Annotated in this window: 108 protein-coding genes and 2 pseudogenes (1 of these 110 running past the window's edge); 74 read left to right on the forward strand and 36 right to left on the reverse strand. The window is 70.3% G+C overall.

All coding sequences use genetic code 11. The annotated features are described in order from the left end of the window. Positions 1-132: 132 nt before the first annotated feature. The 5 genes from ACZ3HL_RS03150 to ACZ3HL_RS03170 are packed head-to-tail and all read right to left on the reverse strand — an operon-like array spanning position 133 to position 3,623. A complete protein-coding gene (locus ACZ3HL_RS03150) occupies positions 133-1,041 on the reverse strand; it encodes a LysR family transcriptional regulator (RefSeq protein WP_465416036.1) in 909 nt (302 codons plus the stop codon). A 4-nt stretch (positions 1,042-1,045) separates the two neighbouring features. Continuing rightward, positions 1,046-2,395 (reverse strand): HAMP domain-containing sensor histidine kinase, encoded by a 1,350-nt coding sequence (locus ACZ3HL_RS03155; protein ID WP_465528474.1) that lies wholly within the window; start codon positions 2,393-2,395, stop codon positions 1,046-1,048. Next, a complete protein-coding gene (locus tag ACZ3HL_RS03160) occupies positions 2,392-3,081 on the reverse strand; it encodes a response regulator (protein WP_465416032.1) in 690 nt (229 codons plus the stop codon). Before ACZ3HL_RS03160 ends, ACZ3HL_RS03155 begins: the two co-directional genes overlap by 4 nt. Before the next feature lie 12 nt (positions 3,082-3,093). Then, complete coding sequence (locus tag ACZ3HL_RS03165; RefSeq protein WP_465416030.1) at positions 3,094-3,258, reverse strand: hypothetical protein; 165 nt, start codon at positions 3,256-3,258, stop codon at positions 3,094-3,096. Further along, positions 3,255-3,623, reverse strand: coding sequence for a hypothetical protein (locus tag ACZ3HL_RS03170; RefSeq protein ID WP_465416028.1), 369 nt, complete (start codon positions 3,621-3,623; stop codon positions 3,255-3,257). The genes ACZ3HL_RS03165 and ACZ3HL_RS03170 overlap by 4 nt, the downstream gene beginning before the upstream one ends. 73 nt (positions 3,624-3,696) lie before the next feature. Here ACZ3HL_RS03170 and ACZ3HL_RS03175 point away from each other — a divergent pair, with 73 nt between their 5' ends. Genes ACZ3HL_RS03175 through ACZ3HL_RS03190 form a run of 4 tightly spaced genes read left to right on the forward strand, consistent with a single transcriptional unit; the run spans position 3,697 to position 6,989 of the window. Then, on the forward strand, positions 3,697-5,490 hold the full coding sequence (locus ACZ3HL_RS03175) for a CocE/NonD family hydrolase (RefSeq protein WP_465528476.1): 1,794 nt from the start codon (positions 3,697-3,699) through the stop codon (positions 5,488-5,490). Positions 5,491-5,520: 30 nt separating this feature from the next. Then, positions 5,521-5,958, forward strand: coding sequence for an SRPBCC family protein (locus ACZ3HL_RS03180; protein ID WP_465416024.1), 438 nt, complete (start codon positions 5,521-5,523; stop codon positions 5,956-5,958). A 51-nt stretch (positions 5,959-6,009) separates the two neighbouring features. Next, on the forward strand, positions 6,010-6,591 hold the full coding sequence (locus tag ACZ3HL_RS03185; RefSeq protein ID WP_465416690.1) for a TetR/AcrR family transcriptional regulator: 582 nt from the start codon (positions 6,010-6,012) through the stop codon (positions 6,589-6,591). A 35-nt stretch (positions 6,592-6,626) separates the two neighbouring features. After that, positions 6,627-6,989, forward strand: coding sequence for a winged helix-turn-helix transcriptional regulator (locus ACZ3HL_RS03190; RefSeq protein WP_016332590.1), 363 nt, complete (start codon positions 6,627-6,629; stop codon positions 6,987-6,989). Here the strand turns inward: ACZ3HL_RS03190 and ACZ3HL_RS03195 are convergent. After that, positions 6,974-7,591, reverse strand: a complete 618-nt coding sequence (locus ACZ3HL_RS03195; protein WP_465416021.1) for a TetR/AcrR family transcriptional regulator — start codon at positions 7,589-7,591, stop codon at positions 6,974-6,976. The two genes, ACZ3HL_RS03190 and ACZ3HL_RS03195, sit on opposite strands and share 16 nt — an antisense overlap. A 55-nt stretch (positions 7,592-7,646) precedes the next feature. Here ACZ3HL_RS03195 and ACZ3HL_RS03200 point away from each other — a divergent pair, with 55 nt between their 5' ends. The 5 genes from ACZ3HL_RS03200 (at position 7,647) to ACZ3HL_RS03220 (ending at position 12,616) form a co-directional block, all read left to right on the forward strand. Next, positions 7,647-8,189: a PH domain-containing protein gene (locus ACZ3HL_RS03200; protein WP_465528478.1), complete on the forward strand. Its 543-nt coding sequence runs from the start codon at positions 7,647-7,649 to the stop codon at positions 8,187-8,189. Further along, positions 8,186-9,691, forward strand: a complete 1,506-nt coding sequence (locus tag ACZ3HL_RS03205) for a PH domain-containing protein (protein ID WP_465528480.1) — start codon at positions 8,186-8,188, stop codon at positions 9,689-9,691. The genes ACZ3HL_RS03200 and ACZ3HL_RS03205 overlap by 4 nt, the downstream gene beginning before the upstream one ends. Before the next feature lie 424 nt (positions 9,692-10,115). Further along, positions 10,116-10,877, forward strand: coding sequence for an isocitrate lyase/PEP mutase family protein (locus ACZ3HL_RS03210; RefSeq protein ID WP_465528482.1), 762 nt, complete (start codon positions 10,116-10,118; stop codon positions 10,875-10,877). A gap of 10 nt (positions 10,878-10,887) precedes the next feature. After that, a complete protein-coding gene (locus ACZ3HL_RS03215) occupies positions 10,888-11,907 on the forward strand; it encodes an aminotransferase class V-fold PLP-dependent enzyme (RefSeq protein WP_465528484.1) in 1,020 nt (339 codons plus the stop codon). Positions 11,908-11,995: 88 nt separating this feature from the next. Beyond that, complete coding sequence (locus ACZ3HL_RS03220) at positions 11,996-12,616, forward strand: hypothetical protein (RefSeq protein WP_465528486.1); 621 nt, start codon at positions 11,996-11,998, stop codon at positions 12,614-12,616. A 27-nt stretch (positions 12,617-12,643) separates the two neighbouring features. Here the strand turns inward: ACZ3HL_RS03220 and ACZ3HL_RS03225 are convergent, their stop codons facing one another. Further along, on the reverse strand, positions 12,644-13,570 hold the full coding sequence (locus tag ACZ3HL_RS03225; protein ID WP_465416009.1) for a ferritin-like domain-containing protein: 927 nt from the start codon (positions 13,568-13,570) through the stop codon (positions 12,644-12,646). Between the two features lie 135 nt (positions 13,571-13,705). Between ACZ3HL_RS03225 and rimP the strand changes: the two genes are divergently transcribed. The 7 genes from rimP (at position 13,706) to ACZ3HL_RS03260 (ending at position 20,498) form a co-directional block, all read left to right on the forward strand. Then, positions 13,706-14,245, forward strand: a complete 540-nt coding sequence (gene rimP / locus ACZ3HL_RS03230) for a ribosome maturation factor RimP (protein ID WP_465416007.1) — start codon at positions 13,706-13,708, stop codon at positions 14,243-14,245. Further along, a complete protein-coding gene (gene nusA, locus ACZ3HL_RS03235) occupies positions 14,242-15,282 on the forward strand; it encodes a transcription termination factor NusA (protein ID WP_126729275.1) in 1,041 nt (346 codons plus the stop codon). The genes rimP and nusA overlap by 4 nt, the downstream gene beginning before the upstream one ends. Positions 15,283-15,305: 23 nt before the next feature. Continuing rightward, positions 15,306-15,608, forward strand: coding sequence for a YlxR family protein (locus tag ACZ3HL_RS03240; protein ID WP_465416004.1), 303 nt, complete (start codon positions 15,306-15,308; stop codon positions 15,606-15,608). 145 nt (positions 15,609-15,753) lie between these two features. After that, positions 15,754-18,780, forward strand: coding sequence for a translation initiation factor IF-2 (infB, locus tag ACZ3HL_RS03245; protein ID WP_465528488.1), 3,027 nt, complete (start codon positions 15,754-15,756; stop codon positions 18,778-18,780). A 73-nt stretch (positions 18,781-18,853) separates the two neighbouring features. Next, positions 18,854-19,147, forward strand: coding sequence for a DUF503 domain-containing protein (locus ACZ3HL_RS03250; protein WP_465416000.1), 294 nt, complete (start codon positions 18,854-18,856; stop codon positions 19,145-19,147). Between the two features lie 27 nt (positions 19,148-19,174). Continuing rightward, complete coding sequence (gene rbfA / locus ACZ3HL_RS03255; RefSeq protein WP_007029396.1) at positions 19,175-19,651, forward strand: 30S ribosome-binding factor RbfA; 477 nt, start codon at positions 19,175-19,177, stop codon at positions 19,649-19,651. Positions 19,652-19,667: 16 nt separating this feature from the next. Continuing rightward, the gene (locus tag ACZ3HL_RS03260; RefSeq protein ID WP_465415998.1) at positions 19,668-20,498 is read left to right on the forward strand and encodes an alpha/beta hydrolase; all 831 of its coding nucleotides are present in this window, start codon (positions 19,668-19,670) and stop codon (positions 20,496-20,498) included. On the opposite strand, the gene mptB is transcribed toward ACZ3HL_RS03260, so the two are convergent. Next, positions 20,455-21,909 (reverse strand): polyprenol phosphomannose-dependent alpha 1,6 mannosyltransferase MptB, encoded by a 1,455-nt coding sequence (mptB, locus tag ACZ3HL_RS03265; RefSeq protein WP_465528490.1) that lies wholly within the window; start codon positions 21,907-21,909, stop codon positions 20,455-20,457. The genes ACZ3HL_RS03260 and mptB overlap by 44 nt on opposite strands. A 99-nt stretch (positions 21,910-22,008) precedes the next feature. Here mptB and ACZ3HL_RS03270 point away from each other — a divergent pair, with 99 nt between their 5' ends. Both ACZ3HL_RS03270 and ACZ3HL_RS03275 read left to right on the forward strand, forming a co-directional pair. Then, positions 22,009-22,668 (forward strand): response regulator transcription factor, encoded by a 660-nt coding sequence (locus ACZ3HL_RS03270; RefSeq protein WP_465415994.1) that lies wholly within the window; start codon positions 22,009-22,011, stop codon positions 22,666-22,668. Between the two features lie 17 nt (positions 22,669-22,685). Further along, a complete protein-coding gene (locus ACZ3HL_RS03275; protein WP_465415992.1) occupies positions 22,686-23,714 on the forward strand; it encodes a sensor histidine kinase in 1,029 nt (342 codons plus the stop codon). Between the two features lie 19 nt (positions 23,715-23,733). On the opposite strand, the gene ACZ3HL_RS03280 is transcribed toward ACZ3HL_RS03275, so the two are convergent. Continuing rightward, a complete protein-coding gene (locus ACZ3HL_RS03280) occupies positions 23,734-24,777 on the reverse strand; it encodes a TRM11 family SAM-dependent methyltransferase (RefSeq protein ID WP_465528492.1) in 1,044 nt (347 codons plus the stop codon). A 40-nt stretch (positions 24,778-24,817) separates the two neighbouring features. Between ACZ3HL_RS03280 and ACZ3HL_RS03285 the strand changes: the two genes are divergently transcribed. Continuing rightward, complete coding sequence (locus tag ACZ3HL_RS03285; RefSeq protein ID WP_465529095.1) at positions 24,818-25,813, forward strand: DHH family phosphoesterase; 996 nt, start codon at positions 24,818-24,820, stop codon at positions 25,811-25,813. A 48-nt stretch (positions 25,814-25,861) separates the two neighbouring features. Beyond that, entirely contained in the window at positions 25,862-27,025 is a 1,164-nt protein-coding gene (locus ACZ3HL_RS03290) for a preprotein translocase subunit SecY (protein WP_465528494.1), read from the forward strand. A gap of 44 nt (positions 27,026-27,069) precedes the next feature. Here the strand turns inward: ACZ3HL_RS03290 and ACZ3HL_RS03295 are convergent, their stop codons facing one another. Continuing rightward, positions 27,070-28,407, reverse strand: a complete 1,338-nt coding sequence (locus tag ACZ3HL_RS03295; RefSeq protein ID WP_465528496.1) for an FG-GAP repeat domain-containing protein — start codon at positions 28,405-28,407, stop codon at positions 27,070-27,072. Between the two features lie 43 nt (positions 28,408-28,450). Further along, on the reverse strand, positions 28,451-29,752 hold the full coding sequence (locus tag ACZ3HL_RS03300; RefSeq protein ID WP_465528498.1) for an FG-GAP repeat domain-containing protein: 1,302 nt from the start codon (positions 29,750-29,752) through the stop codon (positions 28,451-28,453). Positions 29,753-29,877: 125 nt separating this feature from the next. Here ACZ3HL_RS03300 and ACZ3HL_RS03305 point away from each other — a divergent pair, with 125 nt between their 5' ends. From ACZ3HL_RS03305 to ACZ3HL_RS03365, 13 genes are all read left to right on the forward strand, one after another. Further along, positions 29,878-32,898: an AfsR/SARP family transcriptional regulator gene (locus ACZ3HL_RS03305; RefSeq protein WP_465528500.1), complete on the forward strand. Its 3,021-nt coding sequence runs from the start codon at positions 29,878-29,880 to the stop codon at positions 32,896-32,898. Between the two features lie 25 nt (positions 32,899-32,923). After that, positions 32,924-33,604, forward strand: coding sequence for a M15 family metallopeptidase (locus ACZ3HL_RS03310; RefSeq protein WP_465528502.1), 681 nt, complete (start codon positions 32,924-32,926; stop codon positions 33,602-33,604). 9 nt (positions 33,605-33,613) lie between these two features. Next, on the forward strand, positions 33,614-34,936 hold the full coding sequence (locus ACZ3HL_RS03315) for an MATE family efflux transporter (protein ID WP_465528504.1): 1,323 nt from the start codon (positions 33,614-33,616) through the stop codon (positions 34,934-34,936). A gap of 185 nt (positions 34,937-35,121) precedes the next feature. Next, positions 35,122-36,432 carry an MFS transporter gene (locus tag ACZ3HL_RS03320; protein WP_465415976.1) on the forward strand — a complete coding sequence of 437 codons (1,311 nt, stop codon included), beginning with the start codon at positions 35,122-35,124 and terminating at the stop codon, positions 36,430-36,432. A 29-nt stretch (positions 36,433-36,461) separates the two neighbouring features. Then, positions 36,462-37,385, forward strand: a complete 924-nt coding sequence (gene truB / locus ACZ3HL_RS03325; protein WP_465415974.1) for a tRNA pseudouridine(55) synthase TruB — start codon at positions 36,462-36,464, stop codon at positions 37,383-37,385. Between the two features lie 39 nt (positions 37,386-37,424). Next, positions 37,425-38,387 (forward strand): bifunctional riboflavin kinase/FAD synthetase, encoded by a 963-nt coding sequence (locus tag ACZ3HL_RS03330; RefSeq protein WP_465528506.1) that lies wholly within the window; start codon positions 37,425-37,427, stop codon positions 38,385-38,387. A gap of 115 nt (positions 38,388-38,502) precedes the next feature. Next, the gene (locus ACZ3HL_RS03335; protein WP_125675891.1) at positions 38,503-38,985 is read left to right on the forward strand and encodes a helix-turn-helix domain-containing protein; all 483 of its coding nucleotides are present in this window, start codon (positions 38,503-38,505) and stop codon (positions 38,983-38,985) included. 44 nt (positions 38,986-39,029) lie between these two features. Further along, entirely contained in the window at positions 39,030-39,539 is a 510-nt protein-coding gene (gene thpR / locus ACZ3HL_RS03340) for an RNA 2',3'-cyclic phosphodiesterase (protein ID WP_465528508.1), read from the forward strand. A 129-nt stretch (positions 39,540-39,668) separates the two neighbouring features. Next, positions 39,669-39,938 carry a 30S ribosomal protein S15 gene (gene rpsO / locus ACZ3HL_RS03345; protein WP_003084034.1) on the forward strand — a complete coding sequence of 90 codons (270 nt, stop codon included), beginning with the start codon at positions 39,669-39,671 and terminating at the stop codon, positions 39,936-39,938. A gap of 235 nt (positions 39,939-40,173) precedes the next feature. Then, positions 40,174-42,447 carry a polyribonucleotide nucleotidyltransferase gene (locus tag ACZ3HL_RS03350; protein WP_465528510.1) on the forward strand — a complete coding sequence of 758 codons (2,274 nt, stop codon included), beginning with the start codon at positions 40,174-40,176 and terminating at the stop codon, positions 42,445-42,447. Between the two features lie 150 nt (positions 42,448-42,597). After that, on the forward strand, positions 42,598-43,962 hold the full coding sequence (locus tag ACZ3HL_RS03355; protein ID WP_465528512.1) for a M16 family metallopeptidase: 1,365 nt from the start codon (positions 42,598-42,600) through the stop codon (positions 43,960-43,962). Then, positions 43,959-44,705: a 4-hydroxy-tetrahydrodipicolinate reductase gene (gene dapB, locus ACZ3HL_RS03360; RefSeq protein WP_465528514.1), complete on the forward strand. Its 747-nt coding sequence runs from the start codon at positions 43,959-43,961 to the stop codon at positions 44,703-44,705. Before ACZ3HL_RS03355 ends, dapB begins: the two co-directional genes overlap by 4 nt. After that, on the forward strand, positions 44,702-45,151 hold the full coding sequence (locus ACZ3HL_RS03365) for a tetratricopeptide repeat protein (RefSeq protein WP_465528516.1): 450 nt from the start codon (positions 44,702-44,704) through the stop codon (positions 45,149-45,151). The genes dapB and ACZ3HL_RS03365 overlap by 4 nt, the downstream gene beginning before the upstream one ends. Before the next feature lie 5 nt (positions 45,152-45,156). Here ACZ3HL_RS03365 and ACZ3HL_RS03370 read toward each other — a convergent pair whose 3' ends face one another. Together ACZ3HL_RS03370 and ACZ3HL_RS03375 are read right to left on the reverse strand one after the other, a co-directional pair. Next, on the reverse strand, positions 45,157-45,810 hold the full coding sequence (locus ACZ3HL_RS03370) for a GNAT family N-acetyltransferase (protein WP_465528518.1): 654 nt from the start codon (positions 45,808-45,810) through the stop codon (positions 45,157-45,159). 51 nt (positions 45,811-45,861) lie between these two features. Beyond that, positions 45,862-46,383 carry a YqaA family protein gene (locus tag ACZ3HL_RS03375; protein ID WP_219153473.1) on the reverse strand — a complete coding sequence of 174 codons (522 nt, stop codon included), beginning with the start codon at positions 46,381-46,383 and terminating at the stop codon, positions 45,862-45,864. Between the two features lie 138 nt (positions 46,384-46,521). Between ACZ3HL_RS03375 and ACZ3HL_RS03380 the strand changes: the two are divergent. Beyond that, a pseudogene (locus ACZ3HL_RS03380) lies at positions 46,522-46,989 on the forward strand (GtrA family protein); the annotation flags it as partial. A gap of 18 nt (positions 46,990-47,007) precedes the next feature. Here the strand turns inward: ACZ3HL_RS03380 and ACZ3HL_RS03385 are convergent. After that, positions 47,008-47,568 (reverse strand): GNAT family N-acetyltransferase, encoded by a 561-nt coding sequence (locus ACZ3HL_RS03385; protein WP_465528520.1) that lies wholly within the window; start codon positions 47,566-47,568, stop codon positions 47,008-47,010. 58 nt (positions 47,569-47,626) lie between these two features. Between ACZ3HL_RS03385 and ACZ3HL_RS03390 the strand changes: the two genes are divergently transcribed. Together ACZ3HL_RS03390 and ACZ3HL_RS03395 are read left to right on the forward strand one after the other, a co-directional pair. Then, positions 47,627-48,847, forward strand: a complete 1,221-nt coding sequence (locus tag ACZ3HL_RS03390) for a winged helix-turn-helix domain-containing protein (RefSeq protein WP_465528522.1) — start codon at positions 47,627-47,629, stop codon at positions 48,845-48,847. Positions 48,848-49,222: 375 nt separating this feature from the next. Continuing rightward, on the forward strand, positions 49,223-49,375 hold the full coding sequence (locus tag ACZ3HL_RS03395; protein WP_465528524.1) for a hypothetical protein: 153 nt from the start codon (positions 49,223-49,225) through the stop codon (positions 49,373-49,375). Positions 49,376-49,870: 495 nt separating this feature from the next. Here the strand turns inward: ACZ3HL_RS03395 and ACZ3HL_RS03400 are convergent, their stop codons facing one another. After that, the gene (locus ACZ3HL_RS03400) at positions 49,871-50,785 is read right to left on the reverse strand and encodes a DUF4097 family beta strand repeat-containing protein (protein ID WP_465415953.1); all 915 of its coding nucleotides are present in this window, start codon (positions 50,783-50,785) and stop codon (positions 49,871-49,873) included. Positions 50,786-50,795: 10 nt separating this feature from the next. Next, positions 50,796-51,320, reverse strand: coding sequence for a toxin-antitoxin system HicB family antitoxin (locus ACZ3HL_RS03405; RefSeq protein ID WP_465528526.1), 525 nt, complete (start codon positions 51,318-51,320; stop codon positions 50,796-50,798). Positions 51,321-51,453: 133 nt separating this feature from the next. On the opposite strand from ACZ3HL_RS03405, the gene thyX reads away from it, so the two are divergent. From thyX to ACZ3HL_RS03435, 6 genes are all read left to right on the forward strand, one after another. Continuing rightward, a complete protein-coding gene (gene thyX / locus ACZ3HL_RS03410) occupies positions 51,454-52,206 on the forward strand; it encodes an FAD-dependent thymidylate synthase (RefSeq protein ID WP_034312167.1) in 753 nt (250 codons plus the stop codon). Then, positions 52,206-52,598: an ACT domain-containing protein gene (locus ACZ3HL_RS03415; protein WP_034312164.1), complete on the forward strand. Its 393-nt coding sequence runs from the start codon at positions 52,206-52,208 to the stop codon at positions 52,596-52,598. Before thyX ends, ACZ3HL_RS03415 begins: the two co-directional genes overlap by 1 nt. An 82-nt stretch (positions 52,599-52,680) precedes the next feature. Then, complete coding sequence (locus ACZ3HL_RS03420; protein WP_465528528.1) at positions 52,681-54,183, forward strand: serine/threonine-protein kinase; 1,503 nt, start codon at positions 52,681-52,683, stop codon at positions 54,181-54,183. A gap of 111 nt (positions 54,184-54,294) precedes the next feature. Beyond that, positions 54,295-55,308: a 4-hydroxy-tetrahydrodipicolinate synthase gene (gene dapA, locus ACZ3HL_RS03425; RefSeq protein WP_465415947.1), complete on the forward strand. Its 1,014-nt coding sequence runs from the start codon at positions 54,295-54,297 to the stop codon at positions 55,306-55,308. Then, a complete protein-coding gene (locus ACZ3HL_RS03430; RefSeq protein ID WP_185927423.1) occupies positions 55,305-57,002 on the forward strand; it encodes a ribonuclease J in 1,698 nt (565 codons plus the stop codon). The genes dapA and ACZ3HL_RS03430 overlap by 4 nt, the downstream gene beginning before the upstream one ends. 344 nt (positions 57,003-57,346) lie before the next feature. Beyond that, on the forward strand, positions 57,347-58,900 hold the full coding sequence (locus tag ACZ3HL_RS03435) for a VWA domain-containing protein (protein WP_465528530.1): 1,554 nt from the start codon (positions 57,347-57,349) through the stop codon (positions 58,898-58,900). Here the strand turns inward: ACZ3HL_RS03435 and ACZ3HL_RS03440 are convergent. Beyond that, entirely contained in the window at positions 58,830-60,239 is a 1,410-nt protein-coding gene (locus tag ACZ3HL_RS03440) for an amino acid permease (protein ID WP_465528532.1), read from the reverse strand. The genes ACZ3HL_RS03435 and ACZ3HL_RS03440 overlap by 71 nt on opposite strands. A gap of 153 nt (positions 60,240-60,392) precedes the next feature. On the opposite strand from ACZ3HL_RS03440, the gene ACZ3HL_RS03445 reads away from it, so the two are divergent. Then, a complete protein-coding gene (locus ACZ3HL_RS03445) occupies positions 60,393-60,983 on the forward strand; it encodes a DUF305 domain-containing protein (RefSeq protein ID WP_465528534.1) in 591 nt (196 codons plus the stop codon). Here the strand turns inward: ACZ3HL_RS03445 and ACZ3HL_RS03450 are convergent. From ACZ3HL_RS03450 to ACZ3HL_RS03475, 6 genes and pseudogenes are all read right to left on the reverse strand, one after another. After that, complete coding sequence (locus ACZ3HL_RS03450; protein WP_465415936.1) at positions 60,960-61,931, reverse strand: EamA family transporter; 972 nt, start codon at positions 61,929-61,931, stop codon at positions 60,960-60,962. The genes ACZ3HL_RS03445 and ACZ3HL_RS03450 overlap by 24 nt on opposite strands. 156 nt (positions 61,932-62,087) lie before the next feature. Further along, complete coding sequence (locus ACZ3HL_RS03455) at positions 62,088-62,636, reverse strand: hypothetical protein (RefSeq protein ID WP_465528536.1); 549 nt, start codon at positions 62,634-62,636, stop codon at positions 62,088-62,090. A 71-nt stretch (positions 62,637-62,707) separates the two neighbouring features. Beyond that, positions 62,708-64,240, reverse strand: a complete 1,533-nt coding sequence (locus ACZ3HL_RS03460) for an alpha/beta hydrolase (RefSeq protein WP_465528538.1) — start codon at positions 64,238-64,240, stop codon at positions 62,708-62,710. Continuing rightward, positions 64,240-64,530, reverse strand: coding sequence for a hypothetical protein (locus ACZ3HL_RS03465; protein WP_465415931.1), 291 nt, complete (start codon positions 64,528-64,530; stop codon positions 64,240-64,242). Before ACZ3HL_RS03465 ends, ACZ3HL_RS03460 begins: the two co-directional genes overlap by 1 nt. 70 nt (positions 64,531-64,600) lie before the next feature. Further along, positions 64,601-64,955: pseudogene (locus ACZ3HL_RS03470) on the reverse strand (NADPH-dependent FMN reductase family protein); the annotation flags it as partial. Positions 64,956-64,964: 9 nt separating this feature from the next. Next, a complete protein-coding gene (locus ACZ3HL_RS03475) occupies positions 64,965-65,774 on the reverse strand; it encodes a lysophospholipid acyltransferase family protein (RefSeq protein ID WP_465415929.1) in 810 nt (269 codons plus the stop codon). Positions 65,775-65,901: 127 nt separating this feature from the next. Here ACZ3HL_RS03475 and ACZ3HL_RS03480 point away from each other — a divergent pair, with 127 nt between their 5' ends. Both ACZ3HL_RS03480 and ACZ3HL_RS03485 read left to right on the forward strand, forming a co-directional pair. Beyond that, positions 65,902-68,400 (forward strand): FtsK/SpoIIIE family DNA translocase, encoded by a 2,499-nt coding sequence (locus ACZ3HL_RS03480; protein WP_465415927.1) that lies wholly within the window; start codon positions 65,902-65,904, stop codon positions 68,398-68,400. 53 nt (positions 68,401-68,453) lie between these two features. Beyond that, on the forward strand, positions 68,454-68,918 hold the full coding sequence (locus ACZ3HL_RS03485; protein WP_465528540.1) for a hypothetical protein: 465 nt from the start codon (positions 68,454-68,456) through the stop codon (positions 68,916-68,918). Positions 68,919-69,169: 251 nt separating this feature from the next. On the opposite strand, the gene ACZ3HL_RS03490 is transcribed toward ACZ3HL_RS03485, so the two are convergent. Together ACZ3HL_RS03490 and ACZ3HL_RS03495 are read right to left on the reverse strand one after the other, a co-directional pair. Then, positions 69,170-69,814 carry a nitroreductase family protein gene (locus tag ACZ3HL_RS03490; RefSeq protein WP_465411923.1) on the reverse strand — a complete coding sequence of 215 codons (645 nt, stop codon included), beginning with the start codon at positions 69,812-69,814 and terminating at the stop codon, positions 69,170-69,172. 11 nt (positions 69,815-69,825) lie between these two features. Then, positions 69,826-70,671, reverse strand: a complete 846-nt coding sequence (locus ACZ3HL_RS03495) for an alpha/beta fold hydrolase (protein ID WP_465528542.1) — start codon at positions 70,669-70,671, stop codon at positions 69,826-69,828. A 58-nt stretch (positions 70,672-70,729) separates the two neighbouring features. On the opposite strand from ACZ3HL_RS03495, the gene ACZ3HL_RS03500 reads away from it, so the two are divergent. After that, positions 70,730-71,257 carry a CGNR zinc finger domain-containing protein gene (locus ACZ3HL_RS03500; RefSeq protein WP_465411925.1) on the forward strand — a complete coding sequence of 176 codons (528 nt, stop codon included), beginning with the start codon at positions 70,730-70,732 and terminating at the stop codon, positions 71,255-71,257. On the opposite strand, the gene ACZ3HL_RS03505 is transcribed toward ACZ3HL_RS03500, so the two are convergent. Next, entirely contained in the window at positions 71,254-71,781 is a 528-nt protein-coding gene (locus ACZ3HL_RS03505; protein WP_240598058.1) for an amino-acid N-acetyltransferase, read from the reverse strand. The two genes, ACZ3HL_RS03500 and ACZ3HL_RS03505, sit on opposite strands and share 4 nt — an antisense overlap. 88 nt (positions 71,782-71,869) lie before the next feature. Between ACZ3HL_RS03505 and rimO the strand changes: the two genes are divergently transcribed. The 4 genes from rimO to ACZ3HL_RS03525 all read left to right on the forward strand — a co-directional run bounded on the left by rimO (position 71,870) and on the right by ACZ3HL_RS03525 (position 74,965). Next, complete coding sequence (gene rimO, locus ACZ3HL_RS03510; RefSeq protein ID WP_034312129.1) at positions 71,870-73,318, forward strand: 30S ribosomal protein S12 methylthiotransferase RimO; 1,449 nt, start codon at positions 71,870-71,872, stop codon at positions 73,316-73,318. Further along, entirely contained in the window at positions 73,315-73,956 is a 642-nt protein-coding gene (gene pgsA, locus ACZ3HL_RS03515; protein ID WP_465528544.1) for a CDP-diacylglycerol--glycerol-3-phosphate 3-phosphatidyltransferase, read from the forward strand. Before rimO ends, pgsA begins: the two co-directional genes overlap by 4 nt. Continuing rightward, entirely contained in the window at positions 73,953-74,414 is a 462-nt protein-coding gene (locus ACZ3HL_RS03520) for a CinA family protein (protein ID WP_240598055.1), read from the forward strand. Before pgsA ends, ACZ3HL_RS03520 begins: the two co-directional genes overlap by 4 nt. 101 nt (positions 74,415-74,515) lie before the next feature. Beyond that, positions 74,516-74,965 (forward strand): helix-turn-helix domain-containing protein, encoded by a 450-nt coding sequence (locus ACZ3HL_RS03525; RefSeq protein ID WP_037343144.1) that lies wholly within the window; start codon positions 74,516-74,518, stop codon positions 74,963-74,965. 53 nt (positions 74,966-75,018) lie between these two features. Here the strand turns inward: ACZ3HL_RS03525 and ACZ3HL_RS03530 are convergent, their stop codons facing one another. After that, positions 75,019-75,498: a carboxymuconolactone decarboxylase family protein gene (locus ACZ3HL_RS03530; protein ID WP_465528546.1), complete on the reverse strand. Its 480-nt coding sequence runs from the start codon at positions 75,496-75,498 to the stop codon at positions 75,019-75,021. Positions 75,499-75,667: 169 nt separating this feature from the next. Here ACZ3HL_RS03530 and ACZ3HL_RS03535 point away from each other — a divergent pair, with 169 nt between their 5' ends. The 4 genes from ACZ3HL_RS03535 to ACZ3HL_RS03550 all read left to right on the forward strand — a co-directional run bounded on the left by ACZ3HL_RS03535 (position 75,668) and on the right by ACZ3HL_RS03550 (position 80,670). Continuing rightward, positions 75,668-76,543: an RNA polymerase sigma-70 factor gene (locus ACZ3HL_RS03535; protein WP_465528548.1), complete on the forward strand. Its 876-nt coding sequence runs from the start codon at positions 75,668-75,670 to the stop codon at positions 76,541-76,543. Between the two features lie 194 nt (positions 76,544-76,737). Next, complete coding sequence (locus ACZ3HL_RS03540) at positions 76,738-77,583, forward strand: PspA/IM30 family protein (protein ID WP_126737591.1); 846 nt, start codon at positions 76,738-76,740, stop codon at positions 77,581-77,583. Between the two features lie 74 nt (positions 77,584-77,657). Then, positions 77,658-78,641, forward strand: coding sequence for a phage shock envelope stress response protein PspM (pspM, locus tag ACZ3HL_RS03545; protein ID WP_465528550.1), 984 nt, complete (start codon positions 77,658-77,660; stop codon positions 78,639-78,641). A gap of 394 nt (positions 78,642-79,035) precedes the next feature. Further along, positions 79,036-80,670 (forward strand): amidase family protein, encoded by a 1,635-nt coding sequence (locus ACZ3HL_RS03550; RefSeq protein ID WP_465528552.1) that lies wholly within the window; start codon positions 79,036-79,038, stop codon positions 80,668-80,670. On the opposite strand, the gene ACZ3HL_RS03555 is transcribed toward ACZ3HL_RS03550, so the two are convergent. The 5 genes from ACZ3HL_RS03555 to ACZ3HL_RS03575 all read right to left on the reverse strand — a co-directional run bounded on the left by ACZ3HL_RS03555 (position 80,630) and on the right by ACZ3HL_RS03575 (position 85,549). Further along, complete coding sequence (locus tag ACZ3HL_RS03555) at positions 80,630-81,679, reverse strand: quinone-dependent dihydroorotate dehydrogenase (protein WP_465528554.1); 1,050 nt, start codon at positions 81,677-81,679, stop codon at positions 80,630-80,632. The genes ACZ3HL_RS03550 and ACZ3HL_RS03555 overlap by 41 nt on opposite strands. A 109-nt stretch (positions 81,680-81,788) precedes the next feature. After that, on the reverse strand, positions 81,789-82,352 hold the full coding sequence (locus ACZ3HL_RS03560; RefSeq protein ID WP_465528556.1) for a GNAT family N-acetyltransferase: 564 nt from the start codon (positions 82,350-82,352) through the stop codon (positions 81,789-81,791). 356 nt (positions 82,353-82,708) lie between these two features. Next, positions 82,709-83,758 (reverse strand): adenosine deaminase, encoded by a 1,050-nt coding sequence (gene add, locus ACZ3HL_RS03565; protein WP_465528558.1) that lies wholly within the window; start codon positions 83,756-83,758, stop codon positions 82,709-82,711. 123 nt (positions 83,759-83,881) lie between these two features. Beyond that, a complete protein-coding gene (locus ACZ3HL_RS03570; protein WP_465528560.1) occupies positions 83,882-84,685 on the reverse strand; it encodes a DNA-formamidopyrimidine glycosylase family protein in 804 nt (267 codons plus the stop codon). A gap of 6 nt (positions 84,686-84,691) precedes the next feature. Continuing rightward, positions 84,692-85,549 carry a ParA family protein gene (locus tag ACZ3HL_RS03575; RefSeq protein WP_063273758.1) on the reverse strand — a complete coding sequence of 286 codons (858 nt, stop codon included), beginning with the start codon at positions 85,547-85,549 and terminating at the stop codon, positions 84,692-84,694. 109 nt (positions 85,550-85,658) lie between these two features. Between ACZ3HL_RS03575 and ACZ3HL_RS03580 the strand changes: the two genes are divergently transcribed. The 3 genes from ACZ3HL_RS03580 (at position 85,659) to ACZ3HL_RS03590 (ending at position 88,290) form a co-directional block, all read left to right on the forward strand. After that, positions 85,659-86,390: a methyltransferase domain-containing protein gene (locus ACZ3HL_RS03580; RefSeq protein WP_465411938.1), complete on the forward strand. Its 732-nt coding sequence runs from the start codon at positions 85,659-85,661 to the stop codon at positions 86,388-86,390. 71 nt (positions 86,391-86,461) lie between these two features. Continuing rightward, positions 86,462-87,679, forward strand: a complete 1,218-nt coding sequence (gene dinB, locus ACZ3HL_RS03585) for a DNA polymerase IV (protein ID WP_465529097.1) — start codon at positions 86,462-86,464, stop codon at positions 87,677-87,679. A 197-nt stretch (positions 87,680-87,876) separates the two neighbouring features. Next, positions 87,877-88,290, forward strand: a complete 414-nt coding sequence (locus ACZ3HL_RS03590) for a DUF3040 domain-containing protein (protein WP_465411939.1) — start codon at positions 87,877-87,879, stop codon at positions 88,288-88,290. 177 nt (positions 88,291-88,467) lie between these two features. Here ACZ3HL_RS03590 and ACZ3HL_RS03595 read toward each other — a convergent pair whose 3' ends face one another. From ACZ3HL_RS03595 to ACZ3HL_RS03605, 3 genes are read right to left on the reverse strand one after another with little or no spacing between them, the layout of a single operon-like run. Beyond that, positions 88,468-90,975 (reverse strand): transglutaminase TgpA family protein, encoded by a 2,508-nt coding sequence (locus ACZ3HL_RS03595; protein WP_465411940.1) that lies wholly within the window; start codon positions 90,973-90,975, stop codon positions 88,468-88,470. Next, a complete protein-coding gene (locus tag ACZ3HL_RS03600; protein ID WP_465411941.1) occupies positions 90,972-92,246 on the reverse strand; it encodes a DUF58 domain-containing protein in 1,275 nt (424 codons plus the stop codon). The genes ACZ3HL_RS03595 and ACZ3HL_RS03600 overlap by 4 nt, the downstream gene beginning before the upstream one ends. An 18-nt stretch (positions 92,247-92,264) precedes the next feature. Further along, positions 92,265-93,341, reverse strand: a complete 1,077-nt coding sequence (locus ACZ3HL_RS03605) for an AAA family ATPase (protein WP_465411942.1) — start codon at positions 93,339-93,341, stop codon at positions 92,265-92,267. A 270-nt stretch (positions 93,342-93,611) separates the two neighbouring features. On the opposite strand from ACZ3HL_RS03605, the gene ACZ3HL_RS03610 reads away from it, so the two are divergent. The 16 genes from ACZ3HL_RS03610 (at position 93,612) to ACZ3HL_RS03685 (ending at position 111,760) form a co-directional block, all read left to right on the forward strand. Further along, positions 93,612-93,965: a hypothetical protein gene (locus tag ACZ3HL_RS03610; RefSeq protein ID WP_126734978.1), complete on the forward strand. Its 354-nt coding sequence runs from the start codon at positions 93,612-93,614 to the stop codon at positions 93,963-93,965. A 4-nt stretch (positions 93,966-93,969) separates the two neighbouring features. Continuing rightward, positions 93,970-94,503 carry a DUF3558 domain-containing protein gene (locus tag ACZ3HL_RS03615; protein WP_465528562.1) on the forward strand — a complete coding sequence of 178 codons (534 nt, stop codon included), beginning with the start codon at positions 93,970-93,972 and terminating at the stop codon, positions 94,501-94,503. Positions 94,504-94,514: 11 nt separating this feature from the next. Further along, on the forward strand, positions 94,515-95,093 hold the full coding sequence (locus ACZ3HL_RS03620) for a PPE domain-containing protein (protein ID WP_465411944.1): 579 nt from the start codon (positions 94,515-94,517) through the stop codon (positions 95,091-95,093). Next, a complete protein-coding gene (locus ACZ3HL_RS03625) occupies positions 95,090-95,842 on the forward strand; it encodes an ESX secretion-associated protein EspG (protein WP_465528564.1) in 753 nt (250 codons plus the stop codon). Before ACZ3HL_RS03620 ends, ACZ3HL_RS03625 begins: the two co-directional genes overlap by 4 nt. Before the next feature lie 751 nt (positions 95,843-96,593). Next, entirely contained in the window at positions 96,594-97,025 is a 432-nt protein-coding gene (mraZ, locus tag ACZ3HL_RS03630; RefSeq protein ID WP_005156436.1) for a division/cell wall cluster transcriptional repressor MraZ, read from the forward strand. Positions 97,026-97,229: 204 nt separating this feature from the next. Continuing rightward, the gene (gene rsmH / locus ACZ3HL_RS03635) at positions 97,230-98,189 is read left to right on the forward strand and encodes a 16S rRNA (cytosine(1402)-N(4))-methyltransferase RsmH (RefSeq protein ID WP_465411946.1); all 960 of its coding nucleotides are present in this window, start codon (positions 97,230-97,232) and stop codon (positions 98,187-98,189) included. Beyond that, positions 98,186-98,896, forward strand: a complete 711-nt coding sequence (gene ftsL, locus ACZ3HL_RS03640; RefSeq protein ID WP_465411947.1) for a cell division protein FtsL — start codon at positions 98,186-98,188, stop codon at positions 98,894-98,896. Before rsmH ends, ftsL begins: the two co-directional genes overlap by 4 nt. Beyond that, the gene (locus tag ACZ3HL_RS03645) at positions 98,896-100,824 is read left to right on the forward strand and encodes a peptidoglycan D,D-transpeptidase FtsI family protein (protein WP_465411948.1); all 1,929 of its coding nucleotides are present in this window, start codon (positions 98,896-98,898) and stop codon (positions 100,822-100,824) included. Before ftsL ends, ACZ3HL_RS03645 begins: the two co-directional genes overlap by 1 nt. A gap of 600 nt (positions 100,825-101,424) precedes the next feature. Next, positions 101,425-102,930 carry a UDP-N-acetylmuramoyl-L-alanyl-D-glutamate--2,6-diaminopimelate ligase gene (locus ACZ3HL_RS03650; RefSeq protein ID WP_465529099.1) on the forward strand — a complete coding sequence of 502 codons (1,506 nt, stop codon included), beginning with the start codon at positions 101,425-101,427 and terminating at the stop codon, positions 102,928-102,930. Further along, a complete protein-coding gene (locus tag ACZ3HL_RS03655) occupies positions 102,927-104,459 on the forward strand; it encodes a UDP-N-acetylmuramoyl-tripeptide--D-alanyl-D-alanine ligase (protein WP_465528566.1) in 1,533 nt (510 codons plus the stop codon). Before ACZ3HL_RS03650 ends, ACZ3HL_RS03655 begins: the two co-directional genes overlap by 4 nt. Further along, positions 104,456-105,541 carry a phospho-N-acetylmuramoyl-pentapeptide-transferase gene (gene mraY, locus ACZ3HL_RS03660; protein ID WP_016332673.1) on the forward strand — a complete coding sequence of 362 codons (1,086 nt, stop codon included), beginning with the start codon at positions 104,456-104,458 and terminating at the stop codon, positions 105,539-105,541. Before ACZ3HL_RS03655 ends, mraY begins: the two co-directional genes overlap by 4 nt. A 3-nt stretch (positions 105,542-105,544) precedes the next feature. Beyond that, a complete protein-coding gene (gene murD / locus ACZ3HL_RS03665; protein ID WP_465528567.1) occupies positions 105,545-106,948 on the forward strand; it encodes a UDP-N-acetylmuramoyl-L-alanine--D-glutamate ligase in 1,404 nt (467 codons plus the stop codon). Further along, the gene (ftsW, locus tag ACZ3HL_RS03670) at positions 106,935-108,413 is read left to right on the forward strand and encodes a putative lipid II flippase FtsW (protein WP_465411951.1); all 1,479 of its coding nucleotides are present in this window, start codon (positions 106,935-106,937) and stop codon (positions 108,411-108,413) included. Before murD ends, ftsW begins: the two co-directional genes overlap by 14 nt. Beyond that, positions 108,410-109,537: an undecaprenyldiphospho-muramoylpentapeptide beta-N-acetylglucosaminyltransferase gene (murG, locus tag ACZ3HL_RS03675; protein WP_465411952.1), complete on the forward strand. Its 1,128-nt coding sequence runs from the start codon at positions 108,410-108,412 to the stop codon at positions 109,535-109,537. Before ftsW ends, murG begins: the two co-directional genes overlap by 4 nt. Then, positions 109,530-110,939 carry a UDP-N-acetylmuramate--L-alanine ligase gene (gene murC, locus ACZ3HL_RS03680; RefSeq protein ID WP_465528569.1) on the forward strand — a complete coding sequence of 470 codons (1,410 nt, stop codon included), beginning with the start codon at positions 109,530-109,532 and terminating at the stop codon, positions 110,937-110,939. The genes murG and murC overlap by 8 nt, the downstream gene beginning before the upstream one ends. Positions 110,940-110,941: 2 nt before the next feature. After that, the gene (locus tag ACZ3HL_RS03685) at positions 110,942-111,760 is read left to right on the forward strand and encodes a cell division protein FtsQ/DivIB (protein ID WP_465411954.1); all 819 of its coding nucleotides are present in this window, start codon (positions 110,942-110,944) and stop codon (positions 111,758-111,760) included. A 72-nt stretch (positions 111,761-111,832) separates the two neighbouring features. Here ACZ3HL_RS03685 and ACZ3HL_RS03690 read toward each other — a convergent pair whose 3' ends face one another. Beyond that, positions 111,833-112,582 carry a TetR/AcrR family transcriptional regulator gene (locus ACZ3HL_RS03690; protein ID WP_465411955.1) on the reverse strand — a complete coding sequence of 250 codons (750 nt, stop codon included), beginning with the start codon at positions 112,580-112,582 and terminating at the stop codon, positions 111,833-111,835. Positions 112,583-112,677: 95 nt separating this feature from the next. Between ACZ3HL_RS03690 and ACZ3HL_RS03695 the strand changes: the two genes are divergently transcribed. Next, positions 112,678-112,848, forward strand: partial view of an NAD(P)H-binding protein gene (locus tag ACZ3HL_RS03695; RefSeq protein WP_465411956.1) — the 5' end (the start) only. 663 nt of this gene lie beyond the right edge of the window; the window shows 171 of its 834 coding nt (coding positions 1-171); the start codon lies at positions 112,678-112,680; the stop codon falls past the right edge of the window.

The raw sequence follows: 112,848 nt of genomic DNA on the forward strand, positions 1-112,848 counted from the left end.
CACACCCCGGTGCCGGCCCTGGGCCCTCGGTGGAATGGGTGCCAAACCCACTTTCGCAACCTTCAACGTTGCGAAAGTGGCTTTCGCAACACCGTCTTCCCGTCGGGCCGCCGCGCACCGCGGGGGTCTCGATCAGGTCGAAAGCGGTTCGGCGAAGATCTCGCGGACCCCGGCGACGAGCTCGGCGAGGTCGCCCTCCTCGGCCCGGTCGCGTCGCCAGACCAAAGCGGTCTCCAGTTGGGGCCGGAAATCCGAGAACGGGAGGATGGTGGCGCCGTCGACGAGGAACAGATGCATCGGGCTGGCCGGATCCAGCATCGTGATCGAGAACGACGAACCGTTCGCCACCAGCTCGGAAATGCCCGAATATTCGGTTCCGCCGACTTTGAGCCTTTTCTTGATGCCCGCTTTCGACAGGGTGTGGTCCATGTCGTCCGAATAGGCCGGAATGCTTTCCGAAGCGGACGGGATATACGACAGATCACTCAGTTCGGCGATGGTGACGGTCTCCCGTCCGGCGAACCGGCCGGCCGGGACGACGGCGCCGAGCCGTTCCACCTGCACCGGGACGATCTCCAGCGCCGGATCGGTGACCGGCATCCTGACCAGCGACAGCGCCAGTTTGCCCTCGTGCACCGCGGCGACCAGGTCGGGTGTCGTGCCCGGCCAGCGCTTGAGTTCGAACCGGTCGCGACAGCGTTCTTCGAGGCGTTTGACCCGTTCCCGCAGGGCCGGGTGTACGCCGGCGGGGATGCCGACGAACACGGTGCTCCGCCGGGGTTTCACCGCCTCCTGCAACCGCCAGGGGATCGCGTTGACCTGGTCGAGGACGTCCCGCGCGATCGGCAGCAGCGCGGAGCCCGCCGCGGTGAGCGTGACGTGATGCGTGCTGCGGTCGAACAGCTTGTGGCCCAGTTCGTGTTCGAGGTCCTTGATGCGCTGGCTCAGCGGGGAGGCGGCCATATGCAGTCTGCGGGCCGCCTGGGAGAAGTTCAGTTCCTCGGCGACGGCCACGAAATACCGCAGGTGCAACATCTCCACGCGTTCACCCTAACCGCAGGGCCACGGTGAAGGCGGCCCCGCCTTCGGGCGCCGGTCCCGCCGTCAGCGTCCCGCCCATCCGGGTGACCAGCCCGTGCGCCAGCGCGAGCCCGATGCCCGAACCGACCGGGCGGCTGTCGCGATACCGCTTGTTGAGCACCCCGCGCTCGAACGCGACCGGGTAGTCCTCCGGCGCCAGACCGGGCCCGCCGTCCCGCACCGCCAGCCTGGCCTGCCCGTCGGCCGCCACCAGGGAGAACACGATCGGCGCGCCCGCCGGGGTCACGCGCAGGGCGTTCTCGGCCAGTCCGTCGACGACCTGGCGGAGCCGCCGCGGATCGGCGACGACCGGCACCTCACCGGCCGGCCGCTCCACCAGCAGCGTGACGTCCTGCCGCGCGCAACGCAGCCGCCAGACGTCCGCGCATTCGCCGACCAGCGCCGCGAGATCGAGGCGCGCCGGGTCGAGCCGGAACTCGTCCGCGCCGAGCCGCGCCAGTTCCAGCAGGTCGCTGACCAGGCGTTCCAGCCGTTCCGCCTCGCGATGGATGGTCTGTCCGGCGCGGCGCGCGTCCTCGCCTTCGGCCACGCCGTCACCGATCGCCTCGGCGAACCCGGTGACAGCGGTCAGCGGCGTCCGCAGTTCGTGCGACACCGAGAGCAGGAACTCGCGCTGCCGCGCCTCGCTGTACTGCAGGGCGTCGGCCAGTTCGTTGACCGATTTCGCCACGTCCGCGACCTCGGACGGCCCTTCGACCGGAACACGCAGGTCACGGCGCCCGGACCGCATCCCGTTCGCCACCGACGCGGCCCGGCGCAGCGGCCGCGACAGCATCCGGCTCAGGAGCAGCCCGGCGATCGCGGCGACCGCCAGCCCGGCGCCGAGCGCGAGCACGGTGTTGCGCACCAGCGTCCTGCCGCGCGCCTCGCCGATCTCCGTCGGCTGGACCAGCGCGAACGTGGCACCCCTCGCGCCCACCGCGCGGGCTTCCACCAGGTACCGCCGTCCTTCGACGAGCACCGTGCCCGAACGCGCGAACCCCGTTTTGCTCGCGGCGATCGCCGCGACCGTCCCGTCGCCGTCGATCGTCCCGTTCGGACGGCGGACGACGACGTCGATCCCTTGTCCTCGAACGACTTCCGCGGCTTTACCGACGCGGAGCCGGTTGCCTATCCCGGTCTCGTCGAGCTGGCTCGCGACCACGTCGGCCTGCGCGGAAAGCGACTGCCGGAGCACGTCGGTGCCGGTGGTGCGGATGAGCCGGGCCGCGACCAGCCCGGCGACCACCACCGCGACCGCGGCGACCGCGAGGCACACCACGGTGATCCGCAGCGCGAGCGAGGTCCGGTTCATCCGGCGTCCGCCGCGTAACCGATCCCGCGGACCGTCCTGATCGGACTGTGCTCGCCCAGTTTCCCGCGCAGCTGGGCGATGTGGACGTCGACGGTCCGCGTGCCCGCCGACGCCGCGTAACCCCAGACGGAGCTGAGCAACTGTTCGCGGCTGAACACCTGGCCGGGCCGCCGCACCAGATGGGTGAGCAGCTCGAACTCGGTCGACGTCAGCGCGATCTCGGTGTCTTCGGCCCAGACGCGGCGCTGGGTGACGTCGACGCGCACGCCGCCCGCCGTGTAGGTCTCGGCGGGCGAAGGTGATCCGGCGGCGCGGCGCAGGACGGTCCGGACCCTCGCCGAGAGTTCACGCGGGCTGAACGGTTTGGTCAGGTAGTCGTCGGCGCCGATCTCCAGGCCCAGCAAGCGATCCAGCTCGTCGTCCCGGGCGGTCACGAACAGCACGGGCGTCCAGTCGCCGTCGGCGCGCAGCGCCCGGCAGATCTCGATACCGTCCATTCCGGACAGTCCGATGTCGAGCACGATCGCGACCGGGCGCAGCCGCCGGATCGTGGCCAGTGCCGCGCCGCCGTCCGCCTCCACGTGCACGCCGAACCCGTCCCGCCGCAGGTACAGCGAAGCGAGTTCGGCGATCGCGGGGTCGTCCTCGACGACCAGTACCAGCCCGCGTCCCGGTTGTGTCGTCACCGGCCGATCCTGTCACGGGGCGGGGTCGCCGGCCATGTCCCGCTCGATCGAGTCGAGGGTGTGCTGGACGTCGCTCAGTTGTCCCGGCGCCGGGCTCGGAGCGGGCTCGTCGTCGGAGCACGCGGCTGTGCCGAACAGCGCCAGGGCGGTCAAGCCGGTGGCCAGGAGCCGTTTCACTTGCCCGCCTTGCAGTGCGCGTTCGCGAACGCGTCGAGCTTCTGCTTCGCCGCGGTGAGCTCGGGAAGCCTGCCGCCGCGCTTGTCAGCGCGCTTCTGAAGCCGGTCGGCGGCCTCGTTGTGGCCCTTCTTGCGCTGGCCTTCGGCCCTGGCCTTGAGATTCGCCACCGAACCGCGGACCTCGGGGCCACCGTTGACGCGTTCGGTGAGGTTGATGGTGCGCTGGGTGAGCTTCGGCAGCCATTCGGCGCACAGCGTCCGGGATTCTTCGGGGCTCAGGGTAATCGGTGCCTGGGCCGAGGCGGCGGGGGCGAGGGTGACGAGGCCTGCCGCGGTGAGGCAGGCGGCGATGGTGTGTTTCAGCATGCGAAGAGCGTGGCGCGGCCGGATACGGGGAATGTGGGGGAAATGTTCGGGTTTGGTAAGCGATACTCGGACGATGGGGCTCAAGACCTTGACCGCCACCGTGGTGGCGACACTGCTGCTGACCGCCGCGCCCGCCGTCGCGTCACCCGCGTTCGTCCTGCGCGGCGGCGTCAGCGAGCCGGTGTTCTCCTACGAGAAGGCCATCCGGGAGACCGCCTGGGTGGAGACCGGCCAGGACCTCGACCGCGACGGGCGGATCGACCGGGTCGCCGCCGACATCATCCGCCCGGCGGAACCGGCCGCGCGCGGGCACCGCGTTCCGGTGATCATGGACGTCAGCCCGTACTTCGAGAAGGTCGGGCGCGGCAACGAGCGCCAGCCGAAGACGTACCTCCCCGACGGCACGCCGTCGCAGTTCCCGCTCTTCTACGACAACTACTTCGTCCCGCGTGGGTACGCGGTCGTGCTGGTCGACGTCGGGGGCACCAATCGCTCGTCCGGGTGCTTCGACGACGTCGCGTCCGGCAACGGCGTCGTGAACTGGCTCAACGGGCGCACCAAGGCCTTCCGCACGCCGTTCGGACCCGGGCGGGTGCGGGCGGAGTGGGCGAACGGATCGGTCGGCGCGATCGGGAAGTCGCAGGACGGGGCGACGGCGATCGGGATGGCCGCGTCCGGGATCGAGGGCCTGAAGACCATCGTGCCGATCGCCGGGGTCAGCTCGTACTACGAGGTCCACAACTCGCACGGCGCCTACTTCGGCTGGGCCGGCGGCCCGGGTTTCTACAACGAGCGCGCCGAGAAGCTGTGCCGTCCGTTCGAAGAGGACAACGCGCGGCGCGCGGGGACAGACGGGAACTTCAACGAGTACTGGCGCGGGCTCGACTACGTCGCGAAGACCGGCAAGGTGCGCGCGAGCGTTTTCGCGTCGATGGGTTTCCACGATCTCAACGTCAACCCGATCCAGTTCGGGCCGTGGTGGGAGGCGCTGAACTCCCACGGCGTGCCGCGTAAGGCGTGGCTGCATCAGGCGGCGCACGTCGACCCGTTCGACCTCGACCGGTCGCTGTTCGTGAAGACCCTGCACCGCTGGTTCGACCGCTGGCTGCTCGGCGTCCGCAACGGCGTCGAGACCGAGCCCGCGATCCGGATCGAGCACACCCCGGATCGCTGGACCGATGAGCGCCGCTGGCCACCGGTCACGCGGTCGCACGTCTTGTGGCCCGCGGTGTCGGGCGGGCTGGGGAATCGCCCGTCGCCAGGCACGGCTTCGGTGACGGACGATCCAGCGCGCGGGGCTTCGCAGTGGGTGGAGAACCCGTCGCAACCCAGCCCGGGTCGGCTCGTCTTCACGGGTGAACCGGCGCGAACGGACACGCGTGTCGCAGGGACCGCCACCGTCACGGTGACGGCGCGCCCGGACAAACCCGCCGCCCGGATCGGCGCGGTCCTGGTGGACTACGGCCCCGCGACCGTGCGGAACACGAAATTCCCGGCGCTGGGCACCAAGGACCTGACGACCCGCTCCTGCTGGGGCGCGGGCACCGACGCGGACACCGGCTGTTTCCTGGACACGGTCGCGGATCTGACCACTGTGGACAAACGGATCGTGGCGACCGGCTGGGCTGATCTCGGCCACCACCGCTCACTGTGGCGGGGCGAACCGCTCGTGCCCGGCAAGGCGTACACGATGACCTTCCGGCTGAGCAGCCTCGACCACGTCGTCCCGGCGGGGCACCGGCTGGCGCTCGTCCTGGGTGGGACCGACGGGGACATGTTCGACCCGGCGCTGCCCGCGCTCGGTACCCGGGTGACGTTCGAGCTGGACGGGACTTCGCTCTCGGTGCCGGTCGCCCGGCGCAGTTAGTCCTCTGAATGCGAGAGAGAAGGAGCACGTATGGCGAAGATCCAGCGCATTTCCGCCCACGGCCACACGAGCGCGAGCCCCGAAACCGTCTACGCCCTCCTCGTGGACCGCGAGCGTTGGCCCGACTGGTCACCCATGGGCGCGTTCCGCCTGCTCGAAAAGGGGGACGAGAACGGCCTCGGCGCCGTCGGCGTCTTCAGCACCAACGGCGTCAACAGCTGCGAAGAGGTCATCGCGCTCCAACCCGGCAAGCGCTTCGGCTACGCCCTGAAGAAGGGGCTCCCGCTGCGCGACTACCGCGCCTACGTCGACCTCACCCCCGAGCGGAACGGCACCGGGATCCACTGGCATTCCACGTTCACCGCCAAGATCCCGGGTACCGGCTGGTTCTACCGCCGGTTCCTCGGCCACTTCCTGGGGCGCATGGTCGAGAGCCTCGTGGCGCGCGCCTCGCGCGGCGCACCATAAAGTAGGCGCATGGCAGCCCCACGACGCACCCAGGAGGAACGCAGCGCCGCGATGCGCGTGCGGCTGCTCGACGCCACGATCGACTGTCTCGTCGAATACGGCTACGCGGGCACCACGACCACCCGCGTCGCGGATCGCGCCGGGGTGACCCGCGGCGCGCAGGTGCACCATTTCCCGACCAAGACCGACCTCGTCACCTCCGCGATCCGGCATCTCGCGGCCAAGCGCACCGAGGTCGCGATGGCGGAGATCGACCGGCTCAAAGCGTCGGCCGACCCGGTCGGGGACGCGTTGCAGCTGCTGTGGGAGATGCACCAGGGGCCGGTCTTCTCGGCGACGGTGGAGCTGTGGGTGGCGTCGCGGACCGACGCGGAACTGCGGGCCCAGATGGCCGTGGTCGAGCCGATCGCGACGAGCAGCCTGGTCGAGTTCGGCAAGGCGCTGCTGCCGGACCATTCGGCGCATCCGGAGTTCCTGCACGCGGTGTACACGGCGATGGACGTCGTCCGCGGCATCCTCATCGCCAGCTGGGCGACCCGCGACCAGACCGAACTGGAGGCGCGCTGGGAACGCGGCCGCCGTCATCTGATCCTGCTGTTCGAGGCGCTGATGCAGCCCGCTCCCTCTCACTAGGCATGTTACTCTCCTGGGGAGAGTGAGGAGGTCACGTGCTCGGAAACCCGTACGACCCCGACTGCCCCACCCGCGCGCTGCTCGACCGCATCGGCGATCAGTGGACCGTGCTGATCGTCGGCGTGCTCGGCGACGGCCCGCTCCGGTTCACCGAGATCGGCAAACGCGTGCGCGGCATCTCACAGAAGGTCCTCACCCAGACGCTGCGCAGCCTCGTTCGCGACGGCATCCTGACGCGCACCGCGTACCCGGAGATCCCTCCGCACGTCGAGTACGAGCTGACCGCGCTCGGCCGCAACCTCGCCGAACCACTCGAGATGCTCGACAAATGGGCTCGCGTCCACATGGGCGAAGTACTCGACGCGCGCAAGAACTACGACGGTCAGCTCACCGCCTGACCGAACAGCCGGTCGAGGTGATAGTCCACAGTGGACAGCGCTTCGTCCGGTGTGCGGTGCTGCATCACGATGTTGGTGCCCTGTGAATCGGCGAGTGCCCAGAGGATCGCGGATTCGTGCATCGGGTCGGCCGACTTGTCGACATCGCCCGCCTCCTGACCCTGGCGGATCAGGAGGGCGAACAGCTCGAACAACTGGGGGACGCCGTCGGTGAACGCGGCCGCGAACGACGGATCGGAGATCGCGCGGATGAAGAACGCGACCCCCATCAGCCAGTCGCCGCGGCGGCGTTCGTCGAGCGGCAGGATCTCGACCATGATCGCGCGGATGATGGCCTTGGGCGTCGACGGCAGCTCGCCGGCCTCCAGCTGGGCCTTGATGCGCTCTTCGTAGACCTGCGAGCGGCGTTCGACGGCGAACAGCAGCATCTCGTCCTTGGTCTTGAAGTAGTGCTGCACCAAGCCCATCGACATGCCCGCTTCGGCGGCGACGTGCCGGAGGCTGACTCCTTCGAGGCCCCGCGTGGCCGTCAGCCGCGTCAGTGCCTCGGCGATCTCCGCGCGCCGCGCGGCGTGATCCACCTGCTTCGGCACCTTCACCATCCGTTCCGCTGTTTGCCATGCGATCGCATTGCCACTACTGTCCGACGCTATTACGATGCGATCGCATTGTAAACATTCGTCGGGGGTGATTTCGGTGGAAGCCGAACGGGGGAAGGTGCGGCTGAGGCCGCCGCGGAACGCGCTGGATCAGCGGGTCGTGGGCTGGTGGCGGCTGCAGGGAACGCTCTTCTGGGGCGCGCCGGTGCTGGTACTGGTGGTGCTCGGGCTGCTCATCACGCCCGCGCGGCTCTGGCTGCTGACACCGGCGGCGGTGTTCGCGGTACTGGGCCTGGCCTGGGTGATCGCTATGCCGCTGTGGTGGTTCAAGGTGCATCGCTGGGAGGTGACGGAGACGGCGGTGTACGCCCGCTCCGGGTTCTTCTGGCAGGAGTGGCGTGTCGCGCCGATGTCGCGGATCCAGACCGTGGACACGCTGCGCGGTCCGCTGCAGCAGGTGTTCAAGCTCGCGACCGTCACGGTCACCACGGCGTCGGCGCGGGGCGCGGTCAAGATCCGCGGGCTCGACCAAGAACTGGCCGCGAGCCTCGCGGAGCAGCTCACCGAAACGACGCAGGCGACGCCGGGGGACGCGACATGACCTCGGGCGAGTTCGAGGGCTGGAGCACACTCGACAAGCGGACGCTCGCCGTCACCGCGGTGATGATGACCGGCGCGGCCGTCGGCGCCGCGATCCCGACCACGGCCGCGATCGTGGGCGGCGGCGCGAGCTTCTGGGTCGCGCTCGCTTGGGTCGCCGCGGGTGGGGTGGTGCTCGTGGCCGGCGGCGTGCTGGCGGACCTCTTCTACTGGAAGGGCGTGCGGTACCGGGTCACGCCGGACCGCATGGAGACGGCGTTCACCCTGGTGTTCCGCTCACGGAAATCCCTGCAGCGGGAACGGATCCGCAACGTCGACCTGACGGCGAACCCGCTGCACCGGCTGTTCGGCGTCGCGGTGGTGACCATCGGCACCGGCTCGCACGAATCGGGCGGGCAGGGCCGGATCAAGCTCAACCCCGTCTCTCGCGCCGAGGCCGAGCGGTTGCGCGCGGACCTGTTGCGCCGCACGGAAATCGCGGAGACCGACGACGACGCGCCGCTCGCCATACTCGACCGGCGCTGGATCCGCTACGCGCCGATGTCGTTCCTGACGCCGGCACTGGGCCTCGCGGCGGGCGGTGGCCTCATGCAGGTCTCCGAATGGGCGGGCCTGCAGAAAGGCCTGGTCGACTGGGTGATCGGCCTGTTCCGCGGGATCCCGCTGGTGGTGGCGATCCTGATCCTGCTGGCGATCGCGATGGTCGTGGGCGTGGTCGGCGCGCTGGGCCTGTGGATCGAGATGTGGTGGAACTACCGGCTCGACCGCGAATCCGGTGGCACGCTCCGGGTGCGCCGCGGGCTGTTCACCACGCGCTCGATCTCGATCGAGGAACGCCGGATGCGCGGCATCGACCTCGTCGAGCCGCTCGGGAACCGGATCTCCGGCGCGGCGCGCGTCGACGCGATCGCCACCGGCATGCGGCAGAGCGACGACAAGGACAAGACCGACTACCACACGCTCCTGCCCGCCGCGCCGGTCGCGACGGCCAACCGGGTCGCCGCGGCGGTGCTGCGCGAACCGGTCTCGCCGACCGAAGCCGTCCGGCTCACCGCCCACCCCCGTGCCGCACGGGGACGGCTGCTGCGCTGGTGGGTCGGTTCGGTGGTGGTCCTGCTCGCGATCTTCGCGCTCCTCGGCTTCCTGCTGACCGGCGTCCTGCTGGTGATCGGTGCCGCGCTCGGTGTCGTGCTGCTGCCGGTGTCGGTGCTGCTGGCGCTGGACGCCTATCGCAACCTCGGGCACGGGATCACCGGGCGGTACCTCGTCGGACGGCACGGGACCGTGCGGCGGAGCACGTTCGCCCTGGAACGCGAAGGCGTGATCGGCTGGACGGTGAAACAGTCGATCTTCCAGCGGCGCAAGGGATTGCTGACCGTCGTGGCGACCACGGCCGCCGGTGCCGGGGCGTACTCGGTGTACGACGCGGGGGAGGAGCAGGGGCTGCTGTTCGCGGAGGAGTCCGTGCCGGAGCTGCTGACGCCCTTCCTGGAACGGGCCTGACGCTCTGGGCGGGCGACCGTGTTGCGAAAGCTCCCGTCGCTGCGTCTGATGCGGCGAAGGGGCCCTTCATTCATCGGGTTCGCGCACGCGTCCGGTGACCGTCGAGTTGCGAAAGCCACTTTCGCAACGTCGGTGGGGGTGGGCGGCCGGTCAGGTGTTGCCGGGCGTTGCGAAAGCCACTTTCGCAACGTCGGCGAGGGTGCGCGGCCGGTCAGGTGTCGCCGGGCGTCGCGAAAGCCACTTTCGGGACACCAGATGTCCCGAAAGTGGCTTTCGCGACATGCGTACCCGAGTGCAGGGCGTCGAGCGGAACGCGCCCCGCGGAGGTGCGGCCACCCCACTTTGCCCTCTACAGAGCGTCCTTACCACTCACGAGCCCGACGCTTCGGCCGTCACCGAAGCATCGGGCGGTTACCGTCGTGCCATGACCGCATTCGCCGCCCTGCACGTCCCCGGTTCCCCGCTGCTCCTGCCGAACGTCTGGGAGTTCGGCACGGCCGCCTTCCTTGCCGCGCGAGGCTTCCCGGCGCTCGGCACGACCAGCCTCGGGGTCTCGGCCGCCGAGGGCGAGCCGGACGGCGCGCCGTCCTCGAAGGACGCCACCGTCCGGCTGGCGCGGCGGCTCGCCGGGCTGGACGCGCTGATCAGTGTCGACCTCGCCGACGGGTTCAGCGAAGACCCGGGCGAGGTCGGCGCGCTGGCGGCGGAGCTCGCCGAAGCCGGTGTCGCGGGCATCAACCTCGAAGACGCGCTCGGCGACCCGGTGCGGCACGCGGCCAAGATCGCGGCGGCGAAGGAACGGGCTCCCAGGATCTTCGTCAACGCCCGCACGGACACCCATTGGCTGGGGGAGCCCGACATCGGCGCCGCGATCGACCGCTGTCTGTCCTATGTGGACGCCGGGGCCGACGGGGTGTTCGTGCCGGGGCTCGCCGAGCCTGCGGACGTCGAGCGGCTGGTGAAGGCCGCCGGGGTGCCGGTGAACCTGCTGTTCCTGCCCGGCAAGGTCACCGTCGACGCGCTGGCCCGGCTCGGTGTCGCGCGGGTCAGCCTCGGTTCGCTGCCGTACCGGATGGCGCTGGCCGCCACGCTGCGCACGGTGGAGGCCGTTCGTGACGGCGGCGAGCTCCCGCTGACCCCGCCGTCGTACGACGACGTCGCCGCCCTGCTTCCGGAATCTCACTAATCTCGGGAGCATGCAGATCTTCGGAGCCGAATTCGCCGTCCCGCCCGGTTATCTGAACACGCCCAGTATCGGCGTCCCGCCCTCGCACGTGGCCGACGCCGTGGCGGAGGCGGTCGAGCGGTGGCGCCGCGGTGAAGCCCGTCCGACGGACTTCGACGAGCCCGTCGCGCGGACCAGGGCGGGCTTCGGCGCGCTGATCGGAGTCCCCGCGGAGCGGGTCGCGATCGGGGCGTCCGTCTCGCAGCTGATCGCGAACGTCGCCGCCGGACTGCCCGACGGCGCCAGCGTGCTGGCCGCCGCGAACGACTTCACGAGCGTCACCTTCCCGTTCGCGGCTCAGGCGCACCGCGGGGTGAAGGTCACCGAAGTCCCGTTGGCCGAGCTGGCCGCCCGCGTCGAGGGGCACGACCTCGTCGCGGTCAGCGTCGTCCAGTCGGCGGACGGCGCCCAGGCCGACCTCGCCGCCCTCCGGGCCGCGGCCGAGGCGTCGGGTACCGCGGTTCTGCTCGACGCCACCCAGGCCGCCGGCTGGCAGCCACTGGACCTCGGCTGGGCCGACTGGGTGGTCGCCGCCGGTTACAAATGGCTCCTCGCGCCGCGCGGGGCGGCGTGGCTGGCCGCGCATCCGCGGGTGCTGGAGCGGGCGGTGCCGGTCGCCGCGAACTGGTACGCGGGGGAGGACCGCTGGCAGACCGTCTACGGCCTCCCGTTGCGGCTCGCCGAGGGCTCCCGGTCGCTCGACCTGTCCCCGGCCTGGCTCGCGTTCGTCGGCGCCGCGGTCTCGCTGGACTACCTCGCGTCGCTCGACCTCGCCGCCGTCCGCGCGCACTGCGTGGGGCTCGCCGACTCGCTCCTCGAAGCGCTCGGCTCACCCGGTCAGGGGAGTGCGATCGTCTCGCTCGAAGCCGACGCCCACCGGGTGCGGGAAGCCGGCATCGTGGCCGGTACCCGGGCCGGAAGGCAGCGATTCGGCTTCCATCTCTACAACACGGCCGACGACGTCGAACGGGTGATAAGCACGTTCAGGTGAACCGCCGGAACGGGGTGAACTACCGTATGTTCCCGTGGTTGGTGCGCAATTTACCCCGGGACCGACGGAAACGGCCCGGCTTCAGCCGGTGCGACCGGCAGGGCCGGGCGGGCCGCCGCCCGCGCCGAATCCGCCGAGGGACACCAAGGGCCTGGCGCTGAAGGGCGCCGGGCTGGTCGCCATCGCGGTCGTGTCCGCCCTGCTCTGGTGGCTCATCCGGCACGAGCCGGAGCCCGCCCAGGTCGCGGAGCCGCCGGCCAAGACCGGCCAGTTCCAGTACACGCTGGTCGAAGGACCGCAGGTCACCTCCGACTGCGCGAGCAAGGCCTACGGCGACACCAAGAAGTTCTTCAGCGACACGCCGTGCACGCGCCTTTCGCGGGCGTTGTACACGACCGAGGCCGGGGGGAAGAAGGCGCTGGTGTCGGTCGTCCTGGTCACCATGCCCGGTGAGGTGACCGCGTCCCAGCTCAAGGCGCTGACCGACAAGGACGGCACGGGCAACGTGTCCGACCTGGTCCGTGACGGGACCTTCAAGGACCAGGGCGCCCCGAAGATCTCCGGGCAGGACGCGGCCTACGACTCCCACGTCAGCGGGCCGGAAGTGGCCATCGTGCTGGCCGGTTTCTACAACAAGCAGACCGACAAGCAGCTGATCGAGCGGATCGCGACCGACGCACTGCGGCTTTCGGGCGACCTGCGCCGCTGACGCCCGTGGGCTGAAAGCGTTCTTCAGCTACGCCGACTGGCCAGGCATCGCGATCGCCACCGGCTTCGCGCCGAACTCCGCCCGCCACGCCGTGCCCCGCCGCGCCGACCCGATCAGGGCGTTGAGCGCGGTCGTCCGCAGGGCCGCGTCGTCCGTCCGGTCGATCACGCCGAGCCAGGCCGAGGTCGCGTCCGCCTCGGCCGTCGCCACCAGTTCCATCGCCGAGTTCGCCTCGGTCACCGGCCTCGGCGGCACGTACGCGGCCTCCGGGCCGGTGGGGGTCTGACCCGCCGCGGACAGCATCCGCTCGCAGACGTCCCGCCGTTTGACGTGCTCGGCCGTGCCCCGGGCCACCGCGCCGGTGAACGCGGCCGGCAGGTACGCGCTGACCAGCCCGTACACCCAGATCGCGGCGTGTTCGGCGGCCAGCGCCTGCTGGACGGCCTCCGCCGTTTCCCCGCCGAGCTGGATCCCGGCGGGTACGTCGACCGCTCCGGCGTCGTCGCCGCGGCCGAGCTTCTCCGAACTCTGCTGCAGCGCCGCGCAGCCCGCCGCGATCGAAGCGACCATCCCGGCGCGGTAGCGGGGCAGCGAAGGTACGAGGCCCTCGGCCTGCTTGCGGGCCTGAGCCAGCCGTTCCTTGAGGCCGTCCACCGACGAGGGCGGGTTCTCGGCGGGGCCGGACTGCTCGGGCTTCGGCCGGTTGAGCCGGTCCACCTCGGTCTTGAGCGCCGCCGCGTGCGCGGCCCGCGCGGTCGCGACCGCTTCGCCCTCGGCGCCCAGCGCCTTCGCGCCGGCCGCGTCGGTCTCCGCCGCGCGCAGCAGGGGGCCCAGCGGGTCGGGGGTTTCGTCGAAGCCGGGGGAGCAGGCGGACGCCAGCGGCACGGCCAGCGCGGCCAGCGCTCCCATCCGCAGGAAAGTGCGACGGCTCGGCTCTGTCGATCTTCCGGTCACGCCGCCCCATCCTGCCAGTACCCCGCGCGGGGCCGCCGCTCGCGCGTCACGCGGGGGTGACCGGATAAGCTGGTCCACTACCGAACCCGGATCCACGCCGCCGGGTCGCCCACAGCCGAACAGGAGCGCTCCACCGTGCCCAACGACCTCGCCAGCAGGCTGGAGCCCATCGTGGCCGAAGCCGTCAAGGCCGCGGGTTTCGACCTCGATTCCTTCGAGGTCCAGCAGGCAGGCCGCCGCCAGCTGGTCAAGGTCGTCGTCGACGGGGACGACGGCGTCGGGCTGGACGAGGTGGCGAGCGTCAGCCGCGCCGTCTCCGCCGCGCTCGACGAGAACGAGCACGTGATCGCCAGCGCGTACACGCTCGAAGTCACCTCACCGGGGCTCGACCGCCCGCTGACCGTGCGGCGGCACTGGCGGCGCGCGAAGTTCCGCCTCGTCAAGGTCACCCCGGCCGAAGGCGCGGCGTTCATCGGCCGCGTCGGGCACGCGGGGGAGAAATCCGCGCGGGTGCTCGTGGACGGCGAGATCCGGGACGTCCCCTACGCCTCGGTGACCAAGGCGGTCATCGAGATCGAGTTCAAGCAACCACCTGCCGAGGACCTGAAACTGTTGGAAAACGATGCGTCGGCCCTGAACGCCGCCACCACGGAGCCGAAGGAGGAGCCGAAGTGAACGTCGACATCGCCGCGCTGCGCGCGATCGAACGGGACAAGGACATCCCCTTCGAGACGGTGATCGAAGCGATCGAAACCGCGCTCCTCACCGCGTACAAGCACACCGAGGGCCACCAGCCGCACGCCAGGATCGACATCGATCGCAAGAGCGGGCTGGTCCGGGTGCTCGCGCACACCCTCACCCCGGACGGTCAGACCGACGAGGAGTGGGACGACACCCCCGAGGGCTTCGGCCGGATCGCGGCGACCACCGCGCGGCAGGTCATCCTCCAGCGTCTGCGCGACGCGGAGCACGAGAAGACCTTCGGCGAGTTCTCCGCCAAGGAGAACGAGATCGTCGCCGGCGTGGTCCAGCGCGACGCCCGCGCCAACGCCCGCGGCATGGTCGTCATCCAGGTCGGCGACATCGAAGGCGTGCTGCCCGCGATCGAGCAGGTACCCGGCGAGACCTACGAGCACGGCGACCGGATCAAGGCCTACGTCGTGACCGTCTCGCGCGGCAACCGGGGCCCGCAGATCACGCTGTCCCGTTCGCACCCGAAGCTGGTGCACAAGCTGTTCGCCCTCGAGGTCCCCGAAATCGCCGACGGCACGGTGGAGATCGCCGCCGTCGCGCGGGAGCCGGGACACCGGACCAAGATCGCGGTCCGCTCGACGGTGCCGGGCGTCAACGCCAAGGGCGCGTGCATCGGCCCGGTCGGCGCGCGCGTGCGCAACGTGATGAGCGAGCTGGCGGGCGAGAAGATCGACATCATCGACTTCTCCGAAGACCCGGCGAAGTTCGTCGGGAATGCGCTGTCGCCCGCGAAGGTTGTGTCGGTACGGGTCGTCGACGAGAAGGCCAAGACCGCTCGCGTCGTCGTCCCGGACTACCAGCTTTCGCTCGCGATCGGCAAGGAAGGGCAGAACGCCCGCCTCGCCGCCCGGCTCACCGGCTGGCGGATCGACATCCGCAGCGACGCCGCTCCCGAGCAGGGTGACGAAGCACACGCCGGGCAGGCGCGGCCCGCCGCGGCAACCGGTTCGGCTGAGTGAAGGTCGAAGCGCTAGACTTACGAGTGGTTCAGAGCCCGCGGCCGGGAACCGACCTCCAGCGTGACCGGGAAACTCCGGTCCGCACGTGTGTCGGTTGCCGTGAACGGGCCTTGATCGGCGAGTTGCTGCGAGTGGTCGCGGCGGACGGTCGGCTGATCGTCGACGAACGTCGGCGGTTGCCGGGCCGGGGTGCTTGGTTGCACCCCGTGCCGGACTGTCTGGCCAAGGCCGAGCGGCGCAGGGCGTTCCCCCGGGCACTTCGTGTTCCAGGGTCGCTCGACGCCCAGGGTGTCCACGAACGCCTGGAGCGGCACGCCGAAGGCTAAAAGGCGCCGGGACATCCCCGGTGCCGGATGGAATCAGGAAGCAGGTCGACCCGTCATGAGTCAGCCGTGAAGCTGAATCAATGAACGCGCGACAATAGGACGAGGTCTGCGGGTCTGCCGCCGGCCTCCCCAGATGAGGAGAGCTGTGCCAGGCAAGGCCCGAGTACATGAGCTCGCGAAAGAGCTCGGCATCACCAGCAAGGAAGTTCTCGCCAAGTTGAAGGAACAGGGCGAGTTCGTGAAGTCCGCGTCGTCCACCGTCGAGGCGCCGGTCGCCCGTCGTCTGCGTGACGCGTATCCGTCCAAGGACGGCAAGAAGAAGTCGGTTCCGACCCCCGGCCCCCGTCCTTCACCCGCGCCGCCCGCGAAGCCCGCTACCCCGGCTCCGGCCGCGAAGCCCGCTCAGCCCGCGCCCGCGGCGAAGTCCGAGGCCCCGGCCGCCCCCGCGGCGTCCGCGCCGGCCCAGTCGGCCCCGGCCCAGCAGCCGTCCCGGCCCGCTCCGGGCGCCCGCCCGGGCCCGCGCCCCGGCCCCCGGCCGCCGGCGCCCAAGGAAGAGGTCGCTCCGGCGGCGAAGGCCGCTCCGGCCGAGCCGAAGAAGCCCGAATCGGCCAAGGACGTCCCGCCGGCACCGGCCACCCCGCCCGCGTCCCAGACGCCGTCGCAGGGTTCGGTCGTGCCGCCGAAGCCGCAGGGCCCCAAGCCCGGCGGCCCGAAGCCCGGCCCGCGCACCCCGCGTGTCGGCAACAACCCGTTCGGCGTGGGTTCCGGTGCCCCGGCCCCGCGCCCGTCCGCCCCGCGTCCCGGCGGCGGCAACCAGCAGGGCGGCGACAACCGTCCGCCGCGTCCCGGTGGCGGGCAGGGCGGCGACCGTCCGGCCCCGCGTCCCGGTGGCGGCGCGCCCGGCGGTAACCGGCCGAGCCCGGGCAACATGCCCCCGCGCCCGAACCCCGGCATGATGCCGGGCCGCCCGGCCCGTCCGGCCGGTGGTCCCGGTGGCGGCCGTGGTGGCCCCGGCGGCGGAGCCCGTGGTGGCCCCGGTGGCGGCGCTCGTGGCGGTCCCGGTGGCGGCGGCGGAGGTTTCCGCGGCGGTCCCGGTGGTGGCGGCGGTGGCGGCTTCCGTCCCGGTGGCGGCGGTGGCGGCGGTTTCCGTCCCGGTGGCGGTGGCCCCGGTGGCGGCGGCGGTGCCCCGGCCGGTGGCGGCGGTTTCCGTGGCGGCGGCGGTCGTGGCGGCCCCGGTGGCCGTGGCGGTACCGCGGGTGCCTTCGGGCGTCCCGGTGGTCCCTCGCGCAAGGGCCGCAAGTCGAAGCGGCAGAAGCGCCAGGAGTACATGGACAACATGCAGGCGCCCAGCGTCGGTGGTGTCCGTCTGCCCAAGGGGCAGGGCGAGACGATCCGCCTGCCGCGTGGTGCCTCGCTGACCGACTTCGCCGAGAAGATCGACGCCAACCCGGCTTCGCTGGTGCAGGTGCTCTTCCACCTCGGTGAGATGGTCACCGCGACGCAGTCGGTGTCCGACGACATCCTGGAACTGCTCGGCGGCGAAATGAACTACAACGTTCAGGTCGTCAGTCCCGAGGAAGAGGACCGGGAGCTGCTCGAGACCTTCGACATCACCTACGGCGAAGACGCGGGTGAGGAAGAGGATCTGCAGGTCCGTCCGCCGGTCGTGACCATCATGGGTCACGTCGACCACGGTAAGACCCGCCTGCTCGACACGATCCGCAAGACGAAGGTGCGCGAAGGTGAAGCCGGCGGCATCACCCAGCACATCGGCGCCTACCAGATCGAGACCGAGCTCGAAGGCAACCCGCGTCTGATCACCTTCATCGACACCCCGGGTCACGAGGCGTTCACCGCCATGCGTGCCCGTGGTGCCAACTCGACCGACATCGCGGTGATCGTGGTGGCGGCCGACGACGGTGTGATGCCGCAGACGGTCGAGGCGATCAACCACGCGCAGGCCGCCAAGGCGCCGATCGTGGTCGCGATCAACAAGATCGACAAGGAAGGCGCGAACCCGGACAAGATCCGGCAGCAGCTGACCGAGTACGGCCTGGTCGCCGAGGAGTACGGCGGCGACACGATGTTCGTCGAGATCTCCGCGCGGCAGAACATCAACATCGACGGCCTGCTCGAGGCGATCCTGCTGACCGCCGACGCCGCGCTGGACCTCCGGGCCAACCCGGACATGGAGGCCCAGGGTGTCGCGATCGAGGCCCACCTCGACCGCGGCCGCGGTCCGGTGGCCACGGTGCTGGTCCAGCGAGGCACGCTGCGCGTCGGTGACTCGGTCGTGGCGGGTGACGCCTACGGCCGCGTCCGCCGGATGGTCGACGAGCACAACGTCGACGTCACGGAGGCGTACCCGTCGCGTCCCGTCCAGGTCATCGGGTTCACCTCGGTGCCGGGCGCGGGCGACACCTTCCTGGTGGTCGACGAGGACCGCGTCGCCCGGCAGATCGCCGAGCGCCGCTCCGCCCGGACGCGCAACGCCCTCAACGCGTCGCGCCGCAAGCGGGTCAGCCTCGAGGACCTCGACTCCGCCTTGAAGGAGACGAACAGCCTCAACCTGATCATCAAGGGTGACAACTCCGGTACCGTCGAGGCGCTCGAAGCCTCGCTGGTGCAGCTCGAGGTCGGCGACGACGTCGAACTCAACGTCGTGCACCGCGGTGTCGGTGGCGTCACCGAGTCCGACATCGACCTGGCGACCGCGTCCGACGCGATCGTCCTGGGCTTCAACGTCCGTGCGCAGGGCAAGGCGACCGAGCGGGCCACCCGCGAAGGCGTCGACGTCCGGTACTACACGGTCATCTACCAGGCGATCGAGGAGATCGAGCAGGCTCTGAAGGGCATGCTCAAGCCGGAGTACGAAGAGGTCGAGCTCGGCAAGGCGGAGATCCGCGACGTCTTCAAGTCGTCGAAGATCGGCACCATCGCCGGTTGTCTCGTCGTCTCGGGCGAGATCCGCCGCAACGCGCGGGCCCGCCTGCTCCGCGACGCGACCGTCATCGCCGAGAACCTGCCGATCAGCTCGCTGCGGCGGTTCAAGGACGACGTGGTCGAGGTCCGCGACGGGTACGAGTGTGGTCTGACGCTGGGGTCGTACAGCGACCTCAAGGTCGGCGACATCATCGAGACCTACGAGCAGCGCGAAAAGCCGCGTGCGTAAGTGACAAAGCGGCGCTCCCCCGCATCTGGGCGGGGGAGCGCCGCTTCACCTTCGAAACAACCCAGAACCCCACATGTTCGTAGGAGCTCTTGAGCTCGACATCCTGCTGGGCGACGTCCACTCGCTCAAGCAGAAGCGATCCGTGATCAAGCCGGTGCTGGCCGAGGTGCGCAGGCGTTTCGACGTCTCCGTCGCCGAAGCGGGCCATCAAGACCTGCACCGGCGCGCGCTGATCGGTGTGGCCGTGGTCGCGGCGAGTGGCGAGCACGTTCGTGACGTGCTCGACTCGTGTGAGCGCCTCGTGGGGAGCAGGCCGGAATTCGAACTGCTCGCCACCCACCGCAGGCTGCTCGGCCCGGACGACTGACGAAATTCTTCGAGGAGACGAAACCCCATGGCCGACCCCGCTCGGGCTCGTAAGCTCGCCAAGCGGATCTCACAGATCGTCGCGCACGCGATCGAGCACGACATCAAGGATCCGCGGCTCAACCACGTGACGATCACCGACACGAAGATCACGGCGGATCTGCACGACGCCACGGTCTACTACACGGTGCTCGGCGAGAACCTGGAGTCCACGCCCGACCACGCCGGTGCCGCGGCGGCGCTCGAGTCCGCCCGCGGGGTCCTGCGCACGAAGGTCGGTCAGGGCACGGGTGTTCGCTACACCCCGACGCTGGCCTTCGTGGCCGACAGCATTCCTGAGGACGCCAAGCGCATCGAAGATCTCCTCGCGAAGGCCAGGGAAGCCGACGCGGAGGTCGCCCGGCGGGCCACTGGGGCGCAGCACGCCGGCGAAGCCGACCCGTACAAGCCGCCACGGGAAGAGGCCGAAGACGATGAGTTCGCCGACGAGGAGACCCGTCGCTGAGGGACCGGACCACGCCGTGACGCGGCGTGGTCTCCTGCTGGGAGCAGCGGCTCTCGGCGGCTCGGCGCTGATCTCCGCTTGCGGTGCCGAGCAACCCCCTCTGGTGGGGCCGCCGCCGGTGGCCCCACCGACCACTCCGACCCCGCTCACCGAAGCGGTCACGGTGCAGAAGATGCGGTCCGCGGCGCGGAACCGCGACGTCAACCTGGTCATCATCGCGCCGGACGGGGTGTCCCGGGTCGGGATGCCGGTCTGCGTCGCCCTGCACGGGCGCGGCGCCGACGCGCGCACGTTCCTGAACCTCGGCGTGCAGGACGCGCTGAACCAGAACGTCGCGGCCGGGCGGCCCGGGTTCGCGGTGGCCGCCGTCGACGGGGACAACTACTGGGTGGACGTCGGCAAGGCCGACGATCCCCAGCGGATGCTGTCCGACGAACTGCCCGGCTGGCTCGCCCGGCGCCAGCTGCGGCCCCCGTCGGCGATGTTCGGGATCTCGATGGGCGGGTTCGGCGCACTGCGCTACGCCCGTGACCACAAGGACCTGAAAGCCGTCGCCGTCGCCAGCGCGGCGTTGTTCGTGAGCTGGCCCGATGCGAAGTCCCGCAAGGTCTTCGCGGATCGCGCGCAATGGGAGTCGCACGAGCCGCTGCTGCACACCGGCGACCTTTCCGCCGGAACGACCGGGGTGTGGTGCGGGAACTCGGATCCCTTCGCCCGCGCCGACCGCAAGCTCATCAAGGCGCTGGATCCCGCCGTCGCGAAGATGACCCCGGGCGCGCACAACGACGACTACTGGCGCGAGATCATGCCGGACGTGCTGAAGTTCGTGGGGGACCGCATCGCCTGACCCGCATTTCGTCCTCTGGATGCGGTAGTTCGTGATGCCAACTACCGCATTCAGAGGACGAAATGCGAGAGAAAGCGGTCAGCAGGCCGACGCCGATCGCGAGCGTCAAGAGCACTCCGAACCCCCACGGCGGCAACAGGGTCTTGCCGTCGGGGTGGGTGCTCACGACGAGCCACGTCGAAACACCCGCCGCGACCGCGACCCGCGACACCGGCCACCTGGCCGCCGCTCCGAGCACCAGCGGCCAGGTGAAGTACCAGGGCAGCGCCACCGGTGCCAGCACGACCGTCGCCAGCAGCGCCGCCGCGGCCCCGCGGACAGCGGCCGCGCCACCCGCGCGCGAACGCCACCACAACCAGGCCACCAGGCAGGCGAGGATGCCGCAACCCGCCATGCGGCAGGCCGCCACGGCCCCGGTGGCGGTGGGCAGCACCGCCTCGACGATGTTCCCCACCGCGGTCGGGATCGACAGCCAAGGTTCCAGCACCGAGTTCCCGCTCAGCGTCCGAAGCCAGCCGAAGCCGACTCCCGCGACGACTGTGCACAGCCCGAAGGTGGTGACCACAATGGACACCGAAGCCACGAACGCGAAGACGTGGTCACGGGCCGAGGGCCGCCCGCCGGAGCGCCGCGCCGCCCACACCCACACCAGGAACGGCAACGCCACCGCCGCGGGCGCCTTCACCGCGGCGGCCAGCGCGACCAACACGAACCCGGTGCCCGGTGCCCGGGTGAGGACGAGGGCCGTCCCCGCCGCGAGCAGCCCGGCCATCAGCAGATCGTTGTGCCCGCCCGACACGACGCACAGCACCATCAGGGGATTCGCCGCCGTCATCCACAGCGCTTGTTCCGGCCGGGCGCCGAGGTGGCGGCAGAGGACGGGCACGGCGACGCAGAGCAGCGCCAACCCGGGCACCAGCGCGAGCCGGGTCAGGAAGACCCCGAGGAGGACGTTCTCACCGGTTACGGCGACGACGCTCTTCACGATCAGGATCTGGAACGGACCGTACGGCGAGGAAATCGACAACCACCCGCCGGAGGCGCTGCCGGTGATCGGCGAGGGCGGGAGTTCGGCGGGAACGTGCGTGTACGGGTCGAGACCGGCGTGTGCCACGGCCCCCTGCGCCAGATAGGTGTAGAGGTCCGTGCTGAACAACGGTGGCGCGCAGAGCAGCGGAACGCACCACAGCCAGGTCGTCCGCACGATCTCACGCGCACTCGCCGCCGACTGTCCTAATCGGACCCAGGCCGCCAGCATCAGGACGAGGCCGAAGTACAGTGACACGGTCGCGAGCGTCCTGCCGGGCACGGGACTCTCTCGGCCTGTCGCGCCCGCGCCGAACGCCCCGAGGGATATCAGCACGGACCCGGCCAGGCCCACGGCGGTCGCGCACTTACCGGTGAAGATCATGCGGCTGGTCTAGTCGGCGGATGGTCCCGGGCCGTTAAGGTCGCCTTTTATCGGGCCTTTATCCGAGCGTCGTTCTACTGGGCCGGTGGGGAGCGGTTGATGCGCGTACTGGTGGCCGAAGACGAACGGATGCTGGCGGACTCCATCACGGAGGGCCTGCGGCACCTCGGCATGGCGGTGGACGTCTGCTACGACGGCGACGCCGCGCTCGAACGCGTCGCGGTCCACCGCTACGACGTCGTTCTCCTCGATCGCGATCTGCCGCTGGTGCACGGCGACGAGGTCTGCCGGAAGATCGCCGAAGGCGACGGGGAGGCCCGCGTGCTGATGCTCACCGCCGCCGCGGGCATCCGCGATCGGGTCAGCGGGCTCGGCCTCGGCGCGGACGACTATCTCACCAAGCCGTTCGCGTTCGCCGAACTCGTCGCCCGGGTGCACGCGCTGGCCCGGCGTGCCCGCCCGGCGCTGCCGCCGGTGCTCGAGGTCGACGGCGTCGAACTGGACCCGGCGAAGCGGTTCGCGTCCCGCGACGGCCGGCCGTTGCCCTTGTCCCCCAAGGAATTCGCCGTCCTCGAGGTGCTGTTGCGCGCCGAAGGACGGGTCGTCAGCCCGGAAGAACTGCTGGAGAAGGCATGGGACGAACACGCGGACCCGTTCACGAACACGGTGCGGGTCACGATGATGACCTTGCGGAAGAAGCTCGGGACACCGCCGGTCATCCACACCGTGGCCGGGGCGGGCTACCGGTTGGGCGGCTGAGGCGGGCCCGTGCGTCGGTGCGTGGCCGCGTCGAACTGGTTCTCCTCGGCGCCCTGCTCGCCCTCCTGGTGCTGACGTATCCGCTCGCCAAGGCGGCGGGCATGGTGCTCGGAACGTTCGTGGACCGCGATTTCTGCCCGCGGGGGACCGGCTGCGCCGACACGGCGGGCGGGCTCTGGTGGCTCCTGCCGCTGGTGGCGGTGGCCGCGCTCCTGATCTCGCTACGGCGTCCGGTGGCGTCGTGGGTGCTGCGTCCGTTGCCCGATCTCACCGCCACCATCGAGCAGCTGGGACCGCGGAATCTCGGTCAGCGCGTGCGAGCGGACCAGACCGACGGCGAAATGCGGGCGCTCGCCGTCGCGGTGAACGGGATGCTCGACAGGGTCGCCGTCGGTTTCGAAGGACAGCGGCGGTTCGCCGCGAACGCGTCACATGAGCTGCGCACCCCGCTCGCGGTGCAGCGGACGCTGGCCGAGGTCGCGGTGGTCACCGGTGGTGCCGACGACGTCCAACGGCTGGCCACGCAACTCTTGGTGGTCAACGAACGCAACGAACGGCTGATCGAGGGCCTGCTCGTGCTGGCCGAGGCCGACCGGGGGCTGCCCGGTACGGTGCCGGTCCGGCTGGACGAACTGGTGGAGTCGGTCCTTGCCCGGTACGCCGAGCGGCTGGCCGAGCACGATCTGACTCTGCGTCACGAAGCGACGGAGCGGTCCCTGCTCGGAGACCCCATCCTGCTGGAACGGCTGATCGAGAACCTGGTCGACAACGCGATCAAGTACAACCACCCGGGTGGCCGGGTCGAGGTGGTCGTCGGTGGCGAACCGGCGCTGAGTGTGCGGAACTCCGGCGAACGCGTACCGGCCGAATCGGTCGACGCGTTGTTCCAGCCCTTCCGGCGGCTCACCACCGACCGCGTGAACCACCGCGGCGGAGCCGGACTCGGGCTGTCCATCGTGCACTCCATCACCAGCGCGCATCGCGGCCGGGTGACCGCCGTGCCGGGGGAGGACGGCGGTCTGCGCGTCGACGTGACGCTGCCCTGACCTGGCTCCGGGGCAGCGGTCAGGCCGGTTTCGCGGCGACGATCAGGTCCCGCACGATCGCCTGGTCCACCCGGTGCGCGAACTCCGCGAACGGCCCGTCCTCGCGGACCACCAAACCCGCCTTGTCCAGGATCGCGGCGAGTTCCTCGCGGGGCGCGACGTTGGTGTTCCACGAGATGCCGAGCGCGCCGCCGGGCCGCAGCACCCGTGTCCACACGGGAACGGCGGCCGCGAGCAGGTCGCGTGGGCTGCGCGCGAGCGACGCGTCCTGGGTGCGGTGGCTGCCGTGCTGTACGCCGTACGGGGCGTCGGTGACGATGAGGTCCACCGAGTTCGGGCGCAGCAGTTCGTCGGTGGTGAGCGTGTCGCAGTTGAGGTAGCTCAGCTTGCGGACGTCACCCGCCTTGTACCGCTCCTTGGTGATCCCGAAACCGATGTCGAGCCGCCTGCCGAGGCGGACCTTGTTGCGGCGCACCTGACCCGATTCGGCGCTGTGCTTGATCCGCTTCTGCTTCAGCCAGGTCTTGACGAACAGCTCGTAGGAGTCGAAGTCCTTGCCGTCGACGTCGAGTCCGGTCGCGTCGAAGCCGTACATCATCGCCTGGTTCAGCGTGGTGCCGCGGCCGCAGAGCGGATCCAGCAGGTGCAGCGGTTCGTCCAGCATCGCCGCCGGGTTCGCCGTCGACATCAGGGTGACGTTGACGAGGAGTTTGGTGAACAGCTCGTTCGTCTTGCCGGGGTACTTCTGGATGGTCAGCAGATCCGAGTCGAAATTCGCGAGCGGGCTGATCGTCACCGGCTTCAGGACGCCGTCGCCGAGTTCGAACAGCGCGTACAGCGCGGAAAGGTTCGACAGGAGCGCGAGATCGCGTTCGCTCAGCGGGGCGGGCGTGGTGAAGGTGAGGTAGCCGACGCCGCCGAGTTCCGTCTCGCCGATCTCGGAGACCTCGGTCTCCAAAGCGGACAGACCGAACACCGCCAGCTCCGCGCGCAGCAGGGCCGGAGTGGAGTCGGTGTAGACCCGGTTGGCGGACGGGTAGACCAGGATCGCGTACTCGGACATCCGGTAGAGCGTAGCTTGACTGCTTGTGACAGCCACTCCAGTGCCGAACCTGAAGGAAGCCGCCGCCCTGCTGGCGCGCGCCACCGACGTCACCCTGCTCGGCCATGTCCGCCCGGACGCCGACGCCCTCGGCAGCGCGCTGGCCCTGGGCCGGGCGCTTCAGCAGCGAGGCGTCAAGGTCCGCGTTTCGGTCGGCGAGCCCGAGGAGATGCCCGAAACCCTGCGGAGCCTGGACGCCGGCGGGCTCTTCGTTCCCGCGAGCGAGCTGCCGGAGAGCGAACAGCTGCTGGTCGCGCTCGACACGCCTACCCCGGGCAGGCTCGGGAAGCTCGCGCCGCGGGTGGACGCCGTTCGCGCGGCGGGCGGCGACGTCCTGGTGATCGACCACCACGCGTCCAACGTCTTCTATGGCACGCATCACGTCGTCGACGACACCGCCGAAGCCACCGCGGTCCTCGTTTTCGCGTTGCTGACCGAGCTCGGCGCCGAGATCGACGAGCCGATCGCGCGCTGCCTGTACGCGGGGCTCGTCACCGACACGAGTGGGTTCCGCCGGGCACGCCCGTCGACCCATCTGATGGCCGCGAAGCTGCTCGAAGCCGGAGTCGACCCGGACAAGGTGGTCCGCGAGATCGTCGACGATCACCCGTTCGCGTGGTTGCCGATGCTTTCGGACGTCCTCGCGGGCGCCAGGCTCGAGCCGGACGAGGCACGCGGCTTCGGCCTCGCGCACGCCGTGGTGACCCTCGACGCCGCGCGTTCCGTGCGCGCCGAGGAGGTCGAGGCGGTCATCGACGTCGTCCGGTCCACTCGCGAGGCCGGGGTCGCCGTGGTGCTCAAGGAAGCCGAACCGACGGGGCCGCGGCAGCGCTGGACGGTCTCGCTCCGCTCGGCGGGTGGCGTCGACGTCTCGGCGGCCGCGGGGGAGCTGGGTGGCGGCGGGCATCGCCAGGCGGCCGGGTGCACCGCGGAGGGCACGGCGGACGAGGTGCTCGGCAAGCTGCGGGAGGCCTTGTCGAGGGCGCCGCTGCTCTGACGAACGATGTCATCGTAATTTCATCGGTGGTTCCTAACGTGGGCCACGATGAACGACAGAACCTCCCTCCGCCGCCGGATCCTGGTCACGCTGGGTGTGATCGTGCTGTTCCGGCTGGGGCAGAGCCTGCCCACGCCCCAGATGAGCGTCCGCGCGCCGGCCGGTGATCACCCGTCGCGCTGGATACTCGACCTCCTCACCGGCGGCGGCCTGGCCACGGTGGCGGTGTTCGCGTTCGGCGTCCTGCCCTGTCTGACCGCCCCGCCGGTCCTGCGAGCGCTGATCGTCCTGAGCCCCCGGCTGGCCGCGCTCCGCGCCGAAGGTGAAGCCGGCGCACGGGTGCTGAAGCGGTACCAGCGGCGGCTCACCGTCGGGCTCGGCCTGCTGGGCGCCGTCGGCTTGGTCGTGTCGCGGGGACAGGACGTCCTGGACGGAGCCGTGACGGTGGCGTGCCTCACCGCGGGCACCGCGCTGGTCCTGCGGCTGACCGAGGTGATCACCGACCGGGGATTCGGCGACGGCGTCCGGATCCTGCTGCTCGCCCAGGTCCTGGCGGTGTTGCCGCCGGAGTTCCTGCGTCTGCACGAAAGGACCGGCTGGGCCGCCGTCGCGGTCATGGCCGTGGTGACGCTGTCGATCATCGTGCTCACGATCGTCGTCGCGCAGGGACAGCGCCGCGTCCCGGTGCAGTACGCGAAACGGATGATCGGCAGGCGCGCCTTCGGCGGGACACCGACCTACGTTCCCTTCCGGTTCCCGCAAGCCAACAGTCCGGCCGTCCTCGCCGCGGTGCTGCTGTCGGTGCCGGTGCTCCTCTTCGACCTGGAAGATCCCGGGTGGATCGCGGGCTACTTCGTCCTCGTCTGCCTCTTCGCCTTCGCGAGGGCGGCGGTGAGGCAGGACATGGACAAGGTGGCGGGCGAACTGGTGCGGGTGGGCGGTTTCGTCCCCGGCATCCGGCCGGGAAACCCGACCGCCCACTACCTCGACCACGTGAACCGGCGGATCATCGCCTTCGGCGCGCTCAGCCTGGGAGTGGTCGCGCTGATCCCGGTCACCGGTCTGGCCCTGCTGGGCGTCGGTCCGACGCCGCTCCTCGCGGGGGTGACCCTGCAGGTGGTCCTCGTCTTCCTCGTCAGTGTCTCGCTCGACACCACACGGCAGATCGAATCGCTGCGCCAGCAGCGACGCTACGAACCGCTCCTCCGCTGAGCGAACGGTCCGCGCCCGGGTGCCGGGCGCGGACCGTGACCGGCTCAGAAGTGCGGGAGCCAGCCGCCGCCGAGGGCGTCGGCCGCGCCGAACTTGTTGGCGCCCCTGCCGTTCCAGAGGTAGAAGGTGCCGGTGCTCTGGTCGATGGCACCGATGTCGGAGTGGCCGTCCTTGTTGACGTCTCCCAGCGACATCAGGGTGCGGTGGTAGTTGGCCCAGCCGCCGCCGATGGCGTCGGCGGCTCCGAATTTGTTGCCGCCTTTGCCGTTCCAGATGTAGAGGGTGTTGCCGTCGCGGATGGCGGCGAGGTCGGTTTTGCCGTCGTTGTTGAAGTCTCCGGCGATGGGTGCGGTGAAGGGTTCCCAGCCGCCGCCGATGGGGTCGGCGGTGCTGAATTTGTTGCTGCCTTTGCCGTTCCAGATGTAGAGGGTGCCGTTCTTGACGGCGGAGAGGTCGCTGATGCCGTCGTTGTTGAAGTCTCCGGCGACGGGTGCGGTGAAGGGTTCCCAGCCGCCGCCGATGGGGTCGGCGGTGCCGAATTTGTTGCCGCCCTTGCCGTTCCAGATGTACAGCGTCCCGTTCTTGACGGCGGCGAGGTCGGTTTTGCCGTCCTTGTTGAAGTCTCCGGCCGCGGGGCGGGTGAAGCCGTCCCAGCCGCCGCCGATCGGGTCGGCGGTGCCGAAGTTGTTGTTGCCCTTGCCGTTCCAGATCGTCAGGGTTCCGGTTCCGGTGGCGTAGATGTCACCGGCGCCGTTACCGTCGAAGTCCGCGCCGTCCGCGACCGAACGCTGCCACAGCGCGCTGACGATCTTCTGCGCGTCACCGGCCTCGGTCTGATAGCGGTCCGGATAGGCCGAGACCTGTACCGCCTGACACACCTCACCGATCGGCGCCGAGCTCCACGAGCCGTTCGGGTACACCCGCACCATCTTGTCGAGGAAGGCGTTGGTGGCCCAGACGGGGTCGAGCCGGTTCGCGGCGCTGCCCCAGGACGCGCGTTGCTGGAACAGGCCGAGGCTGTCGTGGTCGACCTCCTCGCTGATGTTCTGGAGACTCGTCTCCACGATCACCGTGGCGATGGCGATGGCCGCGGCTCTTTGATTCAGCCCGCGATCGCGGACGGCGTCGACGACCATGCGGGCGCACGACATCCGGTACGCGGTCAGGTATCCGCGCATCTTCGCGGTCAGGGTGCCGTTCAGCTGCGTCGCCAGGGCGGCGTCCCGGCTGGTCGTGCCCGAGCGGTCGCACGGCGCGGTGGCGTAGGCGGCGGTCACCAGACCCGCCGGTTCTTCCTCGGCGTGCGCGACGGGGGACAGGGCGGTGATCGCGAAGACGGTCAGGGCTGCCGTGGTCGCACGGCGGGCGAAGTTCTTCGACACTGGTCGACCCTCCAAGGTCGTGTGATGGGGAACCGGGGACCGGTCAGAAGTGCGGGAGCCAGCCACCGCCGAGGGCGTCGGCCGCGCCGAACTTGTTGGCGCCCTTGCCGTTCCAGAGGTAGAAGGTGCCGGTGCTCTGGTCGATGGCACCGATGTCGGAGTGGCCGTCCTTGTTGACGTCTCCCAGCGACATCAGGGTGCGGTGGTAGTTGGCCCAGCCGCCGCCGATGGTGTCGGCGGCGCCGAACTTGTTGCTGCCCTTGCCGTTCCAGATGTAGAGGGTGTTGCCGTCGCGGATGGCGGCGAGGTCGGTTTTGCCGTCGTTGTTGAAGTCTCCGGCGATGGGTGCGGTGAAGGGTTCCCAGCCGCCGCCGATGGGGTCGGCGGTGCTGAATTTGTTGCTGCCTTTGCCGTTCCAGATGTAGAGGGTGCCGTTCTTGACGGCGGAGAGGTCGCTGATGCCGTCGTTGTTGAAGTCTCCGGCGACGGGTGCGGTGAAGGGTTCCCAGCCGCCGCCGATGGGGTCGGCGGTGCCGAATTTGTTGCCGCCCTTGCCGTTCCAGATGTACAGCGTCCCGTTCTTGACGGCGGCGAGGTCGGTTTTGCCGTCCTTGTTGAAGTCTCCGGCGGCGGGGCGGGTGAAGCCGTCCCAGCCGCCGCCGATCGGGTCGGCGGTGCCGAAGTTGTTGTTGCCCTTGCCGTTCCAGATCGTCAGGGTTCCGGTTCCGGTGGCGTAGATGTCACCGGCGCCGTTGCCGTCGAAGTCCGCGCCGTCGAGGGACTTTTCGATGATCTTGTCGTAGCGGATGCCACGGTAGGTGGTCATCTCCGACCAGCTGTTGACGTTGTGGTTGGTCTTCTGGCCGTAGGTGTTCTCCGAGTAGACCCAGGCACCGGCGCTGTGGTCACCGGCGTCGACCCACTTCTCGAACAGCTCGATGTGACCGTTCTTCAGCAGCGCGTCACCGGGCAGCAGATCGTGCAGGCTCGGCACCCAGGATTTGTGCGAGTAGGACTCGAAGTCGTCGGTGTTGAGATCCCAGCCGTCGGACTTCTTGGGCAGGTGCCAGGCCATCGCGACCAGACCGGAGCAGTCCGGCCGGTACTTCCCGCCGGTGCCGTCGGAGATCGCGTCCGACTGCTGCTGGCTGTACCAGGTGTCACCCCGGTCGTACCAGTACTTGGCGCGGGCGATGATCTCCGCGCGGGTGATCGATCCCCCCACCGTGGACGCCGCCGCGGCCTCGTTTCGCGTGCCGAACGTGAGCAAGCCTGCGACCAGTGTCACGAGGGCCGTGATCGTGGCGGCGAACCGGACCGCCGCTGGAGAACCGGAGCTGTTCATGACGACCTTTCCTGAGCATGATGTTCGTGGACGACACAGAGGCTCCGGGAGGCCGCTGTAGCCACGCTTCAGCGCGGGTTACAGCGAGGCGGCGCGCTGTGAGGGATCCGCTCTGGGGAGGACGGATGAGGTTTTCTCTGCTCGGGCCGATGGAGGTGGCCGGCCCGTCGGGGCCGATCGCGCTCCCGGGTACGAAGCCGCGCACACTGCTCGCCGCGCTGCTGCTGGGCGACGGCCGGACGATGCCCGCCGAACGGCTGATCGGCGTGGTGTGGGGCGAAGAGCCGCCCACGACCGCCCGCGCGGTGGTGCAGACGTATGTCGCGACGCTGCGCCGGGCGTTCGACGCGGCGGGGTTGCCGCAGGTCATCGTGTCCGACCGGAACGGTTACCGCGCCGACGTCGCCGAGGACACCCTCGACGTGCGGATGTTCGAACGGCTGGTGGAACGGGGACGGCAGGCCGCGCACTGCGGCGATCACACCGAAGCGGCGGACCTCTTCCGCACCGGCCTCGCCCTCTGGCGCGGGCCCGCGCTCGGCGGGATCGGGGAGTCGTTCCTGCGTGCCGAGGCGAACCGGCTCGACGAGCTGCGGTTGACCGTCACCGAGGAGCGAGTCGACGCGGACCTGGCGGCGGGACAGGGGCCGCGGCTGCTCGCGGAGCTCACCGAACTGGTCGCCTTGCATCCCACCCGGGAGCGGCTGCGCGGCGGCCTCATGGTCGCGCTGTACCGGTCCGGACGGCAGGCCGAAGCGCTGGAGACCTACGAAAGCGGCCGGAAGGCGCTGAGCGACGAACTGGGCATCGATCCCGGCCCGGAGCTGCGCCAGGTGCACGAATCGATCCTGCGCCGCGACGCGGCCCTGCTCCCTGCCGTCACTTCCCGGACTCCGCGGCAGTTGCCGTCGCCGCCACCCGACTTCACCGGCCGTGCGCCGGAACTCGCGGCCCTGCGGACGACCTTGGTGCGGCCCGGAACGATGCCGGTCGCCGTCGTGGCCGGTGCGGGCGGCGTCGGCAAGTCCACGTTGGCGCACCGGGCCGCGCACGAGATCGCCGAGCGGTTCCCCGACGGCCAGGTCCACTTGGAACTCCACGGTTCCACGGGCGCGCCGTTGGCCGCCGAGGAGGTGCTCGGCCGCGTCCTGCGTGACTTCGACCCCGCGACGCCGCCGCCCGGCTCACTCGAAGAGCGGGTCGCCCGGTACCGGACGCTGCTCGCGGGCACCCGGACCCTCGTCGTGCTCGACGACGCCGCGAACGAGGCGCAGGTCCGGCCGTTGCTGCCGGGAAGCCCGGGGTGCGCGGTGATCGTCACTTCGCGCAACCGGCTCCCCGCGCTGGCGGGCGCGACCTTCCTCGAACTCGGCGTGCTGCCCGCCGACGCCGCGCTCGACCTGTTCACCCGCATCGTCGGGGCCGATCGGGCGAGCACCGAACCCGCGTCGGCCGCCGAGATCACCGAGCTGTGCGGGCAGTTGCCGCTCGCGATCCGCGTCGCCGGCGGGCGGCTGGTCTCCCGGCGGCGGTGGACGTTGTCCCGGCTGGCGAGCCGTCTGGCCCACGAGCAGCGCCGTCTCGACGAACTGGTGGTCGGCGACCAGGAGGTGCGGGCCAGTATCAACCTGAGCTACACGCTCCTGCCCAAGGCGGTGCGGAGCGCGTTGCGCAGGCTGGGGCTGCTCGGCCTGGCGCACTTCCCCGCCTGGATCGCCGCGGCGGCGATGGAGGCCGGGCTCGACGACGCGGAACAGCTGCTCGAAGACCTCGTCGACGTCTCCCTGCTCGAAGTCGACGGCGTGGATCCCTTGGGGCTCATGCGTTACCGGCTGCACGACCTCGTCCGCCTGTTCGCGCTGGAACGCGCCGTCGAGGAGGAATCGGCCGCGGACCGGGCCGCCACCGTCGAGCGGGTGCTCGGTGCCTGGATCTGGCTGGTCGAGCGGATCAACGAGACCGTGCCGCCGGTCGTACCGTCGATCCAGGGCACGTCCCGGCTGGGCCGCCCCGTCGACGAGGAGATCGCCCGGCGCGTCGAGGCCCGGCCGTACGACTGGTTCCGCGCCGAGGAGGAGGCGATGACCACCGCCGTCGAACTGGCCGCGTCACTGGACCTGGTCGATATCGCGGTCGAACTCGCGTCGGCCTTGTGCGGCACCGCTTTCGGCGGGCACAACCGGGTCCTCGACGATTCGCTCGGATCCTGGCGGCGTGCCCACGACGCGGCGCTCACCGCGGCCCGCCGCACCGAAAACGCGTTGGGTGAGGCGACTTTGCTGGCGGGGCTGGGGCAGCTGTACTACGAGCACGACGATTTCCCCCGGTCCCGCGCGCATCTGAGCCAGGCGTTGTCGATGTTCCGTGCCGCCGGTGACGTCCGGGGCGAGGCGGCCACCCTCGCCGCGCTCGGCGCCGCGTGCCGGGAGCAGGGCTATCTGCCCGAGGCGGTGCACTTCCTGGACCGGGCCGGGCGGATGTGGTCCGGGCTGGCCGATCCGGGGGCGATGGGCCACGTCCACCGGCTGGCGGGCACGGTCCGGCTGGAAATGGGGGACTACCCGGGAACGCTGACCGCGCTGACCGAGGCACGATCGTCGTTCGCGGCGGCGGGCTCGCGGCGCGGAGAGGGCCTGACACTGCGCAGCCTGTCCTTGTACCACCGGGCCCGCGGCGAGTGGGCCGAAGCCGAACGGTTCGCGCGTGCGGCACTCGAGGTCTTCGAGGGCTCCGAAGACCGGATGCTGGTCGCCTATTCCGAACGCGCACTGGCCAAGGCGTTGCTGCGGCGCGGGGATTCGGTCGCGGCGCGGCGGCTGGCGGAGAACGCGCTGGAGGTCTGCCGCGAGCTCGGCGACGCCTTCGGTCACGCGTGCACCCTCCGCGTCGTCGGGGAGGTGCATCTGGCCGAAGGCCGGTTGTACCAAGCGAAAGACTGCCTGGAGGACTCGCTCCAGCGGTGGACCGGCCTGCGGGCCGAACTGTTCCGGGCACGGACGTTGCGCACCCTCGCCGAGGTGCACGACGCGCTCGGCGACGTGCCGGCCGGGGAGCGGATGACGGCGGAAGCCCTGGAGACCTTCCGGACCTACGGCGCCCGGGAGTACGAGGAACTCTCCGCTGTAACGGGGTTACAGCGTTCCTGAAGGACGACGGTGGACAGTGGGGCGCATGTCTACGTTCGTGTCCTTGTCGGATCCCCGTATCGCAGCCGTGTCCGTCCGGGAATGCGGCGAACCGCTGGTGGACCTGCGGGAAACCGGAGCCATCCGGACGGACCCCAGGCTCGCCGACGACCGGGGCGCCTACGCGCACGTGCGGCTCAGCGTCGCGGACCGGCTCGTCGCGGCGCAATGCCAGCTCCCGCGCGGGCTGCGCCTGCTCGTCGTGGAGGGGTTCCGGCCGCGAGAGGTACAGGAGCGGTACTTCGCGGACAGCCAGGCCCGGATCGCGCGCGCGAACCCCGGCTGGCCGTCCGATCAGGTGGCCGCCGAAGCCGCCACCTACGTGTCGCCGCCCGAAGTCGCGCCGCATGTCGCCGGGGGAGCGGTGGACCTCACGCTGTGCACCGTCGACGGCGTCGAACTGCCGATGGGGACCGACGTGAACGCGACGCCGCCGGAGTACGGAACGGAATGCTTCACCGCGTCTCCGCTGATCGGCGCCGAAGCGCGCGCCAACCGGGAAACGCTCATCGACGCGATGACGGCGACCGGATTCGTGAACTACCCGAGCGAGTGGTGGCACTGGTCCTACGGCGACCGGTACTGGGCGTACGTCACCGACGCGAAGCACGCCCGCTTCGGCCCGGCCGGTTTCCCGGCGACTGGGACTGTCGTACCAGACGTCTAGTCTCCAGGGGTGCCTGAAGCCTCCGAACCCGACGAGCGTGTCCCGCCGAAACGCGTGCTCGGCCTCGCCGTGCCCGCGCTCGGTGTCCTCGCCGCCGAACCGCTGTACGTCCTGGTGGACACGGCCGTCGTCGGTCACCTCGGCGCGCTGCCGCTGGCCGGGCTCGCCGTCGGCGGTGTCGTGCTGTCGCAGGTTTCGAGCCAGCTGACGTTCCTGTCGTACGGCACCACGTCGCGGACGGCGCGGCTGCACGGCGCGGGCCGCCGGGGAGACGCCGTCCGTGAAGGCGTCCAGGCGACCTGGCTGGCGGTGATCGTCGGGCTGGTCGTGATCGTCGCCGGGCAGGTGCTGGCCGCGCCGGTCGCCCGGGTGCTTTCCGGCGACGCGGCGATCACCGACGCCGCCGTGTCCTGGCTGCGGATCGCGTTGTTCGGGACGCCGTTCATCCTGATCACGATGGCGGGCAACGGCTGGATGCGCGGCGTCCAGGATTCCGCGAAACCGTTGCGCTATGTGCTGGCCGGCAACGGGATCTCCGCCGTGCTGTGCCCGGTGCTGGTGTACGGCGCGGACTGGGGGCTGGAAGGGTCGGCGATCGCGAACGTCGTCGCGCAGGTGATCTCGGCGTCGCTGTTCATCGCGGCACTGGTGCGGGAACGGGTCCCGCTGCGCCCGGAACCGAAGGTGATGCGCGCCCAGCTCGGCCTCGGCCGGGACCTGGTGCTGCGCAGCCTCGCCTTCCAGGCGTGTTTCGTCTCCGCCGCCGCGGTCGCCGCGCGGACGTCCACCGAGGCCGTCGGCGCGCACCAGGTCGTGCTGCAGCTGTGGACCTTCCTCGCGCTCGTGCTGGATTCGCTCGCGATCGCCGCGCAGTCGCTCGTAGGGGCCGCCCTCGGTGCCGGGGCGAGCAAACGGGCTCGTGGGCTGTCGCGGCAGATCACCGGCTACGGGCTGGTGTTCGGCTGTTTCCTTGGCGCCGTGTTCGCGTCGGTGGCCGGGGTACTGCCGCAGGTGTTCACTTCCGACGCGGCGGTGCTCGGGCAGATCCCGCACGCGTGGTGGTTCTTCGTCGCGCTGCAACCGATCGCCGGCGTGGTCTTCGCGCTGGACGGTGTCCTGCTCGGCGCGGGAGACGCCGCCTTCCTGCGCAACGCGACCCTGCTGAGCGCGGCGCTCGGGTTCCTGCCGCTGATCTGGCTGTCGCTCGCGTTCGGCTGGGGACTGGCCGGGATCTGGACCGGGCTCTCGCTGTTCATGCTGCTGCGGCTGGCGACCCTGCTGGTGCGGTGGCGCTCGGGCCGATGGGCCGTCGAGGGCGCTGTCCGCGTTTAGTCCTCTGAATGCGGTCCTTGCGCGCGCAACTACCGCATTCAGAGGACGAAACGCGGGAGAGGGCGGCGTGTGGCGAAAAGCACCTGGGTAACGGCTATGTTTCGCCGTTGCTTACGCGCTACAACTATATGAGGCGGCAGTGCGGGCGTCTCCACGCCCGAAACCGTGCCCGAGGAGGAAACACTGTGACAGGCCGAGCCACCCGCCGGTCCTGGTTCATCTGGTTCGCCGCCGTCACCGTCTACCTCCTCGCCGTCTTCCACCGCACCTCGTTCGGCGTCGCCGGGCTCCAGGCCGCCGACCGCTTCGGCGTCGGCGCGGCCGCGCTCGGCACGTTCACCGTCCTGCAGGTCGGCGTCTACGCCGCGATGCAGATCCCCACCGGCGTCCTCGTCGACCGCTACGGCCCGCGCCGCGTGCTCACCGGCGCCGTGTTCTTCCTCGGACTGGGCCAGATCCTGCTCGCGGTCGCCGATTCGTACCCGCTCGGCCTGCTCGCCCGCGCCGTCGTCGGTTTCGGGGACGCGCTGACCTTCGTGAGCATCCTGCGGCTGATCGCCGCGCATTTCCCCGGCCGCCAGTACGCCCTGCTCGCCGCGCTGACCGGGGCGATCGGGTACGTCGGGAACCTCGCCGCGACCCTCCCGCTGGGCCTGCTGCTCGACGGCCCCGGCTGGACCTCGACGTTCCTCGCCGTCGGCCTGGTGACCGCGCTGTACACCGCCGTCGTCGCGCTCCGCGTCGAAGACACCCCTCGCGGCATGCCGGAGCCCGTGCGGGAAAAGGTCCATCCGAAGGCGCTGGGCCGCCAGGTCGCCGAGGCGTGGCGCACCCCGGGGACCCGGCTGGGGTTCTGGGTCCACTTCAGCACGATGTTCGCCCCCAACGTGCTGACCATGCTGTGGGGTGTCCCGTTCCTCGTGCAGGGGCAGGGATATCCGAAGGCCACCGCGAGTTCGCTGCTGATCGTGTTCGTGTTCGGCTCGATGATCGGCGGACCGGTGATCGGCGGGCTGATCGGTCGGCGCCCGTCGCTGCGGATGCCGCTCGTCGGCGGGTACATCGGCGGCGCCGCGGTGATGTGGGCGGTCCTGCTCGGCTGGGGCGGGACGATCCCGGTCGCGGTCCTGGTCCCCGTGTTCGCGTTCCTCTCCCTCGGCGGCCCGGCGTCGATGATCGGTTTCGCGCTGGCGCGGGACTACAACCCGCTCTCGCGCGTCGGCACCGCGACCGGGGTGGTGAACGTCGGCGGCTTCGTGGCCACGACGATCTCGGCGCTCGCGGTCGGCGTGCTGCTGGAATGGACGGGCGGCACCTTCCGCCTGGCGCTGCTGTCCGTGATCGCGGTGCTCGCGTTCGGCACCTTCCGGATGCTCGTGTGGTGGCGGCGCACCCGGGCCGTGCTGTTCGAGGCCGAGGCCCGCGGCGAGGCGATCCCGGTGCAGATCCGGCGCCGCCGCTGGGACGCCGAAGCACCGCTGCCCGTCTCGTCCTAGGCGAAGCCCCGAAAGATAGGGTTCGGCGCGTGTCGCGCCCCAATCAGGCTCAAGCCAAGAAACGTCCCGCCCCGCCGCCCGGTCTCGTCATCGTCGACAAGCCGTCCGGAATGACCTCCCACGACGTCGTCGCCAGGGCGCGCCGTTTCATGGGCACCCGCAAGGTCGGGCACGCCGGCACCCTCGACCCGATGGCCACCGGCGTCCTCGTGCTCGGCATCGAACGCGCGACGAAACTCCTGGGCCACCTGGCGCTGGACCGCAAGACCTACCTCGCGACCCTCTCCTTGGGACTGTCCACTACGACCGACGACGCCGAGGGCGAGCCGATCGCCGAAGCCGCCCCGGACGTCGTCGAGAAGATCACCGACGAAGCGATCGCGGCCGGGATCGCCGCGCTGACCGGCGACATCCAGCAGGTCCCGAGCGCGGTCAGCGCGGTCAAGATCGACGGCAAGCGCGCGTACGCCCGGGTCCGGGCGGGCGAAGAGGTCGTCATCCCGCCGCGTCCGGTCACCGTGCACCGCTTCGATCTGCTCGCCACCCGCCGCGAGGCGGGCCGGATCGAACTCGACGCCGTCGTCGAATGTTCGTCAGGGACCTACGTCCGGGCGCTGGCCCGCGATCTCGGGGCCGGGCTCGGCGCCGGCGGGCATCTGCTCGCGTTGCGGCGCACCACGGTCGGGCCGTTCACGCTCGCCAAGGCCCGCACCCTCGACCAGCTCGAAGACGAGCCGGAGCTGTCACTGGACCTCGACGCCGCCGTCGCCGCCGCGTTCCCGCGCCGCGATCTCGACGCCCGCATGGCGCAGGCGGTCCGATATGGACAGAGGGTGCCCGCGGCCGGGATCGAGGGCACGTACGGGATGTTCGGGCCGGACGGCCGGGTGCTCGCGCTGGCCGCGGACGAAGGCGAACTGGCCCGGTCGGTGGTCGTGTTGCTGCCCGCCTAGGGTATTGACCGGAGCGGGCTTGAGGAGACGGGGCCAGAAGTGCAGCGTTGGCGTGGTTTGGGTGACCTCCCCGGGAGCTGGGGACGGTGCGTGGTGACGATCGGCGTCTTCGACGGCGTGCACCGCGGTCATCAGGAGCTGATTTCGAGGACGGTCCGCGCCGCCGCCGAACGCGGCGTGCCGAGCGTGGTCCTGACCTTCGATCCGCATCCGTCGGAGGTGATCCGGCCGGGCAGTCATCCGGCGCAGCTGACCACGTTGCGCCGCAAGGCGGAACTGGTCGAGGGGCTGGGCGCGGACGTCTTCTGCGTGCTGCCGTTCACGCTGGAGCTGTCGCGGCTGACGGCGCACGAGTTCGTGCACGAGGTGCTGGTGGACAAGCTGCACGCGGCCGCGGTGATCGTGGGGGAGAACTTCACCTTCGGCGCGAAGGCGGCCGGTGACGTCGCACTCCTCCGCGCGCTGGGGAAGCGGTTCGGTTTCGTGGCACAGGGTGCGGAACTGCAGGGACTGCTCGCCCAGGAGCAGGCGGACAACGACATCACCTTCTCCTCGACCTACGTCCGCTCGTGCATCGACGCCGGAGACGTCGTCGCCGCGTCCGAAGCGCTCGGCAGGCCGCACCGGCTGGAGGGCATCGTCGTGCGGGGCGACGGCCGCGGGCACGATCTCGGGTACCCGACGGCGAACCTGTCGACGCCGCGGTTCGCCGCGGTGCCCGCCGACGGTGTCTACAGCGCCTGGTTCACCCGTTCGTCGGATTCCGGCCGACGGCTGCGCGCCGCCGTGTCGGTCGGCACCAACCCGACCTTCTCGGGGCGGGAACGCACCGTCGAGGCCTTCGTCCTCGACATCGACGAGGATTTCTACGGGCAGCACGTCGCGCTCGATTTCGTCAGCAAGCTGCGGGATCAGGTCCGGTTCCCGACCTCGGCGGGGCTGGTGGCGCAGATCGACGAGGACGTCGCCCGCACCAGGGAACTGCTCGGCGGTCAGGACTGAGGGTTCCGGCCTTGGCCGGATGACAATCGGCAAACACACCCGCTCACGTGCGTTCCGGTGGCAAGATGTCACGGACCGCGCATGGCGTTCGATGGGGTTAAGGGGAGCGGACCAGGTGGAGGACCACAAGATCGTCCAGCGGAACATCGCGCTGCAGAAGGAGTGGTACGGGGAGCCGCTCGGCGATCGCGTGCGGAGACTGGTCGTCGCCTTCGACATCTCCCAGGCCTTCCTCGCCGAGGTCCTCGGCATCAGCGCGCCCATGCTCAGCCAGGTGATGAGCGGTCGCCGCGCGAAGATCGGGAACCCGGTCGTCCTCGCCAAGATGATCATGCTGGAGCGCAAGGTGCTGGTCCCGGCGGTCGCCGCGGGGGACCGCAAGGCCATGCAGGAGGCGCTCGAGGACGTCCGCGATTCGCGGCCGACGGTGGGCAGGGACAGCATCCCGGTCGGCGCCGTGGCCGACGACCAGGGTGTGCTCGTGGCGCTGCGGGACATCGGCGAGGACGAAGACCTCACCGAAGCCGCGAAGCTGCTCGACGAGGACTTCCCGTCCCTGGCGGACCTACTGCGCCGCGCCGCGCGGAACGGTTCCTGACGTGACTTGCGAGTTACGGCTCTGATCACGCGAGTCGCGCGCCCATGACACTCTTCAGTGCGGTGCTCCCGCCGGACGGCGTCCTCGACCAGGTCGCCGCCGCGCTCGGTACGCCCGAGGAAGGCGATTTCCGCTGGTCGGCGCGGGCGGACTGGCATATCACCCTCGGCTTCTACGGCCGGGACGACCCAGCGGAACGAGGCGACTGGCTCGCCGGGCGGCTGGACGGCGCGGGCCCGATCGGCCTCCGGCTGGAAAAGGCCGCGACATTCCCCGGGGTGCTGTGGTTGAGTGTGTCCGGAACCGGGCTCCACGAGCTGGCCGTGAAGGCTGGCGCGGAGCGTGAAGGCAGGCCGTACGTGGCTCACCTGACACTGGCCCGCTTCCCCCGCGACCGGCCGCGCGCCGCGAGCGCGTGGGTGGAGCGGCTGGCCGGTTTCACCAGTGAGACTTGGACGGCGACCGAGGCCGTCCTGATGAGCAGTGACCGTGAACAGGGCGTTTCGCGCTACCGGGTGATCCGGTCGTACGCGTTGGACCACGCCCGCGCCTGAAGCCGCTGATCACGAGGCTGGTAACCTCGATGATTGGGTCCGGCTGCAGTCCGTGGCGGCCGTGACCGTCTCACCCGGCGTGAAGACATCGTCCGGGCCGCACGGCACAGAGTATCTAGGAGCACCACTGTGGCTTTGTCCACCGAAGAGAAGAAGTCGATCCTTGCCGAGTACGGCGTGCACGACTCGGACACCGGATCCCCGGAGGCCCAGGTCGCGCTGCTGACCAAGCGCATCGTCGGCCTCACCGAGCACCTCAAGGCTCACAAGCACGACCACCACTCCCGTCGCGGGCTTCTGCTGCTGGTCGGCCGCCGCCGCCGGCTGCTGAACTACGTGATGAAGGTGGACATCGAGCGTTACCGTGCGCTGATCCAGCGTCTCGGCCTGCGCCGATAGCTCGAACCCGAGGGGGAGTGACCACAGCGGTCGCTCCCCCTCGGTCCAAGTACAGATACACGCGGCGCGAGCGCGCACGAGGTACCGTCCGCCGGTCCTCGGTAGTGGCTTCCGGGCAACGGCCCGGGGGCTTCGATCGAAGACCGGCCTCACTCCTCGAGCGTCCGCAGGCGAAACAGGTCCCAGGGTGGGAGACTCGCGCCGTTACAGAGGATCAAAAGAGGAGATACACCCTATGACCGACTCCACCGGAGTCACCGTGCACGAAACCGAAGCCGTGATCGACAACGGCCGTTTCGGCACCCGCACCGTCCGCTTCGAGACCGGCCGCCTGGCCCGTCAGGCCGCCGGTTCCGTCGTCGCGTACCTCGACGAAGAGACCATGCTGCTGTCGGCGACCACCGCGTCGAAGCACCCGAAGGACCACTTCGACTTCTTCCCGCTGACCGTGGACGTCGAAGAGCGGATGTACGCCGCCGGACGCATCCCCGGCGCGTTCTTCCGTCGCGAGGGCCGCCCGTCGACCGACGCGATCCTGACCTGCCGCCTGATCGACCGGCCGCTGCGCCCGTCGTTCGCCGACGGTCTCCGCAACGAGATCCAGGTCGTCATCACCGTCCAGAGCCTCAACCCGGACGACCCGTACGACGTGCTCGCGATCAACGCGGCCTCGGCCTCGACCCAGATCGCCGGTCTGCCGTTCTCGGGCCCGGTCGGCGGCGTCCGCGTCGCGCTGATCGAGGGCCAGTGGGTCGCGTTCCCGACCTGGAAGCAGCTCGAGGACGCCACCTTCAACATGGTGGTCGCCGGTCGCATCGTGGGTGACGACGTCGCCATCATGATGGTCGAGGCCGAGGGCACCGAGAAGACCCTCGACCTGATCGCCGACGGTGGCAAGGCGCCGGACGAGATCGCCGTCGCCGAGGGCCTCGAGGCCTCGAAGCCGTTCATCAAGGTGCTGTGCGAGGCCCAGCAGCAGCTGGCCGAGCTGGCCGCCAAGCCGACCGGTGAGTTCCCGGTCTTCCTCGCCTACGAGCAGGACGCCTTCGACGCCGTCGCCGCCATCGCGACCGACGACCTCGCGAACGCCCTGACCATCGCGGGCAAGCAGGACCGTGACAACGCGACCGACCAGGTCAAGGCCGCGGTGCTGGAGAAGGTCGGCCTGGGCGAGGGCGAAGCCTTCCAGGGCCGTGAGAAGGAGATCGGCGCGGCGTTCAAGGCGCTGTCGAAGAAGATCATGCGCAAGCGCGTCCTCACGGACAAGATCCGCATGGACGGCCGCGGGCTGACCGACATCCGCTCGCTCGCCGCCGAGGTCGCCGTGATCCCGCGGGCGCACGGTTCCGCGCTGTTCGAGCGCGGTGAGACCCAGATCCTGGGCGTCACCACGCTGAACATGCTCCGCATGGAGCAGCAGATCGACTCGCTCTCCCCGGAGACCACGAAGCGTTACCTGCACCACTACAACTTCCCGCCGTTCTCCACCGGCGAGACCGGCCGCGTCGGTTCGCCGAAGCGGCGCGAGATCGGCCACGGCATGCTCGCCGAGCGCGCCCTCGTGCCGGTCCTGCCGAAGCGGGACGAGTTCCCGTACGCGATCCGCCAGGTCTCCGAGGCGCTGGGTTCCAACGGCTCCACCTCGATGGGCTCGGTCTGTGCCTCGACCATGGCCTTGCTGAACGCGGGTGTCCCGCTGAAGGCGCCGGTCGCCGGTATCGCCATGGGCCTCATCTCCGACGTAATCGACACAGGCGACGGCCCGGAAACAAGGTACGTCGCGCTGACCGACATCCTGGGCGCCGAAGACGCCATGGGCGACATGGACTTCAAGGTCGCCGGCACCAAGGACATCATCACCGCGCTGCAGCTGGACACGAAGCTCGACGGCATCCCGTCGGAGGTCCTCGCGGCCGCGCTGAAGCAGGCGAAGGACGCCCGTCTCACCATCCTGGAGGTCATCGCCGAGGCGATCGACGGCCCGGACGAGATGAGCCCGTTCGCCCCGCGCGTCACCAGCGTGAAGATCCCGGTGGACAAGATCGGCGAGGTCATCGGCCCGAAGGGCAAGATGATCAACTCGATCACCGAGGAGACCGGCGCCGACATCTCCATCGAGGACGACGGCACGATCTACGTGGGCGCGGCCGACGGCCCGTCGGCGGAGGCGGCGATCGACAAGATCAACGCCATCGCCAACCCGCAGCTGCCCAAGGTCGGCGAGCGCTTCCTCGGCACCGTGGTGAAGACGGCCGCGTTCGGCGCGTTCGTCTCGCTGCTGCCGGGCAAGGACGGCCTGGTGCACATCTCGAAGCTGGGCAACGGCAAGCGGATCGCCAAGGTCGAGGACGTGGTCAACGTGGGCGACAAGCTCCGCGTCGAGATCGCGGACATCGACAACCGCGGCAAGATCAGCCTGATCGTGGTCAAGGAAGACGACGCCGCCGAGGCCGCCGACGCCAAGCCCGCCGAGGGTGACAAGGCCGAGGCTCCGAAGGCCGACGCGTAGCAGTCCCGCTCCACAGCACCAGTGATCCGTGAAGGCCACCTTGAGGGTCCATCCATGCCCCCGCCGCCGCCCTCAACCGAGGCGCTGAGCGCCGCAGCTGGATTCAAGTCCCTCAAGGTGGCCTTCACGGCACGTGAGGCAGAAGGATCCATGGCTCGTCAGATTCCCGGGCACGAACAGCCCGTCGGCAGCACCCGCACGCTGGAGTCCACTTCGGACGGTGCGGTGGTCAAGCGCAGTGTGCTGGCCGGTGGCCTCCGGGTCATCACCGAGCACGTTCCCGCCTCGCGTTCGGCGACGGTCGGGCTGTGGGTCGGCGTCGGATCGCGGGACGAGCCGTCGTCGGTCGAGGGCGCGGCGCACTACCTCGAACACCTGCTGTTCAAGGGCACCACGAACCGGGACGCCACCCAGATCGCCGAGGAGATCGACGCGGTCGGCGGCGAGTTCAACGCGTTCACCGCGAAGGAGCACACCTGCTACTACGCGCAGGTGCTCGACGAGGATCTGCCGCTCGCGATGGACCTCGTCACCGACGTCGTGTTCGAGGCGCTGTGCACGGACTCCGACGTCGAGACCGAGCGCAGTGTCGTGCTCGAAGAGATCTCGATGCGCGACGACGATCCCGAAGATCTGCTGCACGAGACGTTCGTCGGCGCGATCCTGGGCAGCCACGCGCTGGGCCGTCCGGTGCTGGGCAGCGAGAAATCCATCGTCGAGATGTCCGCTTCGGCGTTGCGCGGGTTCTACCGGCGCCGCTACACCCTGCCGCGGATGGTGCTCGCGGTCGCCGGGAACATCGAGCACGCCCAGGTGCTTCGCTTGGTGCGCAAGGCTTTGCGGAACAGGCTGACCGGTGCGGCGACGCCCGTGCCGCCGCGCGGCGGGCGGGCGCGGATCGCGATGGCGCCGAAACTCGCCCTGCACACCGACGACACCGAGCAGGCACACGTGATGCTCGGCCTGCGTTCGCTGTCGCGGCACGACGACCGGCGGTTCGCGCAGTCGGTGCTCAACGCCGCGCTCGGCGGCGGGATGAGCTCGCGCCTGTTCCAGGAGGTCCGGGAGAAGCGCGGGCTGGCGTACCAGGTGTACTCGTCCGTCGCGAGCTACGCCGACACCGGGCACATGGCCGTGTACGCGGGCTGCCAGCCGGAAAAGCTCGGCGAGGTCGCCGGGGTGATCCGCGAGGTGCTCGAACTCGTCGGCAAGGACGGGCTGAGCGAAGCCGAGGTCGCGCGGGCGAAGGGGCAGCTGCGGGGCGGGCTCGTGCTCGGCCTCGAGGACACTTCGTCACGCATGTCGCGGATCGGCAAGAACGAACTCAACTACGGCCGCTATCTCGGCGTCGACGACACGGTGGCCCGGATCGACGCCGTCACCACCGAAGAGGTCTGTGCGCTCGCTCGCACTCTGCTCGCCCGCCCTGGTGGCGTGTCGGCGGCGGCGGTGGTCGGGCCGTACGCTCACGCCGACGACCTTCCGGACGATCTGCACGAGGTGATCGCATCATGACCGCTGGGATTCGCGTCGGCGTGCTGGGCGCACGCGGCCGGATGGGCCAGGAAGTGGTGAACGCCGTCGACGGCGCCGACGACATGGAGCTCGTCGCCGCGCTCGACGCCGGTGACGACTTGTCCGCGCTGAAGCAGGCACAGGTCGTCGTCGACTTCACCCATCCCGACGCGGTGATGGACAACCTGGAGTTCCTGACCGGCAACGGGATCCACGCCGTGGTCGGCACCACCGGGTTCAGCGAGGAGCGGCTGGAGAAGCTGCGCTCGTGGCTCGCGGCCGACCCGTCGCTCGGCGTGCTGATCGCGCCGAACTTCGCGCTCGGCGCGGTGCTGGCGATGCGGTTCGCCCAGCAGGCGGCGCGGTTCTACAACTCGGCCGAGGTCATCGAGCTGCACCACAACCGCAAGGCCGACGCGCCATCCGGCACGGCCGCGCACACCGCGCGGCTGATCGGCGAGGCCCGCGCGGAAGCCGGGCTCGCGCCGGGCGACGACGCGACGACGTCCGAAGTGGACGGTGCCCGCGGCGCGCTCGTCGACGACGTCCGCGTGCACTCGGTGCGGCTGCCCGGACTGGTGGCGCACGAAGAGATCCTGTTCGGTGGCGAGGGGGAGACCCTGACCATCCGGCACGATTCGCTGCACCGCACGTCGTTCATGCCGGGTGTGCTGCTCGGCGTGCGTTCGGTGCTCACGCGGCCCGGCCTCACGGTCGGTCTCGAGAACATCCTCGACCTGTGAGGGCCCGCAACTTCGCGCTGGTGATGACGGCGGCGCTCGCCGTCTACGTCGTCCTGCTGGCGGGCCGGGGCATCGCGCTGGTGCGCACCGGTGAGACGGTGCCGGTGCTCTTCGGCGTCGGGGTCCTGCTGCTGCCGTTGCTCGGGATCTGGATCATCGTGACCACCTGGCGTTCCGGCGTCCAGATCCAGCGGCTTTCCCGGCGGCTGGACGAGGAAGGCGGCCTGCCCGACGTCTCCGATCTGCCCCGGCGGCCTTCGGGCCGGGTGGATCGCGACGCGGCCGATGCCTGGTTCGACCAGCGCCGCGCCGAGGTCGAAGCGGACCAGGAGAACTGGCGCGTCTGGTACCGGCTGGCGTACGCGTACGAGATCGCCGGCGACCGGAAGCGCGCCCGCGCGACGATGCGACGCGCCGTCGAACTCGAAGCCGCTTCCCGCACTTAAGTCCTCTAAATGCGGGGCTTGATCCCGAGGACGGGCAGGCATTCGCGGACGGCGACGAGTTCGATGTCGTCCCGGCGCCGCCAGTCTTCGCGGAGCAGACGCCATTGCTTGATCTGCGCGGGTTCGCCGCGCCGGGTGTCCCAGGTGACGCCGTTCGGCTCGTAACCCAGGGCCTCCGAGACGCCGTTCGAGGCCTGGTTGTCGAAGAAGGCGTCACTGGACGCCTCGCGCGCTCCGAACCCCTCGAACGCCAGCTGCAGCACGGCCTGCCGCATCTCCTTGCCCAGACCGCGGCCTCGCCGGCCCGGGTCGAGCCAGGAGAAGGAGGTGACCGTGCCGAACGTGGCGAAGTCGATGCCGATCAGGTCCTGCATGCCCACCGGCTCGCCGTCGACGACCACGACGAAGTACAGCCGCCACTGGCTCTCGCTCACCTGGCCGCGGCCCCGCCAGATCCCGCGCAGCCAGCGCCATTCACGCTCTGGAGGGTCTTCGTAGAGCGAGGCGGGATCGTCGAAAGGCCACGGGGGTTCGGTGACCACGCCCTTGCGGACCGTCGGGACCAGCCGCTCCAGGAGTTCGTCCGTCGCCCCCAGCAAGGAAAGGCGGGGTGTGTGCACCTGAACGTTCAACGGCGGATACGCGAACGAAGTCGGCATGGGCGGAAACCCTAGGGGAAGGCCGCCATGGCGCGCATCACCATTTCCGGCTCAGTAGTGGAACCAGCCCGCGAACAGGGCGGGGGAGGCGGCCAGCAGGCTGAACCGCAGCCAGCGACCGAGGAAACCGGTGGCCAGGAACGTCGCCAGCGGCATCCGCACCAGCCCCGCGAGGACGCTCGTGGCCATGTACGGCGGCAGGCCGACGACCGAGCTGACCCCGTATGTGCCCGCCATCCAATGCGGATGCCGGTGGCATCGTTCGCGCAGTGCGTCGAGCCGGGCGCGCATCTTCTTGGTGCGCGCCCGCCATCTTTCCCGGCGCGGGGTGGGCGGCCGCTCCCGGTGCAGTCGGTCGTGCAGCGGTTTCGGAAGTTTGATCGTGCCCTTCGCGGCGAGGTAGTAGAGCGTCTTCCCACCCACCTGACCGGCCGCGACGATGGCGCCGAGCAGCAGCCACGGCATCGTCGGCTGGCTCGCGCACAGGCCGATGAGGAACATCTCGATGCTGACGACGGGGAGGATCGCGGAACCGAAGGCGACGCCGAACGACAGGAGCAACCAGCCCACCATCGTTGCCTCCCCGTTATCTTCGTTCTCTCCAAGCTATCAGCTGAAAACCAGGACGCACTGGGGCCAGCCCCCGTTCCCGGGTTCCGGGCCGCACCAGAAGATCACCTGTTCGTCGGCTCGCGGCCACCTGCCGCTGCCATGCTGAACCCCGTGGCCGACGTGCACGACGCGGTCCGCGGCAAAGGTTTCGCGGATCGCTTCGCCGACTTCTGCGCGGCCGTGGTGCGGCGCCTCCCCTTCGGGCTCTCCCGGCTGGTGGCGCCGAGTTTCCTCGGTTTCGCGCTCATCAACGGGTTCACCTTCGGGGTCGACCTGATCCTGCTGACCCTGCTTCGCGGCTGGCTCGGCCTGCCGGTGTGGCTGGCGATCACGCTCGCGTACGCGACGGCGTTCGGGCTGAGTTTCGTGCTGAACCGCAGCATGAACTTCCGCTCGCACGCGCCCGTCGGCAAACAGGCGGTGCTGTACGTCATCGCGATCGTCGTCAACTACGTGGCGTTCCTGCTGGGCGTCGGCGCCGGGCTGGCCGCGCTGGGCGTCGACTACCGCCTCTCCCGGCTCATCGCCGGGGCGTGCGAAGGCGTCTTCATGTACTCGGTGATGCGCTGGGTCGTGTTCGCGAAATCAGGGAGTGAGCTCGAGGTCGAGGCCGCCGGTGAGCCGGACTTCGCGCACGTTCGTGCTTCCGGTGTCGAGGATGCGGACGGTCCCGTCGGGCGACCAGCCCGCGCGGCGGAAGAAACCCAGTGACGCGTGATCGGTCTGGGCGACCCAGCTGATCCCGCGGGTGGCGCCGTCCTCGCGCAGCCAGGCGGACGCGTTCGCCAGGAGGCGCCCCGCGTGCCCGCGCCGTCCCCAGCGCGGCTCGACCAGCAGTGAAGCGATCAACGCCGTCGTCGGCGCGTCGTCGGGCAGCGAACCGTCGGCGGTGGCCACCTCGCTCGCCGGGGCACGGCCGGCGACGCAGAACCCGACGGTGAACTCGCCTTCGGTGGCGAGGAAGACACGCGTGCCCGGGTACTCGATCGTCTCGGTCCAGGTCTTTTCGAGTTCCTCGATGTCGAGCCCGGCGACAGCCGCTTCGCCGAGCAGCTCCGTGTAGGCGCTTCGCCAGGTGTCGCGTTGGATGCGGGCGATCTCGGGGGCGTCGGACACGACTGCTGGGCGGACTTCGGCGGCGGCCATGCTGCGCAGATTAGCGGTGCGGCCGAAAACTGTCGGTGGTGGATGGCACCATGCGGCGATGAGCACTACGACCATCAGCGGGCCGGTCGCGCGCCGGATCGCCCTGGCCGCACAAGGGTTCGCGGACGCGCGTCCCGGTGGAGCGGTGACGAGGAGGCATCTGCAGCGCGTGCTGTCGCGGATCCAGTTGCTGCAACTGGATTCGGTCAACGTCGCGGTCCGCGCGCACTACATGCCGCTCTTCTCCCGGCTCGGCGCGTACGAGCCTGCGCTGGTGGACGACGCGGCATGGACCCATTCCGCGCGCAAACCCCGGATGCTGGTGGAAACCTGGGCGCACGAGGCGAGTCTGCTGCCGGTGGCGGACTGGCCGCTCCTGCGGTCCGGGGCGAAACGCATGGGCTGGTGGACGAACTACGCCCGGGTACTGGAGCAGACGCCCCAGCTGGTGGACGACATCCTCACCGTCGTCAAGGAACAGGGGCCGATCGGCGCCGGCGGCATCGAGCGCGCGCTGGAGGGCAAGTCAGGCGGTTCGAAACCCGGATCGTGGTGGGAGCGGTCGGAGGTCAAGAAGGCCTGTGAATGGCTCTTCGGCATGGGGCAGCTGACCACCGGCACGCGCCGGTCGTTCGAGCGGCTGTACGACCTGACCGAACGCGTCGTCCCGCCGGAGATCCTGTCGCTGAGGGTGCGCCCCGAAGAGGGCGCCCGCGAGCTGATCACCCGCGCGGCCGTCGCGCTGGGCATCGGCACCGAACCGGATCTGCGGGACTACTACCGGCTCGGCCCGGACGTCAGCAAGCGGGCGGTGGCGGAACTGGTCGAGGCGGGTGTGCTGGAACCGGTGACCGTGGACGGCTGGCCCGCCCCGGCGTACCGGCACGTCGCGGCGAAGGCGCCTCGCCGCGTCACCGGCCGGGCCTTGCTGTCGCCGTTCGACCCGCTGATCTGGGAACGCGCCCGCACCGAGCGCATCTTCGACTTCTTCTACCGCATCGAGATCTACGTGCCGGAGCCGAAGCGGATCTACGGGTACTACGTGTTCCCGTTCCTGCTCGACGGCGAACTCGTCGGCCGGGTCGACCTCAAATGCGATCGGGCCGCCGGGGTGCTTCGCGTCCAGGGCGCCTTCTCCGAGCCCGGCGTGGATGTCGCGCGGGTCGCCAGTGAGCTGGCGGGCGAGCTGCGACTGATGGCGGACTGGCAGGGGCTGGACGGGGTCGCGGTGGGGGAGCGGGGCGATCTCGCTCCGGTGCTGTCGCGCCTCGTGCACTGATCCGGACCGAGCCCGTTGATGAAGGATCCGGGACACTCAACGTCCCAAATCCTTCATCAACGTCCGATTCGTGGGCGGGCCTCGGGCATCATGGTCCGATGCGGCCGGTGCTTTTCCTCGACGTCGACGGTCCGCTGAACCCTTTCGCGGCCAAGCCCAAACCGCTGGGATTTCCGGGTCCCGGATCACGGGAAGGCGCTCCTCGACGCGGCAGGGGACGCGGAGCTGGTCTGGGCGACGACCTGGGGCCATCAGGCGAACATCATGGTGGGCCCGGCCATCGGCCTGCCCACGCTCGCCGTGGTCGACTGCGCGAACGTCGACAGCGGATGAAAGTTCGACGCCGTCGCCCGTCATGCCGGGCAGCGGCCCCTCGTGTGGCTCGATGACGACTTCGACCTGTACCCCGCCGCCCGGGACGCGTTCCTGTCCCGGCGGGGAGACAAGGTCACCGGTCTGGTGCGGGTCGATCCGCGCACTGGGATCACCGACACTCATCTCTCGGCCGTCCGCGACCACTTGAAATGAGCGAGGGACCTTTGCTCCCACCCCCGTGGAAAGTGCGAGCAAAGGTCCCTCGATCCCCCTGCGCTGAGGGCGGGAGCGGCCTGGCTCGCTTGGCGCGGCAAGGTGTGAAGGTCGAGTTTCCTCGGCTGAGCCGAGGGAAGAGGGCCTTCACGCGCACCCGCTGTGACCGCTGGTTCCTGTGGGTCCCATGTGACGATTACCGAGTCCGTGAAGGCCTCCTTGAGGGACTCAGAGTCCCTCAAGGAGGCCTTCACGGACTAGATCTGGGTACCGACGGTGCCTGGGTTACCTGGACAGCCACCCGCCTACCGGAGAGGTTGCGAGAGCCACTTTCGCAACCTTCAACGTTGCGAAAGTGGCTTTCGCAACACGCCGCCGGGAGTGTCTCTCGCCCCCCCGGGCCTGGCAACGCCCGAAATGAGCGAGGGACCTTTGCTCCCACCCCCGTGGAAAAGTGGTAGCAAAGGTCCCTCGATCCCCCCGTGGCCCGCGACCTCAGCTGGCCGCGCTGGTCACCACCGCGTCGCCGGTGCCGGTGCGCGCCCTCACCTTCAGCACGACCTCGCCGTCGGAAGGGGCGCTCTCCGCGACGTCCAGCTCGCTCGACACCGAACCGGTCGTCGACGAAAGGTCGATCTCCGCCCGGACCCGGCCCCGGATCGCGACCCGGACCTCGCCGGATCCGGTGGTCAGCTCCAGTGCCCCGAAGGCGGCGTCCGTCACCGAGAGGTCGCCGCTGCCGGTGCGCGCGAGTACCTCGCCCGCGATCTCACCGAGCCAGACGTCACCCGTACCGGTCGCGATCGTGGCCGAGCCGCACAGCGAGGACGCTTCGACGGCGCCGCTGCCGGTGCGCAGCTGGAGACTGGACAGCGTCGCTCCGACCTTGATGTCGCCGGTGCCGGTGCGGACGATCGCCGAACCGTCGGCCCGCTCCAGGCTGATCTTGCCGGCGCCGGTCATGAGATCGGCCCGCCCGGCGACCCCGGTGACGGTGACGTCGGCCGCCCCGGCCCGCACCTCCAGATGCGAACCGGCGGGCGCCCGGACGGTCACGGCGAGCGGGACGTTCTTCAGCTGCCAGGCCTTCGGCGCCTGGACGACCAGCCGGTTGCCGACCTTCTCGATCCGCGTCTGCGCCACGGCGTCACCCGCCGAGCCGACCGGCGAGCCGCCGAGCTGGTCTCCGAAGCGTTCCCCGACCCAGCTGAGCAGGCTCGTCATCCCGTCGACCCACGGCTGCTGTTCGCCGCCGTCGCGGCGGACCTCGGCGTGGACCCCGCTCTCGTCGGTCAGTTCGATGGTCACCCGGCCGATGCCCACGCTCACGTCGACCTCGATCGGGCCCTCGGCCTCGAAGTCCTCGACGCGCACGGTCTCTTCACCGGCGGGAATGCTTTCCTCGGTCATTTCCGTCCCCTCAGCCCTGGACCCAGCCGTGCAGGTGTGAACCGGCACCGCCGCCCGGCTTCTGCTTGTAGTGCCAGTGCTCGCTTCCGCCCTTGCCCAGCGCCCCCTGGACGGCCTGCGAGACGAACGTGTTCAGCGAGACGCCCTGCGCGGCGGCTGCGGCTTCGGCCTGGCCCTTGACCTGCTCGAACAGGCGCAGCGTGATGCGGGTGATGTCGCCCGTGTCCACCTTGGGCGCGCGCGGCGCCTCCTGGCGGGGCGCGGACTGCTCGGCGCCCTCGGCGGAGCCGGAGCCCGAGCCGGTGACGACGACGCGCACGTCGCGGCCGTCGAGCCGGACGTCGACGACGTGCCCCGGCAGCGCGGAGGTCACTTCGGCGGCCAGGTCGGCGAGGGCGTTCATGATGGTCAGGCGGGCGGCCGGCTCCAGCGCCGACGACAGCAGCGCGGCAGCGCGCCGCGTCTGCTCGTCGCCGGCCGAAGCCGTGTTCGCGAGGTCCTCGCGAAGGCTTGTGATGTACGGCGTCAGATCCATGACACCACTATGACGTCACTTCTGATGTCAGTCAAGGAGTCCATGACGTCACCGTGATGTCGCCCCGGCGTCGAGGAGGGCTGCGGTTAGGCTGCCCGGAGTCGTGGAGCAGGGGTCGTAAAGGAGTGCGAACGTGGCCGAGACCGTGTCACCCAAGGTTCAACTGATCGCGAAGACGGAGTTCTTCCCGCCGTCGGACGTACCGTGGTCGACCGATGCCGACGGTGGTGAGGCGCTGGCCGAATTCGCGGGCCGGGCCTGCTACCAGTCCTGGAAGAAGCCGAACCCGAAGACGGCCACCAACGCCGGCTACCTCGAGCACATCATCGACGTCGGCCACCTTTCGGTGCTGGAGCACGGCTCCGTCAGCTTCTACATCACCGGCATCTCCCGGTCGCTGACGCACGAGCTGATCCGCCACCGTCACTTCTCCTACTCGCAGCTTTCGCAGCGCTACGTGCCGGAGCGCGACGCCGCCTTCGTCGAGCCCGACGTCATCGCGCAGGACCCGGAGCTGCACGCCAAGTTCCTCGCCGCTTCGCAGGCCGCCGTCGACGCCTACACCGAGTTGCTCGCCGGGCTGGAGGAGAAATTCGCCGACGTGCCGAGCGCGACCCTGCGCCGCAAGCAGGCCCGCCAGGCCGCCCGCGCCGTGCTGCCGAACGCGACCGAGACCCGCATCGTGGTCACCGGCAACTACCGCGCCTGGCGGCACTTCATCGCGATGCGCGCCACCGAGCACGCCGACGTCGAGATCCGCGCCCTGGCCATCGAGTGCCTGCGCGAGCTGCAGAAGGCTTCGGGCAACGTGTTCGCGGACTTCACCATCTCCGCGCTGCCCGACGGCACCGAGGTCGCGTCCAGCCCGAAGGTCCTCGAAGGCTGATGCGACGCCTCGCGATCGACGTCCGGCCCGGCGAGTACACGGTCGCCCGCCTCGCCCCGGACGCGCCGGTTCCGGCGAACCTGCTCGACCCCGGCGAGCCCGTGCTGATCTCGATCACGCGCACCCCGGAGGAACTGTCGGTGATCTGCCCGGCCGGTCTCGCGCCGGCCGGGGCCACCGTCGAGGACGGCTGGCGGCTGCTGTCGGTGCGCGGGCCGCTGGCCTTCACGCTGACAGGCATCATCGCGGCGCTGTCCAGCGAGCTGGCCGCCGCCGGGGTGGCGCTGTTCTCGATGTCCACGTTCGACACCGACCACGTGCTGGTCCGGGCGCCGGAGCTGGAGCGCGCGGTGAAGGCGCTCCGGGAAGCCGGGCACGAGGTCACGGTCTGATTCACGAGCACGGCGAAGGAACCTTTCGGAGCGCGAACGGGTCCGAGTTGGCATCCTGCGCGAACCGAAGGAGCACCGAACCTTGACCGACGAACAGACCCGTCCGTACGGGCCGCCCCAGCAGACGCAGCAGGCCACCGGCGCGCGGATCGTCGCCGGCCGATACGCCCTGCTGGGCGAGCTCGGCCGCGGCGGGATGGGCATCGTCTGGCGCGCGCAGGACCAGGTGATCGGCCGTCAGGTCGCGATCAAGGAGCTGAAGTTCCCGAACGCGCCCGAGGACGCCTCGGTGCTGTCGGAGCGGATGCTGCGCGAGGTCCGCTCCGGTGGCCGCCTCAACGACCCGGCCGTCGTGACGGTGTACGACGTCGTCACCGAGAACGGCGCCACCTACATCGTGATGGAGCTGGTCGAGGCGCCGACGCTGGCCGACCTGGTGCGCGATCGCGGTCCGCTGCCCGCGCAGCAGATCGCGCTGGTGGGGGAGCGGGTGCTGTCCGCGCTGCGGGCCGCGCACGCCGCCGGGATCGTGCACCGCGACGTCAAACCCGCGAACATCATGGTCGCGCCGGACGGCCGGGTGAAACTCACCGACTTCGGTATCGCGCACGCCGCCGACGACCCGCGGCTGACCACCAGTGGCATGATCGTCGGCTCGCCCGCGTTCATGGCGCCGGAACGGGTCGAGGGCCGCGACGCGATGCCCGAATCCGACCTCTGGTCGCTGGGCACGACGCTGTTCTTCGCCGCGGAGGGCATCGTCGCGTTCGAACGGTCGACCACCGCCGCGACGCTGCACGCGATCATGACCGAGGCCCCGTACCTGACCAGGGTGCAGGGCCCGCTGGCCGCCGCGATCCTCGGCCTGCTGGTCACCAAACCCGAGGCGCGGATGTCGTACGACCAGGTGCGCAGCCTGCTCGCGGCCGCGCAGGGCGTCCAGGCCCAGCCGACGCCGCCCTCGGGCGGAACGGCGATGATGCCGCAGCACGGTCAGCCGATGACCAGGCTCGCGCCGGCCCCGGCGAAGCGCGACCTGCGCCCGCTGTGGCTGAGCCTGGCCGCGGTCGCCGTGATCGGCGCCCTGGTCGGCGGGATCTTCCTCGGCCGGTGGATGGCCGCGCCGGAGGGGAACAACCAGGCTCAGCCCACCCTGAGCTACGGCATCAACGGGCAGGTCAAGTTCGGTTCCTCCGGTGACTGCTACAACGTGCCGCTCAAAGAGGGCGTCAACCTGAACGACGGCATCAGCTGCGACAAGGACCACCTGCTGGAGGTCTTCGCCAAGGGCAGCCTGCTCGAAGTCCAGTCCTATTCGGACGACGACGCCCAGGTCGCGGCGTATCCCGGTGCGGACGCGGTCAACCGGATCGCCGAGTCGCTGTGCTCGGCGACCTTCAATTCGAACGTCGTGCCCGCGGCGCAGCGGGCCTCGCTGACCTGGCGGGCCGCCGTGCCGACCGAAGCCGAATGGAACCGGCCGCCCAACAAGGACGCCCGGAACTATTCGCGCGGGTACTACTGCCTGCTCGCCAAGACCGACGGCAGCCAGATCCCCGCCCAGATCACGACCAAGGTCAAATAGCTCACAGAGAGTTTGCGCCGAGTTCGCCTTCGTCGCGGAAAATCTCCCGCATTCGGCGGGAACGACCACGTCGGCAAGGGGTTCGGCGCTGGCAGGAGGTACCTTCACAGCATGTCCACTCCACCCACCGCAGCGCCGGGAAGACCGTTCGGGCGCGTGCTCACCGCGATGGCCACCCCCTTCGACGCCGACGGCGCGCTGGACCTGAAGCGGGCGCAGGAGCTGGCCGAACACCTCGTGGAACTGGGCAACGACGGTCTCGTCGTGAACGGCACGACCGGCGAGAGCCCCACCACGACCGACGCCGAGAAGGCCGAACTCGTCCGCGCCGTCGTCGAAGCCGTCGGTGACCGCGCGACGGTCGTCGCCGGGGCGGGCACGAACAACACCGCGCACAGCGTCGAGCAGGCCAAGCAGGCCGCAGCGGCGGGCGCCCACGGCGTCCTCGTCGTCACGCCGTACTACTCGCGGCCCAGCCAGGCGGGGCTCTACGCGCACTTCACCACCGTCGCCGACGCCACCGAGCTGCCGGTGATGCTCTACGACATCCCGCCGCGCTCGATCGTCCCCATCGAGGTCGACACGCTGCTGCGGCTGGCCGAGCACCCGCGCATCCTCGCGGTCAAGGACGCCAAGGGCGACCTGATCGCCGGCTCCGAGGTCATCGCGAACACCCAGCTCGCCTACTACTCCGGTGACGACGGGCTCAACCTCCCGTGGGTCTCCGTCGGCGGCACCGGCGTGGTCAGCGTGATCGGGCACGTCGTGGCGGGCCGTATCCGCGGCATGATGGACGCCTACGAATCCGGCGACACCTCCACCGCGCGCACCAACCACCGCGGCATGCTGCCGGTCCTGCGGGCGATGTCCCGCGTCGGCGGCGTCGCGTTCTCGAAGGCGGCCCTGCGGCTGCGCGGCTTCGACATCGGTGACCCGCGGCTGCCCATCGTGGCCGCGAACGACGAGCAGCTCCAGGCGATTTCCGCGGATCTCGCCCAGGGGGGCGTGCCGCTCGGGGAAAGCGCCGCCAGTGACTGGCATGGTGCACGAGTGGCACAAGCAGATTCAGCGGCGGCCTACACGGCGCCGACCTCACATACCAGCGTAGGGACCATGCCTCGGTGAGTTCATTGCCAACCGGACCCGGACCGACCACCCCGCCGCCCGCGCTGCCCGAAGGCGCCTTGCGCGTCGTGGCGCTCGGCGGGATCGGCGAAGTCGGCCGCAACATGACCGTCTTCGAGTTCGGCGGCCGTCTGCTGATCGTCGACTGCGGGGTGCTCTTCCCCGAAGACGACCAGCCCGGCGTCGACCTGATCCTGCCCGACTTCCGCGCGATCGAAGACCGCCTCGAGGACATCGACGGCCTCGTCCTCACCCACGGGCACGAGGACCACATCGGCGCCGTCCCGTTCCTGCTGCGGCTGGTCCCGGACCTGAAGATCTACGGCTCCCGGTTCACGAACGCGCTGCTCGCGGCCAAGGCCAAGGAACACCGGCAGCGGCCGAACCTGATCGAGGTCCGCGAGGGCGAGCGCCGCAAGGTGGGCGAGTTCGACCTCGAGTTCTTCGCGGTCAACCACTCGATCCCGGACGCGCTCGCGGTCGCCATCCGCACGCCCGCGGGGGTCGTGCTGCACACCGGCGACATCAAGCTCGACCAGCTCCCGCTCGACGGCAGGCTGACCGACCTGGCCGGGTTCTCCCGGCTCGGCGACGAGGGCGTGGACCTGTTCTGCGTCGACTCGACCAACGCCGAGGTACCCGGGTTCGTCATGCCGGAACGCGACATCGGCCCGGTGCTCGACGACGTCGTCCGCAAGGTCGGCCAGCGCGTCATCGTCGCCTGCTTCGCGAGCCACGTGCACCGTGTCCAGCAGGTGCTCGACGCCGCCGTCCGGCACGGCCGCCGGGTCGCCTTCGTCGGCCGGTCGATGGTCCGGAACATGGGCATCGCCGCCGACCTCGGGCTGCTGAACGTGCCCGACGGCCTGCTGGTCAACCTCGACCAGGCGGGTGACCTGCCCGAGAGCAAGGTGCTCTTCGTGTCGACCGGTTCGCAGGGCGAGCCGCTGTCGGCGCTGTCGCGGATGGCGCGCGGCGAGCACCGGCAGATCTCGATCCGCGCCGGTGACACCGTCGTACTGGCCAGCTCGATGATCCCGGGCAACGAGACCGCGGTCTTCGGCGTCGTCAACGGCCTCACGCGGCTCGGCGCGAACGTCGTGCACCAGGGCAACGCCAAGGTGCACGTGTCCGGGCACGCGTCGGCGGGCGAACTGCTGTACCTGTACAACGCGGTGCGCCCCAGCAACGTCATGCCGGTGCACGGCGAGTGGAAGCACCTGCGCGCCAACGGCGAACTGGCCGTGCGCACCGGCGTCGCGCCGGAGAACGTGGTCATCGCCGAGGACGGCGTCGTGGTCGACCTCGTCGACGGCAAGGCGACGCGGACCGGACGGGTCGAGGTCGGGCACGTGTACGTCGACGGCCTCTCGGTCGGTGACGTCGGCGAGTCGACGTTGTCGGACAGGCTCGTGCTCGGCGAAGGCGGTTTCATCGCCATCACCGTCGCCGTCGACACCAGCACCGGCCGCGCGGTGACCCGCCCGACGGTGTCCGGACGCGGGTTCTCCGACGACCCGAAGGCGCTCGACGCCGTACTCCCGATGGTGGAGATGGAACTCGCCAGGACCGAGGCCGAGGGCATCACCGACACGCACCGCATCGCGCAGGCCGTGCGCCGCGTCGTCGGCCGCTGGGTCGCCGACACCTACCGGCGCCGTCCGATGATCGTGCCGACGGTCATCCCCGTCTAGCTTCGAACGCGCGTGAAGGCCCCCTTCCCTCGGCTCAGCCGAGGGAAGGGGGCCTTCACGCGCGAGAGGCGGCCGCGACCAGCAGCGCGAAGGCGACAGTGAGGGCTTGGCCGAAGAGCGCGTTGCGGGCTTTGCGCTGTTCCGCACGAGTGGGCCGGTTCATCACGAATTCCCCCGATTTCGAGTGCTTTCCTTACCGGGCAAGTGTTCCGCGAGCGGCGCCGGGGCACCTCCCGCCTTGGTGGGGTGTTTCTCCGCCGAAAGTCGTAGCCTTCCCCTAGGGGTGGGGTCGGCGTACCCTCGGACGCTCCTCGAGCCCCCATGCCGGGAGACCGGGAGAGTCCATGGGACGCCACGCCACCGCCCGGACCCGAAAACGGATACTGCTCCCGCTGTCGGCGATCGCGCTGGCGGCCGCACTCGGCGCGGCCACGTGGGTGGCCATGGCGCGGTCCGAACCCGGCTGCGAGCCCGTGCGGGTGGTCGTCGCCGCGTCGCCCGACATCGCGCCCGCGGTCACCGAGGCGGCCAGGGCCCTCGATCTCGCCTGTGTCGCCTTCGATGTCCAGTCCAGGGAATCCCACCAGGTCGCGGCCGAGCTGTCCGGGACGGCGCCCCGGCCGCAGGCATGGATCCCGTCCTCGACGCTGTTCCTGAGAAAGGCCGCCGGTGTTCCTCTCTCCGGGCCGTCGATCGCCAGTTCGCCGGTGGTGCTCGCGGTCGCGGAGCCGATCGCGCGGGCGCTCGGCTGGCCCCTCGAGTCGCTGACCTGGCCGGAAGTGCTCGGCCACCCCGGAATCGCCGCCGGGATGCCGGACCCGGGACGCGATCCCGCCGGGGTGTCCGCGCTGGTGGCACTGCGCGAGGTCGCGAAGGACGCCTCGGATCCCGCCGCCGCGTACGTGGCCTCGCTCCGGAAGTTCTCGGCCACCACATCCGGCGCGACGGTGTTCCCCGCGGCGGAGAACGCGGTGCTGCGGCACAATTCCGGGCTTCTTGAAGGCGAGACCGCGTCGGTGGCCGTGTACTCACCCGCCGCTCCTGCCCTCGATTACCCGTTCGCCGAGGTCGAGGGAGCGACCGCGCAGCAGGGCAAGGCCGTCGCGGAACTGAAACGCACCCTGCTCCACGGTGCCGCGATCGGCCCACAGTCGGAGCTGCGCGCCCCGGGCGTGCAGGCGTTGCGGCTGGGCGAAACCGATCAACGCGTCGCGGCACAGGGACAGCGCAGTGCCGAGATCCCGGCCGCCGCGGAGGTCGCCAAGGCGCTCAGCCAGTGGGCCGCGGTGAACGTGAGCGCCCGGGTCCAGGTGCTGATCGACGTGTCCGGTTCGATGAGCGCGCCGGTCCCGGGAACCGGCAAGTCCCGGCTGCGGATCACGCTGGAGGCGGCGGAGAACGCTTTGCATCTGTTCAAATCCACGTCACAGGTCCGTTTTCTGGCTTTCGCGACCAAAGTGGACGGTGATCGGGACCACCGGGAGATCCTGCCGATGGCGCCGGTCGCGCAGCAGCTGGCCGCCGTCGACCGGCTGCGCGCGGTTCGCGCCGTGCCGGACGGGCAGACCGGGCTCTACGACAGCGTTCTCGACATCTACCGGCTGGCGCACGAGGAATGGGAGCGGGGGAAGCTGAACCTCGTCATCGTGATGACCGACGGCCACAACACCGATCCCGGCGGCATCAGCCGCGAGAACCTGGTGGCGGAACTGGGAAAGCTGAGCGACCGGGACCGCCCGGTGCCGTTGATCGCCATCGGGATCGGGCCGGAGGCCGACGAGACCGAACTCCGTCAGCTCGTCGCGCCCGCCGGCGGCCAGGCCTTCCTCAGCCGTGATCCCGCGAAGATCGGAGAGGTGTTTTACGGCGCTCTGGCCCGGATCGCCGGCGCCGGATGAAGTAGACGCCGAGGATCACCGCCAGGCTGATCAGGCTCAGGTACAGCTGCGCCCGCGTGTCCGAGTCCACGAACAGCATCGACGCGACCACGGCCAGCGTCCCGGCGAGCGTGAGCCAGCTCAGCCACGGGTAGCCCCACATACGCAGTTTCAGCCGTTCCGGTGCCTCGGCCTCCAGACGGCGCCGCATCCGGAGCTGTGAGCCGGCGATGATCGCGTACACGAACAACGCGACCGCCCCGGCGGAGTTGATGATGAAGTAGAAGATCTTGTCCGGGGACACGAAGTTCATCACCACGGCCACGTAGCCGACCGACGTGGACACCAGGATCGCCTTCCACGGCACGCCGCGCCGGTTCGTGTCCGCGATCCATTTCGGCGCCCAGCCGTTGCCGCGCAACGCGAACAGCATGCGGGAAGCGGTGTACAGCCCCGAATTCAGCACCGATAGCACGGCCGTCAGCACCACCGCGCTGACCACCGTCTCGGCGGCGGGGATGCCGAACCGGCCGAACGCGGCGGCGAACGGGCTCGTCGTGGTCGGGATGTCGCGCCAGCCGGTGATCATCACCAGCAGTGTCACGGAGCCGACGTAGAACACGATGACCCGCCAGACGATCGACGAGGTCGCCTTGCGCACGGCCGTTTCGGGCTCCCGCGATTCGGCGGCGGCGATGGTGACGATCTCCGCGCCGAAGTAGGAGAAGATCACGATCACCACCCCGTGCACCACCGAGAACGGGCCGTTGGCCAGGAAACCGTCCTGCGCGATGTTGCCGACCGAGAACGATCCGCCGGGCCAGACCCCGAGCACGAACAGGACGCCCACCACGAGGAACACCACGATCGTGGCGATTTTGACCGACGCGAGCCAGAACTCCGTCTCCCCGAACGAACGGGCGGAGGCGAGGTTGGTCGCGGTCAGCAGCAGCATCAGCACGAGCGAGAAGATCCATTGCGGCACAACGGGAATCCACGTCTGCAGGATCTTCGCCCCGGCGACCGCCTCGAAGGCGACCACGCCGACCCAGAAGTACCAGTACAGCCAGCCGACGGTGAAGCCCGCCCAGCCGCCGAGCGAGGTCCGCGCGTATTCCATGAAGGAGCCCTGCGCCGGGGCGGCCGTCGCCATCTCGCCGAGCATCCGCATCACCAGCACGACGATCAGGCCGCCGATGGCGTAGGAGAGGACGGCCGCCGGGCCGACGGTGTGGATGACCGCGCCGCTGCCGATGAACAGGCTCGCGCCGATGATGCCGCCGAGGGCGATCATCCGGACGTGGCGTTGCCGCAGTTCCGGGCGCAGACCCGCCCGTTCGGAACCGGATTCCCCACCCATGTCGCGGTTACCTCCTGCCGGAGTGGCTGCGGATCGCGGGATTGTCGCACCGCGAGGCCGGGAGGAAAAGTGTTTGCGCAACCCCAGGTGAACAGGCCGATGTGGACTCTGCCAACCTAGGCACCTCCACCGCGCGTTCCGAGGAGCTCTTCGATGTCGCACGCCGTCCTCCGGTTCCTGCCCGCCGTCGCCCTGGCCGCCGTCGCGCTCGCGGGCTGCTCGGACGAGGCACCCCAGCCGCAGACGGCGCCTCCCGGGTCTTCACCGGTGGCGCAGCAGGCCGCCGTTCCGTTCAACGACGCCGACGTCGCGTTCGCGCGGCAAGCACTCGCGCACCACCAGCAGGGCGTGGATCTGGCTTCCCTGGCGGAAACCCGTGCGGCGAACGAGCAGCTGAAGGTGCTCGCGAAGCGGATCATCGACACGCACGAACCGGAGATCGCGCGGCTGTCCAGGCTCATCGAGGCGTGGGGTCAGCCGGCGCCGGACGACCCGAACCTCGAACACGTCCAGCGCGACGGGTACATCAGCCCCGGTGACATGGCGGCACTGGCCGGGCTGTCCGGAAAGGACTTCGACCGCCAGTTCGCCGCGAGGTTGCTGCGCCAGCGCGAGGCCGGCGTCCGCATCGCCGACGCCGAAACCCAGCACGGCCGCAACCCCGACGCCCGCGACCTCGCCGCGACGACTTCGCGTTCGCAGCAGCAGGAGATCGGCGACCTACGGGGCTTCCAGCAGGGTTGAGTCCGTCTGGACCACGTTCGAATTCAGCTGGACGATGTACGCGCCGGTGAGCAGCACCACCGCGCCGGCGGCTTGGATCCAGCTGAGCGCCTCGCCCAGCAGCAGCCAGGCCGCGGCGGCGGCGATCAACGGCTCCACCAGTCCGACGACGCTCGCCACCGACGCCGGAAGATGGCGCAGCGCCGCCATGCCCGTCGCGTAGGCGAGGACGGTCGCGATCAGCACCAGCGCGATCAGCAACGACCACACCGGCGGTTCCCACGGCCCGAACGTCGCCGGCGTGGCGAGGATGCCCCACGGAATCGTCCACGGCGGGGCGACCGCGCACACCAGTACCGCGCCGATCGTCATCCCCCAGGTGACCATGCCGAGTGGATCACGGTCCGCGACGCCGCGCTCGCCGAGGAGGAAGTAACCCGCCGAACAGACGGCCGCGCCCAGCCCGGCGAGCAACCCGAGGACGTCCAGGCTCAGCCCCTCCCACACCTGCGCGACCAGCATGAGCCCGGCCATCGCCAGCGCGATCCCCGCCCACATCACCCTCGGCAGCCGCACCCGGCGCACGAACCGCACCCACAGCGCGATCAGCACCGGGGAGGTGAACTCGAGCAGGATCGCGATCCCGACCGGGATCCGGCCCGCCGCCAGGAAATACATGAGCTGGACGCCCGCGACACCGAGCGAGCCGTACGCGAGCAGCAGCGGCCACTCGTTCTTCGTGACTTTGAGGAGTTTCGGCCGGAAGACGGCGACCAGCGCGAGCAGCACGATCGCCGACAGCCCGATGCGGATCGCCGCGACCTGCTCCGGGGACAGCCCGGCCTGCATCGCCGGTTTGCCCAGCACGCCCGAGGTCCCGAAGAAGAGGGCGGCCAGCAGGATCAGCGTGATGCCCCGGCCGCGACGCGCGACGTGCGGGGTGCGGGCGGCGGCGAGTTCGGCGGTCACGGCCGGAGGCTAGAGGCCGGGTGGCGGCGGGTCGAGCCGTTTTCCCAGCGGCTGGGCTTGGGGCGAGCCTCGTGGGTGGGGCCTTTGTCCGTGAAGGCCACCTTGAGGGACCCAGAGTCCCTTAAGGAGGCCTTCACGGACTCGCGATCAGGGCGGTCAGAAGGAGGTGCCGCCGTCGGTCCAGTTCGTCTGGGCGAAGTCCTCGTCGTCGACGGGAGCGCGACGTGGTCTGCGGACCGGTTCCGGTGCCGGGGGAGCCGCGACCGGCTGCTCGGGTTCGGTGGCTTCGAGGGCCTGGGGTTCGGGCGTGCCGTTCGGCCAGACACAGGGGGAGGTCGCGCCGAGATAGAACTTGCCGAGGTCGTTCGCCTTGATCGACATGTCGAAGGCGTCGCCGGTGTTGCGTGCGAAGACATACTGATCCGTCGGCCGGGCGTCGGTCAGGATCTTGAAGGCGTTCGCTTCCCACCACTGGGTGATCGCGGTGAAATGCTCGGCGAACCGCGCGGAGTCCAGGCCGATGATCTCGTAGGTCGCGGAGATCTCGAAGCGGCCCAGCGGGCCTTTGTCGGTCGGGTCCGTGCATTCCGAACGGTTCCGCGTGAAGGGCTTCAATTCGGCGCCGTCGGGCAACGCCGACAGCGCGCCTTGGATGTACTGCTCGACCTTGTCGCGAGCCTGCTGTTCGGTGATCGTCGATTCCATGTCGTCCCCACCTCCAGGGGAACAGGCCGCCGAGAACATCAGCGAGGCGAGAATGAATGTGAAGGCCCGATTCACGTCGTCGGTTTCCCGGCGATGATCTGGCCGAGATTGTTCAGCGACGGGTTGTTGTCTTCCCAGTATTCGCTGTGCGCCGCCGTGCTGTACCCGCCCCACCCGTCCGTGCCCGGCGCCGAGGTGAACACCTGCCCGCCGAAGTCCGCGTCGGTCGGGTCCTGGCCGAGGATCGGGTCGTACCCCGCGATCTCGACGTTCGCCAGGTTGATCATGTCGTGTTCGGCCACCGTTGCGTGGACGTGCTTGCCGATCTCGTCCTGATTCACCCCGTCGAGACGCAGTTCGCTCACGTCGTGCGCGCCGACGCCGGGGCTCGCCACGAAGACGAGTTCGTCCGCGGCGAGGCCGCCGTCCCCGGCCGCGTGCCCGACGACGGTGGTGCCGTAGCTGTGCCCCAGCACCGTGTTGTGCGAGGGCGGTCCCTGGTGTGTTTCCCGCAGCCCGTCTTGGAACTGGTCGAGGGCCGCTTTGCCACCCTCGGCGTACTTGTCGCTCGCGGCGTCGGTGAGCTCGTTCGGCGCGTCGTAGCCGAGCCAGGTGATCACTGCCGTCGAGGGGGAGCCCGAGGTGGTCGCCGCGGCCCACATCTTGTCGGACCGGTTGAGGTCGCCGCCGATTTTCGACAACTCCGATCCGGTCCCGGGCACGTAGGTCGCCACGTTCGCCGCGGTGTCGGGATTCCCCGCGGAGACGATCGCCTTCCCGTCGCCGCTGGTGTCCAGTGCCAGCAGGAACGCCTGCGGTTCCGACCGGTCCAGCCGCTGCTGGATGGCTTCCAGGCCCTTGAGTTTCGGATCGCCTTGGAGCCGCGCGATCTCGCGGGCGAGGACGGCGCGGTTGGCGGCGTCGCGGTCGGTGGCCGGAATCCCGTCGAGATTGCCGACGAGTCCCGGATTCCCTTGCAGCAGAGCGACTTTCGCCGTGTCCGACAGACTCGCCCACCAAGCCTTGTTGTCGCCGGGAGTGCCGTTCTCCGGTGGGCCGATGATCGACAGGCCGCTCTGCGCGGCTCCGGCTTCGGCCGCTTGGGCGAGTGTGTTGCCGCCTTGTTCGGTGATCTCGCCCCGAAGGACCCGGCGCAGGATCTCGGCGAAATCGGCGTCGACGTCGGCCGCGCGGCGCAGGCCCTGCTCGATCCTGTCGGCCAGTTCCGCCATCACGCGCGCCTGGTCCGGCTGTGGAACGCCGACGGAGATCTCGCCACCGGCGCCGATGGCCAGGCCGTTCCGGTGGGCGAGTTCGTCGGTCTCCCGCACGAACGCGACGATCCGGTCCAGCGCGATCTGGACTTCGTGAGCGCCTCGCCGGACCGCGGAGGCTCCCGCGACGAGCCGCTCCAGGGTGGAGGTCAACGACGCACCCCGCGTCGCGGCGGCGGTGGCGGCGTCGCCGGTCCAGCCCGTGAAGCGGGCCATGGCTCCGACGTCGTCGTTCGCGGCGATGATCTTGGTGCAGCCGTCGTTGAGCGCGTCGGCGACCTCGCCGATGGCGGCCGGATCCCACCGGCGCACGTCTCCCCAGGTGAGCATCAGACGGGGAGTTCCCGTGACGCCGCCAGTTCGTTCGAGCGGTAGCGGACGGCCGCCGCGTCGAGTCGTGCGGAGTAGTCCGCGGTGTTCTCGGCCCAGCCGGGCACCGCCCGGCCCCAGGAATCCGCGAGCAGGCGGGCCGCTTCACCCGATACGCCGCCCGGCAACCCCTCCGCGACACCGGTGAGCGTGGCCGCGAGGTTCACCTTCCCGACGTCGTCCGAAGCCCGTTTCGCCGCGCTCGACGCCGCGCCGATCGCCTCCAAAGCCACCTCGTACCCGCCGGTCATCCCGCTTCCTCCCCGTAGCGTGACGCTGTGTGACCACACTACGACGCGGGAGCCGGACCCGCGGTTCCCTTCACCCGTCCTTGAAAAGGCCGTCGGCGACGTGGCGCGAAACGGTGGCGAGGCGTCGCCCCTGAAGCCGGAGGGCCTCCAGGGCGAGATCGTCGGGTTCGGCGGATTCGTGTGAGACGAATGAGCCGCCGTTCGGATTGCCCGATTCGAGCAGCCGCGGATCGGTGTCGCCGGCACGGTCGCTTCGAGCCGCTGTGCGCGGTGGAGGCGGTGGTGAACGACGTCGCGACCTTGTTCACCGGCTTTCCCTTGGCCCACAGGCCGCCGGTACTGTCCGAAAAGGACTTCAGCTGGGCGGCGGGACCGCCGAACCGGGCCGCGAACCCGTCGGTCCACTCCAGGTCCGCCAACGTCGCGGTCCGGACTCAGTACTTCTTCCAGGGGCTGACCGTGTCCGTCGGCCGCGTCGGGTCGTGGAAACGCGGCTTGTCCAGTTCGTCCCTGCGCAGCGGGACGAGACCGTCGGTGATCGCCTGCATGATCTTGGCGTGCGCGCGGACCCCGGCGCCCGGCCGTTCCGGCTCGATCTCCGACAGGTCCACCGGGTCGCCGAAGTGCACCTTGAACCGCGGCCGCCGCATGGGCGCGCTCAGCCCGGACTTCGCGAGCGGCACCAGGTCGGCGGGGCCGTTGACGGTCTCCGTGCCCCAGTACACCGCCTCGTGCGCGCCCCACTGGCTGATCGGGATCACCGGCACCCCGGCGGCCAGCGCGAGCCGCGCCGCGCCGGTCTTGCCGCGCTCCGGCCACAGGCCGGGATCGTGGCTGATCCGGCCTTCGGGGTAGACGATCAGCGGGTCACGGGTGGTCCGCAGGGCTTCGGTGGCTTCGGCGAACTGGCCGATGGCCGTCGACGCCTGTTTGCGGTCGACCCGCAGATGACCACTGACCCGCAGCGCCGGGCCGATGACCGGCGCGTCGAGGATGCCGCCCGCCAGCATGAACCGCGGATTGATGCCGATCCGTTTGCAGGCCGCCATCAGCACGAACGCGTCGAAGACACCGATGTGGTTGGCCGTCATGAGCAAGGGCTTACGGCGCAGTTCGGCAGGCACACCGCCGGTCACGGTGAGTTTGCCGACGAAGTTGACCAGCCCCCGGTCGATGTTCAGCATCGTGCGCCAGATGGCCGGGGCGCGGCGAGCCGAATTGTCATCCTGATGCAGCGCGAACATGGGGCAGAGCATGTCATGAACCGCTTTTCACCCGGATGGCCGCTCAAGCTGTGACCTGAGACGAATGTTCTCGATGTGCTCCGAGTGGCAGCCGGGGCTGGAGGGGCGATGCGGTTACCGTGGAGACATGGCTAGCGGGTCCACGACCAGGAAACGGAGTACGGCGCGAAGCGGCGGCAGCAAGGGGCCGGCGCGCAAGCCGCGTACCCCGGCGAAGCCCAGGTCAACGGCTGCGAGGAAGCCCGCTCCACGGCGTCCGGCGCCGCGGAAGCGCTCGTCCGGCACCTTCGCCAAGGGCGTGCGCGGCACCTGGAACCTGCTCGCGAAGGGCCTCGGCACTCTCGCGCGGACGGTCGGCCGAGGCCGGGAACTGGAACCCGAGCACCGTCGCGACGGTCTCGCCCTGGGCCTCATCGCGCTCGCGCTGGTGATCGCGTTCGGTGTCTGGTGGCGGGCCGCGGGCCCGATCGGCGGCTGGGTGGAGGTCGGCGCCCGCTCGCTGCTGGGCGCAGGTGCCGTGACGCTCCCGCTGGTGCTGACCGTGGTCGCCGTCGCGCTGATGCGGTCGGAACCGATGCCGGAGGCCCGGCCGCGGATGGTCATCGGCACCCTGCTGGTGATCCTGTCCGTGCTCGGCCTGCTGCACATCTTCACCGCGCTGCCCGAGACCAACGACGGCCGGATGTACGCCGGCGGGGTGATCGGCGCGTTCTCCGGCGGCCTCCTGACCATGGGCGTCACCACGTGGGTCGCGGTGCCGCTGCTGGTGCTGGCGCTGCTGTTCGGCACGCTCGTGTTCACCGGGACCCCGGTCCGGGAGATCCCGCACCGCCTGCGGAACTGGGGCCTCGACCCCGAAGAGATCGAAGAGGCCGAGGCCGAGCGCAAGGCCATCCACGAAGAACGCGACGCCGTCACCGAAGCCGACCCGAAGTCGGTCCGCCTGCGGAAGCCGTCGCGCCGCCGCCAGGCTTCGGCCGACCATGAGGGCGAGCAACTCGACATCGAGGCCGCGCTGGCCGAAGCGCCGACGCCGCTGCGCCCGCCGAAGCCCGCGCCCAAGCCTGTCGAAGAGAAGAAGCCGAAGAAGGCCGAGGCCCCGCTGGCGGTCACCAGGACCGTCGAGGGCGACTACCAGCTCCCGCCGCCGGATCTGCTGAAGCTCGGCGACGCGCCGAAGTCCCGCAGCAAGGCCAACGACGCCATGATCGAGGCGATCACCGGCGTGCTGGAGCAGTTCAACGTCGACGCGCAGGTCACCGGCTTCACGCGGGGACCGACGGTCACCCGGTACGAGGTCGAACTCGGTCCCGGCGTGAAGGTCGAGAAGATCACCGCGCTGACCAAGAACATCGCCTACGCGGTGGCGACCGACAACGTCCGGCTGCTGGCGCCGATCCCCGGCAAATCCGCCGTCGGTATCGAGGTGCCGAACTCCGACCGCGAGATGGTGCGTCTCGGCGACGTGCTGCGCGCGCCGTCGACGGTCAAGGACAACCACCCGATGGTCATCGGGCTCGGCAAGGACATCGAGGGCCATTTCGTCACCGCGAACCTGACGAAGATGCCGCACCTGCTGGTGGCGGGGTCCACCGGTTCCGGTAAGTCGAGCTTCGTGAACTCGATGCTGGTGTCGCTGCTCGCGCGCTCGACGCCGGACGAATGCCGGATGATCCTGATCGACCCGAAGATGGTCGAACTGACCCCGTACGAGGGCATCCCGCACCTGATCACGCCCATCATCACCCAGCCGAAGAAGGCCGCCGCGGCGCTGGCCTGGCTGGTGGAGGAGATGGAGCAGCGCTATCAGGACATGCAGGTCAACAAGGTCCGGCACATCGACGACTACAACAAGAAGGTGCGCTCGGGCGAGATCACCGCGCCGCCCGGCAGCGAGCGCGTCTACCAGCCGTACCCGTACATCATGGCGATCGTCGACGAGCTCGCCGACCTGATGATGACCGCCCCGCGCGACGTCGAGGACGCGATCGTCCGGATCACCCAGAAGGCGCGTGCCGCCGGTATCCACCTGGTGCTGGCGACCCAGCGCCCGTCGGTCGACGTCGTGACCGGCCTGATCAAGACGAACGTGCCGTCGCGGCTGGCGTTCGCGACCTCGTCGCTCACCGACTCGCGGGTCATCCTCGACCAGCCGGGCGCGGAGAAGCTCATCGGTATGGGTGACGCGCTGTACCTGCCGATGGGGGCCGGGAAACCGGTCCGCATCCAGGGCGCCTTCGTCGGCGACGAAGAGATCTCCGCGGTGGTGAACTTCGCCAAGGAGCAGGCGCAGCCGGACTATCAGGACGGCGTGACCGCGGCGAAGGCAGGCGAGAAGAAGGAAATCGACTCCGACATCGGCGACGACCTCGACGTCCTGCTGCAGGCCGCCGAGCTGATCGTCACCTCGCAGTTCGGCTCGACGTCGATGCTGCAGCGGAAGCTGCGGGTCGGCTTCGCCAAGGCCGGACGCCTGATGGACCTGCTGGAAAGCCGCGGCGTCGTCGGGCCTTCGGAGGGCTCGAAGGCGCGGGACGTGCTGATCAAGCCGGAGGAACTCGAGTCGGTGCTGTTCATGATCCGCGGCGGCGGAGACGCGAACGGTGGGGACGTCTCCGACGACTGAGGCTTTTGAAGGACCGATGCAACGGACCGGAGCCTCCGCTACGTCCAGCACACGTGGACCTCAAGAAGCTGCTCGTCGTCTTCTGCGCCCTGGTCGGCCTCGCCTGCGGAGCCGGCAGCTCCGCCGCGCGTGAACAACCCGCGACAGCTCAGCCGGCGCCGGCCCAGTCCGCACCGGTACAGCGGCCCCAGCCTGCTGGGGGCGCCGTCGAGCTGGGGGCGACCGTCGACCTCAAGGCCGGTGAAACGACCGAGGTCGCGTCGAAGGACGTCAGCATCCGCTTCGCTCGCCTGGTGTCCGATTCCCGCTGCGCCGGGGGAATGGTCTGCGTCTGGGAAGGGGAGGCCGTGATCGAGCTGACCCTGGCCGAACCGGGACGCGGTGAGCGGACGACGGCGGCCCTCGCCTCCACCGGGCGTGGTGGCAGGCAGTCCGTCGAGTTCGCCGCCTGCCGGGTGGACCTGGTCGCCGTGAGTTCGGGGGGCGACCAGGTCACCCTGCGGGTGTCGAAGGCTTAGCGAGGCATCCGGCCACGGTGGCGTGTTGCGAAAGTGGCTTTCGCAACGTTCAGGTCCGTGCTGCAGGTGCGCGAGTGGCGGTTTCGCGTGATCAGACGGACGACACGCGTGACTGAATGGACGACACGCGTGATCAGACGGACGACACGCGATGGCGCCACGGGAACACGTGTGTCGTCCATGCAATCACGCGTGTCGTCCACCGGATCACGCGTGTCGTCCATCCAGACACGCGAAACCGCCACGACTGCTCACTGGAGCGGGTTGCCCCAGCCGTCGAGGTACGCGACTTCCGACAGCGGCACCCGCGCCGCGGGTTTGAAGTCCGGCACCGTCGTGTAGGCGACCGGCAGCAGTCCGACCTGCGTGACATCGGCGGGGATGCCGAGGATGCCGGCCGCCTCCGCCTCGTGGGTCAGGTGGTACGTCGTGAGGGTCGAGCCGAGGCCTCGCGACCGCAGCGCCAGCTGGAAGTTCCACACCGCCGGGAAGATCCCGCCGTAGAACGCGGCGTCGGCCGCGTTGTCGCCGCTCGGCCTGCCGGTCAGGCACGGGATGACGAATACGGGCACCCGGTCGATCACGTCGATCAGGTGCTGCCCCGAAGCGAACGCCCTCGCCACCGAGGGCTCGGTGATCGCTTCGCCCAGCGCCGCCGCGTTCGCCTCCAGATACGCCTTCCCGACCCGCCGGAACAGCTCGGACAGCCGGTCCTTCACGCCCTGATCCCGCACCACGAGCCACCGCCACGCCTGCTGGTTGCCCGGGGTGGGCGCCTGCAGCGCGAGCCGCAGGCACTCGTCGAGCACCTCGGGTTCCACCGGCCGGTCCAGGTCGAGCTTGCGGCGGACCGCTCGCGTCGTGCTGAGCAGGTGGTCGGTGGCCGAGGTGTCCATGTGCCGCCCTTCTACAGATGCGCCGCGAGGAAGCGGTCGATCAGCTCGCTGATCGGTTCGAGGTCCTCCTCCAGCGCGAAATGCCCGGTGTCGAAGAGGTGAACCTCCGCCGAGGGAACATCATTCCGGAAAGCCTCGGCCCCCGCCGGGACGAAGAACGGGTCGTTGCGACCCCACACGGCGAGCACGGGCGGCTGGGCTTCGCGCAGCCACGCCTGGAACCTCGGGTACGCGGGCGGGTTGTTCCGGTAGTCCCAGAACAGGTCCAGCATCGCCTCCGCCCGGCCGGGCAGGCCGAGGAAGTACTGGTCCAGCAGGTAGTTCGCGGGATCGATGGTCTCCGGATCGCGGGCGCCGGAGTACTGGAACCGGATCTGCTCCGGTTCGAGGATCGCCTCGAACCCGTGGCGCGCCTCGGTTTCGTCCGTCAGGGACGGGAAGTCCGGCATCGCCGGGCCGAGCCCCTCGACGTAGGCGTTGCCGTTCTGCGTGATCAACGCCGTGATCTGGGACGGGCGCGAGACGGCCAGCCGCAGGCCCGTCGGGGCACCGAAATCGAAGACGTAGAGCGCGTAGCGGCGCAGCTCCAGCGCGTCCACGAACTCGCCGATCACCTCCGCGAGCCGGTCGAAGGTGAACGTGAAGCCCTCGGGCGTGACGGTCTGCCCGAAGCCGGGCAGGTCCGGCGCGATGAGCCGCCACCGGCCGGCGAGACGGCGCATCAGCCGGACGAACTGATGTGACGACGTCGGGAAGCCGTGCAGCAAGAGCAACACGGGTGCTTCGGGATCGCCTGCCTCGCGATAGAAGACCTCGACGTCGCCGAGTTTGACGGAACGGTGCCGGATGGTGGCCATGGACACTCCCTAATGGTTAAAACTGTCTCGAACCATTAGTACCTGATAGTGTCAAGGCATGCTCGATCTCGACTCGCTTCCCGGTGACGATCTCGCGGTGAACCTCGCCGACACCGTGATGCTGGCCGTCTCACCACCGATCGACCTGCTCGACGACGGTCACGCGAAGTTCTGGGCGACCCAAGCTTTGCCCGAAGGTGCCCGGGCGCCTTCGGCCGAGCAGACGAGGCGCCTGCGTTCAGCGGTGCGTGAACTGCTGGAGGCGACAGTGGCCGCACGGGAGCCTGAGGCGTGGGCGGTGGAGCGGGTCAACGCGGCCGCGGCGGCCGTCCCGACCAGCCCACGGCTCACCGCCGGGGGAGCGGAGACGTGCTGGCACGGCGAGGACGGCGGCGAGATCGCACTGGCCGCCGTCGCTGTCGCCGCGATCGACCTCGTGTCCGGGCCGCGCGCGGCTCAGCTGCGGCGATGCGGCGCGCACGACTGCTCGATGCTGTTCGTGGCGGCCAACAGCAGGCGGGTGTGGTGCACGCCGTCGCTGTGCGGCAACCGCGTCCGAGTGGCCCGCCACGCGAAGAAAACTTAAAGCTCCAGCAGCATCCGGCTGTTGCCCAAGGTGTTGGGCTTCACGTACGGCAGGTCCAGGAACTCCGCGACACCCGGGTCGGCCGAGCGCCGCATCTCCTCGTACACCTCCTGCGTCACCGGGGTGCCGTCGATCTCGACGAACCCGTGACCGGCGAAGAAGTGCGTCTCGAAGGTCAGCACGAACAGCCGCTTCAGCCCGATCTCGCGGGCGAAGTCGATCAGCTGCGCCACCAGCGCGTGCCCGATGCCGCGCCCCCGGGAGTCCTTGTCGACCGCGATGGTGCGCAGCTCGGCGATGTCCTCCCACAGCACGTGCAGCGCGCCGCAGCCGAGCACGTCGTCACCGTCTTCGACCACCCAGAACTCCTGGACGCTCTCGTAGAGGGTGACGAGTTCCTTCTCCAGCAGCACCGTCCCGGCGTCGGAATCGACCAGCGCCTTGATCTTGCGGACGTCCGCGATCCGCGCCCGGCGGACGGTGGGGCGGCGGTGCGGGAGCGGGTCTGAGGGCACGTCCACCATTAAGCCATCCCCGGCGTCCGGCCCCGTCGATGGCTCGCCCGAGCGAGCGATCGCCGACCCCGCGGGCAGGCCAGCTACCCTAAGGCACGTGCCTTCTCCCACCACTGATCCTGTCGCCACCCGTCGCGTTTCCTTGTTGACCCTCGGTTGCGCCCGCAACGAGGTCGATTCCGAGGAACTCGCCGGACGGCTGGCGGCGGGCGGCTGGGAGCTCGCCGCCGAGCCCGAGGACTCCGACGTCGTGGTCGTCAACACCTGCGGTTTCGTCGAGTCCGCCAAGAAGGACTCCGTCGACACGCTGCTCGCGGCCTCCGACACCGGCAAGAAGGTCGTCGCCGTCGGCTGCATGGCCGAGCGCTACGGCAACGAGCTGGCCGAGAGCCTGCCCGAGGCCGACGCGGTCCTGGGTTTCGACCACTACGCCGACCTCGCGGAGCGGCTCGACGACGTGGTGGCCGGCCGCAAGGTCGAGTCCCACACCCCGTCCGACCGCCGCAAGCTGCTGCCGATCAGCCCGGTCCAGCGCCCGACCGCCGCCGAGTCGGTCGAGGTGCCGGGGCACGCGCAGCACGGCTGGGGCCCGCGGGTGCTGCGGACCAGGCTCGACACCTCCCCGGTGGCCGCGCTGAAGATCGCCTCCGGCTGCGACCGGCGCTGCTCGTTCTGCGCGATCCCGTCCTTCCGCGGGTCCTTCGTGTCCCGGCAGCCGGACGAGATCGTCGCCGAGGCGATGTGGCTCGCGGAGAACGGCGTCAAGGAGGTCTTCCTCGTCTCGGAGAACTCCACCTCCTACGGCAAGGACTTCGGCCGTGACGGCGCCCGCGCGCTGGAGCTGCTGGTCCCGCGCCTGGCCGCGGTGCCGGGGATCGAACGCGTCCGCGTCTCGTACCTGCAGCCCGCCGAGACCCGCCCCGGCCTGGTCAAGGCCATCGCGACCACGCCGGGTGTCGCCGACTACTTCGACCTGTCCTTCCAGCACTCCAGCGAGACCGTGCTGCGCCGCATGCGCCGCTTCGGGTCCACGGACTCCTTCCTCGCGCTGTGCGACCAGATCCGGGAGCACTCGCCCAACGCGGGCATCCGCACCAACGTCATCGTCGGCTTCCCCGGCGAGACCGAAGAGGACCTCGCCGAGCTGGAGCGCTTCCTGACCGGTGCGCGGCTGGACGCGGTGGGTGTCTTCGGGTACTCGGACGAGGACGGCACCGAGGCCGAGACCTTCGACGGCAAACTCGACGAGTCCGTGGTGGCCGAGCGGGTCGCGCGGATCTCCGCGCTGGTCGAGGAGCTGACCTCACAGCGGGCCGAGGACCGGATCGGCGATTTCGTCGACGTCCTGATCGAGCAGGCCGAGGACGGCGAGGACCCGATCGGCCGCGCCGCGCACCAGGCCCCCGAGGTCGACGGCGAATGCGTCCTGATCGAGACCGAAGACCTGCCCCCGCTGGCGGTGGGTGACTTCGTGCGCTGCGAGGTCGTCGACTCCGAGGGCGTCGACCTGATCGTGCGGCCCGCGCCGCCCGAGGCCGACCGGTGAATGCCGCCCCGAGCGACGCCGGGGCCGGTGAGGGGACGGGCGGTGAGCACGCCCGGGTTCCCGAGGCCACCCCGGTCCCGACGCTGAACCTGGCGAACCTGCTCACGATGTCGCGGCTGGTGCTGGTGCCGCTGTTCGTGCTGGCGCTGTTCACCGGCGACGGGGCGGACACCTTCTGGCGCGGGATCGCCACCGCGCTGTTCGCGATCGCGTCGTTCACCGACCAGGTCGACGGCTGGGTCGCGCGCAAGTACGGGCTGATCACCGACTTCGGCAAGATCGCCGACCCGATCGCGGACAAGGCGCTGATCGGCGCCGCGCTGATCGGGCTGAGCGTGCTCGGCGAACTGGGCTGGTGGGTCACCATCGTCATCGCGATCCGCGAGATCGGCGTGACGCTGCTGCGGTTCTGGGTGATCCGGCACGGTGTCATCCCGGCCAGCCGGGGCGGCAAGGCCAAGACGCTCGCCCAGATCGCGGCCATCACGGCGTACCTGTTGCCCCTGCCCGAGGCCGCCGAGCCGGTGCGCTGGGTGCTGATGGGGCTGGCGCTCGTGCTGACCGTCGTGACCGGGCTCGATTACGTCGTGCGCGCGGTGCGGCTGCGCGCGGCCGGAAAGCGTGCCGCCGGCGCATGAAACCTGAGACCTTGATCACTCACCTGATCGAGCGTGGGGAGACGGTGGCGACGGCCGAGTCGCTGACCGCCGGGCTCGTCTGCGCGACCCTGACCGAGGTTCCCGGATCGAGCGCCGTCGTGCGGGGTGGTCTGGTCGTCTACGCCACCGACCTCAAGGCGAAGCTGGCCGGTGTCGACGAAGACCTCCTCGCCGCGCACGGCGCCGTCCATCCCGAGGTCGCGGCGCAGTTGGCCGCCGGCGCGCGGGACCGATGCGGCGCCACGTGGGGACTCGGCCTGACGGGTGTGGCCGGTCCGGACGGGCAGGACGGCGTCGCGCCCGGCACCGTCCACGTCGGTCTCGCCGGGCCGGACGTCCTCACCGTCCGCACACTGGACTTGAGCGGTGATCGAGCCTCGGTCAGGGCCGGTGCGGTCTCGGGCGCGTTCGCCCTGCTGGGGGAACATCTCGCATGATCGCCGCGTTCGCCCTTGGCGTATTGCCGTGTCAACACCTGCGCCCGGGGCACCGCTCTGGGTAACGTAGGGGATAGTCAGTCCTGGAAGGGAGGCGCGTGATGACCGTGCTGTTGCGCGAGGCGATCGGCGACCGGCTCCGACACGCCCGCACGAACCAGCGTCGAACGCTGCGGGACATCTCCCGCGCCGCCAGGGTGAGCCTCGGCTACCTTTCCGAGGTCGAGCGCGGGCAGAAGGAGGCGTCCAGCGAGCTGCTGGCGTCCATTTGCGAGGCCCTGGACCTTCCGCTGGGCGAACTCCTGCACAAGGTCGCGGCGGACGTCTCGGCGATGGACAACGTCGAGGTCGCCCCGGTGGACGAGAAGGTCGAAGCGGGCAAGCGGCGCGCTCCGGAGCGGGAAAGCGCCGAAGCGGGCGAGCTCGAAGGCGGTCGCCTGGTGTCCGAGCTGATCGGCAACGACCTGGCCGACCTGCGGATCTCTCCGCCGCCGCGGATGAGCCCCGCCCTGCGGACGACCATCTCCGCACCGAAGATGGTCGCCGCCTAGCAAAAGGTCGTGAACGGAAGAGGCCCCAGGCAGTCCGCCTGGGGCCTTTCCCGTCAGTTCGCGTCGAACGTGCCCGCCTGGTAGGAGCCGCCCTTGGTGTGCGTGATGACGAGCAGCCGGTTGGCGGCGTTGATCATCGCGACCAGGTAGACCAGCGCGGCGACCTGATCGTCGTCGTAGTGCTTCCGCACCCGGGACCAGGTCTCGTCGGAGACACCGGTGTGCGCGTCGACGATCCGGCTGCCTTCCTCCGCGAGGGCGAGCGCGGCCTGCTCGGCCTCGGTGAACACGGTGGACTCGCGCCAGGCGGCGACCAGGTTGACGCGGACGGCGGGTTCGCCGGCGGCCGCCAGGTCCTTGGCGTGGGCGTCGACGCAGAACCCGCAGCCGTTGAGCTGGCTGGCCCGCAGTGACACCAGCTCCTGGGTGACCTTCGGCAGGGGCGAGCCCTTGATGGCCACGCTGACGTTGGCGAAGCGCTTGCCGAGCTTGGCGCCGAGTTCGTTGCTGTTCAGATCGAAACGGGAATCCATGGTCTCGTCCTCTTCGTGGTCGTGTGCTGAACCGGACGACCACCAGATGCCGGCGGCCCGGCGCCGCTGACAGCACCAGGGCGTGACGTGTGTCACGGCGGCGACGTGTCAGAAATCGAGGGGCCGCGGTGTCTGGTGGGGACACCCTCGCCGAGAACAGGAGCCGTCCATGTCCGCCACGGAGGCGTTCGTCGCCCACCGGAACCTGTTGTTCACCGTCGCCTACGAGATGCTCGGCTCGGCCGCCGACGCCGAAGACGTCCTCCAGGAGACCTGGCTGCGCTGGTCGGGCGTCGATCTCGGCACCGTGGAGAACCCGAGGGCGTATCTGGTCCGCATCACCACCCGGCAGGCGCTCGGGAGGCTGCGCACGCTCGGCCGCCGCAAGGAGTCCTACGTCGGTCCGTGGCTGCCCGAACCTCTGCTGACCAGCCCCGACGTGGCCGACGACGTCGAACTGGCCGACAGCGTCTCGATGGCCATGCTGCTGGTGCTCGAGACCCTCACGCCGACGGAACGCGCGGTGTTCGTGCTGCGCGAGGTGTTCGACGTGCCCTACGGAGAGATCGCCGAAGCCGTCGGCAAGACCCCGGCCGCGGTCCACCAGATCGCCCACCGGGCGCGGGCCCACGTCGCCGCGCGGAGGCCACGGGGTGCCGCGTCGCCCGACGAGACCAAGGACGTGCTCGACGCGTTCCATCGCGCGGTCCGGACCGGTGACCTGCAGGGATTGCTCGACGTCCTCTCGCCGGACGTCGTCTTCCTCGGCGACGGCGGCGGGGTGGTGCAGGCCGTACTGGAGCCCGTGGTCGGCGCCGCCCTGGTCGCGCCGCTGCTGGCCGCGAGCCGCCCGGTGCGGGACGAGGCGGCGACGATGCGGACGGCGCAGGTCAACGGGCATCCCGCGCTGATCCTCCGGCTTGGTGACGAGGTGGACACCGTCATCGCGCTGCGTATCGACGACGGGCTCATCACCGGGCTCTACGCCGTGCGCAACCCCGAGAAGTTGTCACGCATGGAGGAGGAGACCGCTCTGCGCCGCTGACGGACGGTGAACCCGAAAGGTCGTGGACATCACAGTCAGGGGGATCCCTGAATTCCGTCGGGGTCGCCTGGAACGCGGGACGCCGACCTGACACGATGGAACTCAACGCCGGGGTCGGGACGTTGCAACATCACAGAGGGGACGCCCCACCTCGAGGTAACAGCCCGTGGGATGCGAGAAGGCAGGCGGAGGAGATGGCCAACCCGTTCGTGAAGTTCTGGAAGTACATGATGGCGGCGTTCTCGTCGAAGATCGACGAGCACGCCGACCCGAAGGTACAGATCCAGCAGGCCATCGAGGAGGCGCAGCGCAACCACCAGGCGCTGACCCAGCAGGCCGCCTCGGTGATCGGTAACCAGCGTCAGCTGGAGATGAAGCTGAACCGCCAGCTCGGCGACGTGGAGAAGCTGCAGGCTTCGACCCGCCAGGCGCTGGTGCTCGCCGACGAGGCGCGTGCCAAGGGCGACGAGCAGAAGGCGACCGAGTTCGAGAACGCGGCGGAGAGCTTCGCCGCGCAGCTCGTCACCGCCGAGCAGAGCATCGAAGACCTCAAGACCCTGCACGACCAGTCGCTTCAGGCTGCGGAGCAGGCGAAGAAGGCCGTCGAGCGCAACGCGACCATGCTGCAGCAGAAGCTGGCCGAGCGCACCAAGCTGCTCTCGCAGCTGGAGCAGGCGAAGATGCAGGAGCAGGTCTCCGCTTCGCTGAACCAGATGAGCCAGCTGGCCGCGCCGGGCAACACCCCGTCGCTGGAAGACGTTCGCGACAAGATCGAGAAGCGCTACACCACCGCGCTGGGCTCGGCCGAACTCGCACAGAACTCCGTCCAGGGCCGGATGATGGAGGTCCAGGCCTCCACGACGCAGCTCGCGGGGCACTCGCGGCTGGAGCAGATCCGCGCGTCCATGAAGGGTGACTCCGTCGCTCAGGTGACCGACGGCAAGACCGCCGCCGCACCGGCGAAGGGGTCGAGCTCCGCGGACATCCAGCGTGAGATCCAGGCACGGGTTCAGGCCGAACAGGGCAAGAACCCCGCCTGACACACCAACGGGAGCCGGTCCCGCACCCCGCGCGGGTGCGGGACCGGTCTCACCAGAAGACAGGGGAGAGGGCAATGGGCCAGGGCAGGCGCAAGGACTTCGGGGAGTTCACCGCCAAGCTTGAGAAGCACATCGAGAAGCTGCCCGACTACGCCCAGCGCGCGCAGGAGAAGCTGCAGCGCTACATCCCGCCCTCCGAGCAGGGATCTTCGCGGCCCGCTCAGCCGGCGCCGCCCAAGCCGCGCCCGCAGATGCCCGCGATGCCGGCCATGCCGAAGATCTCCCAGCAGCTGACGTCGATGGCCGCGGGCCAGATCCCGGTCGTCGCCGACGCGAAGGCCAAATGGGCGCGCTGGAACGAACCCGCCGCCAAACTGGAGCGCCGCAAGCGCCGGACTTCGCGGGCGCTCACGTTCTGGATCCTCCTCACATTCCTTTGTGGACTGTTCGCCGTCGTCGCGGGCACCGGCCTGTTGAAGGACGGCCAGGCCGACGTCCTCCAGGCCATCGCGGGCGGCGCGTTCGCCGTCATCTTCGGCACCTTCGGGGTCAAGTCGGGGCTGCGGTTGCGGGAGCTCAAGCGCACCGTGCTGCCCGCCGCGCCCGCCGCTCCGCCGCCGCTGCCTCCGGCACGGTCCGTCGCGCGTGAGCCGATGGAGCGCCTCGCCGAGAGCGAGGCTTCGCTGGCGGAGCTGCTTCGCCAGCTTTCGCAGCCGACGTCGCTCGGCACCATGCCGGTCTCGGAGATCGCCGTCGCGGACGCCCGGACCACCGCCGCTGAGGCCGCGCAGGCGCTGCGCGGGCTGGCCGGCCGGATCCAGGCCATCGAACGCGGACGTGACGCCGCGCCGGAGCGGGAACGCGGCGCCCTCGACGCCGCCGTCAAGCAACTGCGCGAGCAACTCGACGACGGTCTCGACGGTTACGGCGGACTCGTCGCGGCCGCCGGGCACACCGTCGCCGCGAGCTCGGACGGCATGACGTCGTCCAAGGAGCAGCTCTCCGACGCGACCGACAAGCTCGCCGGCCTCGCGATGGCCCTGCGCGAGCTGTCCTGACGCGCGACTCGCGTGCTTGGCGGCGTATCTCGCGTGCTTGAAGGCGTAACTCGTGAGTTACGCCTCCAATCACGTGAGTTACGCGCTCAAGCACGCGAGTTCCGGAAACGGGTAGGCTCTGAGCAGGCGCTTTCCTGGACCATCGTCTCATTCGTCGTCCCTAATACTCCATTGCGTAACGACATGCTCACTGTGTGGTACCGAAACGCTCGCGTGACCCGAATCCGCTGGTGACGGCGACCCGCGATGCTTAACGTTTCTTACATGCACGCAGTGCTTTTCCCAGCTCGGGCCTGAACCCAGCCCGCGTGAGCGGGCGTCCCAGGGTGGTGGACCGGACACAGTGGATCTCGCGCAGTGGTCTTTCTCGTCCCCGCCGAGGAAAGGACGCCCAGTGACGACGCTCCCCCCGGAACCAGAGCCGACCCCCGCTCCTCCTTCCAGTGCCTATCAGCGCGTCATAGCCGCCTACGACCGGATCGTCGAGGTCGACCGGCCCGACGTCTGGATCACCTTGCGTCCCGTGGAAGACGCCCTCGTCGACGCGAAAGCGGTCGACGAACGTCTTCGCGCGGGCGCGGACCTGCCGCTCGCGGGGACGTTGGTGGCGGTCGCCGACGTCATCGACGTCGCCGGCCTTCCCACGGCCGGGGAGGACGTCCGCGGTGCCGGCGCCACCTCCGTGTCCCGGCTGACCGCGGCCGGGGCGGTCGTGATCGGCAAGACCAACTGCGACCGGTTCGGCAGCGACCTCGAGCACACCCACAGCCCGTACGGCGCCGTGAGCGCCGCGCTCAACACCGATCGGGTCTCCGGGAGCGCGAGCAGTGGCGCGGCCGTCGCCGTCGCGCTCGGCCTCGTCGATCTGGCGGTCGGCACGGACACGGCCGGTGCGGGGCGGGTTCCCGCTTCCCTCAACGGGATCGTCGGGTTGAAGCCGACGCTGGGCCTCGTGCCGAAGACCGGCACCGCGCCGTGCGGCGGCATCGCCGTCTTCGCCCGCAGCCTCACCTTGGGGCAGCGCGCGCTGGGGCTGATGACCGGACCCGACGGAATCGACCCGCTCGCCCGCGACTGGCCTCCCGACGTCCGGCTGTCCGCGGGTGACCGGCCGCGGGTGGCGATCCCGGGCTCCGACACGCTCACCGGCCTTTCGCTGCAATCCCGGTCCTCCTTCCTCGGCGCGGTTTCGGCGCTGCGGGCGTCCGGCGCCCGGGTGGAGACGGTGGAGATCTCGGCCTTGCTGACGGTGGGCGGCTTGATCCACGACGACGGCTTCACCGGCGACCGGGAGCGTGTCGCCGAGGCCGGGATGCTCGCGCTCCGAATGCTGTCCGAGTACGACGCCCTCGTCCTTCCCACGGTCGCGAATCATCCCTCGATCGCCGAGGCACTGTCCGATCCGGACGGTGTCGCCAACCGGCTGGAGCGGTTCACGGCGTTCGTCAACCTGCTCGACCTGGCCGCGGTCACGGTGCCGTCGTCGCCGTCGGATCTGGGGCCGTACGGCGTTTCCGTGGTGGTGCGGCCGTTCGACGACCAGGTCGCCATCGACCTCGCCGCCGTGCTCACCGACGAACAGGCCGATTTCCCTTATCCCGCACCGGGTGCGGATCTCGTGGTGTTCGGCGCGCAGCTGCGCGGGCAGCCGTTGAACGGTGGCCTGGTCGCCGCGGGGGCCCGGTTCACCGGCCTGGTCCAGACCGGCGAGGGTTACCGAATGGTGTTGCTGCCCACCGATCCGCCCCAGCCGGGGGTGGTGCCGGTGAGCGCCACGGGCGAGCACACGATGCTCTCCGGTGAACGCTGGCGGCTTTCGCCCGCCGCGCTCGGTGCCTTCGCGGCCACGCTGCCCGCCCCGTTCGTCCTGGGCCGGATCCGGCTGGAGAACGGGGAAACCCCGCTGGCGGTCCTGTGCGACCAGGCCGCCGCGGCGACGGCGACGGAGCTGACGAGGTACCAGTGCTGGCGTGCCTACCTGAGGTTCGTCAGTACGGCCGGGCCGCGAGACCTCGGGCGACCCGCTTGACCAGGCCGGGACCGTGCAGGGCGAACCCGGTGTAGAGCTGGACCAGACCGGCGCCGGCGTCGAGCATCCGGGCGGCGGCGCCGGCGTCGAAGATCCCGCCGACGCCGATGATCGGCAGCTTGCCGCCGGTCTCGTCGTGCACGAACCGCACCACCTCGACCGAGCGCGCGGTGAGCGGGCGGCCGGACAGCCCGCCCGCCTGCTCGCCGACGGCCGCTTCGGTCGGGGCGATCCCTTCGCGTGACAGCGTCGTGTTGGTCGCGATCAGCCCGGCGACACCGTGGTCGAGGCAGACCTCCAGCAGCTCCGCGAGCGCTTCGTCGGTGAGGTCGGGGGCGACCTTCACCAGCACCGGGGTCGGCTTCGCGTCCCCGGCGAGCTCGGCCGAGGTCTTCCGCAGCTCGGCGAGCAGCTCCGCCAGCGCGGACTTGTCCTGCAGCGCCCGCAGCCCCGGCGTGTTCGGGGAACTGACGTTGATCGCGAAGTAGTCGGCGTACGGGTACAGCGCCCGCAGCGAGAACCGGTAGTCCTCGACGGCTTCGTCGAGCGGGGTCACCTTGGACTTGCCGATGCTGACGCCGAGCGGCACCGGCGGTTTCCCGCCTGCGGCCAGTCGGGTGGCGAGCGCCTCCGCGCCCTCGTTGTTGAAGCCCATCCGGTTGATCACCGCGTCGGTCTCGGCGAGGGTGAACAGCCGTGGTTTGTCGTTGCCCGGCTGCGGATGCCGGGTGACCGTGCCGACCTCGACGAAGCCGAAACCGAGCGCGGGCCAGGCGTGCAGGGCGCGGCCGTTCTTGTCCATCCCGGCGGCGAGGCCGACCCGGTTCGGGAAGCGGAGCCCGAGGAAGGTGACCGGATCGTCCGTCCGGTAGACGCGGCCGAGCGCGGCGAGCGCGGGGGAGACCCCGCTCAGCCTGGCGAGTGAGCCGATGGCGCGTTCGTGCACGGTTTCGGGGTCGCTGCCGGAGACCCGGTACAGCGCTGGGCGGACGATCTTGTCGAAGAGCACGCGCCCATCATGCCTGGTGGCCGCCGTGTGGCGTGATCCCGCTTGCGTTACGCCGGTGGCGACGCCTTCCCGGGGTCGAGACGGACGTCTCCCCGTGCTTGAAGGCGGATCACGTGCGGCTCGCCTTCCACTCGTCTTCGAGCATCGCGAAGACGAGTTCGTCACACCACTCGCCCTTCACGATCTCGTTCTGCCGCAGATGCGCTTCCTTCTTCATGCCGAGGCGTTCCATCAGCGCGGCGGAAGAGGTGTTGCGCCCGTCACAGCGGCCGATGATCCGGTGCAGGCCGAGGTCCTCGAACCCGAGCCGCAGCACCTCGATGGCGGCCTCCGCGGCGAGCCCCTTCCCGTGGTGATCGGGATGGAAGACGAACCCGATCTCGCCCTGGCGGTGCTCACTGCTGAGGTACTCGAGGTTCAGGTCGCCGATGAGCTGACCGGTCTCGGTCAGTTCCGCGGCCACCGCCAGGAACTGGCCTTCCTTGGACAGAGTGCTGCTGTGCACCCGTTTGGCGAGCGCGGCGGCGGATTCGGCCCGGCTGCGCGGGCCCCAGTAGAGGTAGCGGGCGACGTCGGCGCGGGACTGGAAGGAGTTGAGTTCGTCGAGATCCGCCGGTGTGAAGGCACGGAGGGTCAGGCGCTGGGTGATGATCGGGAAATCGGGCCTCAGCATGGCGTCAGGCTATCGGAGTAGGCAGGGTTCCTGGGGCGGGAACCGCGGCGGACGGTCCTTCGGGGCGGCAGGCGGCACACCCGGAAACAGGGGTACCCCCGAGGCGGCTCCCGGACGCCGGAATCGGCGGCCGGGCCCGAGCCGGACCGGTGCTCGGGAACCTCGGGGGCCCGGTGACTGCCTGGTATTCGCTGTCAGGCATCACGCGAAGCAGAGACGACGAGCCGAAGGTGGCTCCAACTTGCGTTGTATCGCTGCTCTGAAGTCCTACGCGTGGGGTCCGCTAGCGGACAGCCACCTCACGAGTCCTGTTGGAATACAACTTTGGACCACCTCCTCTCTCGTGTACCGCCACGCTATGCGAGGAGTTCGGGGTCCTGCAACAAGATTTCTTCGATCTCCGTCACCAGGACGGTCTTGTCCGCCGAGGGCAGAAAAGAGGCGTCCACGGCATTCTTCGCGAACAGGGCGATTTCGGCCGCCGTCAGGCCCAGGGTTTCCGCCACCGCCACGTACTCGCCGTCGAGGGTCGCGCCGAACATCGGCGGATCGTCGGTGTTGAGCGTGACCAGGACACCGTGATCGAGCAGCCGTCGCACCGGATGCGCCGCGATCGACCCGAACTGCCCGGTCCGTACGTTCGACGTGGGGCAGACCTCCAGCGGGATCCGTTGCACGGCAAGGTATTCCAGTAGCACCGGATCGGTGTGCGCGCCGACGCCGTGCCCGATCCGCTCGGCGCCGAGATCGTGCACCGCCGACCAGACGGTGGCGGGCCCGGTGGTCTCGCCCGCGTGCGGGACGCTGTGCAGCCCCGCCTCCCTGGCCGCGGTGAAGAAGGGGGCGAACTGCGCGCGGCCGACGCCGACCTCGGGGCCGCCGAGCCCGAAGGAGACCAGGCCTTCGGGGCGTTCGCGGAGCGCGAACACGACCGTCTCGCGACCGGCGACGACCCCCTTCTCGCCGGGAATGTCGAAGCACCAGGCCAGTTCCACCCCGTGGTCGGCCCGCGCCGCGGCCCGTCCGGTGGCGAGCCCCGTGAGGAGATCGTCCGTCGGCATGCCGTCGAGGACGTGGTTGTAGGGCGTCACGGTCACCTCGGCGTAGCGGGCGTTCTGCGCGGCCAGATCCGCCGCCAGCCCGGTGACGAGGGTGTGGATGTCACGGGCGTCGCGCACCAGCGACGTCACCGCCAGGTAGTTCCGGAGGAAATGCGGGAAATCGCGGAAGGTGAAGAACTCGGCGAGTGCCGACGGCTCCGTCGGCACCCCCGCGGCCGGGCGGCGGCGGGCCAGCTCCAGCACCGTGGGCAGGCTGGCCGAACCGACGAGGTGGACGTGGAGTTCGACCTTGGGCAGGGCGTGCACGAACGCGCGCAGCGCCGTGCCCGTGAGGATTCCGGGCATGACAAAGCTCCCTGGGAGAAGAGAAAGGTGACGTGGGGAGGAACGCGCGGCTCAGGGAGCGAGGTCGCCGCGTTCGGTGTCGGCCCCGTACAGCGGGAGCTTGAACAGCGTCACGAGGCCAGCTTAGCCGCTCGGGGACGGCCCGGACTGACAATTCGGGCAGAACCACGTCGGCCTCGCCTGGTGTCCGGCACCCTGGGGAGCGACCTTGAGCCTTCCGCCGCAGCGGAAACAGCCTTGTTTGGTCCGCTCGTACACCCAGTGCTCCCGGCCGCGGCGCAGCTCGCCGGTGGTGGTCTGCGACGTGCGCCAGGCGTTGGCCTTCAGCAGCTTGCGGCCGAGCGCGACGGCCTTCGCGGTGTCCACTTCGGACACCGGCGTCCACGGCGTGACACATAGCAGGAAGCACATCTCGACCTTGTACATGTTCCCGATCCCGGCCATGATCCGCTGATCCAGCAAGGCATCGCCGAGTTCGCGGTCCGGGTCCGCGGCCAGCGCGGCCGCCGCCCGCTCCGCGAGTTCCTCCGTCCACTGTGGATCGAGCAGATCCGGGCCGAGGTGCCCGACCAGACGGCCTTCCTCCTCCGTGGGCACGAGTTCGAGGTCGTGCACGCGGAAACCGATCGCCTGCAGATCCTCGGTGGCGAGGATGACCCTCGCCTGATGGGCCGGATGGCGCCAGCGCGCGCCGGCCCGGTAGACGTCCCACTTGCCGTCCATGCGCAGATGGCTGTGGAGGGTGAGATCACCGGAGAGGCGGGTCAGCAGATGCTTGCCGACCGTGCCGACGCCGAGGACGTCGCGTCCGGCGAGATCCGTCGTCGCCAGCCGAGGGACCCTGAACTCGCCTCGCAGCAGTGTCCTGCCCGCCAACGCCTTGTCGAGGACCTTGCCGGCGAGGAAGACGGTGTCGCCTTCGGGCATCGGACGTCAGCCCGTGCCGGTGTCGCTCAGCTTGGCGGGTGTCTCGGGCTCTTCCTCGCCGCGGACGCGATGCCGTCCGGCCCGGCTGGAGCGCAGGACCTTCGCGAGCACCATGTTGAAGGTGAGCGCGATCTCCTGCGCGCCGGGGGAGTGCCACTCGTGGATCGGGCTGCACGCGCCTTGGGCCTGCTGCACGGCGAGCCTGTCCGGGATGGCCGTCGGCATCACCAGCGGGCCGAAGTTCTCCCGCAGCTCGGCCACGCGGAACTGGTGCTCGTAGGAGCGCACCCGGAGCTTGTTGACCACGACGCCGATCGGCCGCAGCCCCGGGTTCTGCTCTTCGCGGATCTTCTCGATCGCGTCGAGCGCGCGGCGCGCGCCGGAGACGGCGTACATCGTCGGTTCGGTGACGATCAGGGCGCTGTCCGCGGCCACCAGCGCGGAGCGGGTCAGCCTGCCGAGCGAAGGCGGGCAGTCGAGGATCACCAGTTCGTAGGGCTCCTCGCGCAGCGGGTTCGTGTGCAGCTCGTCGAGCGCGCGGGAGAGGTTCTCCAAGCGGCGGCTGTCGGCGTCCGGTTCGTTGAGCATCTCCAGCTCTTCGGCGCCGACGAGGACGTCGATCTGGTCGCTCCACACGCTGGGCGCGATCGCGCGTTCGAGCACCGAGCGCACCGGCGTCTCCAGGACGTCGGCCAGCGTGCGATCGGTGAAGGGCGGGTCCAGCGAGGTGGTGGCGTTGCCCTGCGGGTCGAGGTCGGCCACGAGAGTCCGGGCGCCCCTACGCAGCGCGGCGGACGCGACACCGAGGGCGACCGTCGTTTTACCGACGCCACCCTTCAGGCTGAGAACAGCGACCGTGTGCACTCGATACAGCCTACGGGCAGTCGGCGGGGTGGCTCCTTGGCAAGGTGTCGAACACCGCATCGGACTACACCCGGCGGGCCGGCGAAGGCGGGCATTACCCTGTGCGTTTATGAAGACGGACACCGTGGCCACGCGGGGATCGGGGGCGGTTCGCCGGGTTCTCGAAGCAGAACTCCGGGCCGCACGGGCGCGAGGCGCACAACAGCCGCACGTCGTCGACGTCGGCGGCGGCAGCGGCGGCTGGGCGGTGCCGCTGGCCTCGGCGGGTTGCCTGGTGACCGTGGTCGAGCCGAACCCCAACGCGCTGGCGACCCTGCGCCGCCGCGCCGAGGAAGAGGGCGTCTCCGGCAGCATCACGGTGATCGCCGACGACTCCGACGCGCTCGGCGCCCACGTCGAGGCGGGCTCGGCCGATCTCGTGCTCGCGCACGGGCTGCTCGAAGTCGTCGACGACCCGGCGCTCGTGCTCACCGCGCTGGCCGCGGCCGTGCGCCCCGGTGGCGCCGTGTCGGTGCTGGTCGCGAACCGGCACGCCGCGATCCTGCAGCGCGCGCTGGCCGGACGGCTCGGCGAGGCGCGGGAGCTGCTCGCGGCCGAGAGCGGCGTCCTGGGCGGCGGTCGCGAGACCGTGCTGCGGCGCTTCGACGCGGACGGCCTCCGCGCCCAGCTGGTCGCCGTGGGGCTCGAGGTGACCTCGCTGCAGGGCGACGGCGTCGTGGCGGACTTCGTGCCCGGTGGGGTGCGGGAAGAGGATCTGGCGGAGTTCGAGCTGGCGGCGGCGTCGGTTCCGCCGCTGCGGGACGTCGCCGGCAGGCTGCACGTCCTGGCCCACCGTCCCTGACCACCCACGAGACTGTCGGTGGTCCGGGCTAACGTCCGGGCGTGGGACGAAACGCTGAACTGCCCGGCGGGATGGCCCGCTACCGCGTGACGACCGGCGCCACCACCTGGCCCGACGACACCGGCTGCGGCCTGCTGCACGTCGACATGGACGCCTTCTTCGTGTCCTGTGAGCTGCGCACGCGTCCCGAGCTGGAGGGCAAGCCGGTGGTCGTGTCCGGCGGCGGGCCGAGGTCCGTCGTCGCGGCGGCGAGCTACGCGGCACGCGAGTACGGCGTCCGGTCGGCCATGCCGTTCTCGACGGCCAAGCGGCTCTGCCCCCAGCTGATCTGCATCACGCCGACGCCGGGGCTCTACGGCGAGGTGTCCAAGGGGGTCATGGGGATCTTCCGTGAGCTGACGCCGTTGGTGGAGCCGCTGAGCCTGGACGAGGCGTTCCTGGACGTCAGCGGGGCGCTCAAGCGGCTGGACTCCTCGCCGGCGCGGCTCGGTGCCCGGATCCGGGAGCGGGTGGCCGCCGATTTCGGGATCAGCTGCTCGGTCGGCGTCGCGAAGGTCAAGTTCGTCGCGAAGCTGGCGTCCGGGATGGCGAAACCGGACGGCATGGTCGTCGTCCCCGCGGCCGAGACGCTCGCGTTCCTGCACCCGCTGCCCGTCTCGGCCCTGTGGGGCGTCGGCAAGCGTACCGAGGAGCAGTTGCGGCAGCAGGGCCTCGACACCGTCGCCGACGTCGCGGCCGCTCCGCTGTCCAGGCTGAGGCGGTCGCTCGGGCGGGCGCTGGGGGAGCATCTGTACGCCCTCGCGAACGGACACGACGACCGTAAGGTGGTCCCGGAGTCGCCGGACAAGTCGATCGGCGCCGAAGTGACCTTCGACGTGGATCTTCACGACCGCTCGGCGCTCGGGCTGGAGCTGCTGCGGCTGTCGGAACGCGTCGCCGCCACCCTGCGCCGCCGGGGGCTGCGCGGGCGGACGGTGTCGATCAAGGTCCGGTTCGCGGACTTCAAGACGATCACCCGCGCCAGGACGACCGCCGTCGGGGTGGATGTGGCCCGCGACATCCACCGTACCGCCGTCGAACTCCTCACCGAGCACGCGCCGACGGGCGCAGTCCGCCTGATCGGGGTAAGGGTCGAAGGATTGGACACGGAGAGTGATGGAGAGCAGCTGCTTTTCGCGTCACCCGAACCCCGTTGGCGGGATGCGGAAGTCGCCGCCGACGTCGCGAGGTCGAAGTTCGGTGCCGCCGCGGTGCGGCCCGCGTCACTGCTGACCCCCCGTGACCAGTGACTTCGCCCGCTCGGCCGTCTTCGAGAGAGCCGAGCCGGGTGGTTTCGGGCAATTCGATCCCTACTGGATACGGGATCGGGTAGTCGGACGAGCGCGGGGCTCGTATCCTGGACAGAGACACCCCGCCTGGGGTTGTCTGTTGGGTCCATGACGTTGCGCGGCCCGGCGCCCGCGACAGCTGTGCCGGAGGAGGAAAGATGCCACTCTCCGAGCATGAGCAGCGGCTGCTCGATCAGATCGAGCGCGAGCTCTATGCCGAGGACCCCAAGTTCGCATCCACGGTGCGAGGCACCCGGTTGCGCCGCCCCGCCCGCCGACGGCGTTTGCAGGGCATCGCCCTGTTCGTAGTGGGCGTCGCACTGTTGGTGCTCGGCGTGGTGGTCAACATCCGGGTGGCCGAGATCCCTGTGATCAGCGTGCTCGGGTTCCTCGTGATGTTCTTCGGAGTCATGATGGCCGTCACATCGATTCGGCAAGGAGCCGAAACGGAAGACGGCAAGGACAGCGGTGGCCAGGGGGCCGGCGGGGGTGGCGGCAAGGCCTCCCCGCGCCGGAGCTCGTTCACCCAGCGCATGGAAGAGCGCTTCCGCCAGCGCTTCGAGGAGCAATAGCTCCCACACACGCGAACATGCCGGCAGGGCCACGCCCTGCCGGCATGTTCGCGTCGTCGTGAGTGGCAGGAACCCGCAGCAAGTACGTGAAGGCCCCCTTCACTGCGCTAGACGCAATGAAGGGGGCCTTCACGTACTTGGGCGGCGGGACCGAACGCCCGCCGCAACCCGCGACGCCTACTTGCCTCGCCGCAGCGAGCGCGGGAACAGGCGGCCCTTCCACGACATCGGTGCGTTGCGCTTCAGGCTCTTGCGGACCTCGTCGAAGGCCGGGCCCAGCGTCTGGTCGTCCGCGGGCTGGTCCGAGTACCAGGACCGCTCCACGACACCGATGACCGTCCGCAGGCCGGCGCGGCCCTCGTCGTCCAGACGGTGCTTCTCGACGACCTTCCGGCCCGCCACGCGCACCGTGTCGCCGTCGGAGAGCGGCAGGCCGCGGTCCGCGCATTCGTCCATCAGCTCGTGCCACGCCGCGTCGGCAGCGGCGGGGGAGCGGGACGCGATCTTCTGCAGTCGCAGCCGTCGCTTGATCTCCCGGATCGCCGTCGGCGTACCGAGCCCGCCGAGGACCACGACCAGCACCAGCGCGAACCACCACGACACCCACGCCGCCAGGAACGCGAACGCCGCCACCCACAGCCCGATCGCGATCAGCGGCAGCCAGTTCGTGACGTTCTGGTTGTCCAGGAACCCGTGTTCCGGTGCGGGCGAGTCCGCGGACGAGGACGGCCGCATCAGCGCCCGGTATCTCAACCGCGACCGCACGATCGCGATCACGGTCAGCGCGGCGGCCAGCCCACCGAGGATCCCGGCGAGGATCGCGGGCCACAGCGGCTCTTCCTCCGGCTGGCCCGTGCCGCCGTCCGCGCCGAGGTCGGCGCCCGGGTCGCGGGGCGTGCCGGTGGCGGGAGCGCTCGAGGCGGGCGCGCTCGGCACTTCCTGGGTGTCGTTGGTCGTGGAGCTGCCGGCGTCGTTCTGCAGGTACGGCGGGACGACCGCGCGCCCGTCGAGCAGCGGGGTCGGGTCGAAGCTGACCCAGCCCTTCGTCTGGAAGTAGACCTCGACCCACGCGTGCGCGTCCTCGGAGGTGATCGAGAGGTAGTCGCCCTTCGGGGTCCCGGAGGTGAACCCGATGGCGACCCGCGACGGGATGCCGATCGAGCGCAGCATCACGGCCATCGCGGACGCGTACTGCTCACAGAACCCGCGCTTGCCGTTGAGGATGAAGTCGGCCAGCGCGTCGGAGTCGGTGGCGTCCGCGGTCTTGGTGTCGTAGACGAAACCGTTCTGCGCGGTGAAGAAGGACCAGAGCGCCTGCGCCTTGTCGAAGTTGTTCGTCTCGTTTTCCGTCAGCTGCTTGGCCTTCGCGACCACGCGGGGATCGACCCGGTCGACCTGGGTGAACTGCGGCGGCACCTCGGCCAGGCGGGCGTCGTCGAGCCGGAGTTCGTCCTTCTTCGGGTTCTCGATGGACGCGGTCTCGGTGTAGGCGGGCGCGTTCTGCTTGGTCGTGGTGAACACGGCGCCGCCGACCGGGTCGTACAGCCAGTTGTCGGCCAGTCCGGTGAGCGCCCTCGGCGCCCCGTAGATCGGTAGCCAGTTGTCGACCCAGTTCGTCGGTTCGATCCGGATCTCCCGCGCGGGACCGGAACCGTCGTCGCCCGGAGCGGGCGGGAGGCCCTTGTTGGCCTGCACACCCTGCTGGGCGCGGCCGTTCTGCGCGAGCCCCCAGCCCTTGTTCGGCGTGTAGGTGTCGAGGGTGAAGGCGCGCAGCAGCCGTTTGTCCGCGCCCATTCCGTAGACCTTGAACAGCTCGACGTTCTCACCCTGGTCGAGCAGGCCGCGCAGCTGCGTGAACGGCTCGACGCCGAATCCGCCCGCGCCACCGCGGCCAGAGCCGGTCCCGCCGGGAAGGCTGCCGACCGTGCCGACCCCGGTCACGGCCGTGCCGATCACCAGCCCCATCGCGATCGCGGCGGCGACCACACCGACGGGGGCCGACAACGTGCTCGCCGAGTTGCCCAGCCCCGGCGCGTCCCGGTTGCGCCAGCGGCGATGCCGGTGGTTGCCGTCGACGGCGAGCAGTGCGGCGAACGCGGCCGCGCCGAGCAGGAACGTCCACCACGGCAGCATGTCCTCGGCCAGCGCGGCCGGGACGGCGTACACGCACAGCAGGACCAGGCCGGTCGCGGCGGGCGCGGCGGCGGCCACGGCCAGCGTGTCGACCAGCACCGCGACCAGGCCGATCGCGATGGTGACCAGGCAGAGGATCGGCGGGGTGCCCTCCACCGGCGGCAGGCCGACGCGGATCTGCTCGGCCGCCGCGGCGAGCACGCCGCGCAGTTCCCCGAACGCGTCCGGGCCGGGGAAGATCTTCAGGATCCCGCTCGTGGTGAACGCCCCGGTGATCAGCAGCAACAGCACCAGTAGCTGCGCCAGGCCGACGACGATGGTCGGCGCGCGCAGCGAGCGCAGGGCGAGCCCGGTCGAGGCGATCAGCACGACGGCGACCAGCAGGTAGCCGAACCACGCCCAGCCGGAGACCACGCCGGTGAGCGAGGTGGAGGCGAACAGCGTGGCGAGCCCGGCGGCGACCGGCGCGAGCACGCTGCTCGTCCAGACCGGGGGTGGGGCGGCCGGGCGCGGTTTGGGGGTGTGCGGCCGGGGTGGCGCGGTCGCGGTCACAGGCCGCCTCCGATCAGCGTGCCCCGGCGGGTGGCCGTCTGGCAGAGCTCGGCCCAGACCTGCGGCATCGGCGATCCGGGGCCGGCGACGACGACGCCCCAGCCCGCGGCCCGCAGCAGCGCCACCGATTCCTCGGTGGCGGCGGCCCGGTTCTCGGGCCGGTTGACGCCGGACGACCAGCCGGGGGTGTCGAGCAGCACGGCGAGGCTCCGGATCCCGCGCGGGCGGTACCGGGACAGCTCGTGCACGGATTCGTTGCTGACGGTGCCGAGCACCGCGATGAGTTCCTGTCCCTCGGCCGGGTCGTGGCCGAGGGTGATGTCGCGCTGGTGCGCGGGCTGGAGCGCGGCGAGGACGTCGAGCACGACGTTGTCGTAGTGCTCGCCACCCTCGCCGGGGGTGTCGGCCAGGGTCTGGCCGTGTTCGGTGATCAGCCGGACCCGGTGACCGGAACGGCGCAGGTGCAGGGACACCGAAGCGGCGAACGAGACGGCCCATTCGAGGCTCGCCGCGGGACCGGTGCCGTGGTGCGCCGCCGCGCGGTGGTCCAGCAGCACCGTGGTGCCGCCGCGCCACGGCCGTTCCTCGACGCGGACCATGATCTCGTCGCGGCGGGCGGTCGAGCGCCAGTGGACCTTCCGCAGGTCGTCGCCCTGCCGGTACTGCCGGACGATCACGTCCGATTCGCCCTGTCCGGCGTGCAGGCGGATGCTGCCGTCGTCGCCCGCGCCGATCCCGGCGCCGCTGGGCAGCCCCCACAGGCCGGCCACCTTCGGCACGACGACCAGCCGGGAATGCCCGATCAGCTCACGTTCGAACTCGCACAGCCCGAACGGGTCGGTGATCGTCGCCCGCAGCGGGCCGACCTGCTGGATCCCGCGCAGCACCGGCTGCAGCGGGTAGCGCAGCGCGACCCGGCGGTCGTGGGGAAGGCGTTCGACGACGAACCGCGGCCGCGAACCCAGCGCGTACGGCACGCCGTCTTCGAGCAGCACCTCGCCCGCCGGGAGCCTGCCGTCACGCCAGAGTTCGAGCTGGACCTCGCCCGGCGAACCGACCGAGACCCGCTCCGGGCGCAGCGAACGGGCCGCGCCCAGCCGCAGCCGGGTCGCCGAGATGAAGAAGGCGACCAGCAGCGGCAGGGCGATGACGAACACCGCGACGCGCAGCAGATCCCGTTCGTTGAGCACGAACGAGCACACCGCCGCGGCCACGCCGGCGGCGAGGAGGCAGCGGCCGCGTGTGGTCAGGCCGGACAGAGCACGCAGCATGGCGCTATTCCTCGTGTGTCAGCGGTTCGAGCCCTGCGGAACGGGAACGCGGTGCAGGATCGCGCGGACCACGTCGGTGGCCGACCGGCGGGCGGCGTGCGCCTCGGTGGTGAGCACCATGCGGTGGGCCAGCACCGGGACCGCGACCGTGTGCAGGTCGTCCGGGACGACGAACTCGCGGCCCGAGAGCGCGGCCTGCGCGCGGGCCGCGCGGACCAGCTGCAGGGTCGCCCGCGGCGAGGCGCCGAGACGGATCTCCGGCACCTGACGGGTCGCGGCCACCAGGTCGACGGCGTACCGGCGGATCTCCGGCGACATGTGCACCGACCGCACCGTCTCGATCAGCCGCTGCACCGACTCACGGTCGGAGACGGGCTCGAGTTCGGCCAGCGGGTTGTGCCCGGCGTGCTCGTCGACCATGGCCAGTTCGGCCTGCTGGTCGGGGTAGCCGATGGACACCCGCGCGGTGAACCGGTCCCGCTGGGCCTCGGGCAGCGCGTAGGTGCCCTCCATCTCGATGGGGTTCTGGGTGGCGATCACCATGAACGGCTCTTCGAGGTGGTAGGTCGAGGTGTCGACGGTGACCTGGTGCTCTTCCATGCATTCGAGCAGGGCCGACTGCGTCTTCGGCGAGGCGCGGTTGATCTCGTCGCCGACCACGATGTTCGCGAACACCGGGCCGGGGCGGAACTCGAACTCGCCGCTCTGCCGGTTGTAGATGGACACCCCGGTGACGTCGCTGGGCAACAGGTCGGGGGTGAACTGGATCCGGCTGACGGTGCAGTCGATCGAGCGGGCCAGCGCCTTCGCCAGCGAGGTCTTGCCGACCCCGGGGACGTCTTCGACGAGGAGGTGGCCTTCGGCGAGCAGGGTCACGAGCGCGATGCGGATGACGTCGGGTTTGCCGACGAGTACCCGCTCCACGTTGGCGGCGATCCGCCGCGCGGTCTCGTGCAGTTCGTCCAGCGACGCCCTGGCGTCACGGCCGTTCTGCCGACCGCTGACCGAGCCGGCGCCCGTGGGGTACGGGGCTTGCCCGGTTGCCTGCTCACCCTGCTGTTCGCCGGGCGTCGCAGACTGGATTCTCGACGTCACTCGACCTCCTGATGCCGCGTGGCTGGTTTCCGCTGGGTCCTCTGCCGGACCGTTCAGTCCCCCGGGCAGCGGTCAGCCTCCCACGAAGTGTGTCAAACTCGGGCGAACTCGTGGGGGGAACCCCGCCAACCCCAGTCGATGACTCTGTGCAACCGGAGACCTTACCTCGATCGGGTGAGTTGAGCGCGTTTTCGGGTGCTCCCGCTGACGCCTTGTTTTGTCGTATGCTCCGGTGCGAGGTCGCTCGACTACGGAGAGGCGTAATCGCATATGAGCGAGGTGAGTACCGCCAAGCCCCGGTTCGATCTGAGCGGATTCGCGGTCGCGCCGGAGCTGGCGGCGGACGCCCACGCGAAGATCTCCGCCCTGCAGGACGTGGTCGGCCAGATGGTCCGCGAGGCCAAGGTGCTCGGCCGCACGGTTCCCCTCGGCGGGGGATACGCGGACGAGGTCGGCAGGTTCATGGCGCAGTACGGGATCGGCGCCGAAGGCTCCGCGGTCGAAGCGCTCACGGCCTTCGGCAAGGAACTCGAGGCGCTCAAGAACCGGATCGAGAAGGCGCTGGCGAAGTACACCCGGCAGGATGAACAAGCGGCGGCGGACGTGGACTGTGTCGGCGGCTGAACCCATGAACTCCCGCCTTGTCGCACTCGGCTTCCTCGTCCTGCTGACAGTGTCCGCTTGTGGGCAAGGGGTCGCAGGTCAGGCGCCGGTTCCGAGTATGACGACGCTACGCGGCGGCGCTTCCGCCGCGGCCACGGTCCCGCCGGCGGTCCTGGATCCGTGCGCGCTGCTCGGCCCGCAGGACCGCTCGACGGCCGGGATCGCCGTGCTCGGCGTCGCGAAGGAGATCAACGGCGCCCGCGCCTGCGACTGGACGGTGCCCGCGACCTTCGGCGTCACCATCACCGTGGACGAGCGCAACGGCCTGAAGGATCTCGAGGTCGCGCGCAAGACCGCCACCAGGACCAAGGTCGGCGACCGGGACGCCCTCAAGGTCGCCGACAAGAAGGCCGCCGATGGGACCTGCGCGATCCTGCTCGGCATGGGGGAGAAGGCGAGCGTCCAGATCGACGTGAGCAACACGAACTTCACCGACACCCCGCTCGCCTGCGAGCGCGCGGTGAAGGTGGCGGGACTGGCCGAACCCAAACTGCCTTAGGAGAAGGTGCCGTGCCTGAAGGAGAGACGCCGGGCCGCGAGGTCCCGGTCGCGGCCACGCGGTACGAGGCCTACAGCCACGAAGCGCTGGCCGCCGAGGTCGAAGCGGGCAACGACCCCGAGGCGGCGGGCGGGATCGGCGCCGCCTGGGACGCGCTCGCGCGGCGCATGCACGACGCGACGTCCGAGCTGGCCGGGCTGGTCGGCAGCAGTGAAGAGAACTGGCGCGGCGAAGCGGGCGACGCGCTCCGCGGTGTGCTGGCCACCGCGTCCGGCTGGCTGACCTGGTCCGCCGACATCTCGTCCGCGCTCGGGAAGGCCGTCTCCGGGCAGGCCGAAGCGGCGGCGCGGGCCCGTGCCGACATGCCGCCCCCGGTGGACTACGACCCCGGCGCGATGATCCGCGGCGCCGCCGCCGGCGGGAACCTCGCGCTCCTCGCCGCGCTCGCCGACGAGATGGAGGCCAAGCACGCGGAGGCCGAGGAGGCGCGGCGCAAGGCCGTCGACGTCATGAACACCCGCGATGCCTCCCTGCGTTCGCTGACCCCGGAGGTCTCCTTCGGGAAGCCGCCCGAGCTGGGGCGGTCTTGATCCGCGTTTCCGCGTCGGCGTTCGACGTCCTCTGGACCGACCTGGGACACGCGGCCCCGCCGTGGCCGCTGTCCGTGCGCAGTGTCGGCGTCACGGAAGCGGAACGCGCCGAGATCCGCGGCGCGGTCTACGAAAACCTCGCCGAACGGGGCCTTTACGACGGGGACCGGCTCGACGCCGCCCTGGAAGCGCGTCTGGACCTGCTCGCGCGCGCCGAGGTCTACGTCGAATGCGAGGCGCTGGCCGACATGACCGCCGAGACCCCCTTCCGCGCGGTCGCGGCCGCGCGCGGACGGCACGGTGTGCTGGCCACGCAGCCGGAACAGACCATCGCGCTGTCCGGGATCACCGACGGCGAAGTGTTCGCCGCGATCGTCGGCGTCCTGCCGGAACTGCGGCCCGGCCCCGGCTACGGGGTCAGCCTCCCCGCGGCACGGTTCGACGACGACCTGGAGGACCCGGTGTTCGGCGACGGCGGGCGATCGTCGGCTTCGGACAGTCAGCTGCGCGAAGTGCTCGCGATCCAGGCGCGGCCCGTCTACAGCGCGGGCCAGTTCACCGTGCGGACCCGCGGCCGGGACGGCCGGGCGCATCGGGCCGGCGGGCTGACCTGGTTCGACACCGACGTCGGCGCGTACTGCGCGGCGCGGTCCGAGGGCCGCGGCGGGCAGGCGTGGGTGAACGTGTCCCCTGTGGACGGTCCCCGGCTGGCCGCGCGGCTGGCTTCGCTGCTGGACGAGGACCGCTAGGTCGTGGTGCCGCGTTGGAACCGATGCCGGTGATCGGGGAACCGGGTGAAGGCCGGCGTCGTGAGGGTCCTTTCGCGTGCTTGATCGGACGACACGCGTGATCCGATGGACGACACGCGTGACTGGATGGACGACACGCGTCTGCGGCCGGGTCCGCCGCGAGTCGTCCGTCTGATCACGTGTGTCGTCCATCGGATCACGTGAAACCGCCCGACTGTGGAAACCCAAGGACTGGCGTGGGGTCGGCCGCCGGGCATGAACGGACGCAGGCGCAAGCGCCGATGACCGCGCGTCGGTGAAGGATCCGGGACACTCGACGTCCCGGATCCTTCACCGACGATGCCTCGGGCCGTGTCCTTTGTCGACACGGGTCATGGGATGAACCCACGTCACCCTCCACAGTGTCCTTGGGTGTCCTGGCGCCGTCCCCACCGCGCCCCACCGGATTCCCCACTTTCACCCCCACTTCGCCCCACAGCAGGGTTCCGGCTGCCGATATCCGGACGTGTCAGGCATGGATGAGGTTGCTTCGATACCCGCCCAGGGGGATCTTGGCCACCGTCCCCCACCGAGCCCCCACCTGGCCCCACCTGGCTGACCAGCGAAAACGTCTGACACGACGGAGTGGTCGCGGCTTTTGCCGCGTTGACTGTGGTGAAAAGTGGGGTACGGTGGTGCGCAGTGGGGCAGAAGGGAGCCCCGTGGCCGAGCTCGGTTGTTCGCAGCCGGGATCGGTAGGGAGGTGGAGCCGGTGTTCCTCGGCACCCACACCCCGAAACTGGACGACAAAGGGCGGCTCACGCTGCCCGCGAAGTTCCGCGACGCGCTCGCCGGTGGGCTGATGGTCACCAAGGGACAGGATCACTGTCTCTTCGTCTTCCCCCGGGCCGAGTTCGAGCAGATGGCGAGGAAGGTCGCCGACGCCCCGTTCACGAACGAGGCGGTCCGGGCCTACCAGCGTTATCTCTTCGCCGGGACGGACGAGCAACGCCCGGACGGGCAAGGACGTATCGCGATCGCGTCCGAGCTCCGGCGCTACGCCGGGCTGAACAAGGAGTGCGTGGTGATCGGGGCGATCACCAGGCTGGAGATCTGGGACGCCCAAGCGTGGCAGGGCTACCTGGACGAACACGAGGACAGCTACGCGAAGGCTCGAGAGGAAGTTCTGCCGGGCGTCTTCTAGACGTGGCCGAGGAAGCACCCACGCCGTCGGGGGGCGCGGGTTCACGCTTCGGGCACACCGGAAGCCGTCCACACGGATGCCGTGAGGCCTCTGTCCGCTCAGTGGCCCTGGTACACCTTCCCCGGTACCAGGTCAGCAGGCGGGCGGACAGGGACCTGACGGCATCCGGCATCTTCCCCGGCACTACAGGAAAGGGGGGAAGACATGGCAGACGAACACGAGCACGTACCGGTGCTGCTGGACCGCATCGTCGAGCTGTTCGCGCCGGTCTTCTCCGACCGCGAGGCCGTGCTGGTCGACGCGACCGTCGGACTCGGCGGTCATTCCGACGCGCTGCTCACCGCGTTCCCGCTGCTGCGCCTGGTCGCCCTCGACCGCGACCCCAACGCGCTGGAACTCTCCGCGAAACGGCTCGCGCGCCACGGTGATCGGGTCGACTTCGTGCACGCCGTCTACGACGAGATGCCGTCCGCGCTGCAGGGTCTCGGACTGTCCAGAGTGGACGGGATCCTGTTCGACCTCGGGGTCTCCTCGATGCAGCTCGACCGTGCCGAGCGCGGTTTCGCCTACTCCAAGGATTCCCCGCTCGACATGCGGATGGACCCGACCACCGGGTTCACCGCGGCCGACGTGCTCAACACCTACGCGCCCGGCGAGCTGATCCGGATCCTGCGCGACTACGGCGAGGAACGATTCGCCCAGCGGATCGTCAAAGCCGTTGTGGCGGAACGAGAGAAGGAACCCTTCACGCGCAGCGGGCGCTTGGTGGAACTGCTGTACGACGCGGTCCCCGCGGCGAGCAGGCGTACCGGCGGACATCCGGCGAAGCGCACGTTCCAGGCGTTGCGGATCGAGGTCAACGGCGAGCTGGAGGTGTTGCGGCGGGCGATGCCGCGGGCGCTGGCTTCGCTCGCCGTCGGCGGCCGCATCGTCGTGGAGTCCTATCAGTCCCTCGAAGACAGGCTGGTCAAGCAGGCCTTCGCGGAACTGGCGAAATCCCGGACGCCGGAAGGGCTTCCGGTGGAACTGCCGGGCCACGGCCCGGAACTGAAACTGCTCACCAGAGGGGCCGAGAAGGCCGGCGAGGCGGAGACCGAACTGAACACGCGGGCCGCCTCCGTGCGGCTGCGCGCCGCCGAACGGATCGGAGACCGAGCACGATGACCGCTCCCGCGAAGTCCCGCGGCCGCCGGACACCGGCGCCCGGACGGCGTGCCCGCGCGACCAGCACGGTCGAGCAGACGCCCGAAACCACCGAGACCACGAAGTCCACCCGTGCCTCCCGCGGCCGCACGTCGGCGGCCGAACGCGCCTACGCCCGCCGCGCCCAGCGCGCCGACCTGTTGCAGCGAGACCAGCAGCGCAACCGTCCCGACGCGGAAGGCGGGGCGGGCAAGGAAGAGCCGAAGAAGAAGCTCTCGCTGCGCTGGCCGCGTTCGCGCGCGTCGTTCGTGCTGATGATGATGGGCATGCTGGCCGTCGGCGTGGCGTGCACGCTGTGGCTGACCACGCAGGCCATCGCCGATTCGTACCGGCTCGAACAACTCCGCACGACCAACGCCGGGCTCGCCGAGGCGAAGGAGCGGCTGCAGCGCGAGGTCGCGAAGGCCGAGTCGCCCGCTTCGCTGGCGCCCAAGGCCAGGGAACTGGGCATGGTGCCCGGCGGCGACCCCGCGCATATCGTGGTCGGCCCGGATGGACAGTCCACTGTGGTCGGTGAGCCGAAGAAGGCCGAAGCCGAAGCGCCCGCCGCCTCGGCCGAGTCGACGGCGCCGCCGCCCGCCGAGGGAACGCAGCAGGGCACGCCGTACGAGGGCGACCAGCCCGCGGTACCGCAGGAGAACGCGGCCCCGGCGCAGGGAGGTCAGTGATGTCGCCCGGCCGCCCGGCGCAGGCCAGGGCCCGGTCGGCGGGGAGCGCGCGCAGGACGTACGCCGCCGGGACCCGTCGTGCCACCGCCCGCCGGGGCAACGGGGGAAACCGGAGCCGGTTCACCGGCGTCCGGATCCTGCTGATCGTCGTGATGGTGCTCGCCGGTCTCAAACTGGTGCAGGTGCAGTGGTTCGAGGCCGGCGCGCTCTCCGAGGCGGCGGAACGGCAGCGGACGTCGGTGATCGAAAGTCCCGCGCAGCGTGGCTCCATTCTGGACCGCAACGGGACGAAGATCGCGTTCAGCGTCGAGGTGCGGACCCTCGCGGTGAGCCTGAGCTGGCTCCACAAGACGATGGACGCCTTCGCCGCGAAGAACCCGGCCAAGGGCAAGACCTTCGAGTCCGAGGTGGCGGGCGCGGCGAAGCTGATCGCGGCCAAGCTGCCCGGGGTGATCACCGAGAAGGAACTGCTGGACAAGTTCCACAAACCGGAGGGGTTCACCTACCTGGTCCACGACATCGAACCGTCGGTCGCCGAGGCGATCGTCAAGGAATACCCGTGGATCAGCGTCGAGAAGCGCTCGAAGCGGGAATACCCCGGTGACTCGATCGGCGCGAACATCGTCGGCTACGCGAACTGGCGCACCGACGACAAGGACGTCTCCAAGCACAACCTGCACGGCGGCTACGGCCTGGAAGCCTCGCGGGACAACGACCTCGCCGGAACGCCGGGCCGCAAGATCGTCAACACCCGGAACGGCAACGACAACCTCGTCATCCCCGGCACCGAACGGGACATCCAGAACGCGGTTCCCGGTTCGGATCTGCAGCTCACGATCGACACCGACCTGCAGTACGAACTGCAGCGGCAGCTGAGCGACTACGTCGTCAAGTCGAAGGCCAAGGGCGGCCAGGCGGTCATCCTGGACTCCAAGACCGGCGAGGTCTACGCGCTGGCCAACGACAAGACCGTCAACCTCAACGACCCGGCGTCGCGCAGCGAGACGGAGAACCTGAACAACCGCGCGGTGACCACGCCGTTCGAACCCGGTTCGGTGAACAAGATCGTCACCGCCGCGGGCGCGATCGACGCGGGGATCACCACGCCGGAGGCGTCCCTGCCGGTGCCGGGCTCGCTGCAGGTCGCGGACAAGGTCGTCAAGGACGCCTGGCACCACGGCACGCAGCAGTTCACCACCACCGGCATCTTCGCGAAGTCGTCGAACGTCGGCACCCTGTTGCTGGCGCAGAAGCTCGGCGAGGACCGGTACGCGGACCTGCTGAAGAAGTTCGGGCTCGGCCAGCGCACGGGTCTCGGCCTCCCCGGCGAGAGCCCGGGCGTCGTCCCGCCGCGCAACCAGTGGTCGGCCACGACCTTCGGGAACCTGCCGATCGGGCAGGGCCTTTCGATGACCGTCGTGCAGATGGCCGGGATGTACCAGGCCATCGCGAACGACGGGCTGCGCGTGGAACCGCGGGTGGTCAAGGCGAAGGTCAATCCGGACGGGACCGTCGTCCCCGAACCGGCGCCGAAGACCGTCCAGGTAATCAGCCCGCAGGCGGCGAAGACCGTCCGCGAGATGATGCGCGCCGTGACGCAGCGGGGCCGCGGGCAGCAGAGCGGCACCGGGCCGAAGGCGGCGCTGGAGGGTTACCAGATCTCGGGGAAGACGGGCACCGGCCAGCAGGTCGACCCGAAGACGAAGACCTACAGCGACCACCTGTACAACATCACCTTCGCCGGGATCCTGCCCGCCGACAACCCGCGCTTCGTGGTCGGCATCCGGCTCGACGCCCCGGACGCCACCCTGCAGCAAGGGCTCTCGGCCGCGCCGCTGTTCCACTCGGTGGCCGCGTACCTGGCGCAGCGGTTCCAGATCCCGCTCTCGGACGGCCCGTCGCCCCAGGTTCCGCTGGTGCTCTCCTGACGTAACACGCGTGTTTGAAGGCGTAACTCGCGTGTTTGAAGGCGTAACTCGCGTGTTTGAAGGCGTAACTCATGACATCCGTCAGGAGACACGCGAGATACGGCTCCAAGCACGCGAGTTACGCCTTCGATCACGCGAGTTACGGCTTCGGTCACCACGGCTGAGCGGCCCGGCATCCACGTTGCGAAAGCCACTTTCGCAACCTTCAACGTTGCGAAAGTGGCTTTCGCAACCTCCGTGACCGACGCCGGAGCGGCCGATCGTGATCGTCGCTGTGCGTGAACGGGGCTCCGCGCTGAGCACCATGCGCGAACGCGGGCCGGCGAGCGGCGGAGTCCTCAAGCGACAGTCGGAAGCCCTTGCGTGCCAAGGAGAGCCTGCGAAACCCAATACCACGCGCGTGATCGTCGCGTGCACACACCGCACCGCTTCAGTCACCCGGATGCCACGCCGGTAACCTCCTTTGCTGTGTCGGTGCCTACTTCAGATCCCCGCAGCGGTCCCGCCGTCGAAAGCGGGTCCGGCGCGACGGCTGCCCAGGTCCCGGACAGCCCGGTCAAGGCCGTCGCCGCACCCCCTCGCCCGGCCAGGATCGAGCCGATGCCGCTGGGCACGCTGCTCGCCAGGGCGGGCGCGCGGCTCGTGGTGGGCGGCGACGACTATCCGGCCGCGGCCGAGCTGACGGTCACGGGCAGCACGCTCCGCGCGCAGCACGTCCTCCCCGGTGACCTCTTCGCCGCGCTTCCCGGTGCCCGCGCCCACGGCGCGGACTTCAGCGACCAGGCCATCGCCGCCGGCGCGGCCGCCGTGCTCACCGACGAGGCCGGCGCCGGGCGCCCGGTGCTCCGCGACGCCGGGGTGCCGATCCTGGTGCACCCGGACCCGCGGGCCGCCCTCGGCGAGATCGCCGCCTGGATCTACGGAGAGCCGTCGCTGGAACTGTCCGTCCTCGGCATCACCGGGACGTCGGGCAAGACCACGACGTCGTATCTGGTCGACGCCGGGCTCAAGGCGGCCGGGCTCACCACCGGGCTGATCGGCACGGTCGAGACCCGGATCGCGGGGGAGCGGCTGGCCAGCGGGTTCACCACCCCCGAGGCGCCCGATCTGCAGGCCCTCCTCGCGGTGATGGTGGAGCGCGGCGTCACGCACGTCCCGATGGAGGTCTCCAGCCACGCGCTGTCGCTGGGCCGGGTCAACGGCACGCGCTTCGCGGTCGGCGCTTTCACGAATCTCTCCCAGGACCACCTGGACTTCCACAAGGACATGGAGGAGTACTTCGCCGCCAAGTCCCTGCTGTTCGACGGCCGGTCCACCGCCGAGGTGGTCGTCGTCGACAGCGCCTGGGGCCACGCGCTCCTCACCCCGCACACGGTCACCGTGTCCACCGAGCCGGGGACGGACGCGCTGTGGCGCGCCACCGACCTCAACCCCACCCCGGCGGGTGAGCAGACCTTCACCCTCCACGGTCCCGACGGCCTCGCCGCCGCGGCGAAGATCCCGCTGCCGGGTGAGTTCAACGTGGCGAACGCGGTGCTCGCGGCCGCGATCCTGAACACCGCCGGTGTCCCGCTCGACGCCATCGTCGCCGGGCTCGCCTCGGTCGAGGTGCCGGGCCGGATGGAGCGGGTCTACCTCGGCCAGCCGTTCACCGCGGTCGTCGACTACGCGCACAAGCCCGCCGCGGTCGCGCAGGGGCTCGACGCGCTGCGTGCCCGCACCGAGGGCCGGATCATCACCGTCCTCGGCTGCGGCGGGGACCGCGACACCGCCAAGCGCCCGGTGATGGGCGAGGCGGCGGTGCGGCGCAGCGAGGTCCTGATCGTGACCGACGACAACCCGCGTTCGGAGGATCCGGCCGCGATCCGGGCGGCGATGCTGGCCGGTGCCCGCAACGCCGGACCGGCCCTGGGCGGCGAGATCCTCGAGATCGCCGACCGCCGGGAAGCCATCATCCGCGCCGTCGAGCTCGCCCGGCCCGGCGACATCGTGCTCATCGCGGGCAAGGGCCACGAGACCGGCCAGGAGATCCAGGGTGTCGTGCACCCGTTCTCCGACGCCGAAGAGCTGGCCTCCGCCATCCGCAGACGTCTGGAGACAGAGTGATCGTGCTCAGCCTGGCCGAGATCGCCGCCATCGTCGGCGGGCGGCTGCATCGGACCGACGGGACCGCCGAGGTCACCGGAAGCGTCGAATTCGACACCCGGGAGCTCACTCCCGGCGGTCTGTTCATCGCGCTGCCCGGGGCGAAGGTCGACGGCCACGACTTCGCCGCGCGGGCCATCGAGTCCGGCGCGGTCGCGGTGCTGGCGGCCCGCGAGGTCGACGCCCCGGCCGTGATCGTGCCGCCGCTGGAGGCAGGCGAGGGGCACGAGCGTGCGTTCGCGCTGGTCTCGGACAAGGACGGCGCGGGCGCCGCGGTGCTGGCCGCGCTGGCCAAGATCGCCCGGCACGTGATCCAGAAGCTCGCCGGTGACCACCTGACCGTCGTCGGGGTCACCGGTTCGGCGGGCAAGACCTCCACCAAGGACATCATCGCCCAGCTGCTGGAGCCGCTCGGCCCGACGGTGGCGCCGCCGGGATCGTTCAACAACGAACTCGGCCACCCCTGGACGGCGCTGCGGGCCGACGACACGACACGCCAGCTCGTGCTGGAACTCTCCGCCCGCGGGCCCGGCCACATCGCCGAACTGGCGGCCATCGCGCCGCCCCGCATCGGTGTCGTGCTCAACGTCGGCACCGCGCACGTCGGCGAGTTCGGCTCCCGCGAGGGCATCGCCAAGGGCAAGGGCGAGCTCGTCGAGGCGCTGCCGAGCGCCGAGGACGGCGGTGTCGCGGTCCTGAACCTCGACGACCCGTACGTCGCGGGCATGGCGAGCCGGACGAAGGCCAGGGTCGTGTTCGTCGGCGAGAGCGAGTCCGCGCAGGTCCGCGCCGCCGACATCACCCTCGACGGCGAAGCGCGCGCGTCGTTCCGCCTGGTCACCCCGGACGGCGAAGCGCCGGTGAAGCTGCCGCTCTACGGCGAGCACCAGGTCGGCAACGCGCTCAGCGCGGCCGCCGTGGCACTGGAGATGGGCTCGACGGTCGAGGAGGTCGCGGCCCGCCTGTCGAACCTCGAACGGCGCTCGGAGCGCCGCATGGAGGTCACCACCCGCGCCGACGGCGTCACGGTCCTCAACGACTCCTTCAACGCCAGCCCCGAGTCGATGCGGGCCGCCCTCAAGGCGCTCGCGTCGATGAGCGCGAACCGCCGCTCCTGGGCCGTGCTCGGCGTGATGGGCGACCTCGGCGAGAACTCGGTCGAGGCGCACGACGGCATCGGCAGGCTCGTCGTCCGGCTCAACATCGACAAGCTCGTCGTCATCGGCCAGGCGGCCGCGGCGACCCACCAGGGCGCGCAGCACGAGGGTTCCTGGGGCGAGGAGTCGGTACTGGTACCCGACGTCGAGGCCGCCATCGCCCTGCTGCATGATCAGCTCCGCGCGGGAGACGTGGTGCTGGTGAAGGCGTCCAAGGCCGCCGCCCTGTGGCGGGTGGCCGACGCCGTGCTCGCCGCTCCCGTAACCGACGCTGAATCCCCTGTAGTAGCCCCTTCCCCCTCTCAAGAACGCTCGAACGGTGGTGACGCGTGATCAGCATCCTGATCGCGGCCGCGGCGGGCCTGCTGGTCTCCATCCTCCTCACTCCCTATCTGATCCGGGTGTTCTCCCGGCAGGGCTTCGGCCAGGAGATCCGGGAGGAAGGACCGCAGGGACACAAATCCAAACGCGGTACCCCGACGATGGGTGGTGTCGCGATCATCGTCGCGATGGTCGTCGGGTATTTCGTGGCGCATCTGATCAGCGCCCTCAGCGGTGGCAACGGCACCGGCGGCCCGTCCGCCTCGGGGCTGCTGGTCCTCCTGCTGGCCGTCGGCCTCGGGCTCGTCGGCTTCCTCGACGACTTCATCAAGATCCGCAAGCAGCGCAACCTCGGGCTGAACAAGACCGCGAAACTGGTCGGCCAGCTCGTGGTCACGATCGCCTTCGCGATCCTGGCGCTGCAGTTCGCCGACGAGCGCGGGCTCACCCCGGCGTCGGAGAGCCTGTCCTACGTGCGGGACCTCGCGCTGATCACCTTCCCGTCGGTGTTCTTCGTGATCTTCTGCTACATCGTCATCTCGGGCTGGTCGAACGCGGTGAACTTCACCGACGGCCTCGACGGTCTCGCCGGCGGCACCGCGGCGATGGTGCTGGCGACCTACGTCGTCATCGCCTTCTGGCAGACCCGCCTCTCGTGCGCGGTCACCCCGCAGGCCGCCTGCTACGACGTCCGTGACCCGCTGGATCTGGCCGTGGTGGCCGCCGCGGCGACGGGCGCCTGTGTCGGCTTCCTGTGGTGGAACGCGGCACCGGCGAAGATCTTCATGGGGGACACCGGTTCGCTGGCCCTCGGTGGCCTCGTCGCCGGTCTGTCGATGACCACCCGCACCGAACTGCTCGCCATCGTCATCGGCGGTCTGTTCATGGTCGAGATGATCTCGGTGGTCGCGCAGATCGCGGTGTTCCGCACGACCCGTCGGCGGCTGTTCCGGATGGCGCCGTTCCATCACCACTTCGAGCTAGCGGGCTGGGCCGAAACCACCGTCATCATCCGGTTCTGGCTGCTTTCGGCCATCTGCTGCATGTTCGGTCTCGGCCTGTTCTACAGCGAGCAGCTCGGCCTCGGGGGTTAGCAAGTGGAGCTCGCCGGGCGTCACGTCCTCGTCGCCGGAGCCGGGGTCACCGGCAAATCCATCGTCCCCGTCCTGGCGGACCTGGGCGCGCGGATCACCGTCACCGACGGCAACGCCAAACGGCTGGCGGAACTCGAAGGGCTCGGCGCCGAGCTGGTGCCGGGCCTGACCGAGCCACCCGAAGGTGTCGAGCTGGTCGTGACCAGCCCCGGCTGGAAGCCGACTTCGCCGTTGCTGGTGGCGGCGGCTCAGGCGGGGATCGAGGTGATCGGCGACGTCGAGCTGGCGTGGCGCGTCGGGCAGCTGCGCGACAAGCCGCCGGTGTGGCTCGCGATCACCGGCACCAACGGCAAGACCACCACGGTCGGGATGCTGGAGTCGATCCTGCGCACCGCCGGGGTCGACGCCGTGGCCTGCGGGAACGTCGGTTTCGCGGTCCTCGACGCGGTGCGGGCCGGGCACGAGGTGCTCGCCGTGGAACTGTCGAGCTTCCAGCTGCACTGGTCGTCGACGCTGGCGCCGCTCGCCTCGGTGGTGCTGAACCTGGCCGAGGACCACCTCGACTGGCATGGCTCGATGGAGGAGTACGCGGCGGCGAAGGGGCGGGTCCACACCCATTCCCGGAACGTGGTGCACAACCTCCACGAGCCTTGGTCCGCCCGGCTCGCCGACGAGCACGCGCCCGCGGACGCCCGCCGCGTCGCGTTCGGCATGGACACCCCGCGCCCCGGCGAACTCGGGATCGTGGAAGACCTGCTGGTCGACCGTGCTTTCGTGGCCGACCCGGCGACCAGCGCCGACGAACTCGGCACGCTCGCCGACGTGCGTCCCGCCGGTCCGCACAACGTCTCGAACGCGCTCGCCGCGGCCGCGCTGGCCAGGGCGTACGGAGTCACCGGCGAGGACGTCGCCAAGGGCCTGCGCGAGTACCGGCCCGCCCCGCACCGGGCCGAGGAGATCGGCGAGATCGACGGCGTCCGCTACATCAACGACTCCAAGGCGACCAACCCGCACGCGGCGAGCGGGTCGCTGCGCGCGCATCTGAACGTCGTCTGGATCGCCGGTGGCCAGCTCAAGGGCGCTTCCGTGGACGAACTCGTCGGCTCGATCGCCGGGCGGCTGCGCGGTGTCGTGCTGTTCGGCGTCGATTCACCCGTGATCGCCGCCGCTGTCGCGCGACACGCGCCGGATGTCCCGGTGAACAGCCTCCCTTCGGGTGACGATGACACCATGACTGCGGCGGTGAAGGCGGCCCGAGCCCTGGCGCGCCCTGGAGATGTGGTGCTGCTGGCCCCCGCCGCGGCGTCGTTGGACATGTACTCGAGCTATGGCGCGCGCGGCGACGCGTTCGCGAGCGCGGTCCGTGTCCTGCGCGACGGTGCGGGGGAGACCAGTGACGGCGGTTGAGGAGAGAAAGCGCGACGCCCCGCCCCGCAAGCGCCGTGAGCGCAAGGAAAGCCCGTTCGTCGCCTTCCGTACCGCGCTGACGGCCTGGCTTTCGCGGCCGCTCGCCTCGTTCCACCTGGTGCTGGCGCTCACCGGCGTGCTGACCGTGATCGGCATCGTGATGGTGCTGTCCGCCTCGTCGGTCGCCTCGTACAACCCCAAGACCGGCACCGGCGTGTACGCCCAGTTCAGCAAGCACCTCATGTTCGTCGCGATCGGCGCGGTGGTGTTCTGGATCGGGCTGCGGGTCCCGCTGGAACGCGTCCGGCGGCTGTCGGCGACGGTGACGGTGGTCTGCCTCGGGCTGCTCGTGCTGGTCCTGACACCGCTCGGCTCCGAGGTCAACGGCTCGCAGGGCTGGTTCCGGCTCGGCGGGTTCGCCTTCCAGCCGGTCGAGGCGGCGAAGGTCGCGCTCGCCTTCTGGGGCGCGCACATCCTGGTGATCAAGTACAACATCATCAACCAGTGGCGCCATCTGCTCGTCCCGGTCGTGCCGATCGCGCTGCTGATGTTCGCGCTGGTCATGATGCAGCCCGACCTCGGCGGCACGATCACCCTCGCGGTGGTGCTGATGGCACTGCTGTGGTTCGCGGGCGCGCCGAAACGGCTGTTCGGCGTCATCCTCGCGGGTGGTCTCGCCGGGATCCTGGTGCTGGCCATCATCGCGCCGTACCGGCTCGCGCGGGTCATGTCGTTCGTCTCCGGCGACCCGGACACCAGCGCCGACGGCTTCCAGGCCAACCAGGCGAAACTCGCGCTCGCCGACGGCGGGCTGTTCGGCAAGGGCCTCGGCCAGGGCCAGTCCAACTGGGGCTACCTGCCGAACGTGCAGAACGACTTCATCTTCGCCCTCATCGGCGAGGAACTCGGTTTCATCGGCTGCGTGGTGGTACTCGGGCTGTTCGCCGGGGTCGCCGTCGTGGGCCTGCGGATCGCCACCCGCAACCTCGACCCGTGGATCCGCATCGTGTCCGGCACGCTGACCGTCTTCCTGGTCGCGCAGGCGGGGATCAACATCGGCTACGTGGTCGGCCTGCTGCCGGTCACCGGGGTCACGCTGCCGTTGATCTCCTACGGCGGGACGTCGCTGGTGATCACCATGCTCATCATGGGGATCCTCGCCAACGCCGCCCGGCACGAACCGGAGGCGGTGGCCGCACTGCGTTCGCAGGGGCCGGGTAAATTCGGACGCCTGCTGAGGCTTCCCGCGCCCGAGCCGTACCGCCCGCCCGCCAAGCGCAAGGGCACCGCGGCCAGGGGAGGCGCCGCCAAGGCGGCGAGGCCCGCGCCGAGGACGGCGAGGCCTTCGCCCGCACAGGAGCGGCGCCGTTCGGTACGGGAACCCGGCAGGAGGACGGCCGCGCGAACGGCGGTGAACCGCGGTACCGCGAAACGGGGTACCGCAAACCGGAGAGGTCATAGGTGAACAACCCCGTCAGAGGTGGCGCCGCAGGCGAGGTCGCCGGCAAGGCACCGGTGGTCGTGGTCGCCGGCGGTGGTACCGCAGGGCATATCGAACCGGCGCTCGCCCTCGCCGACGCGGTGATGCGCCTGCGTCCCGACGCGAAGGTGATCGCGCTCGGGACCGAGCGCGGGCTGGAGAACAAGCTCGTCCCGGCGCGGGGCTACCCGCTGGAGCTGATCCCGCCGGTGCCGATGCCGCGCAAGCCGACACCCGAATTGCTGAAGATGCCGCTGAAGGTCCGCGACGCGGTCAAGCGCACCCGGGAGGTCCTGGACCGGGTCGGCGCGGACGTCGTCGTCGGCTTCGGCGGGTACGTCGCGCTTCCGGCTTATCTCGCCGCGCGCGGCCGCACGCCGATCGTGGTGCACGAGGCCAACGAGAAGCCGGGCCTGGCGAACAAGGTCGGCGCGCGGTTCGCCGTCCGTGTCGCCGTCGCGGTCCCGGGGACGCCGCTGGCGAAGGCCGAGGTCATCGGCATCCCGCTGCGTCGCTCCATCACTTCGCTCGACAGGGCCGCGCTGCGCGCCGAAGCCCGCGAGCACTTCGGGCTCGACCCCGACGCCCCGACGCTGCTGGTCTTCGGCGGCTCGCAGGGCGCGGTGTCGATCAACGGCGCCGTTTCGGGCGCGGCCAAGGAGTTCGCGGACGCCGGCGTCGGCGTCCTGCACGCCCACGGGCCGAAGAACACGCTGGTCGTCCAGGAGTTCCCCGGAAGGCCGGCGTACGTCCCGGTGCCGTACCTGGAGCGCATGGACCTCGCCTATGCCGCCGCCGACGCGGTGCTGTGCCGCTCCGGCGCGATGACCGTCGCCGAGGTGTCCGCCGTCGGCCTGCCCGCGGTGTTCGTCCCGCTGCCCTACGGCAACGGCGAACAGGCGGTCAACGCCCGTCCCGCGGTCGACGCGGGCGCCGGGCTGATGGTCGACGACGCCGACCTCACCCCAGCCAAGGTCGCGGAGCTGGTGATCCCGCTCGTGGCCGACGCCGACAGGGTCGCGAAGATGAGTGCGGCCGCGGTCGGCCTCGGCCACCGAGAGGCCGACGAGACCCTTGCCAAGATCGTGCTGGAGGCCGCAGGTGCCTGACAATCTCCCCGACACGCTCAGGCGTGCCCACCTGATCGGGATCGGCGGCGCCGGGATGAGCGGTATCGCGCGGATCCTGCTGGCCCGCGGCGCCCAGGTCTCCGGATCCGACGCCAAGGAGTCGCGCGCGTTCCTTTCGCTGCGCGCCCAGGGTGCCGAGATCGCCGTCGGCCAGCGCGCCGAGAACCTCGACGCGTTCCCCGGAGGCCCGTCCTCGGTGATCGTGTCGACCGCGATCAAGGAGGACAACCCGGAACTGGTGGCCGCGCGGGAACGCGGGATCACCGTGCTGCACCGCGCCGAGGCGCTGGCCGGGCTGATGGAGGGACACCGCGTCGCGTGCATCGCCGGGACGCACGGCAAGACGTCGACGACGTCGATGCTGACCGTCGCGCTGCAGCAGTGCCGTCTCGACCCGTCGTTCGCCATCGGCGGCGACCTCAACGAGTCCGGTGCCAACGCGCACCACGGCGAGGGCGGGATCTTCGTCGCCGAGGCCGACGAGAGCGACGGGTCGTTCCTGGCGTACTCGCCGTCGGTCGCCGTGGTGACCAACGTCGAGCCGGACCACCTCGACCACCACGGCACGGCCGAGGCGTACGTGTCGGTGTTCGCCGACTTCCTCGGCCGGATCGTGCCGGGCGGGCTGCTCATCGTCTGCGGTGACGACGAGGGTGCCGAGAAGCTGGGCGCGCTGGCCGCGGAGCGGGGCATCCGCGTCCGCCGCTACGGGCGTTCGGTCACCGGTGCCGACGACGCCAGGATCCTGGACTTCGCGCCTGCCCCGGACGGCGGCGTCGTCCGGATTTCGTTGCTGGGTGAGGAAATCGTCCTGCGGGTCGCGGTACCGGGCGAGCATATGGCGCTGAACGCGATCGCCGCGCTGCTGGCCGGGATCGAGCTCGGCGCGCCGGTCGAAGGACTCGCCGAAGGGCTCGCCGCGTTCGGCGGCGTCCGGCGGCGGTTCGAGTTCAAGGGCCGCGCGGGCGACGTCCGCGTGTACGACGACTACGCGCACCACCCGACCGAGGTCGACGCGCAGCTGCGCGCGGTGCGGACCGCCGCAGGCTCGGGCCGGGTCGTCGTGGTCTTCCAGCCGCATCTGTACTCGCGCACGAAGACGTTCTCGAAGGAGTTCGCGGCCGCGCTGTCGCTGGCCGACGAGGTCGTCGTGCTGGACGTCTTCGGGGCGCGTGAGAAGCCGGAACCCGGCGTGAGCGGCGCGCTCATCGCCGAGGGGATCTCCGGTGTCCCCGTGCACTACCAGCCCGCGTTCGACGTCGCGGCGAAGCTCGCGGCGGATCTGGTCAAGCCCGGCGACCTGCTGGTGACCATGGGCGCCGGCGACGTCACGCAGCTCGGCCCGGAGATCCTGGCCGAACTGGACCGGCGGGCGGAGTAGCCATGACACAGACCGGGGAACGCCGCCGCCCGGCCGAACCCGGTCGGCGTCCGCGCACCGACCGCGCTCAGCGGACTCAGCGTTTGAAGGAGCGGCGCGGCAGGCGGTCGGTGTACGACCGACGCCGCACCGCCCGGCCGGCCAGGCACAAGGAGATGCGGCGGCGCTGGGTCGCGCTGCTCTCGGTGCTGACCGCCGTCGCCTTGGTCTACCTGTTGTGGTTCAGCTCGATGCTGGGCGTGCGTCAGGTCGATGTCCTCGGGGCGAGTTCGGTGCCCGCGGAGCAGATCCGCGGCGCGGCGGCGGTGCCGGACCAGAAGCCGATGCTGCGGCTGGACACCGACGAGATCCGCGATCGGGTGGCGCAGATGCCCGGTATCGCGACCGTCGACGTGTCGCGGTCCTGGCCGAGCACCCTCGAGATCACCGTGACCGAGCGGACCGCGATCGCGTTCTTCGACAGCGGGCCCGGCGGCGACGGCGTGCACCTCGTCGACGGCGGGGGAGTGGTGTTCAAGACCGTCAAGGAACGGCCCGCCGGGCTGCCCGAGCTCAAGCTTCCGCTGGTTTCGGCCGACGACCCGGTGACCCGCGCGGTGACCGGCGTCCTCGGCGTGATCCCGCAGCAGCTGCTCAAGCAGGTCACCACCGCGACGGCGAAGACCCCCGGAAGTGTCGAGTTCGCGCTGGCCGACGGGAAGACCGTGCGGTGGGGGACCTCGGCCGACACCGAACGCAAGGCGAAGGTCCTGGCCGCGCTGCTCACCCGCGAGGGCAAGGTCTTCGACGTCTCGGCGCCCGATCTGCCGACCGTCTCCTGACGCGTTTCGTCCTCTGGATCCGGTAGTTCGTATCGCCAACTACCGCATCCAGAGGACGAAACGCGGGGTGGGTCAGGGCGTGACGAGGGCTTCGATGCCGTCCAGCAGGCGTTCCAGGCCGAAAGCGAAGGTCTCGTCGGCGGCCTCGCAGGTGTCCACGTCGTAACCGCCGCTCTCCCAGATCCGCGTCATCGCCGGATGGCGTTCCACGTCGAAGTACTTCTCCCAGAACACCGACCGCTGCCCCCACCAGGCGTCGGTCGACTGCCCGGTCTCCTGTTCGACCTGCGCGGTCTCGGCGAACAGCGTCGCGTTGGCCTGCACGTAGATCTCGATGCTGTTCGCGGCCGCGGCCGCCTTGCGCGGCTCCAGCCCGATGTCGGACACCGCCGCGATCAGGTACTCCTGGCCGGCCATCAGCCCGGGACCGAGTACCGGCCGCACCATCGACGTCGAGCGCAGCCACGGATGCGCCCGGAACACGGCAAGGGTGCGCTCGGCGTAGAGCCGCACCTGCTCGCGCCAGCCGTCCGGCCGTGGATCGCCGGGGCCGGGGAGGTCCCGTTCGGCGAGCACCGAGTCGACCATGAGGTCGAGCAGCTCCGTCTTGCCGGGGACGTAGGTGTAGAGCGTCATCGTGCCGGCGCCGAGCTTCTTGGCGATCTGGCTCATCGACACGGTCGCCTCGCCCGCGCCGTCGGCGAGCGCGACGGCGGTGGCGATCACCTGGTCGAGGGTCAGTTTCGGCTTCCGCCCCCTGGTCGGCTGCCGGGCTTCGCCGCGGTCACGCCACAACAGTTCGAGGCTGCGCTCGAAGTCCATCCACACTCCACTCGGCCGTGAAGCTGGATTCTACATTCTCGTATGCGGTACGGTTAATCTCATCCCGTAGGGCGTACGAAAAGGAGTGGGGAATCGTGACGATCCTGGTGACCGGTGCGACCGGAAGCGTCGGCAGGCTGCTCGTCGACGAACTGGTGGAGGCCGGGGCGCCGGTGCGGGCGCTGACCGTCAACCCGGCGAAGGCGGCCTTGCCCGAGCAGGTGGAGGTCGCCAAGGGGTACCTGGGCAAGCCGGAGACCTTGCCG

The sequence above is a fragment of the Amycolatopsis sp. NPDC000009 genome, assembly GCF_055563465.1.

Bases quoted from the DNA above. Each gene is read 5' to 3' on its own strand.
- ACZ3HL_RS03155 (WP_465528474.1), bottom strand. From the start codon at position 2,395: ATGAACCGGACCTCGCTCGCGCTGCGGATCACCGTGGTGTGCCTCGCG.
- ACZ3HL_RS03170 (WP_465416028.1), bottom strand. From the start codon at position 3,623: ATGCTGAAACACACCATCGCCGCCTGCCTCACCGCGGCAGGCCTCGTC.
- ACZ3HL_RS03175 (WP_465528476.1), top strand. From the start codon at position 3,697: ATGGGGCTCAAGACCTTGACCGCCACCGTGGTGGCGACACTGCTGCTG.
- ACZ3HL_RS03180 (WP_465416024.1), top strand. From the start codon at position 5,521: ATGGCGAAGATCCAGCGCATTTCCGCCCACGGCCACACGAGCGCGAGC.
- ACZ3HL_RS03185 (WP_465416690.1), top strand. From the start codon at position 6,010: ATGCGCGTGCGGCTGCTCGACGCCACGATCGACTGTCTCGTCGAATAC.
- ACZ3HL_RS03195 (WP_465416021.1), bottom strand. From the start codon at position 7,591: ATGGTGAAGGTGCCGAAGCAGGTGGATCACGCCGCGCGGCGCGCGGAG.
- ACZ3HL_RS03200 (WP_465528478.1), top strand. From the start codon at position 7,647: ATGCGATCGCATTGTAAACATTCGTCGGGGGTGATTTCGGTGGAAGCC.
- ACZ3HL_RS03205 (WP_465528480.1), top strand. From the start codon at position 8,186: ATGACCTCGGGCGAGTTCGAGGGCTGGAGCACACTCGACAAGCGGACG.
- ACZ3HL_RS03210 (WP_465528482.1), top strand. From the start codon at position 10,116: ATGACCGCATTCGCCGCCCTGCACGTCCCCGGTTCCCCGCTGCTCCTG.
- ACZ3HL_RS03215 (WP_465528484.1), top strand. From the start codon at position 10,888: ATGCAGATCTTCGGAGCCGAATTCGCCGTCCCGCCCGGTTATCTGAAC.
- ACZ3HL_RS03250 (WP_465416000.1), top strand. From the start codon at position 18,854: ATGTTCGTAGGAGCTCTTGAGCTCGACATCCTGCTGGGCGACGTCCAC.
- rbfA (WP_007029396.1), top strand. From the start codon at position 19,175: ATGGCCGACCCCGCTCGGGCTCGTAAGCTCGCCAAGCGGATCTCACAG.
- mptB (WP_465528490.1), bottom strand. From the start codon at position 21,909: ATGATCTTCACCGGTAAGTGCGCGACCGCCGTGGGCCTGGCCGGGTCC.
- ACZ3HL_RS03270 (WP_465415994.1), top strand. From the start codon at position 22,009: ATGCGCGTACTGGTGGCCGAAGACGAACGGATGCTGGCGGACTCCATC.
- ACZ3HL_RS03280 (WP_465528492.1), bottom strand. From the start codon at position 24,777: ATGTCCGAGTACGCGATCCTGGTCTACCCGTCCGCCAACCGGGTCTAC.
- ACZ3HL_RS03290 (WP_465528494.1), top strand. From the start codon at position 25,862: ATGAACGACAGAACCTCCCTCCGCCGCCGGATCCTGGTCACGCTGGGT.
- ACZ3HL_RS03300 (WP_465528498.1), bottom strand. From the start codon at position 29,752: ATGAACAGCTCCGGTTCTCCAGCGGCGGTCCGGTTCGCCGCCACGATC.
- ACZ3HL_RS03305 (WP_465528500.1), top strand. From the start codon at position 29,878: ATGAGGTTTTCTCTGCTCGGGCCGATGGAGGTGGCCGGCCCGTCGGGG.
- ACZ3HL_RS03310 (WP_465528502.1), top strand. From the start codon at position 32,924: ATGTCTACGTTCGTGTCCTTGTCGGATCCCCGTATCGCAGCCGTGTCC.
- thpR (WP_465528508.1), top strand. From the start codon at position 39,030: ATGACACTCTTCAGTGCGGTGCTCCCGCCGGACGGCGTCCTCGACCAG.
- ACZ3HL_RS03350 (WP_465528510.1), top strand. From the start codon at position 40,174: ATGACCGACTCCACCGGAGTCACCGTGCACGAAACCGAAGCCGTGATC.
- ACZ3HL_RS03355 (WP_465528512.1), top strand. From the start codon at position 42,598: ATGGCTCGTCAGATTCCCGGGCACGAACAGCCCGTCGGCAGCACCCGC.
- dapB (WP_465528514.1), top strand. From the start codon at position 43,959: ATGACCGCTGGGATTCGCGTCGGCGTGCTGGGCGCACGCGGCCGGATG.
- ACZ3HL_RS03370 (WP_465528518.1), bottom strand. From the start codon at position 45,810: ATGCCGACTTCGTTCGCGTATCCGCCGTTGAACGTTCAGGTGCACACA.
- ACZ3HL_RS03375 (WP_219153473.1), bottom strand. From the start codon at position 46,383: ATGGTGGGCTGGTTGCTCCTGTCGTTCGGCGTCGCCTTCGGTTCCGCG.
- ACZ3HL_RS03385 (WP_465528520.1), bottom strand. From the start codon at position 47,568: ATGGCCGCCGCCGAAGTCCGCCCAGCAGTCGTGTCCGACGCCCCCGAG.
- ACZ3HL_RS03390 (WP_465528522.1), top strand. From the start codon at position 47,627: ATGAGCACTACGACCATCAGCGGGCCGGTCGCGCGCCGGATCGCCCTG.
- ACZ3HL_RS03400 (WP_465415953.1), bottom strand. From the start codon at position 50,785: ATGACCGAGGAAAGCATTCCCGCCGGTGAAGAGACCGTGCGCGTCGAG.
- ACZ3HL_RS03405 (WP_465528526.1), bottom strand. From the start codon at position 51,320: ATGGATCTGACGCCGTACATCACAAGCCTTCGCGAGGACCTCGCGAAC.
- ACZ3HL_RS03415 (WP_034312164.1), top strand. From the start codon at position 52,206: ATGCGACGCCTCGCGATCGACGTCCGGCCCGGCGAGTACACGGTCGCC.
- dapA (WP_465415947.1), top strand. From the start codon at position 54,295: ATGTCCACTCCACCCACCGCAGCGCCGGGAAGACCGTTCGGGCGCGTG.
- ACZ3HL_RS03435 (WP_465528530.1), top strand. From the start codon at position 57,347: ATGGGACGCCACGCCACCGCCCGGACCCGAAAACGGATACTGCTCCCG.
- ACZ3HL_RS03440 (WP_465528532.1), bottom strand. From the start codon at position 60,239: ATGGGTGGGGAATCCGGTTCCGAACGGGCGGGTCTGCGCCCGGAACTG.
- ACZ3HL_RS03445 (WP_465528534.1), top strand. From the start codon at position 60,393: ATGTCGCACGCCGTCCTCCGGTTCCTGCCCGCCGTCGCCCTGGCCGCC.
- ACZ3HL_RS03455 (WP_465528536.1), bottom strand. From the start codon at position 62,636: ATGGAATCGACGATCACCGAACAGCAGGCTCGCGACAAGGTCGAGCAG.
- ACZ3HL_RS03460 (WP_465528538.1), bottom strand. From the start codon at position 64,240: ATGCTCACCTGGGGAGACGTGCGCCGGTGGGATCCGGCCGCCATCGGC.
- ACZ3HL_RS03465 (WP_465415931.1), bottom strand. From the start codon at position 64,530: ATGACCGGCGGGTACGAGGTGGCTTTGGAGGCGATCGGCGCGGCGTCG.
- ACZ3HL_RS03475 (WP_465415929.1), bottom strand. From the start codon at position 65,774: ATGTTCGCGCTGCATCAGGATGACAATTCGGCTCGCCGCGCCCCGGCC.
- ACZ3HL_RS03480 (WP_465415927.1), top strand. From the start codon at position 65,902: ATGGCTAGCGGGTCCACGACCAGGAAACGGAGTACGGCGCGAAGCGGC.
- ACZ3HL_RS03490 (WP_465411923.1), bottom strand. From the start codon at position 69,814: ATGGACACCTCGGCCACCGACCACCTGCTCAGCACGACGCGAGCGGTC.
- ACZ3HL_RS03495 (WP_465528542.1), bottom strand. From the start codon at position 70,671: ATGGCCACCATCCGGCACCGTTCCGTCAAACTCGGCGACGTCGAGGTC.
- ACZ3HL_RS03500 (WP_465411925.1), top strand. From the start codon at position 70,730: ATGCTCGATCTCGACTCGCTTCCCGGTGACGATCTCGCGGTGAACCTC.
- ACZ3HL_RS03505 (WP_240598058.1), bottom strand. From the start codon at position 71,781: ATGGTGGACGTGCCCTCAGACCCGCTCCCGCACCGCCGCCCCACCGTC.
- ACZ3HL_RS03520 (WP_240598055.1), top strand. From the start codon at position 73,953: ATGAAACCTGAGACCTTGATCACTCACCTGATCGAGCGTGGGGAGACG.
- ACZ3HL_RS03525 (WP_037343144.1), top strand. From the start codon at position 74,516: ATGACCGTGCTGTTGCGCGAGGCGATCGGCGACCGGCTCCGACACGCC.
- ACZ3HL_RS03530 (WP_465528546.1), bottom strand. From the start codon at position 75,498: ATGGATTCCCGTTTCGATCTGAACAGCAACGAACTCGGCGCCAAGCTC.
- ACZ3HL_RS03535 (WP_465528548.1), top strand. From the start codon at position 75,668: ATGTCCGCCACGGAGGCGTTCGTCGCCCACCGGAACCTGTTGTTCACC.
- ACZ3HL_RS03540 (WP_126737591.1), top strand. From the start codon at position 76,738: ATGGCCAACCCGTTCGTGAAGTTCTGGAAGTACATGATGGCGGCGTTC.
- pspM (WP_465528550.1), top strand. From the start codon at position 77,658: ATGGGCCAGGGCAGGCGCAAGGACTTCGGGGAGTTCACCGCCAAGCTT.
- ACZ3HL_RS03560 (WP_465528556.1), bottom strand. From the start codon at position 82,352: ATGCTGAGGCCCGATTTCCCGATCATCACCCAGCGCCTGACCCTCCGT.
- add (WP_465528558.1), bottom strand. From the start codon at position 83,758: ATGCCCGGAATCCTCACGGGCACGGCGCTGCGCGCGTTCGTGCACGCC.
- ACZ3HL_RS03570 (WP_465528560.1), bottom strand. From the start codon at position 84,685: ATGCCCGAAGGCGACACCGTCTTCCTCGCCGGCAAGGTCCTCGACAAG.
- ACZ3HL_RS03580 (WP_465411938.1), top strand. From the start codon at position 85,659: ATGAAGACGGACACCGTGGCCACGCGGGGATCGGGGGCGGTTCGCCGG.
- dinB (WP_465529097.1), top strand. From the start codon at position 86,462: ATGGCCCGCTACCGCGTGACGACCGGCGCCACCACCTGGCCCGACGAC.
- ACZ3HL_RS03590 (WP_465411939.1), top strand. From the start codon at position 87,877: ATGCCACTCTCCGAGCATGAGCAGCGGCTGCTCGATCAGATCGAGCGC.
- ACZ3HL_RS03600 (WP_465411941.1), bottom strand. From the start codon at position 92,246: ATGCTGCGTGCTCTGTCCGGCCTGACCACACGCGGCCGCTGCCTCCTC.
- ACZ3HL_RS03610 (WP_126734978.1), top strand. From the start codon at position 93,612: ATGAGCGAGGTGAGTACCGCCAAGCCCCGGTTCGATCTGAGCGGATTC.
- ACZ3HL_RS03615 (WP_465528562.1), top strand. From the start codon at position 93,970: ATGAACTCCCGCCTTGTCGCACTCGGCTTCCTCGTCCTGCTGACAGTG.
- rsmH (WP_465411946.1), top strand. From the start codon at position 97,230: ATGGCAGACGAACACGAGCACGTACCGGTGCTGCTGGACCGCATCGTC.
- ftsL (WP_465411947.1), top strand. From the start codon at position 98,186: ATGACCGCTCCCGCGAAGTCCCGCGGCCGCCGGACACCGGCGCCCGGA.
- ACZ3HL_RS03645 (WP_465411948.1), top strand. From the start codon at position 98,896: ATGTCGCCCGGCCGCCCGGCGCAGGCCAGGGCCCGGTCGGCGGGGAGC.
- ACZ3HL_RS03650 (WP_465529099.1), top strand. From the start codon at position 101,425: ATGCCGCTGGGCACGCTGCTCGCCAGGGCGGGCGCGCGGCTCGTGGTG.
- ACZ3HL_RS03685 (WP_465411954.1), top strand. From the start codon at position 110,942: ATGACACAGACCGGGGAACGCCGCCGCCCGGCCGAACCCGGTCGGCGT.
- ACZ3HL_RS03690 (WP_465411955.1), bottom strand. From the start codon at position 112,582: ATGGACTTCGAGCGCAGCCTCGAACTGTTGTGGCGTGACCGCGGCGAA.